At 74.7% G+C, this 108829-nt stretch carries 120 protein-coding genes (2 of these 120 cut by a window edge); 64 read left to right on the top strand and 56 right to left on the bottom strand.

Features of this window, described 5'->3' with window-relative positions; genetic code table 11:
* The 4 genes from arfA to APR03_RS22435 all read right to left on the bottom strand — a co-directional run.
* Positions 1–1341, bottom strand: partial view of an arabinosylfuranosidase ArfA gene (gene arfA, locus APR03_RS22450; RefSeq protein ID WP_253839431.1) — the 5' portion only. Its footprint begins 171 nt before the window's first position; the window shows 1341 of its 1512 coding nt (coding positions 1–1341); the start codon lies at positions 1339–1341; the stop codon falls past the left edge of the window.
* A gap of 110 nt (positions 1342–1451) precedes the next feature.
* On the bottom strand, positions 1452–2762 hold the full coding sequence (locus tag APR03_RS22445; RefSeq protein WP_253839429.1) for an ABC transporter substrate-binding protein: 1311 nt from the start codon (positions 2760–2762) through the stop codon (positions 1452–1454).
* 58 nt (positions 2763–2820) lie between these two features.
* On the bottom strand, positions 2821–3726 hold the full coding sequence (locus tag APR03_RS22440; RefSeq protein ID WP_253839427.1) for a carbohydrate ABC transporter permease: 906 nt from the start codon (positions 3724–3726) through the stop codon (positions 2821–2823).
* Complete coding sequence (locus tag APR03_RS22435; RefSeq protein ID WP_253839425.1) at positions 3726–4622, bottom strand: carbohydrate ABC transporter permease; 897 nt, start codon at positions 4620–4622, stop codon at positions 3726–3728. Before APR03_RS22435 ends, APR03_RS22440 begins: the two co-directional genes overlap by 1 nt.
* 99 nt (positions 4623–4721) lie before the next feature.
* Here APR03_RS22435 and APR03_RS22430 point away from each other — a divergent pair, with 99 nt between their 5' ends.
* Positions 4722–5747, top strand: a complete 1026-nt coding sequence (locus tag APR03_RS22430) for a LacI family DNA-binding transcriptional regulator (protein ID WP_253839479.1) — start codon at positions 4722–4724, stop codon at positions 5745–5747.
* 248 nt (positions 5748–5995) lie between these two features.
* Here APR03_RS22430 and APR03_RS22425 read toward each other — a convergent pair whose 3' ends face one another.
* Positions 5996–6475 carry a MarR family winged helix-turn-helix transcriptional regulator gene (locus tag APR03_RS22425; protein ID WP_253839424.1) on the bottom strand — a complete coding sequence of 160 codons (480 nt, stop codon included), beginning with the start codon at positions 6473–6475 and terminating at the stop codon, positions 5996–5998.
* An 89-nt stretch (positions 6476–6564) separates the two neighbouring features.
* Here APR03_RS22425 and APR03_RS22420 point away from each other — a divergent pair, with 89 nt between their 5' ends.
* Positions 6565–6993, top strand: a complete 429-nt coding sequence (locus APR03_RS22420; protein WP_253839422.1) for a pyridoxamine 5'-phosphate oxidase family protein — start codon at positions 6565–6567, stop codon at positions 6991–6993.
* Here APR03_RS22420 and APR03_RS22415 read toward each other — a convergent pair.
* The 3 genes from APR03_RS22415 to APR03_RS22405 all read right to left on the bottom strand — a co-directional run bounded on the left by APR03_RS22415 (position 6987) and on the right by APR03_RS22405 (position 10387).
* The gene (locus APR03_RS22415) at positions 6987–7760 is read right to left on the bottom strand and encodes a helix-turn-helix domain-containing protein (RefSeq protein ID WP_253839421.1); all 774 of its coding nucleotides are present in this window, start codon (positions 7758–7760) and stop codon (positions 6987–6989) included. The two genes, APR03_RS22420 and APR03_RS22415, sit on opposite strands and share 7 nt — an antisense overlap.
* Positions 7761–7796: 36 nt before the next feature.
* Positions 7797–8792 (bottom strand): CPBP family intramembrane glutamic endopeptidase, encoded by a 996-nt coding sequence (locus APR03_RS22410; protein WP_253839420.1) that lies wholly within the window; start codon positions 8790–8792, stop codon positions 7797–7799.
* Positions 8793–8857: 65 nt separating this feature from the next.
* Complete coding sequence (locus tag APR03_RS22405; protein WP_253839419.1) at positions 8858–10387, bottom strand: alpha/beta fold hydrolase; 1530 nt, start codon at positions 10385–10387, stop codon at positions 8858–8860.
* 142 nt (positions 10388–10529) lie between these two features.
* Between APR03_RS22405 and APR03_RS22400 the strand changes: the two genes are divergently transcribed.
* Entirely contained in the window at positions 10530–11183 is a 654-nt protein-coding gene (locus tag APR03_RS22400) for a TetR/AcrR family transcriptional regulator (protein WP_253839418.1), read from the top strand.
* On the opposite strand, the gene APR03_RS22395 is transcribed toward APR03_RS22400, so the two are convergent.
* Positions 11144–11551 (bottom strand): RidA family protein, encoded by a 408-nt coding sequence (locus tag APR03_RS22395; protein WP_253839417.1) that lies wholly within the window; start codon positions 11549–11551, stop codon positions 11144–11146. The genes APR03_RS22400 and APR03_RS22395 overlap by 40 nt on opposite strands.
* Positions 11552–11715: 164 nt before the next feature.
* Here APR03_RS22395 and APR03_RS22390 point away from each other — a divergent pair, with 164 nt between their 5' ends.
* Entirely contained in the window at positions 11716–12606 is an 891-nt protein-coding gene (locus tag APR03_RS22390) for an SDR family oxidoreductase (RefSeq protein WP_253839416.1), read from the top strand.
* A gap of 13 nt (positions 12607–12619) precedes the next feature.
* Here APR03_RS22390 and APR03_RS22385 read toward each other — a convergent pair whose 3' ends face one another.
* A complete protein-coding gene (locus APR03_RS22385; RefSeq protein WP_253839415.1) occupies positions 12620–13210 on the bottom strand; it encodes a TetR/AcrR family transcriptional regulator in 591 nt (196 codons plus the stop codon).
* 66 nt (positions 13211–13276) lie between these two features.
* Between APR03_RS22385 and APR03_RS22380 the strand changes: the two genes are divergently transcribed.
* Positions 13277–14509 (top strand): beta-ketoacyl-[acyl-carrier-protein] synthase family protein, encoded by a 1233-nt coding sequence (locus APR03_RS22380; protein ID WP_253839414.1) that lies wholly within the window; start codon positions 13277–13279, stop codon positions 14507–14509.
* Between the two features lie 53 nt (positions 14510–14562).
* On the opposite strand, the gene APR03_RS22375 is transcribed toward APR03_RS22380, so the two are convergent.
* Together APR03_RS22375 and APR03_RS22370 are read right to left on the bottom strand one after the other, a co-directional pair.
* Positions 14563–15165 carry a response regulator transcription factor gene (locus tag APR03_RS22375; protein WP_253839413.1) on the bottom strand — a complete coding sequence of 201 codons (603 nt, stop codon included), beginning with the start codon at positions 15163–15165 and terminating at the stop codon, positions 14563–14565.
* Positions 15162–16397: a sensor histidine kinase gene (locus APR03_RS22370; protein ID WP_253839412.1), complete on the bottom strand. Its 1236-nt coding sequence runs from the start codon at positions 16395–16397 to the stop codon at positions 15162–15164. Before APR03_RS22370 ends, APR03_RS22375 begins: the two co-directional genes overlap by 4 nt.
* A 153-nt stretch (positions 16398–16550) precedes the next feature.
* Between APR03_RS22370 and APR03_RS22365 the strand changes: the two genes are divergently transcribed.
* The 3 genes from APR03_RS22365 to APR03_RS22355 all read left to right on the top strand — a co-directional run bounded on the left by APR03_RS22365 (position 16551) and on the right by APR03_RS22355 (position 18781).
* Positions 16551–17066, top strand: coding sequence for a small multidrug efflux protein (locus APR03_RS22365; RefSeq protein WP_253839411.1), 516 nt, complete (start codon positions 16551–16553; stop codon positions 17064–17066).
* Complete coding sequence (locus APR03_RS22360) at positions 17063–17965, top strand: CPBP family intramembrane glutamic endopeptidase (RefSeq protein ID WP_253839410.1); 903 nt, start codon at positions 17063–17065, stop codon at positions 17963–17965. The genes APR03_RS22365 and APR03_RS22360 overlap by 4 nt, the downstream gene beginning before the upstream one ends.
* A gap of 186 nt (positions 17966–18151) precedes the next feature.
* Entirely contained in the window at positions 18152–18781 is a 630-nt protein-coding gene (locus APR03_RS22355; protein ID WP_253839409.1) for a TetR/AcrR family transcriptional regulator, read from the top strand.
* Positions 18782–18799: 18 nt separating this feature from the next.
* On the opposite strand, the gene APR03_RS22350 is transcribed toward APR03_RS22355, so the two are convergent.
* A complete protein-coding gene (locus APR03_RS22350; RefSeq protein ID WP_253839408.1) occupies positions 18800–19285 on the bottom strand; it encodes a MarR family winged helix-turn-helix transcriptional regulator in 486 nt (161 codons plus the stop codon).
* Positions 19286–19361: 76 nt separating this feature from the next.
* Between APR03_RS22350 and APR03_RS22345 the strand changes: the two genes are divergently transcribed.
* Both APR03_RS22345 and APR03_RS22340 read left to right on the top strand, forming a co-directional pair.
* Positions 19362–19748, top strand: coding sequence for a VOC family protein (locus APR03_RS22345; protein ID WP_253839406.1), 387 nt, complete (start codon positions 19362–19364; stop codon positions 19746–19748).
* Positions 19745–19882 carry a hypothetical protein gene (locus APR03_RS22340; protein ID WP_253839405.1) on the top strand — a complete coding sequence of 46 codons (138 nt, stop codon included), beginning with the start codon at positions 19745–19747 and terminating at the stop codon, positions 19880–19882. The genes APR03_RS22345 and APR03_RS22340 overlap by 4 nt, the downstream gene beginning before the upstream one ends.
* Here the strand turns inward: APR03_RS22340 and APR03_RS22335 are convergent.
* Both APR03_RS22335 and APR03_RS22330 read right to left on the bottom strand, forming a co-directional pair.
* Positions 19879–21426, bottom strand: coding sequence for an alanine/glycine:cation symporter family protein (locus tag APR03_RS22335; protein WP_253839404.1), 1548 nt, complete (start codon positions 21424–21426; stop codon positions 19879–19881). The genes APR03_RS22340 and APR03_RS22335 overlap by 4 nt on opposite strands.
* Positions 21427–21539: 113 nt before the next feature.
* Positions 21540–21932: a nuclear transport factor 2 family protein gene (locus APR03_RS22330; RefSeq protein ID WP_253839403.1), complete on the bottom strand. Its 393-nt coding sequence runs from the start codon at positions 21930–21932 to the stop codon at positions 21540–21542.
* A gap of 82 nt (positions 21933–22014) precedes the next feature.
* On the opposite strand from APR03_RS22330, the gene APR03_RS22325 reads away from it, so the two are divergent.
* Positions 22015–22461: a winged helix-turn-helix transcriptional regulator gene (locus APR03_RS22325; protein WP_253839402.1), complete on the top strand. Its 447-nt coding sequence runs from the start codon at positions 22015–22017 to the stop codon at positions 22459–22461.
* 24 nt (positions 22462–22485) lie between these two features.
* Here the strand turns inward: APR03_RS22325 and APR03_RS22320 are convergent, their stop codons facing one another.
* Positions 22486–23040, bottom strand: coding sequence for a MerR family transcriptional regulator (locus APR03_RS22320; protein WP_253839401.1), 555 nt, complete (start codon positions 23038–23040; stop codon positions 22486–22488).
* Positions 23041–23111: 71 nt separating this feature from the next.
* Between APR03_RS22320 and APR03_RS22315 the strand changes: the two genes are divergently transcribed.
* The gene (locus APR03_RS22315) at positions 23112–24113 is read left to right on the top strand and encodes an NAD(P)/FAD-dependent oxidoreductase (protein ID WP_253839400.1); all 1002 of its coding nucleotides are present in this window, start codon (positions 23112–23114) and stop codon (positions 24111–24113) included.
* A gap of 21 nt (positions 24114–24134) precedes the next feature.
* On the opposite strand, the gene APR03_RS22310 is transcribed toward APR03_RS22315, so the two are convergent.
* The 3 genes from APR03_RS22310 to APR03_RS22300 are packed head-to-tail and all read right to left on the bottom strand — an operon-like array spanning position 24135 to position 25540.
* Complete coding sequence (locus APR03_RS22310; RefSeq protein WP_253839399.1) at positions 24135–24545, bottom strand: barstar family protein; 411 nt, start codon at positions 24543–24545, stop codon at positions 24135–24137.
* 39 nt (positions 24546–24584) lie between these two features.
* A complete protein-coding gene (locus tag APR03_RS22305) occupies positions 24585–24743 on the bottom strand; it encodes a ribonuclease domain-containing protein (protein ID WP_253839398.1) in 159 nt (52 codons plus the stop codon).
* Positions 24744–24751: 8 nt separating this feature from the next.
* Positions 24752–25540 (bottom strand): SDR family NAD(P)-dependent oxidoreductase, encoded by a 789-nt coding sequence (locus tag APR03_RS22300; RefSeq protein ID WP_253839397.1) that lies wholly within the window; start codon positions 25538–25540, stop codon positions 24752–24754.
* Positions 25541–25617: 77 nt separating this feature from the next.
* Between APR03_RS22300 and APR03_RS22295 the strand changes: the two genes are divergently transcribed.
* On the top strand, positions 25618–26070 hold the full coding sequence (locus APR03_RS22295; protein WP_253839396.1) for an SRPBCC family protein: 453 nt from the start codon (positions 25618–25620) through the stop codon (positions 26068–26070).
* Between the two features lie 31 nt (positions 26071–26101).
* On the opposite strand, the gene APR03_RS25375 is transcribed toward APR03_RS22295, so the two are convergent.
* Together APR03_RS25375 and APR03_RS22285 are read right to left on the bottom strand one after the other, a co-directional pair.
* Positions 26102–27697 (bottom strand): phytoene desaturase family protein, encoded by a 1596-nt coding sequence (locus APR03_RS25375; RefSeq protein WP_253839395.1) that lies wholly within the window; start codon positions 27695–27697, stop codon positions 26102–26104.
* 96 nt (positions 27698–27793) lie between these two features.
* Positions 27794–28645: a UbiA family prenyltransferase gene (locus tag APR03_RS22285; RefSeq protein WP_253839394.1), complete on the bottom strand. Its 852-nt coding sequence runs from the start codon at positions 28643–28645 to the stop codon at positions 27794–27796.
* A 66-nt stretch (positions 28646–28711) separates the two neighbouring features.
* Between APR03_RS22285 and APR03_RS22280 the strand changes: the two genes are divergently transcribed.
* From APR03_RS22280 to APR03_RS22240, 9 genes are all read left to right on the top strand, one after another.
* Entirely contained in the window at positions 28712–29806 is a 1095-nt protein-coding gene (locus APR03_RS22280) for a type III polyketide synthase (RefSeq protein WP_253839392.1), read from the top strand.
* Positions 29806–30333, top strand: coding sequence for an isoprenylcysteine carboxyl methyltransferase family protein (locus APR03_RS22275; RefSeq protein WP_253839390.1), 528 nt, complete (start codon positions 29806–29808; stop codon positions 30331–30333). The genes APR03_RS22280 and APR03_RS22275 overlap by 1 nt, the downstream gene beginning before the upstream one ends.
* Positions 30330–31448, top strand: coding sequence for an NAD(P)/FAD-dependent oxidoreductase (locus APR03_RS22270; RefSeq protein WP_253839388.1), 1119 nt, complete (start codon positions 30330–30332; stop codon positions 31446–31448). The genes APR03_RS22275 and APR03_RS22270 overlap by 4 nt, the downstream gene beginning before the upstream one ends.
* Before the next feature lie 144 nt (positions 31449–31592).
* Positions 31593–32474, top strand: coding sequence for a manganese catalase (locus APR03_RS22265; protein WP_253839387.1), 882 nt, complete (start codon positions 31593–31595; stop codon positions 32472–32474).
* A gap of 3 nt (positions 32475–32477) precedes the next feature.
* A complete protein-coding gene (locus APR03_RS22260) occupies positions 32478–33227 on the top strand; it encodes an MBL fold metallo-hydrolase (protein ID WP_253839385.1) in 750 nt (249 codons plus the stop codon).
* 51 nt (positions 33228–33278) lie between these two features.
* Positions 33279–33803 carry a DUF2231 domain-containing protein gene (locus tag APR03_RS22255; RefSeq protein WP_253839383.1) on the top strand — a complete coding sequence of 175 codons (525 nt, stop codon included), beginning with the start codon at positions 33279–33281 and terminating at the stop codon, positions 33801–33803.
* Positions 33800–34948: a zinc-dependent alcohol dehydrogenase gene (locus APR03_RS22250; RefSeq protein WP_253839381.1), complete on the top strand. Its 1149-nt coding sequence runs from the start codon at positions 33800–33802 to the stop codon at positions 34946–34948. The genes APR03_RS22255 and APR03_RS22250 overlap by 4 nt, the downstream gene beginning before the upstream one ends.
* A 38-nt stretch (positions 34949–34986) precedes the next feature.
* Entirely contained in the window at positions 34987–35553 is a 567-nt protein-coding gene (locus APR03_RS22245; RefSeq protein ID WP_253839380.1) for a hypothetical protein, read from the top strand.
* Positions 35554–35594: 41 nt separating this feature from the next.
* Positions 35595–36239 (top strand): hypothetical protein, encoded by a 645-nt coding sequence (locus APR03_RS22240; RefSeq protein ID WP_253839379.1) that lies wholly within the window; start codon positions 35595–35597, stop codon positions 36237–36239.
* Between the two features lie 66 nt (positions 36240–36305).
* Here APR03_RS22240 and APR03_RS22235 read toward each other — a convergent pair whose 3' ends face one another.
* The 3 genes from APR03_RS22235 to APR03_RS22225 form a co-directional block, all read right to left on the bottom strand.
* The gene (locus APR03_RS22235) at positions 36306–36752 is read right to left on the bottom strand and encodes a DUF4383 domain-containing protein (protein ID WP_253839378.1); all 447 of its coding nucleotides are present in this window, start codon (positions 36750–36752) and stop codon (positions 36306–36308) included.
* 251 nt (positions 36753–37003) lie between these two features.
* Entirely contained in the window at positions 37004–37846 is an 843-nt protein-coding gene (locus APR03_RS22230; protein WP_253839377.1) for an alpha/beta fold hydrolase, read from the bottom strand.
* A gap of 111 nt (positions 37847–37957) precedes the next feature.
* Positions 37958–38599, bottom strand: a complete 642-nt coding sequence (locus tag APR03_RS22225) for a TetR/AcrR family transcriptional regulator (RefSeq protein ID WP_253839376.1) — start codon at positions 38597–38599, stop codon at positions 37958–37960.
* A 74-nt stretch (positions 38600–38673) separates the two neighbouring features.
* Here APR03_RS22225 and APR03_RS22220 point away from each other — a divergent pair, with 74 nt between their 5' ends.
* The gene (locus tag APR03_RS22220) at positions 38674–39537 is read left to right on the top strand and encodes an oxidoreductase (protein WP_253839375.1); all 864 of its coding nucleotides are present in this window, start codon (positions 38674–38676) and stop codon (positions 39535–39537) included.
* On the opposite strand, the gene APR03_RS22215 is transcribed toward APR03_RS22220, so the two are convergent.
* The 9 genes from APR03_RS22215 to APR03_RS22175 form a co-directional block, all read right to left on the bottom strand.
* Positions 39474–40625 (bottom strand): LLM class flavin-dependent oxidoreductase, encoded by a 1152-nt coding sequence (locus APR03_RS22215; RefSeq protein WP_253839374.1) that lies wholly within the window; start codon positions 40623–40625, stop codon positions 39474–39476. The genes APR03_RS22220 and APR03_RS22215 overlap by 64 nt on opposite strands.
* Before the next feature lies 1 nt (position 40626).
* Positions 40627–41934: an LLM class flavin-dependent oxidoreductase gene (locus APR03_RS22210; protein WP_253839478.1), complete on the bottom strand. Its 1308-nt coding sequence runs from the start codon at positions 41932–41934 to the stop codon at positions 40627–40629.
* Positions 41935–41978: 44 nt separating this feature from the next.
* Entirely contained in the window at positions 41979–42749 is a 771-nt protein-coding gene (locus APR03_RS22205; protein WP_253839372.1) for an ABC transporter ATP-binding protein, read from the bottom strand.
* On the bottom strand, positions 42725–43582 hold the full coding sequence (locus APR03_RS22200; RefSeq protein WP_253839370.1) for an ABC transporter permease: 858 nt from the start codon (positions 43580–43582) through the stop codon (positions 42725–42727). The genes APR03_RS22205 and APR03_RS22200 overlap by 25 nt, the downstream gene beginning before the upstream one ends.
* Positions 43579–44664 (bottom strand): ABC transporter substrate-binding protein, encoded by a 1086-nt coding sequence (locus APR03_RS22195; protein ID WP_253839369.1) that lies wholly within the window; start codon positions 44662–44664, stop codon positions 43579–43581. Before APR03_RS22195 ends, APR03_RS22200 begins: the two co-directional genes overlap by 4 nt.
* 53 nt (positions 44665–44717) lie before the next feature.
* Entirely contained in the window at positions 44718–45290 is a 573-nt protein-coding gene (locus tag APR03_RS22190) for a flavin reductase family protein (protein ID WP_253839368.1), read from the bottom strand.
* 156 nt (positions 45291–45446) lie between these two features.
* Positions 45447–46481 carry an isopenicillin N synthase family dioxygenase gene (locus APR03_RS22185; protein ID WP_253839367.1) on the bottom strand — a complete coding sequence of 345 codons (1035 nt, stop codon included), beginning with the start codon at positions 46479–46481 and terminating at the stop codon, positions 45447–45449.
* 237 nt (positions 46482–46718) lie between these two features.
* Entirely contained in the window at positions 46719–47732 is a 1014-nt protein-coding gene (locus APR03_RS22180; protein WP_253839366.1) for a glycosyltransferase family 2 protein, read from the bottom strand.
* Positions 47725–48855 (bottom strand): iron-containing redox enzyme family protein, encoded by a 1131-nt coding sequence (locus APR03_RS22175; RefSeq protein WP_253839365.1) that lies wholly within the window; start codon positions 48853–48855, stop codon positions 47725–47727. The genes APR03_RS22180 and APR03_RS22175 overlap by 8 nt, the downstream gene beginning before the upstream one ends.
* 176 nt (positions 48856–49031) lie before the next feature.
* On the opposite strand from APR03_RS22175, the gene APR03_RS22170 reads away from it, so the two are divergent.
* Complete coding sequence (locus APR03_RS22170; RefSeq protein ID WP_253839364.1) at positions 49032–49280, top strand: CDGSH iron-sulfur domain-containing protein; 249 nt, start codon at positions 49032–49034, stop codon at positions 49278–49280.
* 63 nt (positions 49281–49343) lie between these two features.
* Here the strand turns inward: APR03_RS22170 and APR03_RS22165 are convergent, their stop codons facing one another.
* From APR03_RS22165 to APR03_RS22150, 4 genes are all read right to left on the bottom strand, one after another.
* Positions 49344–49796: an Hsp20/alpha crystallin family protein gene (locus tag APR03_RS22165; protein WP_253839362.1), complete on the bottom strand. Its 453-nt coding sequence runs from the start codon at positions 49794–49796 to the stop codon at positions 49344–49346.
* A 174-nt stretch (positions 49797–49970) separates the two neighbouring features.
* On the bottom strand, positions 49971–50684 hold the full coding sequence (locus APR03_RS22160; RefSeq protein ID WP_253839360.1) for a PAS and ANTAR domain-containing protein: 714 nt from the start codon (positions 50682–50684) through the stop codon (positions 49971–49973).
* 161 nt (positions 50685–50845) lie between these two features.
* Positions 50846–51889: a DNA topoisomerase IB gene (locus APR03_RS22155; protein ID WP_253839359.1), complete on the bottom strand. Its 1044-nt coding sequence runs from the start codon at positions 51887–51889 to the stop codon at positions 50846–50848.
* 7 nt (positions 51890–51896) lie between these two features.
* The gene (locus APR03_RS22150; protein ID WP_253839357.1) at positions 51897–52154 is read right to left on the bottom strand and encodes a hypothetical protein; all 258 of its coding nucleotides are present in this window, start codon (positions 52152–52154) and stop codon (positions 51897–51899) included.
* A 42-nt stretch (positions 52155–52196) separates the two neighbouring features.
* Between APR03_RS22150 and APR03_RS22145 the strand changes: the two genes are divergently transcribed.
* From APR03_RS22145 to APR03_RS25045, 5 genes are all read left to right on the top strand, one after another.
* Positions 52197–53378: an aromatic acid exporter family protein gene (locus tag APR03_RS22145; RefSeq protein WP_253839356.1), complete on the top strand. Its 1182-nt coding sequence runs from the start codon at positions 52197–52199 to the stop codon at positions 53376–53378.
* A gap of 52 nt (positions 53379–53430) precedes the next feature.
* Positions 53431–53862, top strand: coding sequence for a DUF6098 family protein (locus APR03_RS22140; protein ID WP_253839355.1), 432 nt, complete (start codon positions 53431–53433; stop codon positions 53860–53862).
* A gap of 110 nt (positions 53863–53972) precedes the next feature.
* Positions 53973–54578 (top strand): flavodoxin family protein, encoded by a 606-nt coding sequence (locus APR03_RS22135; protein ID WP_253839354.1) that lies wholly within the window; start codon positions 53973–53975, stop codon positions 54576–54578.
* A 126-nt stretch (positions 54579–54704) separates the two neighbouring features.
* Positions 54705–55124, top strand: coding sequence for a CBS domain-containing protein (locus APR03_RS22130; protein ID WP_253839353.1), 420 nt, complete (start codon positions 54705–54707; stop codon positions 55122–55124).
* A 31-nt stretch (positions 55125–55155) separates the two neighbouring features.
* Positions 55156–56847, top strand: coding sequence for an acyltransferase (locus tag APR03_RS25045; protein ID WP_308216532.1), 1692 nt, complete (start codon positions 55156–55158; stop codon positions 56845–56847).
* Positions 56848–56865: 18 nt separating this feature from the next.
* On the opposite strand, the gene APR03_RS22120 is transcribed toward APR03_RS25045, so the two are convergent.
* Positions 56866–57921 carry a LacI family DNA-binding transcriptional regulator gene (locus tag APR03_RS22120; RefSeq protein ID WP_253839352.1) on the bottom strand — a complete coding sequence of 352 codons (1056 nt, stop codon included), beginning with the start codon at positions 57919–57921 and terminating at the stop codon, positions 56866–56868.
* A gap of 127 nt (positions 57922–58048) precedes the next feature.
* Between APR03_RS22120 and APR03_RS22115 the strand changes: the two genes are divergently transcribed.
* Together APR03_RS22115 and APR03_RS22110 are read left to right on the top strand one after the other, a co-directional pair.
* Positions 58049–58753 carry a ThuA domain-containing protein gene (locus APR03_RS22115; RefSeq protein ID WP_253839351.1) on the top strand — a complete coding sequence of 235 codons (705 nt, stop codon included), beginning with the start codon at positions 58049–58051 and terminating at the stop codon, positions 58751–58753.
* A complete protein-coding gene (locus tag APR03_RS22110) occupies positions 58738–59811 on the top strand; it encodes a Gfo/Idh/MocA family protein (RefSeq protein WP_253839349.1) in 1074 nt (357 codons plus the stop codon). Before APR03_RS22115 ends, APR03_RS22110 begins: the two co-directional genes overlap by 16 nt.
* A gap of 94 nt (positions 59812–59905) precedes the next feature.
* Here APR03_RS22110 and APR03_RS22105 read toward each other — a convergent pair whose 3' ends face one another.
* Positions 59906–60337: a hypothetical protein gene (locus tag APR03_RS22105; protein ID WP_253839347.1), complete on the bottom strand. Its 432-nt coding sequence runs from the start codon at positions 60335–60337 to the stop codon at positions 59906–59908.
* A 146-nt stretch (positions 60338–60483) separates the two neighbouring features.
* Here APR03_RS22105 and APR03_RS22100 point away from each other — a divergent pair, with 146 nt between their 5' ends.
* Both APR03_RS22100 and APR03_RS22095 read left to right on the top strand, forming a co-directional pair.
* Positions 60484–60873, top strand: coding sequence for an ArsR/SmtB family transcription factor (locus tag APR03_RS22100; protein WP_253839345.1), 390 nt, complete (start codon positions 60484–60486; stop codon positions 60871–60873).
* Positions 60870–61376, top strand: coding sequence for an SRPBCC family protein (locus tag APR03_RS22095; protein ID WP_253839343.1), 507 nt, complete (start codon positions 60870–60872; stop codon positions 61374–61376). Before APR03_RS22100 ends, APR03_RS22095 begins: the two co-directional genes overlap by 4 nt.
* Here the strand turns inward: APR03_RS22095 and APR03_RS22090 are convergent.
* Positions 61351–61710, bottom strand: coding sequence for a hypothetical protein (locus APR03_RS22090; protein ID WP_253839342.1), 360 nt, complete (start codon positions 61708–61710; stop codon positions 61351–61353). The genes APR03_RS22095 and APR03_RS22090 overlap by 26 nt on opposite strands.
* A 165-nt stretch (positions 61711–61875) precedes the next feature.
* Between APR03_RS22090 and APR03_RS22085 the strand changes: the two genes are divergently transcribed.
* The 8 genes from APR03_RS22085 to APR03_RS22050 all read left to right on the top strand — a co-directional run bounded on the left by APR03_RS22085 (position 61876) and on the right by APR03_RS22050 (position 71829).
* A complete protein-coding gene (locus APR03_RS22085; RefSeq protein WP_253839341.1) occupies positions 61876–63534 on the top strand; it encodes an ABC transporter substrate-binding protein in 1659 nt (552 codons plus the stop codon).
* A gap of 3 nt (positions 63535–63537) precedes the next feature.
* Positions 63538–64539 carry an ABC transporter permease gene (locus tag APR03_RS22080; RefSeq protein ID WP_253839340.1) on the top strand — a complete coding sequence of 334 codons (1002 nt, stop codon included), beginning with the start codon at positions 63538–63540 and terminating at the stop codon, positions 64537–64539.
* A gap of 5 nt (positions 64540–64544) precedes the next feature.
* Positions 64545–65429, top strand: coding sequence for an ABC transporter permease (locus tag APR03_RS22075; RefSeq protein WP_253839339.1), 885 nt, complete (start codon positions 64545–64547; stop codon positions 65427–65429).
* Complete coding sequence (locus tag APR03_RS22070) at positions 65426–66502, top strand: ABC transporter ATP-binding protein (RefSeq protein ID WP_253839338.1); 1077 nt, start codon at positions 65426–65428, stop codon at positions 66500–66502. Before APR03_RS22075 ends, APR03_RS22070 begins: the two co-directional genes overlap by 4 nt.
* Entirely contained in the window at positions 66499–67512 is a 1014-nt protein-coding gene (locus APR03_RS22065) for an ABC transporter ATP-binding protein (protein WP_253839337.1), read from the top strand. Before APR03_RS22070 ends, APR03_RS22065 begins: the two co-directional genes overlap by 4 nt.
* The gene (locus APR03_RS22060; RefSeq protein ID WP_253839336.1) at positions 67509–68585 is read left to right on the top strand and encodes a LacI family DNA-binding transcriptional regulator; all 1077 of its coding nucleotides are present in this window, start codon (positions 67509–67511) and stop codon (positions 68583–68585) included. The genes APR03_RS22065 and APR03_RS22060 overlap by 4 nt, the downstream gene beginning before the upstream one ends.
* Positions 68582–70189 (top strand): FAD-dependent oxidoreductase, encoded by a 1608-nt coding sequence (locus tag APR03_RS22055; RefSeq protein ID WP_253839334.1) that lies wholly within the window; start codon positions 68582–68584, stop codon positions 70187–70189. The genes APR03_RS22060 and APR03_RS22055 overlap by 4 nt, the downstream gene beginning before the upstream one ends.
* 83 nt (positions 70190–70272) lie before the next feature.
* Positions 70273–71829, top strand: a complete 1557-nt coding sequence (locus tag APR03_RS22050; protein WP_253839332.1) for a cellulase family glycosylhydrolase — start codon at positions 70273–70275, stop codon at positions 71827–71829.
* 3 nt (positions 71830–71832) lie between these two features.
* On the opposite strand, the gene APR03_RS22045 is transcribed toward APR03_RS22050, so the two are convergent.
* Positions 71833–72516, bottom strand: coding sequence for an SDR family NAD(P)-dependent oxidoreductase (locus APR03_RS22045; protein ID WP_253839331.1), 684 nt, complete (start codon positions 72514–72516; stop codon positions 71833–71835).
* A gap of 102 nt (positions 72517–72618) precedes the next feature.
* On the opposite strand from APR03_RS22045, the gene APR03_RS22040 reads away from it, so the two are divergent.
* Positions 72619–73551 (top strand): helix-turn-helix transcriptional regulator, encoded by a 933-nt coding sequence (locus APR03_RS22040; protein WP_253839330.1) that lies wholly within the window; start codon positions 72619–72621, stop codon positions 73549–73551.
* A 121-nt stretch (positions 73552–73672) separates the two neighbouring features.
* Here APR03_RS22040 and APR03_RS22035 read toward each other — a convergent pair whose 3' ends face one another.
* Positions 73673–74446, bottom strand: a complete 774-nt coding sequence (locus APR03_RS22035) for a PAS and ANTAR domain-containing protein (protein ID WP_253839329.1) — start codon at positions 74444–74446, stop codon at positions 73673–73675.
* 242 nt (positions 74447–74688) lie between these two features.
* On the opposite strand from APR03_RS22035, the gene APR03_RS22030 reads away from it, so the two are divergent.
* The 14 genes from APR03_RS22030 to APR03_RS21965 all read left to right on the top strand — a co-directional run bounded on the left by APR03_RS22030 (position 74689) and on the right by APR03_RS21965 (position 87920).
* A complete protein-coding gene (locus APR03_RS22030) occupies positions 74689–75426 on the top strand; it encodes a hypothetical protein (protein WP_253839328.1) in 738 nt (245 codons plus the stop codon).
* Positions 75410–75916 (top strand): phage holin family protein, encoded by a 507-nt coding sequence (locus APR03_RS22025; RefSeq protein ID WP_253839327.1) that lies wholly within the window; start codon positions 75410–75412, stop codon positions 75914–75916. The genes APR03_RS22030 and APR03_RS22025 overlap by 17 nt, the downstream gene beginning before the upstream one ends.
* Positions 75913–76506 carry a DUF3618 domain-containing protein gene (locus APR03_RS22020; RefSeq protein WP_253839325.1) on the top strand — a complete coding sequence of 198 codons (594 nt, stop codon included), beginning with the start codon at positions 75913–75915 and terminating at the stop codon, positions 76504–76506. The genes APR03_RS22025 and APR03_RS22020 overlap by 4 nt, the downstream gene beginning before the upstream one ends.
* A gap of 31 nt (positions 76507–76537) precedes the next feature.
* A complete protein-coding gene (locus APR03_RS22015) occupies positions 76538–77755 on the top strand; it encodes a YihY/virulence factor BrkB family protein (protein ID WP_253839323.1) in 1218 nt (405 codons plus the stop codon).
* A 36-nt stretch (positions 77756–77791) separates the two neighbouring features.
* Positions 77792–78553 (top strand): alpha/beta fold hydrolase, encoded by a 762-nt coding sequence (locus APR03_RS22010; protein ID WP_253839321.1) that lies wholly within the window; start codon positions 77792–77794, stop codon positions 78551–78553.
* Positions 78550–79260 carry an alpha/beta hydrolase gene (locus APR03_RS22005; protein ID WP_253839320.1) on the top strand — a complete coding sequence of 237 codons (711 nt, stop codon included), beginning with the start codon at positions 78550–78552 and terminating at the stop codon, positions 79258–79260. Before APR03_RS22010 ends, APR03_RS22005 begins: the two co-directional genes overlap by 4 nt.
* A 27-nt stretch (positions 79261–79287) precedes the next feature.
* Positions 79288–80205: a DNA-3-methyladenine glycosylase family protein gene (locus APR03_RS22000; RefSeq protein WP_253839318.1), complete on the top strand. Its 918-nt coding sequence runs from the start codon at positions 79288–79290 to the stop codon at positions 80203–80205.
* 29 nt (positions 80206–80234) lie between these two features.
* A complete protein-coding gene (locus tag APR03_RS21995; RefSeq protein WP_253839315.1) occupies positions 80235–81437 on the top strand; it encodes a sensor histidine kinase in 1203 nt (400 codons plus the stop codon).
* On the top strand, positions 81434–82102 hold the full coding sequence (locus tag APR03_RS21990) for a response regulator (RefSeq protein ID WP_253839313.1): 669 nt from the start codon (positions 81434–81436) through the stop codon (positions 82100–82102). Before APR03_RS21995 ends, APR03_RS21990 begins: the two co-directional genes overlap by 4 nt.
* Before the next feature lie 150 nt (positions 82103–82252).
* A complete protein-coding gene (locus APR03_RS21985) occupies positions 82253–83341 on the top strand; it encodes a hypothetical protein (protein ID WP_253839311.1) in 1089 nt (362 codons plus the stop codon).
* Positions 83338–84303 (top strand): hypothetical protein, encoded by a 966-nt coding sequence (locus APR03_RS21980; protein ID WP_253839309.1) that lies wholly within the window; start codon positions 83338–83340, stop codon positions 84301–84303. The genes APR03_RS21985 and APR03_RS21980 overlap by 4 nt, the downstream gene beginning before the upstream one ends.
* Positions 84304–84353: 50 nt before the next feature.
* Positions 84354–84788: a cupredoxin domain-containing protein gene (locus tag APR03_RS21975; RefSeq protein WP_253839306.1), complete on the top strand. Its 435-nt coding sequence runs from the start codon at positions 84354–84356 to the stop codon at positions 84786–84788.
* Positions 84785–86059: a hypothetical protein gene (locus tag APR03_RS21970; RefSeq protein ID WP_253839305.1), complete on the top strand. Its 1275-nt coding sequence runs from the start codon at positions 84785–84787 to the stop codon at positions 86057–86059. Before APR03_RS21975 ends, APR03_RS21970 begins: the two co-directional genes overlap by 4 nt.
* A 139-nt stretch (positions 86060–86198) precedes the next feature.
* Positions 86199–87920, top strand: a complete 1722-nt coding sequence (locus APR03_RS21965; RefSeq protein WP_253839303.1) for an HNH endonuclease signature motif containing protein — start codon at positions 86199–86201, stop codon at positions 87918–87920.
* Here APR03_RS21965 and APR03_RS21960 read toward each other — a convergent pair.
* The 6 genes from APR03_RS21960 to APR03_RS21935 all read right to left on the bottom strand — a co-directional run bounded on the left by APR03_RS21960 (position 87858) and on the right by APR03_RS21935 (position 93953).
* Positions 87858–88829 (bottom strand): DUF4184 family protein, encoded by a 972-nt coding sequence (locus APR03_RS21960; protein WP_253839301.1) that lies wholly within the window; start codon positions 88827–88829, stop codon positions 87858–87860. The two genes, APR03_RS21965 and APR03_RS21960, sit on opposite strands and share 63 nt — an antisense overlap.
* Positions 88830–88903: 74 nt before the next feature.
* Entirely contained in the window at positions 88904–89296 is a 393-nt protein-coding gene (locus tag APR03_RS21955; protein WP_253839299.1) for a DUF202 domain-containing protein, read from the bottom strand.
* Positions 89293–89661 carry a YidH family protein gene (locus tag APR03_RS21950; RefSeq protein WP_253839297.1) on the bottom strand — a complete coding sequence of 123 codons (369 nt, stop codon included), beginning with the start codon at positions 89659–89661 and terminating at the stop codon, positions 89293–89295. The genes APR03_RS21955 and APR03_RS21950 overlap by 4 nt, the downstream gene beginning before the upstream one ends.
* 238 nt (positions 89662–89899) lie before the next feature.
* Complete coding sequence (locus tag APR03_RS21945; protein ID WP_253839295.1) at positions 89900–91738, bottom strand: cytochrome b; 1839 nt, start codon at positions 91736–91738, stop codon at positions 89900–89902.
* Positions 91728–93089, bottom strand: a complete 1362-nt coding sequence (locus APR03_RS21940; protein ID WP_253839293.1) for an NAD(P)/FAD-dependent oxidoreductase — start codon at positions 93087–93089, stop codon at positions 91728–91730. Before APR03_RS21940 ends, APR03_RS21945 begins: the two co-directional genes overlap by 11 nt.
* 81 nt (positions 93090–93170) lie before the next feature.
* Entirely contained in the window at positions 93171–93953 is a 783-nt protein-coding gene (locus tag APR03_RS21935; RefSeq protein ID WP_253839291.1) for an NPP1 family protein, read from the bottom strand.
* 108 nt (positions 93954–94061) lie between these two features.
* Between APR03_RS21935 and APR03_RS21930 the strand changes: the two genes are divergently transcribed.
* Both APR03_RS21930 and APR03_RS21925 read left to right on the top strand, forming a co-directional pair.
* Complete coding sequence (locus APR03_RS21930) at positions 94062–94682, top strand: sulfite oxidase-like oxidoreductase (protein ID WP_253839289.1); 621 nt, start codon at positions 94062–94064, stop codon at positions 94680–94682.
* Positions 94675–95475 (top strand): ferredoxin reductase, encoded by an 801-nt coding sequence (locus tag APR03_RS21925; protein ID WP_308216531.1) that lies wholly within the window; start codon positions 94675–94677, stop codon positions 95473–95475. Before APR03_RS21930 ends, APR03_RS21925 begins: the two co-directional genes overlap by 8 nt.
* Here the strand turns inward: APR03_RS21925 and APR03_RS21920 are convergent.
* Positions 95424–96158 carry a GNAT family N-acetyltransferase gene (locus APR03_RS21920; protein ID WP_253839287.1) on the bottom strand — a complete coding sequence of 245 codons (735 nt, stop codon included), beginning with the start codon at positions 96156–96158 and terminating at the stop codon, positions 95424–95426. The two genes, APR03_RS21925 and APR03_RS21920, sit on opposite strands and share 52 nt — an antisense overlap.
* Before the next feature lie 84 nt (positions 96159–96242).
* On the opposite strand from APR03_RS21920, the gene APR03_RS25370 reads away from it, so the two are divergent.
* Positions 96243–97118 (top strand): TetR/AcrR family transcriptional regulator, encoded by an 876-nt coding sequence (locus APR03_RS25370; RefSeq protein ID WP_253839285.1) that lies wholly within the window; start codon positions 96243–96245, stop codon positions 97116–97118.
* Here APR03_RS25370 and APR03_RS21910 read toward each other — a convergent pair.
* Positions 97092–99242 (bottom strand): MMPL family transporter, encoded by a 2151-nt coding sequence (locus APR03_RS21910; protein ID WP_253839283.1) that lies wholly within the window; start codon positions 99240–99242, stop codon positions 97092–97094. The two genes, APR03_RS25370 and APR03_RS21910, sit on opposite strands and share 27 nt — an antisense overlap.
* Entirely contained in the window at positions 99239–99688 is a 450-nt protein-coding gene (locus APR03_RS21905; RefSeq protein ID WP_253839281.1) for a pyrimidine dimer DNA glycosylase/endonuclease V, read from the bottom strand. The genes APR03_RS21910 and APR03_RS21905 overlap by 4 nt, the downstream gene beginning before the upstream one ends.
* Before the next feature lie 107 nt (positions 99689–99795).
* On the opposite strand from APR03_RS21905, the gene APR03_RS21900 reads away from it, so the two are divergent.
* Positions 99796–100359: a MarR family winged helix-turn-helix transcriptional regulator gene (locus APR03_RS21900; RefSeq protein WP_253839279.1), complete on the top strand. Its 564-nt coding sequence runs from the start codon at positions 99796–99798 to the stop codon at positions 100357–100359.
* A gap of 13 nt (positions 100360–100372) precedes the next feature.
* Here the strand turns inward: APR03_RS21900 and APR03_RS21895 are convergent, their stop codons facing one another.
* Both APR03_RS21895 and APR03_RS21890 read right to left on the bottom strand, forming a co-directional pair.
* Positions 100373–101791, bottom strand: a complete 1419-nt coding sequence (locus APR03_RS21895) for a GntT/GntP/DsdX family permease (RefSeq protein WP_253839277.1) — start codon at positions 101789–101791, stop codon at positions 100373–100375.
* Positions 101791–102324, bottom strand: a complete 534-nt coding sequence (locus APR03_RS21890; RefSeq protein ID WP_253839275.1) for a gluconokinase — start codon at positions 102322–102324, stop codon at positions 101791–101793. Before APR03_RS21890 ends, APR03_RS21895 begins: the two co-directional genes overlap by 1 nt.
* 75 nt (positions 102325–102399) lie before the next feature.
* On the opposite strand from APR03_RS21890, the gene APR03_RS21885 reads away from it, so the two are divergent.
* The 3 genes from APR03_RS21885 (at position 102400) to APR03_RS21875 (ending at position 105382) form a co-directional block, all read left to right on the top strand.
* On the top strand, positions 102400–103137 hold the full coding sequence (locus tag APR03_RS21885) for a FadR/GntR family transcriptional regulator (RefSeq protein ID WP_253839274.1): 738 nt from the start codon (positions 102400–102402) through the stop codon (positions 103135–103137).
* A gap of 4 nt (positions 103138–103141) precedes the next feature.
* Complete coding sequence (locus tag APR03_RS21880) at positions 103142–103777, top strand: hypothetical protein (protein WP_253839273.1); 636 nt, start codon at positions 103142–103144, stop codon at positions 103775–103777.
* 120 nt (positions 103778–103897) lie between these two features.
* Positions 103898–105382 (top strand): PepSY-associated TM helix domain-containing protein, encoded by a 1485-nt coding sequence (locus tag APR03_RS21875; RefSeq protein ID WP_253839272.1) that lies wholly within the window; start codon positions 103898–103900, stop codon positions 105380–105382.
* Here APR03_RS21875 and APR03_RS21870 read toward each other — a convergent pair.
* Together APR03_RS21870 and APR03_RS21865 are read right to left on the bottom strand one after the other, a co-directional pair.
* Positions 105360–106373, bottom strand: coding sequence for a zinc-dependent alcohol dehydrogenase family protein (locus APR03_RS21870; RefSeq protein ID WP_253839271.1), 1014 nt, complete (start codon positions 106371–106373; stop codon positions 105360–105362). The genes APR03_RS21875 and APR03_RS21870 overlap by 23 nt on opposite strands.
* A 33-nt stretch (positions 106374–106406) precedes the next feature.
* On the bottom strand, positions 106407–107267 hold the full coding sequence (locus APR03_RS21865) for an SDR family oxidoreductase (protein ID WP_253839270.1): 861 nt from the start codon (positions 107265–107267) through the stop codon (positions 106407–106409).
* A gap of 102 nt (positions 107268–107369) precedes the next feature.
* On the opposite strand from APR03_RS21865, the gene APR03_RS21860 reads away from it, so the two are divergent.
* The gene (locus APR03_RS21860; protein ID WP_253839269.1) at positions 107370–107777 is read left to right on the top strand and encodes a winged helix-turn-helix transcriptional regulator; all 408 of its coding nucleotides are present in this window, start codon (positions 107370–107372) and stop codon (positions 107775–107777) included.
* A 140-nt stretch (positions 107778–107917) separates the two neighbouring features.
* Here the strand turns inward: APR03_RS21860 and APR03_RS21855 are convergent, their stop codons facing one another.
* Positions 107918–108829, bottom strand: partial view of a S8 family serine peptidase gene (locus APR03_RS21855; RefSeq protein WP_253839267.1) — the 3' portion only. The gene runs 3783 nt beyond the window's last position; the window shows 912 of its 4695 coding nt (coding positions 3784–4695); the start codon falls outside the window, past its right edge; the stop codon is at positions 107918–107920.

Raw genomic sequence — 108829 nt, 5'->3', positions numbered from 1 at the left:
GCGCAGGCCCGGGAAGCCACGCAGGTCCACCTCGAGCGCCAGGTCGTCGGTGAGCGACCGGTTCACTGCGAAGATCACGACGCCGCCCGTCTCCGGGTCGTGCGTCGCGACGGCGTCGAGCGCCGGCACGTCACCGAACTTCGCCGTCTCCTGCACGGGCGCGTCCACGGCCAGGCGCAGCACCTCGCCGGCCGCGTGCCGGGCGGTGAGCGCGAACGGGTGGAACGTCGTCTGCCGCCACGACCGGCCGCCCGGCTCGGTCATGATCGGCGCGATCACGTTGACGAGCTGCGCGAGCGAGGCCGCGTGGACGCGGTCGGTGTGCCGCAGCAGGGAGATGAGCAGGTTGCCGACCACCACCGCGTCGGCCACGTTGTAGCGGTCCTCCAGCAGCACCGGGGCCACGGGCCAGTCGTCGCCCGACGGCGGCCGCGACTCGGCGCGCTGCTGGTACCAGACGTTCCACTCGTCGAACGAGATGTTGATCCGCTTGTCGTGGCGGCCTGCCGCGCGGACGGCGTCGGCGGTGGCCGCGACGTCGTCGACGAAGTGGTCCATGTTCACCGCGGACGCGAGGAAGGAGGCGAGGTCGCCGTCCTCCTCCCAGTAGTACGCGTGCGCGGAGATGTGGTCCACGTGCTCGTACGACTCGGTGAGCACGGTGTGCTCCCAGGCGCCGAAGGTGGGCATCTGCGAGCCGGACGAGCCGCACACGACCAGCTCGAGGTCCGGGTCGACCATGCGCATGGCGCGGGCCGTCTCGGCCGCGAGCCGCCCGTACTCCTCGGCGGTCTTGTGCCCGATCTGCCACGGGCCGTCCATCTCGTTGCCCAGGCACCACATCCGGATGCGGTACGGCTCCTCGGCGCCGTTGGCCCGGCGACGGTCGCTCCACTCGGTGCCACCCGCCACGTTGCAGTATTCCAGCAGGTCCAGGGCCTCCTGGACCCCGCGCGTGCCGAGGTTGACGGCCATCATGGGCTCGACGCCGGCCCGGGCGCACCAGCGCACGAACTCGTCGACACCCACGAGGTTCGGCTCGGTCGAGTGCCACGCCAGGTCCAGCCGGCGGGGCCGCTGCTCGACCGGGCCGATGCCGTCCTCCCAGCGGTACCCGGAGACGAAGTTGCCGCCGGGGTACCGCACCGTCGTGACGCCGAGCTCGCGCGTGAGCTCGACGACGTCGCCCCGGAAGCCGTCGGCGTCGGCGGTCGGGTGGCCGGGGTCGTGCAGCCCCGTGTAGACGCTGCGGCCCAGGTGCTCGACGAAGGAGCCGAAGGTGCGGGGGCGTACCGGCCCGACGACGAACGCCGGGTCGATGGTGACGGATGCGGACAGCATGGGTGGTGTGCTCCTCGGTTGGTGGTTCGTGAGGCAGGGCGCGCGCAGGCGGGCCGGCCGTGGGGGGTGCCGCGGCGGCCGGCCCGCCTGCGCGCTCGGTGGTGCGGGCCTTACTGACCCAGCTGGTTCTGCAGGTCGGCCTGCGCCTGGTCGAGCGCCTCCTGGGCCGGCGTGCCGTTCTCGTAGATCTCGTTGAGGGTGACGGTGCGGAACGTGTCGTCGACGGTCGGCCAGCTCGGGTCGGTGAACGAGTCGAGGTGCCCGATGCCGTCCTTGACCTCGTTGAGCACGTCGAACATGTTCGTCTGGAAGTACTTGTTGAACTTGTTCTCCGGGTTCTTGGTGACCTCCTCGTCCTCCCACACGGCCATGTTCACCGGGTCGAAGCCGAGCACCTCCCAGACGGCGACGTTCGCCTCCGGCGAGAGCTTGGCGAACGCCAGCCAGTCGGCCGCCAGCTCCTTGTTCGGGGAGACGACGGGCACGGCCGCGCCGGTGCCGCCACCGCCGATGGTCTGCACCTCGGCGCCCTCGACGACGGGCGCGGGCGCGATCGCGACCTTGCCCTCCAGGTCGGGCATGTAGTCCACGAACCGGGAGGTGTACCAGGCGGGGTAGACGATGGCGGCGTAGTCGCCGTCGTTGATCGCGCCGTACGCCTCCTCGGAGTCGGGGCTGCCGCCGGGGATCGTCGAGATGGCGCCCGCGTCCTGCATCTCCTGCAGCATCGTGAGCGTCTCGACGACCTCGGGGCTGTTCACCTGCACGGTGCCGTCGTCGCCGATGTACTGGCCGCCGAGCTGGGCCGTGATGAGCGGCTCGAGGAAGAAGACGCCGGTGCTGGCCACACCGAACGCCTTGCCGGTCTCCTTGTTGTACTTCTCGCCGGCCTCCTGGAAGTCGTCCCAGGTCTTGATGGTCGTGTAGTCGATGCCCGCGTCCTCGAGCAGCTCGGTGTTGTAGAAGCTGGTGAACGCGCCGACGTGGGTCGGGAACCCGTAGACCGTGCCGTCCTTGCTGTACAGGTCCAGGCGGGCCTGGACGACGTCGTCGGCGTACGGCGCCGCGGCCTCGGTGAGGTCCATCAGCGGCGGGTTCTCACCCTTGACGAAGTTGGCGAACTTGTTGACCTCGATGTCCACGACGTCCGGCAGGCCCTCGCCGGAGTTCACGGCGAGCTGCAGCTTGTTGTGCATGTCCTGGTACGGGTAGACCGTGACCTCGAGCTTGATCTCCTGGTCGGGGTTGGCCTCGTTCCACTTCTCGGCCATCTCCTCGTAGTACGCCGCGTGCACGTCGGCGAACGTCCACATGTCGAGCGTGGTCGAGCCGTCGGCGTTCTTGGCCGGCGCCTCCGGCTCGCCGCCGCCGCAGGCGGTGAGCGCCGTCACCGCGAGGGCGGCGACGAGGGTGGACGTCACTGTCCGTAGCCTGGTCATCTGTTTCTCCGTTCGTGTTTTTTCGGGTGTGTGGGGGACTTCAGCCCTTGACCGCTCCGGCGGTGATTCCCTCGATGAAGAACCGCTGGAAGGCAAGGAAGAGGATGAGCACCGGGATCAGGGAGAAGAACGCCCCGATGATGAGCAGCTCGTAGTTGTTGCCGTACGGCGTGAGCAGCGTGTTCAGGCCGATCGGGAGCGTGAACTTCTCGGGGCTGCGCAGCACCAGCAGCGGCCACAGGAAGTTGTTCCAGCAGAGCATCCCGTTGAGGATCGCCATGGCCGCCAGCGCGGGCTTGGCGATCGGCAGCACGAGCCGGAAGAAGATGCCGAACTCGCTGACGCCGTCGACCCGCCCCGCCTCGAGGATCTCCTTGGGGATGCCGAGGAAGTACTGCCGGAAGAAGAAGATGGTCACCGGCGCCGCGAGGAACGGCAGCACGATCACCGCGTACGTGTCGGCCAGGCCCATGTCGTTGACCTGCACGTACAGGGGCAGCATGAGCATCTCGAAGGGCACGGTCATGACGAGCAGCACGACGATGAACCACAGCGTCTTGGTGCGGAACTCGTACATCGCGAACCCGTAGGCCACGAACGCGCTCACCAGGAGCGTGCCCGCCACCTGGGCGACCGTGAGCAGCAGCGTGTTGAGGAACCACCGGAAGTACGGTCCGGAGTCCGTGAACAGCAGCACGTAGTTGTCGAGGCTCAGGGACGTGGGGTCGACGTCGAACGTCATGCCCCGGCGGATCAGCTCGTTGCCGTCCTGGAACGTGCCCACGAAGATCGCCAGGAGCGGCACGAGCGAGATGAGCGCGATGACGACGAGGAAGCCGCTCTGGACCCAGGCCGCCGTGGACGGCCCGACGCGGCGGCGGGCCGCCTGCCGGGTGGCTGCCGTGGGGGCTGCGGGCTGCGGGGTCGTGGTCTGCTGGACAGCCATCACGCGGCCTCCTTCTTGAACGTGCCGCTGGCGGTCAGGTAGGAGACGTTGATCGCCATGACCAGGACGAGCAGCACCACACCGACGGCGGACGCGAAGCCGAGGTCGTTCTCCTCGATGCCCTTGCGGTAGAGGTAGCCGACGACCGTCAGGCCCTGGTTGTTGGGGGAGTTGTTGCCGGCGTAGAGCATGAAGCTCTCGAGGAACATCGCCAGGCCGCCGTACACGCTGATGGTGACGACGTAGACGATCGTCGGCCGCAGGTTGGGCAGCGTGATGTGGAAGAACTGGCGGACCTTGCCCGCGCCGTCGATCGACGCCGCCTCGTAGTACTCCGAGGGGATGGCCTGCATGCCGGCCAGGAAGTACATCATGTTGACGCCCGTCCACCGCCACAGCGCGATGGCGAGCAGCGCGGCCAGGCCGGTGAGGTCGCCGCGCAGCCAGCGCACCGGGCCGAAGCCGAAGAACTCGGCGACCTGGTTCATCATCGCGGAGTCGGACTCCGCGAAGATGAGCCGGAACACGATGCCCGCCACGACGACGGACGTCAGCGCGGGCACGAACATCGACGCCTTGAAGAAGCCCTTGATCCGGGCGCTGCCGATGCTCGAGTTGACCAGCGCGGCGAGCGCGAGCGGGATCGGGATGAGCAGCACCAGCGTGAGGACCATGTAGCGGACGCTGTTGAACAGCGCCTGCCAGAAGATGCGGTCCCCCCACAGGCGCTCGTAGTTGGCCAGCCCGATGAAGGTCGCCTGACCGTAGAGCACCTCCTGGGTGCTCATCACGAACGAGCGGCTCAGCGGCACGACCCAGAAGACCGCCAGGGTCACCAGGAAGGGCAGGATGAACAGATAGGGCGCGAGCCTCTTGGAATACAGCAGCTGTCTCACGGCGGTCCGGATCCTCCTCGATCAGAGCCAGGGGTTGGCCACGGGCCCGGCCGACGGGGCGGCCGCGCGCGGGGTGTCATGATGTTGGGCGTGGTGAAGATGAGCGACGTGGCCCTCGAGGCCGGCGTCTCGAAGATGACCGTGTCGAACGTCATCAACGGACGGCCGGGGGCGAGCGAGGACACGCGGGCCCGTGTGCTCGAGGCGGTGGCCCGGCTGGGCTACCGCGTGAACCCGACGGCACGGCAGCTGCGGGCCGGGCGCAGCGAGGCGATCGGCCTGCTGGTGCCGCACCTGGACGGGCCGTACTACGCGCACCTCGCCGCCCGGCTCGACACGCTCGCCCGCACGCACGGCTACCACGTGATCATCGAGCGCACCGGCGCGAGCCGGGAGGGGGAGCTCGCCGCCGTCACGCCGCAGCGGGTGCGGCCCTACGCCGGGCTGGTGTTCAGCCCCGTGCAGATCGGTACCCAGGACCTGCACCGTGCCGGGCTGGAGGTGCCCGCCGTGCTGCTGGGGGAGCGGCGGCTGGCCGGCGAGTTCGACCACGTGATGATGGACAACGTGGGCGGCGCGGCGCTCGCCACGACCCACCTGCTGGAGCGTGGCGCCCGGCGCATCGCGCTCATCGGCGGACGCCCCGACGGCGGCGTCGACTCCATGGCCACGCTGCGCACCCGCGGCTATCGGAACGCGCACGCGGTGGCCGGCGTGCCGGTCGACGAGCGCCTCGTCGTGGACGCCGCGAGCTTCACCACGAAGGACGGCTACGAGGCGGTGATGCGCCTGCACGGCGCGGGCGTCGCGTTCGACGGCGCGTTCGCCCTGACCGACGCCGCGGCGATGGGCGCGCTGCGGGCGCTCGCCGACATCGGCCTGCGCGTGCCGGACGACGTGCAGGTGGTCGGCTTCGACAACGACGCGGAGAGCGAGTACCTGGTGCCGCGCCTGACCACCGTCGACCCCGACAACGACACGATGGCCGAGCGCATCATGGACCTGCTGCTGCGGCGCGTCGAGGAGCGTGACGCCGGTGGCCCGGTCGCTGACGCGGTGGAGTCGGTCATGTCGGCGCGGGTCGTGGTGCGCGAGTCCACGCTCGCACACGCGTCCGGCCGCTAGTCGGTCGTTCACAGCTGCTCTTCCTCGAGTTCCCTGTCCGTGACAACTTTATCGATAAAGTTGTTGGATCGATAAAGTAGGCGCCAGCAGGGGCGCTGTCAACGACGCAGGTGAGCGACGGGCCGTCGGCCGCCGAAGTTCACCTTCGAGACCGAGGTTGCTTCGCTGTGGAGCGCCTCAGAGCGAAGCAACCTCGGTCTCGAAGAGGATCGGCGGGGCACCGCGGCGCCGCGGCGCCGACTCGTGGGTCAGGCCGGGCCCGTGTCGGTCCGGATGTGCTGCTCCAGGGCGCGCAGGGCGTCGGCCGCCGCGGCGATCGCGGCGGCCTGCTCCGGGTCGAGGGCCCGCAGCGCGTCGCGCACCGGACCGGCCCAGACCTCGGCGAGCGCCTCGTGCTCGGCCTGCGCGGCGTCGGTCGGGTGCAGCAGCGTCACGCGGCGGTCGACCGTGCCGGCCTCGCGGCGTACCAGGCCGCGCTCGACGAGGGTGCGCACGGCCGCGCTGGTGTTCGGCTGCTGCAGCCCGAGCCGGCGCGTGACCTCGCCGACCGACAGCCCGGGGTGCTCGCGGACCAGCGTGAGCACCGCGAGCTCGGTGACCGGCAGCCCCGGGCGGCCGGGCGGGTACAGGCCGCGGCGGTGCACCGTCCAGGCGAGGTCGCGCAGGACCAGGGCGGTCTCCTCGTGCCGCCCCGGGGGCGCGGCCCTCGGCGCGGGGTGCTCGGTCACCTCTGGATCCTATGCGGGCGCGAGCCGCGGCAGCGGCGCAGGTTCACCCCACGGTTGAACCCGCCCTCGGCGTGCCGTTGAATCGACGCATGAGCACCGACACCGGCCTGCTGACACCTGACGACCTCGAGCTCCTGGCCCGGCCGCTGTACGGGTTCCTCACCGTGGCCGGCGCGACGCAGCCGCCCGAGCCCCGGCCCGTCTGGTTCGAGGTCACCCCCGAGGGCACCGTCCAGCTCTTCACGGAGGCGGGCTCCCTCAAGGTGCGGCGCCTCGAGCGCGACCCGCGGGCCTCGCTCGTGGTCGCGGCGCCGGTGGGGGAGCGGGAACGCTGGGTCTCCGTGTCCGGCCCGGTCACGGTGGAGGACGACGGCGCGCACGACCTCGCGTCCCGCCTGGCGGCACGGTACTGGGACCTGAGCGACCCCGCACGGGCCGCCGACCTCGCCGAGATCCTGTCCGGCGAGCTGCTGCGCGTCGTCGTCCGCCCGGAGCGCGTGCGCCGGTACGCCTACTGACCCGGCGGCTCCGGGTCCGGCCCGGCGCCGGGCCCGTCGGCCCCGGCGCGTGCGGCGGCCACCTGGCGGGCCCGGCGCAGCACGTCGAGCTGCGCCGGGTTGTAGAGCGCCTCGAGCGCGTGCGCGACCGTGCTCCGGGCCGCCGCGGTCTGGCGCGGGCTGCCCGCCTTGGGCACCAGCTCGACGCCCTGGCCCGTCCCCGGCAGGGACACGACGCGGGACAGGCGCTCGGCGAGCGCCGCCCGGGTCGCCTCGTCGGCGTCCTCGGGCAGGTCCCGGAACGCCTCGTCGAGCTCGGGGTTCGGGTCGGACTCCAGGAGCTCGCGCACAGCCTCCATCGACTCGTCCGAGAAGAGCTGGGCGTAGATGGTCAGGAGCTTGCGGTCGTTGCCGCGCAGCGCGTCGGCGACGGCGCTGAAGCCCGCCGGGACGTCAGTCGGCGCGCCCGGCCGGGACAGCACGGCCAGCTCGCGCCGGATGTCCTGCAGGCGCTCGACGGTCGCCTCCAGCTCGGCGTCGACCCTCCGGAAGATCGCGGCCACGCCGTCGCCGTCCTGGTCACCGAGCCGCGCGATCTGCGCGAGCGGTACGCCGAGCCCGACGAGCCGCCGGATCTGCAGCAGCCGCGTCAGGTGCTCGACCTCGTAGTGCTTGTACCCGTTGAGCGACCGGTCGGGCTCCTCCAGCAGGCCGATCGCGTGGTAGTAGCGCACGGACTTCACCGTGGTGCCGGCGAGCTCGGCGATCTCGCGGGTGCTCCAGGACATCGGGTTCCTCGTCTCGTACGGTGCCGCGCGTCCACGCTAGCGAACGGCGCGGACGCGCCGCTCGCGGAGCCACACGAGGACGATCATCGCGACGTTGACCGCGGCGAGGATCAGCAGGGACGCGTCGCCGGTGTCGTTGGCCCGGTCGATGGTGAAGCCGTCGCCGCCCGTCATGACGGTGTTGACGACGGAGAACAGCACGTTGTTGGCCACGTGGAACGCGACCGGGGCCTCGATGCCGCCGCTGACGACCGCCATCAGGCCGGTGGAGACCGCGATGAAGGTGTAGTAGCCGAACAGCCACGGGTCGGTGGAACCGTGGACTGCGGCGAAGGCGAGGCTCGAGACCACGAGCCCCACCACCAGCGCGGCCCGGGTGCTGCCCCGGACCCACGAGGCGGCGGCGGGCAGCGCGGTGGCGCGGAACATGAGCTCCTCGCCCGCGGACTGGACGGGGGTGCTGACCAGCACGATCAGCAGGAAGACCACCGTCGTGCCGGTGACCCCGAACGAGGTCCAGCCGGGCGCCTCGGGCGCGACCAGCGCGACGACGCCGATGCCGGCGGCCACCAGCACGGCGGCGCCGAGCAGGTAGCCGCCGAGCCGCCGCCGGTCCAGCGCGCGCGGGTTGCTCATCAGGCTGCGCCAGGGCGCCCGCGCGAGCCAGACCACGAGCAGCACGGCCACCAGGCCCGACGTCCCGATGCTCACGTTCACGGCCAGGAGCTTCAGGGGCGTGAACGTCGGCGCCAGCGGGTCGTCGCTCCCCTCGAGGACGGCGACGAGCTGGTACAGCAGGAACTGCAGCACGACCATCACCAGCGGCGGCACCAGGATGACGACGAGCGGCTTCCACCAGCTCATCCGCAGGTGCGCGCCGAAGGGCCGGGTGTCGTCGACGGACACCCCCGGCCCACGACGCGGCCGGACGTGCTCCGGCTGCGCCGCCGCCTGCTGTGCCGGCGTCTGGGTCGGTGGCTGGGTCGGGTGCCAGGTGGTCTCGGCCGCGTCGTCAGAACCCGGTGCGTGCATGACATGTCCTCTCAGGGCAGTTCGATGGTGCTCTCAGCAGCAGACACCCTGCCCCCGGGGCAGGCTCAAGCGTCGGCGCGGCACCGGACGTCGGTACGGGGGAGCGCGCCGGTCAGGAGGAACGTCGTGGCCGTGTTCTGGGCGCACGCGTTACCCCCGTAGACGTAGACGCCGTGCCCGCCGGCGTCCACGCTGACCAGCCGCGCGCGGTCGCCGAAGGCCGCCCGGGCGAGCTCGCCGCCCCGGTGCGGGGTGCCCGGGTCCCGCAGGTTCTGCAGGACGAGCACGTTGCGCGGGCCCTCGTCGTCGATCACCAGGGGAGCCTCGGCGGGGTCGGCCCAGAAGGCGCACGGGTTGATGTTCGCGGCCGCTCCGCCGTACAGGGGGTACCGCGCGCGGTCCGCGGCCACGTCGCGCTGGTAGGTCGCGACGTCCTCCGGCCAGTCGGTGTCGTTGCACACGTAGGCGAGGTAGGCCGACAGGGTGTTGTCGTGGGGCACGGGGCTGCCCGCGCGGGCCTGCTCCGGCCGGGCCGTCTCCAGGGTGGCGGCGTTGCGGGCGGCGGCCCGTGCGTCGCCGTCGGCCAGGGACTGCCACAGCGGCGCGATCATGGTGAAGGAGCTGTCCGCGTAGGTCGCGGAGAACATGAAGAACCGGAAGGTGGCGCCGTCGATCCCGGCGACCGGGCTGCGGTCGAGCCGCTCGGCGAGCGCGACGAAGTTGGCGCGGACCTCGCGGGGTGTGCGGCCCAGCCCGTAGGTCGGGTGCCGTTGCGCGGCCCAGCGTGCGAAGTCGCCGAACCGGTCCTCCAGGCCCGGGGCGAAGCGGCGCTGCGCGTCACGGTCCAGCGCGGGGCCGCCCAGGTTGCTGTCCAGGACGACGCGGTCGGTGCGCTCGGGGAACAGGGTGGCGTACGCGGCCCCGAGGGCGGTGCCGTAGGACGCGCCGAAGTAGCTGATCTTCTCCTCGCCGAGCGCCACGCGGATCCGGTCCATGTCACGCGCGGCGTTCGCCGTGCTGATGTGCGCCAGGTGGCCTTCGTCGTCCTGGTCGGCGCACTGGGCGGCGACCCCCTTCGAGACCTCGGCGTGCCGCGCGACGGCCGCCGCGTCCGGCGCGAAGGGCGGCACGTTGCCCCAGTACTCCTGGTCGGACGTGAAGCCGCAGCTCACGGGCGCGGAGCGGCCCACGCCGCGGGGGTCCATGCCGATCACGTCGTAGGCGTCCAGGACGCTGGTGGCGATGCCACGCGTGGCGAGGTCGGCGGGCTGGCTCAGGCCGGAGTGACCCGGGCCGCCAGGGTTGGTCAGCAGCACGCCCTGCCGTTCCTCGGGGTCGGCGGCGGCCAGGCGGGAGACCCAGATCTCGATCTGGGCGCCGGCGGGCTCGTCGTAGTCCAGCGGCACCGTGACCGTGCCGCACTCCAGCGGTGTCGTGACCAGCAGGTCGGGCGGGCACGGCGCCCAGGCGACACCGGTGGGGTCTGGCGTGGGCCCGGCGTCGTCCCCGGCCGCCGGCGTGGCGAGCAGGGCCGCGGCGACGCCGACCGCCGTGGTCAGGGCCAGTCCGATCCTGGCTCTCGTGCGTCCGTCCATGTCGTGCTCCTCGTCGTGGGGTCGTGGGTGGCTCGGTCGTGGGTCTCCCGGTTCCGAGGCCCTCACTCCACCCCGTGTGCCAAGGACACGGTCAACCGCAGCGGTGCGCGGGTTTTCATGGCGACGCTATAGAATGCGGGCCATGGCGAGGCAGAAGGATCCTGCGGTGCGCACGCAGCTGCTGGAACGGGCGGCACGCATGCTCCGCGAGCGCGAGCCCATCACGCTGCGGTCGCTCGTCGAGGGCACCGGGGTGTCGACCATGGCGGTCTACACCTATTTCGGCGGCATGGACGGCGTGTGGCGCGCGCTGCGCCAGGAGGGCTTCACCCGGCTCGCCGCGCGGCTGGCGGCCCTCGACGTCCCGGACGACCCCGTCGAGGAGCTCGTGGCCGTGGCCGCCGCCTACGCGGTCAACGCGCTCGAGCATCCCGACCTCTACCGCGTCATGTTCGACGGCACGGTCGACCTCGAGGACGTCGACGCCGCCGAGGCGACCCTGGACTACATGGTGCGGGCCGCGGGGCGGTGCCGGGACCGGGGCCGGGTCGCGCAGGACGTGGACCCGGACCGCCTCGCGCGCGAGGTCTGGACGGTCTGCCACGGCATCGTCTCGCTGGTGGTGAGCCGGGTGGCCTCGCGGCGCACGCTCGCCTCGGGCATCCCCCTGCTCACCGCGGTGATCGTCGCCGCCGGCGACGACCCCGCGGTGTGCCGGCGCTCGGTCGAGGCCGGCTGGGTGGCGCTGCGCCCGCCTCAGGGCAGCACCGCCACGGCATCGACCTCCACGAGGTAGCCCGGCGCGGCGAGCGCCGTGACGCCGATCCACGTGCTGGGCTGCTGGAGCTCGACGCCCAGCTTTGCCGCCGCCCGCTCCCGGCCGACGACGAACTGCTCGGCCTTCTCGGCGTCGAGGTCGACGACGTAGACCGTGACCTTGGCGAGGTCGGCCATCGTGGCGCCGACCGCGTCGAGCGCGGCGGCGATGTTCAGGTAGGCCTTCTCGGCCTGGGCGGCGAGGTCGCCCGCGCCGACGAGGTTGCCCTCGGTGTCCCAGGAGACCTGACCGGCCAGGTAGACGGTGCGGGAGCCCTGGGTGTCGGCCACCTGGTGGTGGACGTCGACGCGGTGGACCTGCTCGGGGTGGACCAGTGTGACGGACATCGGGGTGTTCCTTTCGGTGGATCCGTTTAGCATGACAACGCAATGCTATGCTAAATGCATCCCCTGGACGACGTGGCGCTCGCCACAGGCCGGTCAGCCGGTGCGAGTGGGCGGCGGCCTGCCCATGCTGGACGTGCCGCTGAATCGACGACCCGGGAGCGCACATGTCGGACCAGACCACCCCGCAGGACCCCACCACCCAGCACCCCCGCCCGGAGCAGCCGGCGGACGACCTGCAGCCGCCCGGGCGCACCGGTCAGATGTCGCAGGAGCCGGACCACGGGGAGGAGAGCTACCGCGGCTCGGGCCGTCTCGACGGGAAGCGGGCCCTGATCACGGGCGGTGACTCCGGCATCGGGCGCGCCGTCGCGATCGCGTTCGCGCGCGAGGGCGCGGACGTCGCGATCTCCTACCTCCCGGAGGAGGAGCCGGACGCCCGGACGACGGCGGACTGGGTCGAGAAGGCCGGCCGCACCGCGGTGCTGCTGCCGGGCGACATCCGCGACGAGGAGTTCTGCCGCCGGCTCGTCGCCGACGCGGTGGACGGGCTCGGCGGCCTGGACATCCTCGTGAACAACGCCGCCTACCAGATGTCGCAGGACGACGGGCTGCGCGGGATCAGCACGGAGCAGCTCGACCGGGTGCTGAGGACCAACGTGTACGCGCTGTTCTGGATCACGAAGGCCGCGCTCGGCCACCTGCCCCGGGGCGGCGCCGTCATCAACACCACCTCGGTGCAGGCGTTCGAGCCGAGCCCGCAGCTGCTCGACTACGCCACGACCAAGGCCGCGATCCTCAACTTCACCAAGGGCCTCGCGCAGCAGCTGGCGCCGGAGGGCATCCGCGTCAACGCCGTGGCGCCGGGCCCGATCTGGACGCCGCTGATCCCGGCGACCATGCCGGAGGAGAAGGTCGAGCAGTTCGGCGGCGACACGCCGCTGGGCCGGCCCGGCCAGCCGGCGGAGCTGGCACCGGCGTACGTGTTCTTCGCGTCGCAGGAGTCGAGCTACATCACCGGCGACCGCATCGGGGTGACGGGCGGACGCCCGCTGTAACGGGGTCCGCGCCTCACTCGTGCAGGGTGAGCGTGCTCGCCAGGTCGAGGTCCGCCGGTGTGCCGCCGACGCCTGCCCGGGCGAGCAGCATCGCACCCAGGGCGGTGCTCCAGAAGGTGCGCACCTCGACGTGGGGCGGACGGCCCGTGGCCCAGCCCCGGCCGTCCGCGAGGCGCCGGACGTAGCGCTCCGACTGGCGGAACAGCAGCTGCAGGTGCCGGTCGACGACCGGGGCGAGGTCCGGCCGGGAGATCCCCGCGGCGAGCGCCCGCGCGACGGCGGGCAGGGACGGGAGCGTCAGCACCACCCGGGCGATGCCGCGCCGGAAGGCCGCGGCGTCGGTCGCCTGGGCGCCGAGCTTCTCCAGGCGCTCGGCGTCGTGCAGCAGCGCGAGGAAGGCCGCGTGCACGAGTAGCGAGTCCTTGGACCCGAAGTGGTATGTGACCTGGTTCGGGAAGACGCCGGCGGTGCGCGCGATCTCGGCCACGCTGAGGTCGCCGCCCTGCCGCTCGACGCAGAGCCGGGCGGTCGCCTCCAGGATGCGGTGGCGCGTGGCGTCCCCGCGTCCCTGCGTGGTCCGCGTGCCGGCCTGGCGGTTCTCCATGACGCAAATTGTATGTGATACAAATGGACCTCGTCGTTGTATGACATACAAGTCGGGAGGTTCACCATGGAGCGCGAGCGGACCGAGGTCGTCGTCACCGGGCTCGGCGCGGTCACGCCGCTGGGCGGCGACGTCGCCACGACGTGGGAGGCGCTGCTGGCCGGCCGGTCGGGGCTGCGCGCGGACGCGCTGGGCGGGCGGACGGAGGTGGACCTGCCGCCCGTGACGGCCGGCGTCATGGCGGTGGACCCGGCGACCAGGCTGCCGACGGTTCAGGCCAAGCGGCTCGACCGGTCCCAGCAGGCGGCCTTGGTGGCCGCGCACGAGGCGTGGGCCGATGCCGGTTCGCCAGAGGTCGACCCGGAACGGCTCGTGACCTCGATCGGTACGGGCATCGGCGGCGTGCAGACCCTGCTGGGGGAGGACGACGCGCTCGAGGCGGCCGGTCTGCGGCGGGTCTCCCCGCGGACCGTCCCCATGCTCATGCCGAACGCCGCCGCGGCCGTGGTCAGCATCGAGTACGGGGCGCGGGGCGGCGTGTTCACGCCCGTGTCGGCCTGCTCGTCCGGCGCGGAGGCCCTGGCCCTCGGGGCGCGCCTGATCCGGTCGGGCGAGGCCGACGTCGTCATCGCGGGCGGCACGGACGCCGCGATCACGCCGATCACCGTGGCCGGGTTCGCCCAGGCGCGCGCCCTGTCGCACCACGACGGCGACCCGGAGTCGGCCTCACGCCCGTTCGCGGCCGACCGCAGCGGCTTCGTCCTGGCGGAGGGGGCGGCCGTCGTCGTCCTGGAGAGCGCGGAGCACGCCCGGGCGCGCGGCGCGCGCGTCCACGCCGTGCTGGCCGGCGCGGGGATCAGCTCGGACGCGCACCACATCACCGCGCCCGCGCCCGACGGGGTAGGCCAGATCTCGGCCATGCGCAAGGCGCTGGCGCAGGCGGGCCTGGCGCCCGGCAGCGTCGCCCACGTGAACGCGCACGCCACGGGCACCCCGGTGGGTGACGCCGGCGAGGCGCGCGCGATCCGGGAGCTCTTCGGGCGGGCCACCGTGACGGCGCCCAAGGCGAGCCTGGGCCACCTGTTCGGCGCGGCGGGGGCGATCGAGGCGGTGGTCGCGATCCTCTCGGTCGCGCACGGCGTGGTCCCGCCCACGCGCAACCTCGCCGGGACGCAGCTGGACCCGGAGATCGGCCTGGACGTCGTCGTCGAGCGGCGCGACGAGCTGCAGGGGGCGGTGCTGAGCAACTCGTTCGGGTTCGGCGGCCAGAACGTGTCGCTCGTGCTCAGCCGCCCGTGACGGGCACCGCCGAAGAACGCCGCCGTGCGGAGAGCCCGCGAGGCCGGTGGGACCTAGATCCAGCCGCGCTCCTCCGCCAGCAGCACCGCCTGCTGGCGCGTGCCGACCTGGAGCTTGCCCAGCACCGCCGACACGTGGTTGCGCACCGTGCCGGGGGCCAGCGACAGCGTGCGGGCGATCTGGCCCGTGGTCTCGCCGTGCCGGCCCGCGCGCAGCACGTCGAGCTCACGGTCGGTCAGCGGGGGGCGCTCGTCGCTCAGGGCGTCGGCCGCGACCTCCGGGTCGACGTACCGCCCGCCGCTCGCGACGCGGCGGATCACGGCCGCGACCTCGTCGGCCGAGCGTGACTTGGGCAGGAAGCCCGCCGCACCCGACGCGAGCGCGCGCCGCAGCACCCCCGGCCGCGCGTGCCGGGTGACGATCACGCACCGCGTGGCCACGGTGCGGTTCAGCCGCTCGGTGACCTGCACCCCGTCGAGCCCCGGCATCTCGAGGTCCAGCACGCACACGTCCGGCGTCAGACGCTGCGCCACGGCCACGGCCTCCGTCCCGTCCGCGCACTCCGCGACGACCTCGATGTCCGGCTCGAGCCGCAGGAGCGCGGCCAGCGCCGACCGGATCATCCCCTCGTCGTCGGCCAGCAGCACCCGGATCATCCGACCTTCCCTTCCTCAGCCACCGCGTCCGGCCGGTCCGGCACCGTGACCACCACTGTGAACGTCTCACCCTCACGCCGGGAGACCAGGTCCCCGCCGGCCTCCTCCGCGCGCCGCGCGAGGCCCTCGAGCCCGGCGCCGCCCCCGGCCGTCACCGGGCCGGCGGCCCCCGCGACGTCGTTCGCGATCTCGTACCGCCACGAGCCGCCCGACCGTGTCAGCGAGAGCCGGGCCCACCGACCGCCGCCGTGCCGCAGCACGTTCGTCGTGGTCTCCCGGATGACGGGGCCGAGCGCCTGCGCGGGCGCCAGCGACGCGTCCGGGTCCACCACCGACTCGACCCGGGTGCCGGCCGCGCGCAGCAGGTCCACCGCGTTGGCGAGCTCGTCCCGCAGCGGTACCGAACGGAACCGGGTCGCCAGGTCCCGCGTGCCCTGGCGTGCGTCGTCCACGCTGGCCCGTGCCGCCCGCAGCTGCTCCATGCCGGCCGCCGGGTCCCGCGGCATGAGCCGCTCGGCGAGCTCGAGCTGCAGCGCGACCACCTGCAGGTGGTGGCCCTGCAGGTCGTGCACGTCGGTGGCGAGCCGCAGCCGCTCCTGCGTGGCCGCGAGCCGCGCCTCCGACGCGCGGGCTCGGTCCAGCGTGACGAGCACGTCCCACCACCACAGCGACGACACGGTGATGGCCGGCAGGGACGCGCCGAGGAACGTGAGCTGGTACCAGGCGTCCTCGCGCGAGCCCGCGAGCGTGGTGTTCAGATCGATGACCGCCAGCGCCACGAGCAGGCCGGTCACCAGCAGCACCAGCCGGAGCCGCACCCCCGGCGGCCAGTTCAGGAGCATCAGTGACTGCATCAGGGGCAGCACCGCCAGCACCCACGTCCACGTCTCCAGCCCGGCCACCACGCCGTACGCCACCGACACCAGCAGCGGCACGAGGAGGTGGCGCCGCACCAGCAGCGGCGCGTCCGCCGGCCGACGGCGGTACTCGCGCAGCGCCGGCATCGTCGCGAGCCACCACAGCAGCCCCGTCAGGCCGACGACGGCGACCGCGCCCGTCCCCGCGCCGGCGCGGACGAGGATGTCCACCACGAGCAGCACGACGAAGAGCTGGAAGCTCACGACCGCCAGCACGACGTACCACCAGGTCGCGCTGATGCTCCGGCTCAGCCGCAGCGCGCCACGGTCGGTCGCCGCCGGCTCGGCGGCTGCGGACGGGCGCCTGCTGCTCATCCGCCCAGGTTACGGGCATGACAGATGTCACGGCCCGGGATGCGAACGACCCGTGCGCCGGTGACAGGACGGCACTTCTGGGCGGCCCGCCCGCGGAGTGGACTGGGGTCAGCGCCGAGAACAACCCCGGCACACCCACCCCAGGAGCACACCATGGACCTCGTCGAACTTCTCCAGGACCTCGTCGGCCGCGTACCCGAGATCGTCCAGCCGCTGATCGTCGCCGTCGCCGGCGCCATCCCCTTCGTCGAGGGCGAGGGCGGCGTGGCGATCGGCATCATCGCCGGCATCCACCCCGTCGTCGCCGCCGTCGCCGCGATGGCCGGCAACTTCCTCGTCGTCGCGGGGCTCGTGCTGCTCGGCTCCGGCGCCCGCGCCGCCGTCGTCAGCCGGGCGAACGGCCGGACCGGCGCGTCCGGCCGCACCGACGTGCCGGACGACCGCACCGCGGTGCGCCGTGCCAAGTTCCAGCGCGCGTACGAGCGCTACGGCGTCCCCGGGGTGAGCCTGCTCGGCCCGCTCCTGCTCCCCACCCACTTCACGGCCACCATGCTCGCCGCGTCCGGCGTCGGCAAGGCCCGGATCCTCGTCTGGCAGGCCGTCGCGATCGTCGCCTGGACCACCCTCACCGCCCTGATCGTGACCGGCGTGATCGGCGTCGTGCGATGAGCGCCGCAGCCGCGCGGACCGCGCCCGCCCTGCCCGGCGCGGACACCCCGTACCACCTGGCGCTCGCGGGCGAGAAGCGGCGCATCGGCCGGGGCATCCTCGCGATCGTGCTGCTGAACGCCGGCCTGCTGGGGTTCGGCGCCGCCGCGGCCCAGCTCGGCGCCCAGGTCGACGTCCTGGTCGGCCGCGAGGGCGCCGGCTCCGGCGACCGGCAGCTGACGCCGACCGTGATGGCCTTCGCGTACGCCTCCTCGGCGCTGCTCATCCCCTGGAGCATGCTCATCCAGCGCTGGCTGTACGGCGTGCGCGGCAGCAGCCTCCACTCGGTGGCCGCGGCCTTCCGGCCCGCCGTGCTCGGCCGGGCGGTGCTCTTCCTGGGCCCGCTGTGGGCGGTCTGGATGACGGTGCTCGCCGTGCTGGAGCCGTCCGCGGTCGGCACCTGGTCCACCGCCGACCTGCTGCTCATGTTCCTGGTCTCGGTGCTCGTCGTGCCGCTGCAGAGCGCGGGGGAGGAGTACGGCTACCGCGGGCTCGTCTTCCGCGTCGCCGCGAGCTGGGGACGCGGGCGCCGTTCGGCGCTCGTCCTGGGCGTCGTGGTCTCGACGGTGCTGTTCGCGGCGATCCACCTGTCCACGGACGTCTGGATCAACGTCCAGTACCTGGCGGTCGGCGCGGCGTTCGCGCTCATCACGTGGCGCACCGGGGGCCTCGAGACGACCGTGGTGCTGCACGCGGCGAACAACGTGTTCGCGCTGCTGCTGCTGGCGGTGCTGCACACGGACCTCGGGGCGTCCGCGGACCGCAGTGCGGGTGTCGGCTCGGTCGTCTACGTGATCCCCGTCGTGCTGCTGGCGGTCGTCACCGCGGTGATCTGGCGCCGGACCCGGCCGGCCGCCTGACACCGGCACGCCCCCGGCCCCCGTGCGGAGGGGACCGGGGCCGCCGTCGTCAGACCGCCGCCCAGCGCGCGGCGGGGGCGCGACGAGCGGCGTGCCCGGTCGGTGATGGATTGAACAGTCAAGAACCCTGGTCCATTATGGACTCTGCGGTCAAAAACCTGTCGTAGAACGAGAGTGGGAGCCGGGATGCCACGTCCGCGGAAGTTCGAGGAGGCCGAGGTCATCGCCTCGGCCGGCCGCGTGTTCGCCGAGTCGGGCTATGCCGGCACCTCGGTGGACGACCTGGTCGCCGCGACAGGGCTCGGCCGGCAGAGCCTCTACAACGCCTTCGGCGGCAAGAAGGAGCTGTTCATGCGCGCCTTCCTGAGCGACACCGAGGACGCCGTCGCCGCGGTGGAGGCCGTGCGCCACGGCACCGACAGCCCGATCGGCCGCATCCGCGCGCAGCTCGTGAAGGTCGCCGTCACCTACGGCTCGGCACAGGCGCAGCCTCCGCTGTTCGTGAAGGCGGCCATGGAGCTGTCCGCGCGCGACGCCGAGGTCCAGGCGTCGGCGCTCAAGGCGTTCGACGACATGTCCGCGCACTACGCCGCGTGCGTCGCCGACGCGCAGGGGGCCGGCGAGGTCGACGCCACCGCGGACGCCGACGCCCTCGGCGCCTTCTTCCTGGCCCTGATCGAGGGCATGGCGGCGCTCGGCGGAGCGGGCGTGTCCCGGGCGAGCCTCACGACGATCGGCCTCACGTCGCTCGCGGCGATCCCGCTCACCGACCGCGGGCGGGACGCCCTCGAGACGTCGGCGGGCGACTGGTCCTGACCTTCGGACCTGCTGCGGTCAGCGGGCGGTGCCGGTCGATGTGCCGGACGGTGTGCTCGACGGCGCCGCGGCCAGGAGCGCGTCGCGGCAGGCCGTGAGCAGCGCCGACAGGTGCGCGACGTCGTCCGTCGCGAGGTCCCCGGTCATCGACTCCGCGAGCCCGCCCACCCGCACCTGGGCCTGGTCGAGGAGGTCGCGCGCGGCGCTCGTGAGCACGGTCGCCCGCTCGCGCCGCGGCCCCGGCTGGTCCGAGCGCTCGATGAGCCCGCGCTTCTCCAGGCCCTGGATCAGCACGTTCATCGACTGCCGCGACACGAACACGCGGCGGGCCAGCTCCGAGCCCGTGATGCCGGGCCGGGTCCGCAGGGTCTGGAGGCAGGCGTACTGCGGCACGCTCAGCCCGAGCGGCCGCAGCCGCTCGTCCATCCGCTGGTGCAGCACCGCCTGGGTCTCCTTGATCAGCAGGGCCAGACCCTCGGCGGGCGTGGGGCCGTCGTCGCTCATGTCAATAGTTTGACACAGGTCCGAGCTGAGTGTCAGGCTGTTGACACTGAAGCAGGCGAGCACCGGAGGAGCACCCATGACATCCACGACGACGACGAGCGGGCCGGACTTCGTCTCGTTCCAGGTCCGCGACCGCGCGGCGTCCGCACGGTTCTACGAGGAGAGCGTCGGGCTCACGCGCCTGCCGGACGCCGGTCCCGCCGCGACCGTGTTCAGCTCCGGGCCCGGGGGAGCAGCGTTCGCCGTCCGCGACCCGTTCCCCGGGACCGACCTCGACGCCGTCCCCGCCCCGGGTGCCGGCATCGGGGTGTGGTTCCACAGCGCCGACGCCGCGGGCGTCCACGCGCGGCTCGCGGCGCAGGGCGTGCCGATCGTCCAGGAGCCGTTCGAGGGACCGTTCGGCCTGCAGTTCTCGTTCCGCGACCCCGACGGGTACGTGGTCACGATCCACTCCCGCGTGTGACGGCACTGTCCACCGGGGCCGTCGAGCCGGGCCGCCGTGCCGACCTCCTCCTGGTCGACGGCGACCCGGCCGTGGACACCCCCGCGACGCGGCGCGTCGCGGGGGTGTGGGTGGGCGGGGAGCGCGTGCGCTAGCCGCGCTCGCCCTGCGCCGCGGGCCCGGCGTGCCCGGACTGGAGCTGCTTGTCGGCGCGCAGCTCCCAGAAGGTCGCGTTCTCGATGCCGAGCGCGCGCGGGTCGAACTGCGGGTCCAGGCCCGCCTTCTTCTGGGCGCGGTAGTCCTTGAGCGCCTTCAGGGCCGGGCCCTGGAGGAACAGGATGCCGACGATGTTGAGCCAGGCCATCGAGCCGACGCCGATGTCGCCGAGGCCCCACGCCGCACCCGCGGTGGTGACGGCGCCGTACGCCACCGAGACGAGCACGAGCGCCTGCAGCGCCCGCTGGATGGCCCGCGCCGCGAGCCGGTTGGTCATCTTGCGCGTGAGGTAGTTCAGGTTCGTCTCGGCCATGTAGTAGTACGCCACGATCGTGGTGAACGCGAAGAACGCGAGCGCCACGGCGATGAACGACGGGCCCGCGCCGGGGAACACCGAGTCGAGGCCCTGCTGCACGAAGCCCGGGCCGGGCTCGACGTCGGTGCTCAGGCCGCCCTCGCCCGCGTGGATCAGCTCACCCGGCCAGGCCTCGCCCGCGAAGGTGTTGAACATGCCGGTCGACAGGATGATGAACGCCGTCGCGGAGCAGACGAACAGCGTGTCGACGTAGACCGCGAACGACTGGGCGAAGCCCTGCTTCGCCGGGTGCGAGACCTCGGCGGCGGCCGCGGCGTGGGGCCCGGTGCCCTGGCCCGCCTCGTTGGAGTAGATGCCGCGCTGCACGCCCCACTTCACGGCGAGGCCCAGGATCGCGCCGAACACCGGCTGGGCGCCGAAGGCGCTGCCGAAGATCAGCGAGAACACGCGGGGGATGTCGCTGAAGTTGAGGAAGAGGACGACGAGCGCGATGGCGATGTAGATCAGGGCCATCGCGGGCACCACCACGACGGCGAAGTTCGCGATGCGCTTGACGCCGCCGATGACGATGAAGCCCAGCAGGATCACCAGGCCGATCGCGGTGACCCAGGTGGGCACGCCCCAGGCGGTGTCGATCGCGGAGGCCATGCCGTTGGCCTGCACGCCGGGCAGGAAGAAGCTCATCGCGAGGATGGTCACGAACGCGAAGAGGATGCCGTAGCCCAGCGACAGGCCCTTGGCCTTGTGCCGGTACGCCTTCTCGAAGTAGTACGCCGGGCCGCCGCGGTACTCACCGGTGTCCGGGTCCTTCTCCTTGTAGATCTGGCCGAGGGTGCACTCGACGAACGACGTGGCGGCCCCGAGGAACGCGGACGTCCACATCCAGAAGACCGCGCCGGGGCCGCCGAAGGCGATCGCCGTGGCGACGCCGCCGATGTTGCCCATGCCCACGCGCCCGGCCAGCGACATCATGAGCGACTGGAAGGACGACGTGCCGTCCTGCGACTTCTCGCCCTTCTTGAGCTGGTTCAGCATGTCGGGGATGTGCCGCACCTGGAGGAATCCGGTGCGGAACGAGAAGTAGAGGCCGGCGAGCAGGCACAGGGCGATCAGGGGGATCGACCAGATCAGCTCGTTCGCGGCTGTGATGCGATCGGCGAAGGTCATCGATGCTCCAGGGTGAAATCGTGGGGATACCGGCCGCACCCTAGCGTTTACCCCGGGTGCCGGCGCTACCCCACGCCCGGAGCGTGTCGCCCTGGCCTGCTACGACGTCCGGATCAGGCGGCTCCCCAGAACCGGTCCTCGGCGGCCTGGTCCTCGCTGACGAGCCACACCTCCGCGATCCGGTCGCCGTCGACCCGGAACACGTCGACGCCGTGCTGGTCCAGGTCCGTGGCGCCCGGCCGGCGCGCGGTGAAGCGCACGGTCGTGGCCACGAGGGCCCCGGCGTCCGCCACCGACTCGGTGCGCAGGGCGAACGTGCCGCCGCTGAGCTCCATGAACCGTCCCAGGTGGGCGAGGACCGCGTCCGGTCCCACATGGTCGCCCGCGAGCTGGTTGGCTCCGGGCTGGTGCCAGACCACCCGCTCGTCGAGCACCGCCCGCAGGGCGGCCAGGTCGCCCGTCTCCATCGCCGCGCCGTATCGCGCGATCACGTCACGTGCCGACATCATTGCTCCTGTCGTCGAACTGTTCGTCGAGCTGTTGACTGCGTGTGCCCCAGCATCCGGAAGAGAGGGCGGTTACCTCAACGTGACCGAGGAGCAGGTGACCCAGGACCAGGTGACCCAGGACCGGGCCGTGGCGCCGCGGGAGTGGACCGTCTTCTCCCCGAGCTGCCCGTCGCGCGAGTCGCTCGCGCGCATCGCGAACAAGTGGACGGCGATGATCGTCATCCTGCTGCACGAGTCCCCGCTGCGGTTCTCCCAGCTGCACGACGGCGTGGGCGGGATCTCCAAGAAGGTGCTGGTCGACACGCTGCGCGCCCTGGAGCGTGACGGCATGGTCGAGCACGCGCGCGAGCCGGACGGGCACGCGCGCTACCGGCTGACCGCCCTGGGCCGCACGCTGCACGAGCCGCTGCTGGCCCTGCAGGCCTGGGCCGAGTCGTACGTCGAGCAGGTGCTGGAGGCCAGGCAGCGGTACGACACAGCGCTCGACGAGCGGATCCTCGCCGGGGTGCCGCCGTACGAGCCGTGACCGGAGCCGCCTCGGGCTGCGACGTCAGTGCGGCGGGGGGACCTCCGCGAGGTGGGCGTCCGCCTGCAGCGCGAGCCACGCGTCCAGGTCGGCGTCGCCGTCCTGGCGCGCGCCGGGGACGACGCGCAGCGGGTCGGCGGCCGCGTCGGCCGGCAGCACGTGCTCGGGCGGTGCGAGCGGCCGGAACCGGGCGGCGACGCCGTCCAGCACCTCCTGCAGGTGCTCCTGGAACCGGGGGCAGGCGGCGACGTCGTGCTCGTCGCACTCCAGGGCGTGCAGGGTCATGGACCGTGCGCGCAGCATCGCGGCGATGCGCCGGTCGAGGTCGGCCACGTGGGCGGTGAGCTCCCGTCGCCGGTCGGGGACGTCGGAGTCGAGCACGGTGCGGACCTGCTCCAGGCTCAGGCCCGCGACCTTGTTGCACAGGATGAGGCCGATCCGCACCGCCTCCCGCTCGCCGTACCGCCGGTAGCCGGACTCGTCGCGCTCGGGCTCCAGGAGGCCCATCTCCTCCCAGTGCCGCAGCACGTGGGTGTCCAGCCCGAACCGGGCGGCGGTCTCGCCGATGCTTGCCTTCATGCCCACATGAAGGCACATGCTCCTGGCTGCCGGCAACGGCATCTCATCTCATGACGCCCCCAGGAGGAACCGTGTCCGACACTCCCGCACCTACCGTGCCGTACGACGTGGTCGTGATCGGCGGCGGCCCGGCCGGGCTGCAGGCCGCGATGACGCTCGGCCGGCTGCGCCGCCGCGTGCTGCTGCTCGACTCGGGCGAGTACCGCAACGGCTCGACGGACGCGGTGCACAACGTCATCACCCGCGACGGCACCCCGCCGGCGCAGTTCCGGGCACAGGCGCGGGCCGAGCTGGCGGCCTACGCCACGGTGGAGGTCCGCGACGTGCGCGCCACACGCGTGCACCGGACGCCGGACGACGGCGCCACGGTGCACCTGGCCGACGACACGACCGTCGCCGGGCGTGCCCTCGTGCTGGCCACCGGCCTGCGGGACGAGCTCCCGCCCACCCCCGGGCTGGCCGAGCTGTTCGGCACGCTCGTGGCGCACTGCCCGTACTGCCACGGGTTCGAGTACGCCGACACGCCCGTCGCGATCCTGGGCAGCGGCCCCCAGGTGCCGCGGCTCGCGCTGCTCATGGAGCGGGTGGCGAGCCGACTCGTGGTCGCCACCGACGGCGGGGAGCTGGAGCCTGCGCACCGAGAGATCCTGGAGGCGGCCCGCGTGGCGGTGCGGCCCGAGCCCGTCACCGGCCTGCGCCGCGCCGGCGACGGCTCGGGCGTCGTCGTGACGTTCGCCCAGGGGCCCGACGAGGAGGTGGGTGGCGTCCTGGTCGGCACCACGCCGGTGCAGCGGGCCCCGTTCGCCGGGCAGCTCGGCCTGCGCCTGCTCGGATCGGGGTGCATCGAGGTGGACGCGCTGGGCCGCACGAGCGCCCCCGGCGTCTACGCGGCGGGGGACGTGGCCCACACCCCCGCCACGCCGGTGCCGCTCTCGTCGGTGGTCGCGGCGGCCGCGGCGGGCAAGAACACGGCCATGGCGATCGACGCGGACCTGCTGACCGCCGACCACGGCCTGCTCCCGCCGGGTTCCCGGCCGCCGGCCGCCGCTCCGGCAGCCGCCCCCACGGCCTGACAGCCGGGCGGCGGGCAGACGTCAGGCCAGCTCGAGCACGACGCCGTCCGCCGCCTCGCGGCCGCCCGGGCCGTGCTCGCGCACGACGGCGACGATCTCGTCGAACAGCGTGGGCCCCTCGCCGCGGCGTGCGGCCGCGAGCCGGGCCTCGACCGCCGCGCGGTTGGACGCATGGACCGACAGCAGGAGCCGTTCGAGCCGCCGGGCCGCCGCCGCGTGCCCGAGCGTGGCCCGGGACCGGTCGGACGCGACCCACCGCAGCACCCAGCCGCCGTCGGGGGTGCCGTAGCCCCCGCGCAGCACGTCGTTGAGCGCGTCGAGGTTGCCCCGCCAGGTGTACCCGGTCAGCAGGCGGGACACCTCGCGGGCGAAGCCGTCGAGGTCGTCGAACCAGGTGCCGTCGACGACCAGCACCGGGAGGTCACGCGTCATCGGTGGCCTCCCGGTGCCGGACGTGGGTGCCGGACGGTGTCACATCCGGTAGAAGTCGTCGTAGTGGTTGGGCGAGAAGTAGACCACGCCGGTGGTGCGGTCCAGGACGAGCCGGTAGGACTGCCGCGCCGCCCCGCAGGCCCGCGGCGTGACGTCGAACTCGCGGTAGGAGTGCCCGGACGGAGCGGGTGAGATCAACCTGACCGTCACATGCGGGCGCCCGGCGCGTAGAACCAGCCGTGGAAGGCCGAGCGCACGGGCTGCGGCAGCACCGCCGCGATCGCGACCATCGCCTTGGCCTGCAGGCCGGGCAGCACCTCGGCCCGCCCGGCCAGGAGCGCGTCGACGGCCTTGCGCCCCACCGCCCGAGCCCGCGCCTTGGGGGCGCGGCCGATGTGGGTGTGCTCCATCTCCGCTTCCCGGAAGAACGGCGTGCGCGTGGCCGACGGCAGGAGCGCGGTCACGGAGACGCCGCTGCCGGCCAGCTCGCCGCGCAGGGACCAGGCGAACGAGCGCAGGAACGCCTTCGACGCGGCGTAGGTGCTGAACAGCGGTGCGGGCATGGTCGCGGCGATCGACGACGTGACGAGGATGCGGCCCTCGCCCGCCGCCACGAGGTCGGGCACGACGCGGTGCGCCAGGTGCACCACCGAGCGGACGTTGAGGTCCACGAGCCGCAGCTCGTCCTCCAGCGGCGTGCGCCGGAACGGCCCGTGCACACCGACGCCCGCGTTCAGCACGTAGGTGCGCACGCCGAGCTCGCGCGCCCGGTCCACCGCGGCCTCGACGCCCGACGGCCGGGTCAGGTCGACCTCGAGGCCGGACACGAGCGCGCCCCGGTGCGCGCCCAGGGCGCGCACGGTGTCGTCCACCCCGCGGTCGGCCACGACCAGCACCTCGTGGCCACGCCGGACGAGCTCGCGCGCGATCTCCAGGCCGATGCCGCTGGTCGCTCCGGTGACCAGGGCGGGGGCGGGGGGCTGGTGGACGGTCATGGGCCGAGACTAGGCACGGCCCGCCCCACCCGCACGCGCCGGTTGCCAGTAGCCGGGACCCGGTTACCGTACGAGGCATGGTCACCGTCGCGCGGGCCGCGCGCTGCACCCCCGAGGACGTCCTGGGCGTTCTCGCGGACGGCTGGTTGTACTCGACCTGGGTCGTGGGCGCCGCCCGCATCCGGGCCGTCGACCCCGCGTGGCCGGAGCCCGGCACGCGCATCCTGCACTCGGTGGGCCTGTGGCCCGTGCTGATCAACGACGAGACCGTGGTGCTCGAGCGGGACCCGGAACGTTCGCTCACGCTGCAGGCCCGGGGCTGGCCCGCGGGCGAGGCGCGCGTGCGCATCGAGGTCGACGCGGCGCCGTCGGGCTGCCGGATCCGGATCTCGGAGGACGCGAACAAGGGCCCGGGGGCGCTGATCCCGCGTCCGCTGCGGGACGCCGCGATCGGCCCCCGCAACGTCGAGACGCTGCGCCGGCTCGCGCTGCTCGCGGAGCGCCGCTCGCCCGAGCAGCTCCCCGGCTGACACCGGCCCCGCTGACTCCGGCCCCGCCCGCTCACCCGTCGCGCAGCAGGCGGCCCCACGCGCTGCGGGCCAGCCGGCGGGGGAGGGCGCCCCACGGGTGTGCCGCGGCGAGCGCGACCCGCGCCGCGTTCCAGCCGCACGCGCCGTGCACGCCGCCGCCGGGGTGCGCCGACGCGCTCGCGAGGTACAGCCCCTCGACCGGGGTCGCGGGCCGGCCGAGGCCCGGCGTCGGCCGCAGGAAGATCTGCTGGTGCACCGCCGAGGTGCCGCCGTTGACCGCGCCGCCGGCGAGGTTCGCGTCGGCGCCCTGGAGGTCGGCGGGGCTCTGCACGGTCCGCCCCACCACCGTGTCCCGGAAGCCCGGCGCGGCCCGGTCCAGGGCGTCCTCGACGCGGCGCACCTGGGCGGCCACGGCGTCGGCCGTCCACGTGATGCCGTGCGGCACGTGCGTGTACGCCCAGGCCGACTCGGTGCCGGCCGGGGAGCGGGTGGGGTCGGCCGTCGTCATCTGGCCCAGCACCAGGAACGGGCGCTCGGGGGCGCGCCCCTTGGACAGCGCGGCGGCGACGTCGACGAAGCCCATCCGGTCCACGCCGAGGTGGACCGTCCCGGCGCCGTGCGCCCCCGGGTCGGTCCAGGCCAGGGGCCGGCCGAGCGCCCAGTTGACCTTGAACGTCGGGTGGTCCCACTGGAACCGGTCCAGGTCGCGCACGAGGCGGGCGGGCAGATGCTCGGTGCCGACCAGGTCCCGGTACAGCGCGGGGGCGCTCACGTCGGCGAGCACCGCGCGGCGGGCCCGGACCCGCTCGCCGTCCGCCGTCCGGACGCCGACGGCGCGGCCGCCCGCGACCAGCACCCGCTCGACGCGGGTGCCCGTGACGATCTCGCCGCCGCCGGCCCGCACGCGTGCCGCGAGCGCCGTGGCCAGCGCCCCGGCGCCGCCCACGGGCACCGGGAAGCCGACGTCCTGGCCCAGCATCGCCAGCAGCCAGCCGAACACGCCGGAACCCGCGGCGTCCGGGGGCACGTCGGCGTGCATGGCGTTGCCCGTGAGCAGGAGCCCGCCGCTCTCGCCGCGGAAGGTCTCGTCGGCCAGCCGCCGCACGGGCAGCACCGCGAGCCGGGCGAGGTCCAGGGTGCCGCCCACCCGGAGGCGGCGCAGCACGCGCAGCACGGGCCCGGCCGCGGGCAGCGGGCTGAAGAGCGCGTCGAGCAGGGGGTCGCGCACGCGGGACCAGCCGGCGAACATCCGCAGCCACGCGTCGCCGTCGCCCGGGGCGTGCTCCTCCAGGCCGGCGGCGGTGTCCTCGGGGTCGGTGCGCAGCACGGCCGCGGGCCCGTCGTCGAGCACGTGGGCCAGCACGGACGGCGCGTGCGACCACGCCAGCCCGTGCCGCTCCAGGTGCAGGTCCCGAATCACGGGGGAGCCGGCGGCGAGCGGGTAGAACGCGCTGAACAGGTCGGTACGGTACCCGGGGGCCGCGACCTCGGCCGTGCGCACGGCGCCGCCGACGTCGTGCTGCTCCTCGAGCACGAGCACGTCCCAGCCCGCGTCCACGAGCGCGTTCGCGGCGACCAGGCCGTTGGGTCCGGCGCCGACGACGACGGCGTCGACGGTCCTCACCACGTGCGACCTCCCGTGTCGGTGTGCCCGGCTGCCGGGCACCGTCCAGCCTGACCGGGAACCGCCGAGGTCGCCAGCGCGGGGGCGCCGTCGTCCCGGTCAGGGGGCGACCGCGATGTCCGCGGTGGCTTGGGCCAGCAGCACGACGCAGACCACGGCGACGGCCATGCCGAGCCCGAACGGCGCCCGGCTGCGGGGCCGGGTCAGCGCGGTGCCGCCCGCGGCGAGCGCGAGGACGGCGGCCAGCGCGCCGCCCGCCCAGGCCACCACCGTCGGCGGCCCGGCGGGCCCGGTGACGACCACGGCGGCCGCGGCCAGCAGAAGGGCGGGCGCGAGCACCCCGGACGCCCGGCGGCCCAGAACGTGGGGCAGTCCGCGCACGCCGGTGGCGGCGTCGTCCTCCAGGTCGGGCAGCGTGTTGGCGACGTGCGCCCCCACGCCGAGCAGCGCGGCGGCCGCGACGGCCCACGGGGCCGGGACGCGCGGACCGGGTGCGGCGAGCACCACGCACACCGCGAGCAGGCCGAACGAGGCCGCGTATGGCAGCCACGACCACACGGTCGCCTTGAGGCGCGCGTTGTACGCCCAGGCACCCGCCACGGCGACGAGGTGGGTGGCCCCGGCGGCGACCCCCAGGGCCAGGGAGGCCGCCACGCACACCGTGAGAGCGCCGAACGCGCAGCCGCGCAGAGTGCCCGCGGTCACCAGGCCCGCGACCACCGGCTTGTCGCGGCGGCCGACGGCGACGTCGCGCGCGGCGTCGATCCAGTCGTTGGACCAGCCGACGGAGAGCTGCCCCGTGCCGACGGCGAGCGCGACCAGGGCGACCGTGCCGGCGGGCGACCCGAGCGCGGCGGCGAGCGCCGTCGCGAGCCCGGTCACGACGACGGCCGGTGCGGCGTGGCTCGCGCGCACCAGCCCGCGGGCGACGCGTGCCGGCTGGGACCCCATGCCCGGACACGCTAGCGCTCCGCGCGCGAGGTCGCGGGTTACCGGTACCTGGGTCACGATGCTGAGATGTCCTGCGTCGTGGCGGTCGAGCCGGTTCTGCCCGAGCACGTGTACCCCCAGGAGGAGATCACCGCGGCGGTGGGCCCGCTGGTCGCGCCCGACCCGGTCCGCACGGCGGTGCTGCGCCGCCTGCACGCCGGGTGCGGGGTGGACCACCGTCACCTCGTCCTGCCGCTGGAGCAGTACGCGGACCTGCACTCGCTGGGCGCGACGAACGCGATCTTCGTGCGGGAGGCCGCCGCGCTGGCGGAGCGGGCGTGCCGCGCGGCGCTGGCCCGCGCGGGCCTGACGGCGCAGGACGTCGACCACGTGTTCGCGACGTCGGTCACGGGCGTGGCGGCACCGTCGCTCGACGTGCTGCTGGCCGAGCGGCTCGGCCTGCGGGGCGACGTGCGGCGCACGCCGTCGTTCGGCCTGGGTTGCGCGGGCGGCGCGGCGGGCCTGGCCCGCGTGCACGACCACCTGCTGGGCCGCCCGGACGACGTCGCACTGCTCGTCTCGGTCGAGCTGTGCTCCCTGACCCTGCAGCACGGCGACGACTCGGGGGCGAACATGGTGGCCTCCGGCCTGTTCGGCGACGGGGCGGCGGCGGTGGTCGTCGTCGGCGAGCGGCACCCGCTGGCCGCGGACGCCCCGCGGGCCGACGGCGGGCGGCGCACCGCGACGCTGGTCGACACGCGGTCCCGGCTGTACCCGGGCACCACGGACGCGCTGGGCTGGGAGGTGCGGGACACGGGGTTCGCGATCGTGCTCTCCGCGGAGCTGCCGGCCCTCCTGGGCGCGCACCTGCCGGCCGACGTCAAGGGCCTGCTCGCGGACCACGACCTGACGACGGCCGACGTGCCGACCTGGGTGGTGCACGCGGGCGGCCCGCGCGTGATCGACGCGGTGCGGGACGCGCTGGAGCTGTCCGAGGCGGCCGTGGCCGAGAGCCGCGCGAGCCTGGCCTGCGCGGGCAACCTCTCGTCGTCGTCGGTGCTGGACGTGCTCGCCCGCACCCTGGCACGCTCGGAGGCGCCGCCGGGGTCGCCCGCCGTGCTCATGGCGTTCGGCCCGGGTGTCGCGTGCGAGCTGGTGCTGCTGCGTCTGGGAGGTCGCTGATGCTCGGGTTGTACGTCGCCCTCGTGGGGGCCACCGCGCTGGAGCGGCTGGCCGAGCTGGTCGTGTCGGCACGCAACGCCCGCTGGTCGTTCGCCCGCGGCGGCGTGGAGTCCGGCCGCGGGCACTTCCCGGCGATGGTCGCGCTGCACACGGGCCTGCTGGTCGCGTGCGTCGTCGAGGCGGTCGTCGCCGGGCGGCCGTTCCTGCCCTGGCTCGGCTGGCCGATGCTGGTGCTCGTGCTCGCGAGCCAGGCGCTGCGCTGGTGGTGCGTGACCACGCTGGGGCCGCGGTGGAACACCCGCGTCATCGTGGTGCCGGACCTGCCGCTCGTCACGTCCGGACCGTACCGGTGGATGCGGCACCCCAACTACGTGGCCGTCGTGGTCGAGGGGGTCGCGCTCCCGCTGGTGCACACGAGCTGGGTCACGGCCCTGGTGTTCACGGTGCTGAACGCGGTGCTCCTGGCGCGGTTCCGCGTCCCGGCGGAGGAGCGGGCGCTGCGGGCGGCCGTGGACGGGGTGCGATGACGCCTGCGCACCCCGGTGACCTCGACGCGGACGTCGTGGTGGTGGGTGCGGGACCAGTGGGGCTCGCGGCGGCGGTGCGCGCACGGCAGGCGGGCCTGCGGGTGCTGGTCGTGGAGCGACGGTCGGGCACGCTGGACAAGGCGTGCGGCGAGGGCCTGCTGCCGGGGGCGCTGAGGGCCGTCCGGGAGCTGGGCGCGGACCCGCCGGGCCACCCGCTGGCCGGCATCAGCTACCGGGGCGGCGGGCGGCACGCGGACCACCGGTTCGCCGCGGGTCCGGGCCGGGGTGTGCGGCGCACGGCCCTGCACGCGGCCCTGGCCGTGCGCGCCGCGGACGCGGGCGCGCCCGTGCTGCACGCGCGGACGACGGCGCTGCGGCAGGACGCCGCGGGCGTCGAGGTCGACGTGCTGCCGGGCGACCCCGGCGACGGGGCCCGGGCGACGACGCTGCGCGCCGCCTGGGTGCTGGGGTGCGACGGCCTGCACTCCACGGTGCGCCGGCTCGCCGGGCTCGAGCCGGGCCGCCCCGCGGGCCGCTCCCGCGGCGGCGCGGCCGGCCGCCGCTACGGGCTGCGGCGGCACTTCGAGGTCGCGCCGTGGAGCGACCTGGTCGAGGTGCACTGGTCGCCGCGTGCCGAGGCGTACGTGACCCCGGTGGGCCCGGACCGCGTGGGCGTCGCGCTGCTCGGCCCGGGCCCGGTGCTCCGGGAGGGCGCGGGGTTCGACGCCCTGCTGCGCGGCGAGCTGCCGGAGCTGGCCGAGCGGCTGGCGGCCGCGTCCGACGCGGGCCCGCTGCTCGGCGCGGGACCGTTGCGCCGCAGGTCCCGGCGTCGCACCGCGGGGCGGGTGCGGCTGGTGGGGGACGCGTCGGGGTACGTCGACGCCCTCACGGGGGAGGGCATCCGGGTGGGGCTGGCGCAGGCGGAGGCCGCCGTCGCCCACCTGGACGACGCCGCCGCGTACGAGCGCGCGTGGCGGGCCGCGACGCGCGACTACCGCGCGCTCACCACGGGGCTCCTGACCTGGGCGTCGAGCCCGGCGCGGGGCGCGATCGTGCCCGCCGCGGCGGGCGCGCCGTGGCTCTACGGGGCCGTGGTGGAGCGCCTGGCGCGCTGACGCCCCGCGGCTCCGCGGCGGGCGGAGGATGCACGCGCATCGAGATGCGAGTGGGTGCGGCGGTGGTGACGGTGGACGGGCGCCCGGGTCGGACCGGACCCGGCGCGGCAGGTGCCGGACCGAACCGTCAGAAGGAGCGCCGACATGTTCTTCCACCGTCAGGAGCTGCAGCACACCGTCAAGCCCGAGCGACCCGACGCGGTCTACGCCCGCAAGCTTCAGGAGGTGCTCGGCGGCCAGTACGGCGAGATCACCGTGGCCATGCAGTACGGGTTCCAGTCCTGGAACGCGCACATGCCCGGCAAGTACCGCGACCTGCTCTACGGCATCGGGGCCGAGGAGATGGGCCACGTCGAGATGCTGGCGACGATGATCGCCCAGCTCCTCGAGAAGGCGCCGCTCGGGGTCACCGAGGGTGCCATGCAGGCCGACCCGACCGTGGCCGCCATCATCGGCGGCACGGACCCGCAGCACGCGATCGTGGCGGGCGCGGGCGCGCGGCCGGTGGACTCCAACGGCAACCCGTGGACCGCCGGGTACGTCACGGCGAGCGGCAACATGCTCGCCGACTTCACGGCCAACGCGAACGCGGAGATGCAGGGCCGGGTGCAGGTGGCCCGGCTCTACCACATGACCGACGACGCCGGTGTGCGCGACCTGCTCGCGTTCCTGCTGGCGCGCGACACCATGCACCAGAACCAGTGGATCGCGGCGGCGCAGGAGCTGCGCGAGGAGGGCGTGGAGGACCTGCCGGTGCCGAGCACGTTCCCGATCGGCAAGGAGAACCGCGACGTGTCCTACCAGTACATCAACTTCTCGAACGGGCAGGCCGCGGCCGAGGGCTCGTGGGCCAGCGGCCCGACGCCGGACGGCAAGGGCGAGTTCGAGTACGTCGCGGAGCCGCCCGAGGGCGTGCCCGCCCCACCGCCCACCAAGCCCGACGTGCGCCTGCACGGCACCACCGGCCGGCCCGAGTCGGTGGAGAAGGTCATGGGTGCCGCGCAGGACGCGCTCCACAAGGAGTGACGCGTGCCGCTGACCGAGGTCGCCGACGGGGTGCACCGCCTGGAGCACGCCTACGTCAACGTGTACCTGGTGGAGCACGAGGGTCGGCTGCTCGTGGTCGACACGGGGCTGCCGGGGACCTGGCGGGAGCTGGGCGACGCCCTGCGCCGGCTGGGTCGCCGGCCGGCCGACGTGGCGGCGGTCGTGCTCACGCACGCCCACTTCGACCACACGGGGTCGGCCGCGGCGTTCCAGGAGCGGCTGGGGGTGCCGGTCTGGCTCCACCCGGAGGACTTCACGATCGCCGCGCACCCGTACCGGTACGCGCACGAGAACGTCCGGGCGGTGTACCCCCTGCGGTACCCGCGGTCGCTGCGGGTCCTGGGGTCGATGACGGCGGCAGGGGCGCTGCGGGTGCGGGGCGTGGAGGGGCTGCGTCCCCTGGCACCGGGCGACACGCTCCCGGTGCCGGGGAACCCGCGGGTCGTCTTCACCCCGGGCCACACCTTCGGTCACTGCGCGCTGCACCTGCCCCACCACGACGTTCTGATCTGCGGTGACGCCCTCGTCACCCTCGACCCGTACACGGGCCGCAGGGGACCGCAGATCGTCGCGGGCGCGGCCACGGCGGACAGCGCGCAGGCGCTGGTCTCGCTCGACCGCCTGGTCGCGTACGACTCGGGCTCGACGCTGCTGCTGCCGGGCCACGGTGACCCGTGGTCCGGTGGCGTGGCGGACGCCGTCGAGCGGGCGCGTGCCGTGGGCGCCCACTGAGAGTGCTGGACGAGACAGAGCAGTACGACACCGAGGTACGAGAGGTCGCACATGGAGAGCAGAGCAAAGGCTGCCGGGCACGCGGTGCACCAGCAGCTCGTGGTGCTGCCGCTGGGGATCCTCGCCCTGGCGGTCGCGTTCGACGTGGTCGGTCTGGTGACCGGTGACGCGCGCCTGGCGTTCGCGGCGTACCTGATGATCGCCGTCGGCGTGGTCGCGGGCCTGGTCGCGTCGGTGTTCGGCCTGATCGACTACCTCGCCGTACCGCGCGGCACGCGCGCCAAGCGGGTGGCGTTCCTGCACGGCGCCGGCAACGTGGCCGTGCTCGTGCTGTTCGCGGGGAGCTCGCTGCTGCGCACCGGTGACCCCGAGGCCGTGCCCGGCACGCCCGCGTTCCTGCTCGGCCTGGTCGCCCTGCTCCTCGCGGGCGCCACCGGCTGGCTCGGCGGCGAGCTGGTGGGGCGGCTGGGCGTCGGCGTGGACGACGACGCGGGCCTCGACGCCCCGGCCCGGCTCACGACCGGGATCGCGCTGCCCGGCCAGGCACCCCACCCGACGTCACGGGAGACCCCATGAGAGCGATGACCTACCGCGGCCCGTACAAGATCCGCGTCGAGGACAAGCCGATGCCGCGCGTCGAGCACCCGAACGACGCGATCGTCCGGGTCACGACGGCGGCCATCTGCGGCTCCGACCTGCACCTCTACCACGGCATGATGCCCGACACCCGCGTCGGGTCGACGTTCGGGCACGAGTTCGTCGGCGTCGTGCACGAGGTCGGCCCGTCCGTGCAGCACCTCGCCGTCGGCGACCGGGTCATGGTGCCGTTTAACATCTACTGCGGCACGTGCTTCTTCTGCGCCCGTGGCCTCTACTCCAACTGCCACAACGTCAACCCCAACGCGACGGCCGTCGGCGGCATCTACGGCTACTCGCACACCACGGGCGGGTACGACGGCGGGCAGGCCGAGTTCGTGCGCGTGCCCTTCGCCGACGTCGGCCCGGCGAAGGTGCCCGACTGGATGGACGAGGAGGACGCCGTGCTCTGCACGGACGCGCTCGCCACCGGGTACTTCGGGGCGCAGCTCGCCGACATCGCGGAGGGGGACGTCGTCGTCGTGCTCGGGGCCGGCCCCGTCGGGCTGTTCGCCGCCCGGTCGGCGTGGCTGATGGGCGCCGGGCGCGTCATCGTCGTCGACCAGATCGAGGAGCGGCTGGAGCTGGCGCGCACCTTCGCCTACGCGGAGACGATCAACTACACGCAGCACAAGGACGTCGTCGTGGAGCTCAAGCGCACCACCGGCTGGCTGGGCGCCGACCGTGTGATCGACGCCGTGGGCGCCGAGGCCGACGGCAACCTCGTGCAGCACGTGACCAGCGCGAAGCTCAAGCTCCAGGGCGGCTCGCCCGTCGCGCTGAACTGGGCCATCGACGGCGTCCGCAAGGGCGGCACCGTGTCGGTCATGGGCGCCTACGGGCCCATCTTCAGCGCCGTGAAGTTCGGCGACGCCATGAACAAGGGCCTCACGCTGCGCGCCAACCAGGCGCCGGTGAAGCGGCAGTGGCCCCGGCTGTTCGAGCACATGCGCAGCGGCTACCTCAAGCCGAACGACATCGTCACCCACCGCATCCCCCTGGAGCACATCGCCGAGGGGTACCACATGTTCTCCGCCAAGCTCGACGGCTGCGTCAAGCCGCTCGTCGTGCCTGGCGGGGACTGACCGTGCCGGACGACCGCCCGACCGAGAGGGGTACCACCGTGCCGTACACCGCCGACAAACCGCCCCTGCCCGAGACCCCGGACCAGCTCCGGGCCCGGATCCCCGGCTGGGGCGCCGACCTGGACCCGGCCGACCGGCCCGCCGTCCCGCGCGAGGTACGCGGCCTGGAGACCGGAGCCCACTGGGAGCTGCCCGAGCAGCAGCCCGAGCACCAGCCGCGCGAACGGTCGGTCGAGCACGCGCGGCTCACCCCCGTGTTCGGCACCTCGGTGCCGCTCAAGGGGCTGTCCGGCGTGGTCCGCCGGTACGCGTACCGGCGGTTCAGCGAGGCGCGCGCCGCGCACTGGCTGCTGCTCGTCGCGGCCGACCGGGTCGACGCCGTCGAGTCCCACCTCGCCTCCCTCGCCACCCGGCGGCCGGACGACCCCGTCACGCAGTCCGGCGTGCTCGCGGAGGCCGGGAACCACCCGGTGCGGTCGCGCGCCGGCCGCACCGACGTGCGCCACCAGGTGCTCGACCCGGTGCTCGTCGTCGGCCCCTGGGTGCTCGCAGGCCTGGTCGTCTACCGCCTGGGCCGCGCACTCGTGCGGCGGGTGCGGACCTGAGCGCCGTACCGCGCACGACGCCGGAGGCACGCGCCTCCGCGGTGCCGCGCGCCGTCGGGCGGGTGCTGGGCGCCGCGATCGGGACAGTGCGCCGGTGGCGCCCCCGCCCCCTGCACCCGGACGGCGTGGTGGTCGGCGGAACCCTGCACCTCGAGGCCGGCACGGCGCCCGGCGCCGCGGCGCTCGGCCCACCCGCCGACCACCCCGTCGTGGTCCGTGCCTCACGCGGCGGCGGCCTGCCCGCCCCCTGGCCCGACCTGTTCGGGCTCGCGGTGCACTGGACCCAGGACGACCGGGCGCAGGACCTCCTGCTCTCGGCGACCGGCACCGGCCGCGTCACCCGGTTCCTGCTCGCGCCCCGCCGCCGTCCGCTCGGGGGCGCGTTCGGCACGCTCATGCCGTTCCGGGACACCGACGGCCGTCCCGTGCTGCTGGCGGCCGCGCCCCGCCCCCGCCGCCCCGGCACGGACCTGGCGGCGCTCGCGGGCACCGAGCTGGTGCTGCTGTCGGCGCACCCGGGCGGACGCTGGCACCGGCTCGGCCTGCTGCGCTGCGGGCCGGAGCTCGGGACGGACGCGCCGCGCGTGGACCCCGTGCTCCACGCTCCCGGCGACCTGGGCACCTATGCCTGGGCAGCCGCGCTGCGCGCACCCGCCTACCGGGCGGCCCGCACGGGGCACGTCTGAGCGGGCGCGGGCCCCTGGTGGTTCGGGGTCCGGCCCGCTCAGACCTGTTCGCTCAGAGGTGTTCGCTCAGACCTGGCGCGGTCCCGGCGAGGTCGTGCCCGCCCGGCGGCGGGGCCACAGGGCGATGACCAGACCGGCGAGGACGCTCAGGATGTGGAGCCAGTTGTCGGCCGCGTTGATGTTCAGGATGTTGATGTCCGGGTTGTTCACGGCGATCAGGCCGTAGACGAAGGCCGCGCCGTAACCGACGACGAGCAGCCAGCCGAACGTCCGGGCCCGGCCCGGCGAGGACCACAGGGCCACGCCGAGGAGCCCGATGAGCAGGTGCACGATGTTGTGCAGCGGGTTGACCGCGAAGCCGAGGAGCGTCTGGTCGTGATCGTGCTCGGCGAAGCCGTCGAACCCGGTCACGAGGAAGCCCGCGACACCGACCAGGAGGTAGACGACGCCGATCGTGAGGGCCAACCACTGGTGAGGCGCCCGCGTCTGCGTCGTGGACAGGGACTGCGTCATGGCACTTCTCCTCTCGGGAGAGCTGGGACTGACCGGTCCCACCACCGTCGGCCCGCGGCGGACCACTCGCATCTGCGTGCGGCGACATGTTCTGCCGGCCGCCGCGGCCGGCGCGGACCTCGCCGAGATCTGGTACTGCCGCGCCGAGATCTGGTGCCCGCGCCGAGATCTGGCGGTGCACCACCAGATCTCGGCGCAGACACCAGATCTCGGCAGCTGGACGCCAGATCTCGGCGCCCAGCGGGCGTGTGTCAGCTGGTGGCGCGGGCCGCCTGCTCGATCACCTGTGCCGTCTCGTTCGGGTGGGAGACGTAGCCGGCGTGCGAGGCCTTGATCGCGCTGGTGTGCGCGCCCATCCGCTCGGCGAAGAACCGCTGGGCGACGGGGGACAGGGCGTGGTCCTGCGTGGAGACCTGGTACCAGCTGGGGATGGTCTTCCAGGCGGGCTCGCTCGTCGACTCCTCCTCGAGGACCGCCACGTTCGCGGGCCGCTGGGTCGCGGCCATGATGCGGGTCTGCCGCTGCGGCAGGTCGGCGGCGAAGATCTGGCGGAAGTCGGCGGGGTCGATCGTCGCGTCGACGCCGCCCGGGTACGGCCGCAGCACCAGGGACTCCGGCTCCAGCTCGCTGCCCGGGTACTGCGACGGGTCGTTGAACTGGCCGACGGTCTCGCCCTTGTCGGGCGCGAACGCCGCGACGTAGACCAGGGCGTCGACGTTGTCGGCACCGGAGGCCGCGTTGGTGATCACGCCGCCGCCGTAGGAGTGGCCGACCAGCACCACGTCGCCGTCGATCGCGTCGACGACGCTGCGCACGTACGCCGAGTCGGACGCCAGGCCACGCAGGGGGTTGGCGACGGCGAGCACGGGGTAGCCGTCGCGCTCGAGCTTCTCGATCACGCCGCCCCAGCCGCTCGCGTCGGCGAAGGCGCCGTGCACCAGCACGACCGTGGGCTTCTCGGAGCTGTCGTGAGCGGGGTGGCGGCCGCTGTCGGCCTGCGCCACGCTCGCGCCGACACCGAGGGCGAGGGCCGCGCTGACCGCGACACCGGCGACGGCGCCGAGCGACCGGCGCGCCGAGGACATGGACTTCATGGGGGTTCCTTCCGACGAGAGCTCGTCATGTAGACGAACTAGTACGTCTACCGTGACACGAAGATCGCTCCAGGACAAGCCACCCGATGTGACATAGATCGCGTCGCGCCCTCAGGGCTCCCGGCCGTCCGGCCCGAGAGCGCTCGACCAGACGTGGGTGAGCGTCGCCGCCGCGTCGTCGAGAGCGGGACCCGCCCCCGCGACCACCGCCTGGTAGAAGACCCGCTCCGTCATCCAGACCAGCGCGGCGGTGACGGCGGCCGCGTCCCGCGGCCCGGGCCCGGCCGGGACCCCGGCGCGCTCGGCCACGCCGCGCATCGTGTCGGCCAGTGCGACCACCGCCGACCGCCAGGCCCGGTCGATCGCGGGAACCGCGGGGGACAGCTCGACGGCGGCGCGCATGACGGTGCCGTGCTCGCGCCACATGCGGGCGGTCCGTTCGACGCCGTCGCGCACGGCCTGCCCGGGAGTGGCGCCGTCGCCGGCCGCGTCGATCTCGGCGCGCAACGCCGTCACCGTCCGTTCGACCAGTGCCGCGACCACGTCGTGCTTCGAGCCGAAGTAGAAGTACAGGGCCGCGCGGGTGATGCCGGCGGCCTGCGCGATGGTGGCCACGGTCATGCCCTCGTACCCGGCGCTCGCGAGCTGCTGCTCCGCGGCGTCGAGGATCGCGCGTTCCCGCAGGTCGCCCTTCGTCGGGGCGGTGCGCCGCCGCCGGCCGTCGGTCCCCGCGTCCTGCGTCGTGTCGCTCACACCGCGAGTCTACCCGCCGTCGAATAAAATCGACGCGGTGTCGTTGAAAATCGACACGGTGTAGATTTGGTGGCATGACCACCACGAAGCACCTGACCTTTCTCGTCACCGGCGTGAGCTCCGGGCTCGGCCGGGCGATCGCCGGGGCCGCGCTCGACGCCGGCCACACCGTCGTCGGGACCGTCCGCACGCAGGCCGACGCCGACACCTTCGAGGCCCGGTCGCCCGGGCGGGCGGTCGCCCGTCTCCTCGACGTCACCGACGACGACGCGGTCGTGCGCGTCGTCGACGGCGTCGAGGAGGTCGTCGGGCCGATCGACGTCCTCGTCGCGAACGCCGGGTACGGCCACGAGGGCGTGTTCGAGGAGTCCTCGATGGCCGACCTGCGGCGGCAGTTCGAGGTGAACGTGTACGGCACGGTCGCCACGGTCAAGGCCGTGCTGCCGCACATGCGCCGCCGACGCCGCGGGCACATCCTCGGCATCACGTCCATGGCGGGGCTCATCACCGTGCCGGGAACGTCGTTCTACCAGGGCAGCAAGTACGCGGTGGAGGGCATCCTGGAGACGGTGGGCAAGGAGGTCGCCCCCTTCGGCGTCCATGTGACCGCCGTCGCGCCAGGATCGTTCCGCACGGACTGGGCCGGCCGCTCGATGATCCGGACGGAGCGCTCGATCCCCGACTACGACGAGGTCATGACACCCGTCCGGGAGCACCGGCTGGCCGCCGACGGGCGGCAGCTCGGCAACCCGCAGAAGGCCGCGGAGGCCGTCCTGACGATCGTCGGCACGCCGGACCCGCCCGCCCACCTCGTGCTCGGGTCCGACGCGCTGCGGCTGGTCACGAACGGCCGCGCCGCCGTCGACCGGGAGATTCAGGCCTGGGCGGAGCTGTCGCGCTCGACCGACTTCCCCGACGGCGCCCAGCTCGCGGGCTGACGACCCCGGGTGGACGGGCCGCGCAGCAGCGGGACCAGGTCCCGGCCCTGACGCTCGATCTCCGGCAGGTACGGCGTGTCGGAGAGCACGAAGTGGGTCACCCCCAGCGCCTCGTACCGGCGCAGCGCCGCCGCGACCTCGCGCGCGGTGCCGACCAGCCACGTGGTCCCCGCGCCCCCGCCCCCGGCGCGGCCGGGCGCGGTGTAGAGGATGTCGTCCAGCACGTCGCCCCGTCCGGCGAGCTCCAGCAGGCGCTGCTGCCCGACGGCGGACGACCGGCCCCACCGGCGCACCCCCGGGTGCTCGTGGTCGGCGCGGGCGGCGAGCTCGGCGACCTTCGCCTCGGCGTCGGCCCACGCCTGCTCGGTCGTGTCGCGGACGAACGTCGTGATCCGCAGCCCGAACTCCAGCGGCGGCAGGTCGCGCCCGAGCGAGGACTCCAGGGCGCGCAGGCACGCGATCCGCTCCGCGACACCGTCCAGGGGCTCGCCCCAGAAGAGCTGCACGTCCGCCTCGGTGGCGGCCACGCGCTCGGCCGCCGCCGACGCCCCGCCGAAGTACAGGCGGGGGTGCGGCCGGCCCGGCCGGGCCACGGGGTGCAGGTCCAGCGTCGAGTCCGTGACCTGGAAGTGCTCGCCCGCGTAGGTGACCGACTCCTGCGTCCACAGCCGCCGCACGACCTGCAGGAACTCCTTCGTGCGGGCGTACCGGTGGGCCTGGTCGCCCTCGGTGTCGCCGTACGCGGCCAGGTCGTCCTGGCCCGAGACGATGTTGATCCGCACGCGCCCGCCCGACAGGTGGTCGAGCGTGGCCGCCGCCGACGCCAGGTGCGCGGGCCGCCAGTACCCGGGGCGGACGGCGATCAGCGGCTCGAACGTCGTGGTCCGCGCGGCCAGCGCGGTGGCCACGGTGAACGTGTCGGGCCGGCCCCAGCTCGTGCCGAGCAGCGCGCCGTCCCAGCCGTGCTCCTCGAGAGCCGTGGCGTGCGCCGTCAGCGTGTCCAGGCTGTTGTGCCCGGCGCCGGCGTCGTCCCCGCGGTGGCCGGGGTGCGTCTGGTTGGGGATGTACCAGAGGATGTCGTCGGCCATGTCAGGCTCCGACCTGCTCGGCGGTCGCGTACCGGTTGGCCGGGCGGGCCAGCCCGTAGTGCTCGCGCAGCGTGGTGCCCTCGTACTCCGTGCGGAACAGCCCGCGCTCCCGCAGCACCGGCAGCACGTGCTCGGTGAACTGCTCCAGCCCGGACGGCAGGGCCGCGGGCATGATGTTGAAGCCGTCGGCGGCCCCGGCGTCGTACCACTCCTGGAGCGTGTCGGCGACCTGCTCCGGGGTGCCCGCGAACGTGCGGTGCCCGCGCCCGCCCCCGAGCCGCCCGATGAGCTCCCGCACCGTGAGCCGCTCGCGCCGCGCGAGCCGCACGACGAGCGTGTAGCGGCTCTTGGCGCCCTCGATCTCGTCCTCGTCGGGCAGGTCGGCGGGCAGCTCGCGGTCCAGCGGGAGGTCCTCGGGCGCCAGCCGCAGGGTCCGGGCGAGCTGGCGCTGCGCGTACTGCGGCAGGATGAGCTCGTCGAGCTCGCGCTCCTGGGCGCGGGCCTCGGCCTCGGTGGAGCCGATGACCGGCACGATGCCGGGCAGGATGCGCACCCCGTCGGCGTCCCGTCCCGCCGCGACGGTCCGCGCCTTGAGGTCGCGGTAGAACTCCTGCGCGTCGCCGAGGGTCTGGTGCGCGGTGAAGACGGCCTCGGCGTACCGGGCGGCGAGGTCCTTGCCGTCCTGCGAGGAGCCGGCCTGCACGATGAGCGGGCGGCCCTGCGGCGAGCGCGGCACGTTGAGCGCTCCGGCCACGGAGAAGTACCGCCCGACGTGCTCCGGCGGGTGGATCTTGGCGCTGTCGGCCCAGATGCCCGCTGCCTTGTCGGCGACGACCGCGTCGTCCTCCCACGAGTCCCAGAGCTTGAACGCGACCTCGAGGAACTCCGCCGCCCGGGCGTACCGCTCGGCGTGCGCGGGCTGTGCGTCCAGGCCGAAGTTGCGGGCGATGTCCGGCCCCGCCGTGGTGACCACGTTCCACCCGGCGCGGCCCGCCGACACGTGGTCGATCGACGCGAACCGGCGCGCCAGGTTGTACGGCGAGTTGTAGGTGGTCGACGCCGTCGCGACGAGCCCGATCCGTTCGGTCGCGGCCGCGATGGCGGTGAGCACGATGAGCGGGTCGAGCGTGCCGGAGGGCCGCCGCCCGACGTCGCCCTGCAGGCCCGGCCCGTCCGCGAAGAAGATCGAGTCGAAGCGGCCGCGCTCCGCGATCTGCGCGAGCCGGCGCAGGTGGGCGATGTCGTGGCCCGTGGCGTCGGGTCCGCTCTGCGGCAGGCGCCACGAGGCCTCGTGGTGGCCGCTGCTCATGAGGAACGCGTTGAGGTTGAGGTGTCCGGGGCGGTGGTTCGTGGTCACAGGGTGTCCTTCCTGGCGGGGTCGGTGTCCGGGCCGAGCGCCTCCAGCAGCTCGGCCCGCAGCGTGCGGTGCGGTCCGGGGTCCGCGGTGGGACGGCTGCCGTCGCGGGCCGGGGTGCGGCGTTCCAGGGCGATGCGTCCCGCGTCCAGCACGACCACCCGGTCGGCCAGCACGATCGCCTCGTCCACGTCGTGGGTCACCATGAGCACGGACGGGTGGTGGCGCCGCAGCAGGTCACGCAGCAGGTCGTGCATGCGCAGCCGGGTGAGGGCGTCGAGCGCCCCGAACGGCTCGTCGGCCAGCAGCAGCTCCGGGCTGCGGGCCAGCGAGCGGGCCAGAGAGACACGCTGCTGCTCGCCGCCGGACAGCTCGTTGGGCCACGCCCGCTCCCGCCCGGCGAGCCCCACCTCGGCCAGCGCGGCACGCCCGGCCTCCCGGGCGCGCGCGGGCGGCGCCTCGTGCCCCAGCACCACGTTGTCCAGCACGCGCGCCCACGGCAGCAGGCGGGAGTCCTGGAACACGACGGACACGTTGCGCGGTACCTCGACCCGCCCCGAGCCCCGCACGTCGTGGTCGAGTCCCGCCAGGGCCCGCAGCAGGGTGCTCTTGCCGGACCCGGAGCGGCCGAGGATCGCGACGAACTCGCCCGCGGCGATCTCCAGGTCGAGCCCGTCGAGCACCCCGGCCCCGGTCCCGTACGACCGCACCAGGTCGCGGACGACGACGGCGGCGGCCGTCGTGCTCAGTCCTCCAGCGTGCGCCGCCATGTGAGCGCCCTCCTCTGCAGCAGCCGGACGGCCTGGTCCGCGGTGTAGCCGAGGACGCCGTAGACCACCAGGCCCACGACGATGACCTCCGTCTGCCCGTAGGTGCGCGCGAGCTCCATCATGTAGCCGATGCCCGCGGTGCCGTTGACCTGCTCGACGACCACGAGGGCGAGCAGCGAGCCGGTGACCGCGAAGCGCAGGCCGAGCAGGAACCCGGGCAGCGCACCGGGCAGCACGACACGGGTGACGAAGCGGCGCCGGTCCAGGCGGAGCGTCTCCGCGAGCTCGACGTACCGCTTGTCGATCGACCGCAGCCCGTTGTGCGTGTGGATGTAGATCGGGATGAACACGCCCAGCGCGATGGTGACGACCTTCATCTCCTCGCCGATGCCGAACCAGAGGATGAGCAGCGGCAGCAGGGCCAGGTTGGGCACCGCGCGCTTGACCTGGATCGGCCCGTCCAGGAGCGCCTCGCCGAGGCGGCTGAGACCGGACAGCAGCGCGAGCGTGACACCCGCGAGCACGCCCCACGCCAGGCCCTGCGCGGCCCGGCCCAGGGACACCGCGAGGTTCTCCACGAGCCGGCCGTCCACGGCCAGGTCGACGCCCGTGGTGACCACCGTCCACGGTGCCGACAGCACGCGGGGGTCGATCAGCCCGGTGGCCGACCCGGCGGTCCAGACCGCCAGCAGGAGCACCACGCCCGACCCGGCCGCGAGAGGGACGGGCTTGCGCAGGCCCAGCCGGCGGACCCGGGGGCGGACGTCGACCGCCTGGTGCGCCGTCGCACGGCCGGGTGCGGTCACCCGGCCGGCCTGGACGACGGCGGTCACCGCGCACCCCACGCCTGCTCGGCCGCCTCGCCCGCGACGGGTCCGAACCGCTCGTCGAACAGGTCGGCCGCGACGAGCTCGGGCCGGTCGAGCTCGGCGGCCAGCAGGTCCACGGTGTCCTGGGTGCGGGCGATGCCCTCGGTCAGGTCTGCGGGGATCTCGGGCCGCGCCGCGGTGTCGACGAGGTACTGGGCGTCCTCCTCGGTCAGTCCCTGGTCCTCGACGTAGTACTTCTCCTTCCAGATCTCCGGGTGCTCGTAGATCCACACCCTGGCCTGCGCCCACGCGGCGACGTACTGGCGCAGCGCCGCCGCCTTGGCGGGGTCGCGCACCACGGCGGTGGGCCCGTAGAGATGACCGGGGTCGTCGCGCAGGCCGTGCCGCAGCGACGTCGCGCCGTCGGGCCCGTAGCTGTCGAGGTAGCGCAGCAGCGCCGTGCCGCCGACAGGGGCCACGTCGATCTCGCCCGCGGCCAGCGCCGTCGGGTACACGTCACCGGTCGAGGGCAGCTCGACCAGCTCCACGTCGTCCTGGTCCAGGCCCGCCTCCCGCAGCACCTTGAGCACGAGGGCGCCCTGCGCCTGGCCGGGGCTGAACGCGATCCGCCGGCCGCGCAGGTCCGCCAGGTCGTCGAGCTCGACGCCGGGGGCGCTCGCGAGCTCGTAGACCGGGTGCTCCTGCCAGTCCTCCCGGTACTGGGACGCGTAGATCTGCACGTCGAGGCCGGTCCAGGCGGCGTGGACCGCCGGGATCTCCGCGACGGCGCCGATGTCGAGCACCCCGGCGTTGAAGGCCTCGACGGTCTGCGGGCCGCCGGAGACGTTGGCCCACTCGATCTCGAAGTCGAAGTCGGTGTCGATGGCGTCGCCGGCGAGCTCGAACGCCTTCTGGGTGGTGGGGTCGCCGATCGCCAGGGTCGTGCCCGCGGGGACCTCGGTGGGCAGGGCGGCGTCGGGTGCGAGGCCGCCGGTGCCGTCGTCCGCCTCGGCGCCGGCGGCGCACCCGGAGGCGAGCAGCACGAGTGCCGCGGCCGCGGCGAGGAACGGGAGGCGTCGGGTGCGGTGGGTCATGTCGTCTGTCATGTCGTCTGTCATGGCGGCGTCCGATCGTCGGTGTGCGGAGTGGGGGCGGCGGTTCAGAGCGCCGTGTCGGTGCCGATCCGGTGGTAGGTGCGGTCCTGGTAGACCAGCGGGGAGGCGGCCGGCCCCGGTCGGTCGCCGGTGCGGCTGGAGGCCAGGGCACGCAGCGAGATGAGGTAGCTGTCGCCGACCGGGGTGCGCTGCACGATGCGGGCGCGGAACCAGGACACGGCGTCGTCGATGACCGGTTCGCCGGTGGGCAGGGGCGACCAGCCGCCGTCGGCGAACCGGTCGATGCCGCTCGTGGCGAAGCGGGCGGAGAGGTCGCCCTGGTGGTCGGCCAGGAAGCTGACCGCGAGGGTCTCGGCGGCCGACACGGCGGGCCAGGACGAGGACGTCGAGGCGAGGGAGAAGGCCAGCAGCGGGGGCGCCGCCGACACGGAGATCACCGACGTGGCGGTGAACCCGACGGGGCGGCCCTCGTGGACGAGCGCGACGACGGCCACGCCGGCGGGGTGGCCGCGGAAGACGGCCTTGAACTCCTCGGGCCGCAGCTGGGGTTCGTCCTGCTGGTCCAGGAGCCGTTCCAGCGCGGACAGGTCGATGTTCTCGGCGGGCTGTGCGGTCATGGTGTGCTCCTCGCGTCGGGGCCGGTCTCGCCTGACGAGGGGGAGGTATAGGCGCGAGATCCGCCCTTGACCAGACCCTGGTCGATTGCTCTCACCATGTGGACACGAGGCCAGGCGCACACCGGGCCGCCGCCTCTCGGCAGCGGCCCGGCGCCGTCAGACCGCCTGGAGCAGGTGCGGGTGCTGCGCCTCGACGACGTTCGGGTGCGCCCGGACGCGGCTCTTGAGCCAGTTCTCGCCGAACACGGCGTGCAGCGGGTTGGCCGGGTCGCGCGTGACGCCGGGTGCCTGCGCGCGCAGCTCGGCCGGCAGCTCGATCGCGGGGATGCGGGCGTCGAGCGCGGGCCCGTGGAAGTACGGGACGGAGATGCGCTCGGTACCAGGTGCGGGGGAGACCACCCGGTGCAGGGTCGCCTTGAGGTAGCCGTCCGTCGCGATCTCGAGCAGCTCGCCGATGTTGACGACGAACGCCCCGGCGGGCGGTACGACGTCGAGCCACTCGCCGTCCTTCTCGACCTGCAGGCCCGCCTTGCCGTCCTCGACGGACAGGAGCGTGAGCACGCCGAGGTCCTTGTGCGCGCCGACGCCCTGGGCGGGCGCGGCGGCCGCGACGCCCGGGTAGCGCGCGATCTTCAGGTGCGGCGAGGGCCGCTCGAACACGGCGTCGAAGTGGTCGGCCGAGGCGCCGAGCGCCTCGGCCCACGCCCGCAGCAGCCGCGTGGCCACGCCGTCGAGCCGCGTCAGCCACTCCTGCGCGACCTCGCGCAGACCGGGCAGCGCCGCGGGCCAGAGGTTCGGGCCCTCCAGGGCCCAGTAGTCCGGGGTGCCGGGGCCGGCGGGCACGGCCGGCCGTTCGGCCCCGATGTCGATCTGCTCGCGCTGGTCGACGCGGCCGAGCGTGCGCTCGCCGCCCATGCGCGTCCACCCGCGGAAGTGCGGGCTGCGGACGTTCTCGATGGCGAGCTTCTGCTCCTCGGGGAGCGCGAAGAAGGCCCGCGCCGTCGTGTAGGCGCGGTCGATCAGGTCACGGGGAACGCCGTGGCCCACCAGGGAGAAGAAGCCGACCTCGTGGGTCGCGCGGCGCAGCTCGTCGCGGAAGCGGGCCTGGTCGGCGGGGTCGCCGTCGAGCAGCGAGAGGTCGAGCACGGGGATACCGGGCACGGCAGTTCTGGGCATGGCAGTGCTGGGCATGGCAGAAGTCCTTCCGGGGGTCGGGTGCGCCGACGACACGGCCCCGGCCTCCGGGGGGACCGCCCGGGAACCCGGCCGCGTGGGCGCCCGGGGTCAGGGTGCGGGTGTGCCCGGAAGGACACGTGAGCGAGGACCTGCTGTCGGCGGCGCGAGGGATCGCGCCAGGGGGTCGCCGGGACGGCGACCGCTCAGCGGCGACAGCAGGGACAGGTGAAGGTGCTCACGATGCGAGACAGGCTAGCACCCGGTCCCCGCGGTGGGCGCGCCGGCGCGCGCCCGGAGCTCGGCCACGGTGTGGGCCGCGCAGCGCAGCCGGGTGCCGGCGTACGGCATGCCGCCACCGAGCCGCCGCGCGACCGCGAGCCAGACGCAGACCGCGCGTTCCAGCACCCAGGCGGGCGCCCAGAGCGCCGCCGTCGGCGGGAAGTGTCCGGCGCCGCCCCCGCGCCGTCGGCCCGCCTCGGCGACCAGCACCGCCCCGGCGAGCACCGTGCCGGCGGCCGCGCGACCGAGCCGCCGGGGTCGCGGCGCGGCCCGCCGCGCCGCGACGGCGGCCGCCGCCAGCACGGGTGCGAGCGCGAGCTCGGTCAGCAGGCGGGGCGGCTGGGCGAACGAGTCGTACGCCTGACGCACCCGCTGCTCGGCGAACCGGCCGACGTCGGGCGGACGCCGGGCCACGACCAGGTCGAGCACGTGCACCACCCGGCCGCCGCGCGCGCGGACGGTGCGCTCCAGCTCCAGGTTCTCGAACAGCACCCCGGCGTCGTACCCGGCCGGCCCGAGGGCGGTGCGGCGGAACGCGACCGTCCCGCCGTAGTCGTGCCCGAAGGCGCGGTTGACCAGGGTGCGCGCCGTGTCCCAGCGGGCGTGCCACGGGCGGGGCACGAAGACGTTCTGCGGCACCACGAGGTCGGCGCCGTCCAGCGCGGCGAGGACCCGGTCGAGCGCCGCGTGGTCGTACCGCACGTCGTCGTCGGCGACCACCACGAGGGGGTGGGTCGTCGCGGCGAGCCCGGCCCGCACGCCGACCACCTTGCCGTTGGCGCCCGGCGGCGCGTGCCCCACGACCACGGTGCGCACCCCAGGGCCCCACGCGGCGGCGTGCCGCGCCCGGACCTCGGCCGGGGACCCGTCCGCGACCACGACGGGCAGGCTCCGGGACACGTCGCGCAGGTAGGCGGCCAGGTCGGCCAGCTCGCCGGGGTCGACGGACGACCGCCGCAGCGGCAGCAGGTAGAGCGCCTCAGCCACGGCCGTCGAGCGGACCGTCCAGGGGCGCGAGCAGCGCCGAGGCGCCCGCGCGCCAGCGGTCGAGCGCGTGGGCGGCGACGTCGCCCTCCACGGCCAGGCAGACGGCGGCGCCGAACAGCACGTCGTCGCGCAGCGCGGGGTCGTCCTCGGCGAGCCGGCCGGCCAGGTCGCGCGCCGCGATCTGCTCGTGCACGGCGTCGGCCTCGACGTGCTCGTCGAAGTACTCGGTGGTGCCGGGCTCGTGCCCCAGGCGCCGCAGGCCGTCGCCGACCAGCCGGCTGGGGATGGACGACGTCATCTCGAACGCGGCCAGGTGCCCGGCGATCGCCCCGCGCAGGCGCCGGTGCAGCCCGAGCAGCGACATGGTGTTGAGCGCCACCAGCACCGGCGCGGGCACCAGGTCGACGTAACGCCCGTACGTGTCGTCGAGCCCCGCCCCGCGCATCGTGCGGGCGAAGAGCTCGGCGTGCATCCGGCCCACCTGGCCGCCGCCGTACTCGTCGGCCTGGATCTCGACGAGCGCGGCCTTGGGCGCGCCGCTGAGGCGGGGGATCGCCCAGGTGTGCGGGTCCGCCTCCTTGAGCTGGTACAGCGAGCGGAGCGCCAGCAGCTCCCGTACCTGCTCCGCGTCGGCCCGCTTGGCGACGTAGCGGGCCAGGCTCGGGGCGCCGTCCGCCGCGGCGAGCTCGAACAGGTACGCGGCCACCCCCGCGGCGTCGGTCGCGGCCGGCTCCGGCAGCGCGCCGCGCACCTGGGCGGCCCGCGCGCGCAGCGCCGCCTCGAACGGTCCCTCCAGCGCCTGGCGCACGGCGAGCGCGCCCGGGTCCCACTCCCACGCGTCGTCGACCCGGTCGACGCCGCGGTGGTGCAGCTCGTAGAGCACCGTGAGGGCGAGCTGCAGGTCGGCGTCTGCCAGCAGGTCCGGTTCGGCGGCGAGCGCCTCGGCGACGGCGTCGCGCGGGGCGGCGAGGCGGGCCGGGTCGCCGTCGGGCGGGCCGGCGGTGAGCGCGGCCAGCAGTGCCGTGCTCACGGGTCCGCGCGGCCGCGGCAGGGGCAGCCGGGCGGGGCCCGGGCGGGCGTCGTCGGAGGTGGGGGCGCTGTCCCGGATCGCGGTGGAGGTCATGCCGGCTCCTGGTCCTGCGAATCGTGCGAGGGCTCGCGCCCCTGCTTGACGCCGTTCACATCGTGCGTAGGACCGGGCCGGTTCGCAACGCGGACGCGGGTTGCGAGTGGCGGACCGCGCCGTACGGTGAGGCGGTCGCACCGATCATGTCGACCCGTCCACGAGGGAGCGCAGCCGTGCCCGAGCCCGTACCGCCCGAGCCCGCCCGTCGTGGCGACGTCACCGTCACGGCCTGCCCCGACGGGCCGCTGCTGGTGCGCGGCCCCGCCACGATCCTGGGGCCGGACGGCGAGCCCGTGCCGCGCCGTCGCGCCACGGTCGCGCTGTGCCGCTGCGGCGGCACGGCGATCGCGCCCTGGTGCGACGGCACGCACAAGGTCAACGGCTTCCGGTCGCCGGAGGCGTCGGCTGGTGCTGCCGGCTGAGACCACCGCACCGGCCCGGCGCGGGGGCGCCGGGCCGGTGGGTGTCCGGTGGGTGCCGGAGGGTCAGGACTCGATCGTCTGGCGCTCACCCGCGCCCTGGCCGATCGCGGTGGTGCCGCCGGAGTGGGCCACCTCGATCTTGCGCGGGCGGGCGTCCTCGCTCACCGGGATGGTCAGCGACAGGACGCCGTCGGTGTACGACGCGGAGATCTTGTCCAGGGCGAGCCCGCGGCCCATGGTGAGCTGCCGGGCGAAGGTGCCCGTGGGGCGCTCCCGGACCAGCCACTGGGCCTCGTCGCCCGACCGCTGCGTGCGCTCGGCGCGCACGGTCAGCGTGCGGTCCTCGACCGAGACGTCGATGGTGCCCGGGTCGACCCCCGGCAGGTCCATGGACAGGACGTAGTGGTCGCCGGTGCGGAACAGGTCCATCGGCAACGTGCCGGACTGCCGTGCGTTCCCCGCGAACGTGCTGAACAGCCGGTCCATCTCCTGGAACGGGTCCCAGTACGTAGCCATCGCGCATCACCTCCCGTGCTGGTGCGGTCCTGGCCCCTCCAGGACCGCGGCGCTGACGGCGGTACCGGTCCGCCGTCGGGCTACAGCACTTTTTTAGCACTCTCCTCCTGGGAGTGCCAACACCTCGGGCCGACGCGATCAGGGCGGTCTCGCCGGGTGCCGAACGGCCTGTCGTCAGCCCTCCGGGCCCTCGTCCGGGTCGGCGGACGGGACAGGTGAGGACAGGAACTCGGCCACCTCGTCGGGCGTCGGGAACTCGGTCATCCCGGGGCCGGAGAACCAGTGCACCAGCCACCGGGACAGGTCGCGGACCGGGACGTTGAGCCGGTTGGACGCCGAGCGGAGCAGCTCGAACGCCGCGGCGTCGTCCGTGCCGTAGGTGACCATGAGCACGCCCTTGGCCTGCTCGATCGCGGCCCGGTTCTCGGCCGCCGCGCGGATCGAGGCGGTCGCCTCGCGCTGGGCCTCCTCGCGGTGCGCCTCGGTGACGTCGATGAAGTAGCCGTACAGCTCGGTGACGCGGCCGGTGCCCGGGTCGCGCCGGGACTGCCCGGTCACGGCGAGGGTGCGGATCCGGCCGCGCGCGTCGCGGATGCGGTGCACCGAGCTGAACGGCCGGCCCGTGGTGGCGGCGTCGCGCAGCACGTGGTCCACGCGGTCGCGGTCCTCGGGATGCTTGTGGGTCAGCATGAGCTCGGTGGTGGGGACGATCTCGCCCGGCTGGAACCCGTGCATCGCGAACACCTCGTCCGACCACGCCCACCGCCCCGTGGCCAGGTCGAGGACGTAGCGCCCGACGGGGGCGGGGCGGCCGGTCGCGAGAGCGGCCTCGACCGCCTCGGCGTCCGGTGCTGAGGGCGACGTGGACGGGTGCTGCGACGGCTTCACGGGTCTCCAGACGGCAGGACGGCTCCCGATCGGCTGACGCCGGGTGGGCGCGCGCCGGGGACCGCTCCCATCACTCTGCACCTGTTCCCGGAGAAGCGCGAGATCGCGACCGGAATCGGCAAGGGGACCCTTACCGGCAGCACGGTCGACGGAGTGCCTGCTCAGCGCCCTCCGGGAGCCTCCTCGGCGACCGCCCGCAAGAACTTCAGCAGGGCGCGCTCGTCGGCGTCCATCCATGTCGAGGTGCGGGAGCCGTTCGCCCCCGACCGGTCGATGAGGCGGTCCAGGTCAGCCCGGTCGTCCGCGAGGATCGCGGGGTGCACGTAGCTCTTGCGGCACACCGCCGGGGTGTTGTGCAGGCGCTCGGCGGCGATCCGCACCGCCTCGACCCGCTGCGCGTCGTGCTCGCGGGCGTCGGCCGGCTCCAGGCGGCGCAGGTGGGCGAAGGCGATGGTGCTGGCGCCCCAGGTGCGGAACGTCTTGGCCGTGTGGTCGGCGCCCGTCACGCGGGCCAGGTACTCGTTGACGTCGCGCGACCCGACGCTGCGGGTGTCGTCGCCGTCGGCGTACTGCAGCAGCCGCTGGCCGGGCAGCTCCCGGCAGCGCCGCACGATGGCGGCGACCCGCCGGTCCTGCACCGTGACGTCGTTGGTGACCCCGGACTTGCCCGGGAACCGGAAGTGCACCTCCGATCCGGTGACGGTGGCGTGCCGGGTGCGCAGCGTCGTCAGCCCGTACGACTCGCCGGACCGCACGTACTCGTCGTTGCCGACGCGCACCAGCGTCTCGTCGAGCAGCCGCACCACCGTGGCGACCACCCGGTCGAGGCCCAGCCGGGACGAGCGCATGTCCGCGTCCACGCGCTTGCGCAGGTCGGCCAGCCCCTCACCGAACGCGACCAGGTCGTCGAACTTCACGCCGTCGCGGAACGTGCGCCACCTCGGGTGGTACAGGTACTGCTTGCGGCCCTTGACGTCGCGGCCCGTGGCCTGGAGGTGGCCCGCCGGGTCGGCGCAGATCCAGACGTCCGTCCAGGCCGGCGGCACGACCAGGGCCCTGACCCGCGCGAGCACCTCCGGGTCGGTGATCCGCTGCGCGTCGTGGTCGAGGTAGCTGAAGCCCTTGCCGTGCCGCCGCCGGCGGATGCCCCGGTCGGTGTCGCAGCTGTGGTTGAGCCCGTCCGCGACGAGGCCCTGGTCCGCCATGTGCCCCTCAGCCCGCGTCGAACCGGTCCTCGCCCTCCTTGTCGGGGTTGTCCTCGGGGTAGTCGCCGGGGATCGCGCCCGTGACGGACCGGTCCTGGTCGACGTCCACCGAGTCGTCGACCGCTGGTTCACCGCCGGGGGAGGCCGGGGAGTCCGCCGAGTCCACGGAGCTGACGGAGTCGTCCGCCGAGCTGTCGGGGATCTGGTCCACGTCCGGGGTCCGGACGCGCTCGTCGGCTCCGGGATCGTTCGCGTTCTCGCTCATGTATGTCACTCCTCGGGCTCGGGTGGCCTGTCGACTCCTACGATGGAGCGGACCGTCGCCGCTCGCACCCGCACCTCGGGAGCGCGCGCCACCCCCAGGAGGTCCACCATCGTGCGCTCCCTCGCCGTCCGTACCGTGTCGGCGCTGCGCGAGCACTGGGTGCGCCACCCGCGGTGGTCGCTCGCGGCCAAGGGCGCGCTGGCCGCGGCGCTCGCCTGGCTCGTGGGGCTGGTCGCGCCCGCCCCGTTCTCGGAGTACCCGTACTACGCGCCGCTGGGCGCCGTGGTGGCCACGTCGACGACGGCGGTCCGGTCGGTGCGCGAGTCCGTGCAGGTGGTGGGCGCGCTGCTGCTCGGCGCCGTCATCGCGCGCGGCGTGGACGCCGTCGTCGCCTCGAGCGTGCTGTCCGTCGCGCTCGTCGTGGCCCTCGCGCTCCTGTGCGCGGGCTGGCGCGTGTTCGGCGAGGTGGGGTCGTGGGTGGTCACGTCCGCCCTGTTCGTGCTCGTCATCGGGGGCAGCGACCCGCTGGAGTACGTCACCGTCTACGCGGGCCTCGTCGTCACCGGCGCCGCCATCGGCGTGGCGGTGAACCTGCTGCTGCCCGCGCTGCCGCTGACCCCCACCGAGCTCGCGCTCGACCGCCTCCGCGACGTCCTGCTGGACCAGGTCTCGCTGCTCGCCCTGCGCCTGGAGCGCGAGGGGCCGCTGCTGGCGCAGGAGTGGCAGCAGCGGCGCCGCGAGGTGACCCCGACGATCGACCGGGCACGGGACGCCGTCGGCTCCGCGCGCGAGGCCGTGCGCGCCAACGTCCGCGCACCCCGGTACGACGCGTGGACGACGGCGCAGGCGCGCCGCGCCGACCGGCTCGGCACCGCGGCCGACGTCGTCGACGACATCGTGCGGCTCCTGGCCGAGTGGGAGCGCGAGGACCGGCAGGACGTCGCCCTCGGACCCCGGCTGCGCCCCGTCCTGGTCGCGGCGCTGCGCGCGTACGCCGACGGCCTGCGCTCCGACGTCGCGGGCGGCAGCGGCACCCCCGACGACGAGGACGCCGCCGCCGCGCGCGCCGCGGCGGCCCGGTGCGACGCCGCGGTCGGCGAGCTGGCCGCCGCGGTGCGCGAGCACCGGCGGACCTCCGGGCTGGACGACTTCGTCGCGGGCGCCGTCGTCGTCACGCTGTGGCGCGGGGTGTCCGCGCTGGCCGGTGCCGAGGCTCAGGGCTAGCGTGGCGGACGGAGGGCGGGACCACGACGCCGCCCCGACGGACGGAGGGTCGATGAGCGGCGTGCTGCTCCCGGAGGGGATACCGCACCTGCGCTCCCTCGCCGAGGTCGTGGAGCTCACCGAGGTCCTGGCGCCCGTCTACGTGCGGTTCAGCGCCGGGCCGGACGTCGACCGCACCACCGTGAGCCGCGACCACGAGAGCGGCTGCATGCTGCCCGGGCTCAGCGTGAACCCCATGACACCCGAACCGTGGTGGACGCGGCCCGCCGAGCACTGGGCCGCCCGGCAGCTGCGCCAGTACGCCCACCTCATGGTGGGCGACCGGTTCCCCTGGCTGCTGACCGGCGAGATCTCCGCCCGCGGACCCGACTGCGAACCGCTCCTGGTGGGCATCACCCCCGTCGCCTCGGTGGACCCCGCCGCCGTGGAGGAGGCGGGCACGCTCTACGCGCAGGCGTTCGCACCGGGCGCCGACGGCACCTGATGGGCCCAGCGCACCGGCCGAGAGCACCGGTCGTGAGTGCGGGACCCCCGCGTTACCGTGACAACGGTCGAGAAGCGGCTGCCGGCGTCGAGACCTGCCGAGGTGTCCCCATGAAGGCCCTGTTCATCAGCTGCACGCTCAAGCCCTCGCCAGAACCCTCCAACACCGAGGCGCTCGCGGCCGTCGTCGCCGAGGCGCTCCAGGCGCGCGGCGTCACCGTGGACCACGTGCGGCTCGCCGACCTCGACGTGCCGCCCGGCGTCGTCACCGATCTCGGCGGTCACGACCAGTGGCCCGACGTCCACGAGCGGCTCCTGGACGCCGAGATCCTCGTGGTCGTCAGCCCCACGTGGCTGGGCCGGCCGTCGTCCGTGGCCCAGCGGATGCTGGAGCGGATGGACGCCATGCTGTCCGAGACGTCGCCGGACGGCACCCCCGTGGCCTACAACCGGGTGGCCGGGGTGGTCGTGACGGGCAACGAGGACGGCGCCCACCACGTGATCTCCGAGATCAGCGGTGCGTTGGCCGACATCGGCTACACGATCCCCGGCCAGGCCTGGACCTACTGGAACCAGGGCCCCGGCCCCGGCGACGAGTACCCGCAGACCGACCACGGGCACGAGTGGTCGCACAGCACCGGCCGCCTCATGGCGCACAACCTGCACGCCGTCGCGACGGCGCTGGCCGCGACGCCGGTGCCGGCGCACCAGGAGTGAGTGCGTGGTGTGAGCGCGTGGAGTGAGCGCGTGGTGTGAGCGCGTGCGAGTGCCCCGCGGCCGCGCCACGGTGGAGAGGTCGGCGAGCAGATCGCCGTCGGCACCACACCCCCGGAGGTAACCGCCATGACCCAGCAGACCGTCGCCGACGTCATGACCCCGGCGCCCACCACCGTCGACTCGACCGAGACCATCCAGGAGGCCGCCCGGCTCATGGCCCAGGAGGACGTGGGCGTGCTCGTGGTGCGCTCCGGGCCCACGGCCACCGGCGTCGTCACGGACCGCGACCTCGTGGTGCGGGGCCTGGGCGCCGGGCTCGGCGCCGACGCGACAGTGGGGCAGGTGGCCAGCGAGCAGGTCGCCACCGTCGGCATCACCGACCCCGTGGAGACCGCCGTCGAGGTGATGCGGGCCGCCGCCGTACGCCGCGCCCCCGTCCTGGACGGCAACGTCCTGGTGGGCATCGTCTCGATCGGCGACCTCGCCATCGAGCGGGACCCGACGTCCGCGCTCGCGGACATCTCCCGCGCCGAGCCCAACCGCTGAGGCCCGACCGCTGAGGCCGTAGGGTTGCCGGGTGCACCCCACCCCGGCCGACGGCGTCCGACGCATCGACTACCTGCCCTGGGAGTACGACCCCGGGTCCGCGGAGGGGGCGGTGCAGGAGGCCCGGCGGTCGGAGCTGGAGGCCGCGGGCGCGGAGCTGGGCGAGGGCGTGTTCGTCGCGCCGGGTGCCGCGGTGTTCTGCGACCGGCTCGCCCTGGGCGACCGTACCTACGTGGCGGCGCACGCCTACCTCACGGGTGAGGTGACGCTCGGCGCGGACTGCTCCGTCAACCCGTACGCGGTCGTGCGGGGCGACGTGCGGGCGGGTGACGGCGTGCGGATCGGCGCCCACACCTCGATCCTCGGCTTCAACCACGCCATGGAGCCGCACCTGCCCGTGCACCGGCAGGACACGTGGAGCAAGGGCATCGTGCTGGGCGACGACGTGTGGGTGGGCTCGAACGTCACGGTCCTGGACGGCGTCACGGTCGGGGACCACGCGGTCGTCGGCGCGGGCGCCGTGGTCACCAAGGACGTGCCCGCGTGGGCGGTCGTGGCGGGCAACCCGGCCCGCGTGGTCCGGGACCGCCGGGCGGACCGGGCGGGCTCGGCCGGTCTCGCGGCCGACCTGCGCGCCTTCGGCGACCGGGCCCGCGCACAGGCGTCCGCCGTGCTGGCGCGGTGCTTCGAGGACGGCCGGTTCGTGGACCGCCCGGCCGCCGCGGCGGGCCCGCGCCCGCCCGCGGTCCGGCCGTGGGCCGACGCCGTGGAGATCGCCGACCTGCTGCTCGGCGGCCCGCCGCCCGGGTTCGACGCCGCGGACCTCGTGCACCGGCTCACCGCCCGGCAGGACCCGGCCACCGGGCTGGTGCCCGAGGGCGACCTGTCGGACGCCGGCCTGGCCTCCCCCCTCGCGCCCGCCGGGCCGCCGGACCCCTTCGACGGCCCGGCGAGCTACCACGTGCTGAGCGTCGGGTACGCCGTGCGCCTGCTCGGCGGCCGCCTTCCGTACCCGGTGCGGGCGGTGCACGCGCTGTCCGGCCGCGAGGTGGTGCGCGCCCTGGAGGCCCGTGACTGGGGTGCGGGTGCCTGGGGGAGCGGTGCCGCCGTCGACGCGCTGGCCACGGCGTGCGCCCTGAACGCGACCGACTTCGGCGACCGGTTCGACGACGGCGGCACCGGCCCGCTGTACGCCCTGCTCGGCTGGCTCACGGCGCGCGCCGACCCCGCGACCGGCCTGTGGGGAGCGCCGCAGCCCGCGCCCCGGTGGCTGCAGGCGGTCAACGGCTTCTACCGGCTGACCCGCGGCTCCTACGCCCAGCTCGGCCTGCCGCTGCCGTACCCGCACGCCGCGGTCGACACCGTGCTGGAGCACGCCGCCGACCCGTACCTGGCGGCGCCCGACGGGTACACGGCGTGCAACGTGCTGGACGTGGTGCACCCGCTCTGGCTCGCGGCCCGGCAGACGGGGCACCGCCGCTCCGACGCCGAGGCGTGGGCCCGGGACGCGCTGCGGCGCGCGCTGGGGAGCTGGTCGGACGGCGCGGGCCTCGCCTTCGCCCCGGACAGCACCGGCCCGGACGGCGTGCCCGGTCTGCAGGGCACCGAGATGTGGCTCGCGATCGTCTGGTACCTCGCCGACCTCCTCGGCCTCGCCGACGCCCTGGGCTACCGGCCCCGTGGCGTGCACAGCCCCGACCCGCTGCTGCGGCTGCACGGCTGAGAACGGGTCTGACAGCGGTCAGCGCGCGGGCGCCGTGGAGCCGCGCACCACGAGGTGCGTCGCGAGCTCCTCGCGGGGGGCCTGGCGGGGTGTCTGGCTGGGTGCCTGGCGCGGCGGGTCGGCGCTGACGCGCAGCAGCATCCGCAGCGCGGCGCCGCCCATCTCCGCGATCGGCTGGTGCACGGTGGTCAGCGGCGGGGCGGCCCACTGCGCCTCGGGCAGGTCGTCGAAGCCGACCACGCTGAGGTCGTCGGGCACGCGCAGACCCAGCGCGGCGGCGGCGTCGTACACGCCCAGTGCGATGGTGTCGGAGCAGGCGAACACCGCGGTCGGGGCGTCGGAGCCGGTCAGGAGCCTGGTCGCCTGCTCCCCGGCGCCGGCCCGGTGCCAGTCGGTGTGCACCACGCGCCCGTCCGGGAGGCCCACCCCCGCCTGCGTGACGGCGGAGCGGAACCCGTCCACACGGGCCTGGCTGTAGAGGTGGCTGCGGCGTCCGGCGACGACACCGAGCCGCCGGTGCCCCAGTCCGAGCAGGTGCTCGGCGGCGGCACGGCCCCCGGCCCAGTTGGCCGCGCCGACGCTCGCGGCGGTGCCCGGCGGCTGGCGCACGGGGTCGAGCAGCACCACCGGGACGTGAGCCGCGGCGAGCGTCGCGAGCTGCCCGGCCGACGGGTCGACGAGGGCCAGGACCGCGCCCCGCGGCCGGCGGGCGAGCAGCCGGGTGAGCCAGGCGTCGTCGCCCGCCCGCGCGACCGAGACGACGACGTCGACGCCCGCCTCCGTGGCGGCGCGCTCGACGCCGCTCAGCGCGCGGCCCGCCCACGTTCCCTCGACGCCGGCCAGCACCAGGTCCACGAAGGGTGGCCGCCCGTCACGCGAGGAGCCGCCGCGGGCGGGCGGCGCCGCCCGGCCGGCCCGGCCCTCGTACCCGAGCTCGGCGACGAGGCGCATCACGCGGTCGCGCGTGCCGTCGGACACGTCGGAGCGGCCGCTCAGCACCTTGGACACGGTGGGCACCGTGGTGCCAGCCGCGCGGGCGACGTCCGCCAGGGTGGTGCGCCGTGCCTGGTCCATCCCACGACCGTACGGCCGCTCGGCGAAGTTGCGCAACTAACTGGGGGTTGATCTGCGCAAGTCGCTCGGGTATCAAGGACGGGCGGCGCAAGGCGGCCCGCAAGTTGCGCAACGTGGGGAGTGGTACATGACAGCGACGTCGAAGCAGGCCCTGGTGGTGCGCGGGGGATGGACGGGGCACGAGCCCGTCGAGACCACCGACGCGTTCGTGCCCTACCTGACCGGGCAGGGGTACGACGTGCGGATCGAGGAGTCGACCGCGGTGTACGCGGACACCGGCTACCTCGCCGGCGTGGACGTGATCGTCCAGACGAACACCATGAGCACCATCGAGCCGGACGAGCTGCGCGGCCTGATCGCGGCCGTGGCGGCGGGCACCGGGCTGGCGGGGTGGCACGGCGGCATCGCCGACTCCTACCGGAACAGCTCGGACTACCTGCAGCTGATCGGCGGGCAGTTCGCCGCGCACCCGCCGAAGGCGCCCCGCGAGGAGCTGGCGGGCGAGGCGAGCGACAACTTCGTGCGGTACACGGTCGACATCGTGCCCGAGCGCGCCGACCACCCGATCGTCGCGGGCCTGGACAGCTTCGAGCTGACCACGGAGCAGTACTGGGTGCTGTCCGACGAGTACAACGACGTGCTGGCCACGACCACGCTGCCCGCGCGGGACTTCGACCCGTGGCACCGGCCGGTCACGTGCCCGGCCGTCTGGACGCGGCAGTGGGGGCAGGGCCGCGTCTTCGTGTCGACGCCGGGCCACGAGCTCGCCGTCGTCCAGGACCCGAACGTCCGCACCATCATCGAGAGGGGCATCCTGTGGGCCAGCCGCTGAGGGTCGGGATCGTCGGCACGGGCGCGATCTCGGGGCAGTACCTGACCACGTTCGAGCGGCTGGAGGGCGTGCGGCTCGTCGCCGTCGCGGACCTCGACGCCGCCCGCTCGGCGGCGGTCGCCGCGGCGCAGGGCGTGCGCGCCCTGACCGTCGACGAGCTCCTGACCGACCCCGAGGTGGACCTCGTGCTCAACCTGACCGTCCCGGCGGCGCACGCCGACGTCGCGCTGCGGGCGATCGCGGCGGGCAAGTCCGTGTACGGGGAGAAGCCGCTGGCGGCGAACCTGGCCGACGCCCGTGCGGTCCTCGACGCCGCGCGGGCCGCGGGCGTGCGGGTCGGGTGCGCGCCCGACACCGTGCTGGGCACCGGCGTGCAGACGGCGCGCCGGGCGATCGACGACGGCCTGGTGGGCACGCCGGTCGCGGCGACGGCGACCATGGTGACGCCCGGCCACGAGCGCTGGCACCCCGACCCCGACTTCTACTACCAGCCGGGTGGCGGCCCCCTGCTGGACATGGGGCCGTACTACGTGACGGCGCTGGTCACGCTGCTGGGGCCGGTGGTGTCGGTGATCGGGGCCGCCAGCCACACCCGGGACACCCGCACCATCGGCTCGGGGCCGCGCGCGGGCCAGACCGTGCCGGTCGCCGTCGACACGCACGTGACGGGCGTGCTGCGGCACGCGTCCGGCGCGTTGTCGACGCTGGTGATGAGCTTCGACGCGGTCGCGACCCGCGCGTCGAACATCGAGGTGCACGGGCAGTCGGGCTCGCTCGTGGTGCCCGACCCGAACCAGTTCGACGGCGAGGTGCACCTGCACGAGCTGGGCGGGGACTGGCGGGTGCTGGAGCCGAGCGCGGGGTACCGGGACGCGGGGCGCGGGTTCGGCGTCGCCGACCTGGCGGCCACGCCCGACGGCGAGCAGCCGCGCGCGAGCGGCGAGCTGGCCTACCACGTGCTGGACGTCATGACCTCCCTGCTGACCGCGGCGACCACGGACACGACCACCCCGGTGAGAAGCACCGCCCAGCTCCCACCCCCGGTCCCCCTGACCTGAGACCCGCCGTCGAGAACGACCCGCGGGACCGAGAAGGTGCTGTTCCGGTCCCGCAGGTCGTTCTCGACGGCGACCACACGGTGACCTCGGGTCGTCAGAAGCCCGTGTTGCCGTTCTGGCGGTCGAGGGTGTAGCCCATGTCGTTGAGCAGGGGCGCCGTGCCCGAGCCCGACACCGTCGTGCTCGCGAACGTCGCCCGGCCCGTCGCGTGGATCTCCAGGCCGTACGTGCCCGACCCGGTGATGCCCACCCGGTCGAAGCTCACCTGCTGGATCGACTTCTGCCACGACAGGAGCACCCCCGCGTAGGTGCTGTCCTGGATGGTCAGGTCCCGGATCACGATCGGCGCGTCGATCGGGTGCACGTCGGCGTACACCCACAGCGCGCCGAGCTCGGCCGGCCAGTTGGGCTCGCGCGAGCCCGTCCGGGTCAGGGTGTTGCGGGCCACCGTGGTGGTGCCCGTGAACGGCACCCCGAACCGCGTGCTGACCGCGATGCCCGCCGCGGCGTTCACCGTGTCGGCCACCAGGTTGTCCTCGACGCGGTTGCCGCCCCCGGCCGCCGTACACGGCCAGGCCGTTCGCCAGTGCCGGAGCCTGCACCGTCGTGAACGAGAACACGCACCCGCCGCGGCACGCTTGATATTGGTAACCGATCGGTTACCATTTGTGCATGGACGTCTTCGGGGCCATCGCTGATCCGATCCGCCGCGAGCTGCTGCTGCGGCTCGCGGACGGCCCGGCGCGCGTGGTGGACCTCGCGGGGGAGCACGCGGTGTCGCGCCCGGCGATCAGCAAGCACCTGCGGGTGCTCAGCGACGCCGGGCTGGTGCGGGGGACCGACGAGGGTCGCGAGCGGCGCTACGTGCTCGATCCCGCGCCCCTCGCCGAGGTGCGCGAGATCCTGGGTGCGCTGACCGCGCGCCGGGCGCCGGTCTCCGTCGCGAACCTCGACGCGCTCGGTACCGAGGTGCGCCGGGCCGCGCGGGACCGCCGCCGAGGCACGTCCGGACCGGGGGCGACGACGGCCTCGGGAACTGCCACCAAGGAGCGGAGCGCATGAACCTGACCGGAGAGCTGGAGGACGACGGGCGCACCCTGGTGCTGGTGCGCCGGTTCGGGGTGCCGATCGAGGACGTGTGGGCGAGCCTCACCGACTCCGACCGGCTGGGCCGCTGGTTCGGCACCTGGACGGGCGACCCGGCGAGCGGTCAGGTGTCGGTGGTCATGAACGCCGAGGCGGAGGCGGGGGAGCCGGCCCTGTTCCGCGTGGTCGCCTGCGAGCCGCCGCGCCTGCTCGCGGTGAGCGCCGACGACGAGTACGGGCAGTGGCGCCTGCGCGCCGAGCTCACCGAGGCCGACGGCGGCACGACGCTGACCTTCCGGCAGACCGAGCTCGACCCGAAGGACCTGCCGGACACCGGCCCGGGCTGGGAGTGGTACCTGGACCGCCTGGTCGCCGCCGTCGAGGGCGGCGAGCCGCCCTCGCTCGCCGACTTCGACGCCGACTACGTGCCGCTGAGCGAGCAGTACGCGGAGCTCATCCCGCCAGGCCGCCCCACCTGACGAGCTGGACCGCGAGGGCCCCGAGGATCGCGAGCCCGCCGAGCGCCCAGACCCCGGCGAGCACCCGGCGCCGCGCCACGGTCAGCAGGACGGCGGTCACGGCGGCGTAGGCCAGCGACACCACCACCGCCGAGACGAACGCCGCGGTGAACCGGAGCCCGGGGGCGCACCCGGGCGGGCCCGGGTACTGCAGCGTGCACACGGTCCCCGGCTCGACCGGACGGGCGAGCCACCAGATCTCCACCAGCGTCCAGGCCGCGAGCGCCGCGGCCACGACGAGGCCGACCGCGAGCGCGGCCGGGGGCAGCGGGCTCTCGTGCGTGGACTCTCCCATGCCGGGCGAGCCTAGCGATCGAGAGGGTTGACACGCTCCGAATGTCGCCCCTAGTGTCCTCGCTCATACGTAGGAGCACCGCGCTGCGCCGCTGCACGTTCGTGCTCATACGTATGAGCGGACAGGAAGCATCGATCCACCTCGACGGAGCGGAAGGGATCTGGCATGGGACACGCACGCATGGGGCGCCGCGTCGCGGCGCTGGCCGTGGGGCTCGCCCTGCTCACCTCGGCCTGCGCGGGCGGCTCGTCGTCCGGCGACGGGACCGCGGGCGGGCGCGCCGACACGATCGTCTACGGCAAGACCGACGGCGGCACCACGTTCGTCCACAACTACAACGTGGTCGGACCCGCGGTCGACAAGGCGCCCAACATGGAGCTCGTCTACGAGCCGCTCATGCGGGTCGACTACGGCAACGGCGCCGTCGTGGAGCCGTGGCTGGCCGAGAGCTGGGAGTTCGACGACGCGGGCACGACGCTCACGATCCACCTGCGCGACGGCGTCACCTTCTCGGACGGCGAGCCCTTCACGGCCGACGACGCCGTGTACTCCCTCAACCTGCCGGTCGAGCAGCCGGAGTTCTCGATCGCGGGCGTCACCTACGAGAAGGCCGAGAAGGTCGACGACCTGACGCTGACGGTGACGTTCGCCGAGCCGGCCTTCGCCACCGTCAAGCAGTTCGCCAACATCCTGCTGCCGATGGTGCCCGAGCACGTGTGGCGCGAGCAGGACCTGAACACGTGGACCAACCCGGAGCCGGTCGGCACCGGGCCGTTCACCGTCGCCGAGTTCAAGCCGCAGCAGGTCACGCTGACCGCCCGCGACGACTACTGGGGCGGCGACCTGCCCATGTCGACCTACAAGATCATCCCGACCAGCGCCGACGCCGCCAAGGCACAGCTCCTGCGCGGCGACATCGACATCGCGCAGGGCTCCTGGGCGAACGGGGAGCAGGAGTACACGGCCAAGGACCCGGAGCACAACCTGTACCAGCTCTACCCGAACGGCGGTGCGATGTCGGCGATGTTCAACGCCGGCCGGCCCCCGTTCGACGACGTCCACGTACGCCGCGCGCTGGCCCTCACCATGGACCGGTCGGCGATCACCACGACGCTGCAGCGCACCGGCACCGAGGCCGGCCCCACGGGGCTGAACGGCACCGTCTACGCCGACTGGGTGGACCCCGAGCTCGCCGAGCCGTGGCCCGTGGACGCCGAGGCCGCGCAGGCCGAGCTCGCCGCCGGCGGCTGGACCGTCGAGGACGGCGCCCTGGTCAAGGACGGCGAGAGCTACCGCCCCACCATCCTGTTCAACAACGACTGGGCGTGGGGCAGCTACGCCGACATCCTCATCAACGGCTGGCGCGACACGCTCGGCCTCGAGGTCGAGCCGGCGGGGCAGCCCACCGCGGGCTACTACGACGCGATGAACCTCGGCGACTTCGACATCACGGCGGCCTCGACGGGCGGGGCCGGCGTCTACGGCGTCTACAACTTCCTGGACAGCGACTTCGTCGTGCCCGAGGGGGAGTCGGCCACGCTCAACCAGGGCCGCTGGGCCCACCCGGAGGCCGACGAGATCATCGACGCGATGGAGAGCACGGACGACGAGGCCGAGCTCAAGGAGCTGGGCCTGCGGATGCAGCACCTGGTGGTCGACGAGGTCCCGTTCAGCCCGCTGTACGACAACTTCTGGTTCGTCCAGATCAACGCGAAGCGCTGGCAGGGCTGGCCCACGCCGGAGAGCTACGACCACATCCCGATGGTCGGGCTGGGGCCGGACCTCATCCTCACGCTGCTCGACCTCGAGCCGGCGGAGGGCTGACCCGTGCGTCGCTGGGGGTTCCTGCTGCGCCGGCTGGGGTTCTACGCCGCGGCCGCGGCCGCCGCCGTCGTGCTCAACTTCCTGCTGCCGCGCCTCATGCCGGGCGACCCGTCGTCCGCGATCGTCGAGGAGCTGCAGCGGGTCAGCGGCCAGCAGGTGCCGCCGGAGACGCTGGAGAGCATCCGGGCCATCTTCGGGGACCCCGACCAGAACCTCGGCGAGCAGTTCGTGGGCTATCTGGGGCAGCTCGCGCGGTTCGACCTCGGCGTCTCGGTGGTCAACTTCCCCGTGCCGGTGAGCGAGCTCGTGCTGCAGGCGCTGCCCTGGACGCTGCTGCTGGTCGGGTCGACGACGGTGCTCGCGTTCGTGCTCGGCACCGGCCTCGGCGTCGTCGCCGGGTGGAAGGCGGGCAGCCGGCTCGACTCGGTGCTGACGCCGCTGACCGCGTTCCTCTCGTCCGTGCCGTACTTCTGGGTCGCGCTGCTGGCCCTGTGGGTCTTCGGGTTCGTGCTCGGCTGGTTCCCGCTGTCGGGCGGGTACGACGCCAACCTCGCCGAGGGGTTCAACCTGCCGTTCCTGGGCTCCGTGCTGCACTACGGCGCGCTGCCCGCCGCGACCATCGTGTTCTCGGCGTTCGGCGGATGGCTGCTCGGCATGCGGAACATGACCGTGACCACGGTGCGGGAGGACTACGTGCTGCTGGCCCAGGCCAAGGGCCTCTCGCGGGGCCGCGTGATCCTGCGCTACGCCGCCCGCAACGCGATGCTGCCGAGCTTCACCGGCTTCGCGATGGCGCTCGGCGGCGTCATCGGCGGCGCCCTGCTGACCGAGACCGTGTTCAGCTACCCCGGCATCGGGTACCTGCTGTTCGAGTCCCTCAACAAGCGGGACTACCCGATGATGCAGGGGGTCTTCCTCATCGTGACGCTCGCGACGCTGCTCGCCAACCTCCTGGCCGACTCCCTGTACGTGGTGCTCGACCCCCGCATCCGGGAACAGGGGTGAGCGCGATGCGAACCTCGCTGCTGCAGGGGTGGAAGGTCCGCACGGGCCTGGGCGTCATCGGCTTCTTCGTGCTCCTCGCGCTGGCCGGCCCCTGGCTCACCGCGAGCGTCCCGGGCCTCGACCCGCGCGCCAACGACCTGACCGCGATCGGCCTGCCGCCCAGCGCGGAGCACTGGCTCGGCACCACCCAGTTCGGCCAGGACGTGCTGGCCCAGACCATCGAGGGCGCCCGCGGGTCGCTGTTCGTCGGGTTCCTCTCGGCCGTGATCGGCACGGCGCTCGCGATCCTGGTCGGGCTGCCCGCCGGGTACTTCGGCGGGCGCACCGACGCCTGGCTCAACTTCCTGTCCAACCTGTTCATCGTCATGCCGGTGCTGCCGCTCATCCTGATCGTCGCCGGGTACATGCAGGGCACGGGGCTGTGGGTCATCGCGCTCATCATCGGGTTCTTCGGCTGGTCGGGCGGGGCGCGCACCATCCGGGCCCAGGCCATGAGCGTGAGCAACCGGGACTTCGTGCTCGCGATGCGCACCCTCGGCGAGCCGCACCGCAGGCTCCTGTTCCACGAGGTGCTGCCACACCTGACCGGCTGGATCGCCGCGATGTTCCTCCAGGGCGTGATCGGCGGCGTCATGGCCGAGGCGGGCCTGGCGTTCCTCGGCATCTCCGACTCCGGCGCCATCAGCTGGGGCACCATGATCCAGGCCGCCCAGCAGCAGAGCGCGGTGCTGCGCGGCATGTGGTGGTGGTTCGTGCCGCCGGGCCTGTGCATCGCCCTCGTCGCGACCGCGGCCACCCTCGTCAACTTCGGCGTCGACGAGCTGGCCAACCCCAAGCTGCGCACCGTCCGGCAGCGCACCCGCCGTCCCCGAGGGAGCGAGGCCCGATGAGCACCCAGACCGCCCACGACACCCGGCCCGCCGCGCGGGCCGCGTCCGGCGACGTGCTGCACGTCACGGGCCTGACCGTGGAGTACGGGACCGACGGCGACCCGGTGCGCGCCTGCACCGACGTCACCTTCACGCTGCGCCGCGGCGAGATCCTCGGTGTGGCCGGCGAGTCCGGCTCCGGCAAGTCCACCCTGATCACGGCGCTGACCCGGCTGCAGCGGCCGCCCGCCGCCACCACGGCGGGCAGCATCGTGTTCCACCCGCGCGACGGCGGTCCCGCCGTCGACCTGGTGACCGCGAGCCCGAGGACGCTGCGGGCGCTGCGCTGGACCTCCCTGTCGATCGTGCTGCAGAGCGCCATGGACGCGCTCAACCCCGTGATGCGGCTCGGCGCGCAGTTCGCCGACGTGCTGCGCACCCACGACCGCACCCTCGACCGGAAGGCGGCGTGGGCGCGCGCTGCGGAGCTGCTCACCACGGTGGGCATCTCCGGCGACCGCGTCCGCAGCTACCCGCACGAGCTCTCGGGCGGCATGCGGCAGCGCGCCGGCATCGCGCTCGCGCTGGCGTGCGGTCCGGAGCTGGTGGTCATGGACGAGCCGACGACGGCGGTCGACGTCGTCATGCAGCGCCAGATCCTCGCCCAGGTGCTGCGGCTGCGCCGGACGCTCGGGTTCGCCGTCGTCTTCGTGACGCACGACCTGTCCCTGCTGCTGGAGCTCGCCGACCGGATCGCCATCATGTACGCCGGCCGGATCGTCGAGCTCGGCACCGCGCAGGAGCTCTACGACGCGCCGCGCCACCCGTACACCCGCGGGCTGCGCGACTCCTTCCCGCCGCTGCGGGCACCCCTGTGGCGGCTGACCGGCATCCCGGGCACACCGCCCGACCTGCGGCGTCCGCCGTCCGGCTGCCCGTTCCACCCGCGGTGCCCGCAGCGGTTCGCCGGGTGCGACACGCACCTGCCGGTGCTCGGGGAGGCCGGCGGCGCGCACCTGGTCGCGTGCCGCCTGGACGACGGCGATGCCGCCGCAACCGGCACCGAGCGCACCACCGACGGAGGAGACCGATGACCGCGACCACGCCCGTGCTGTCCGCCGTCGACGTGACCAAGCACTTCACGGTGCGCTCGGCCGTCGGCGCACGCTCGGTGGTGCGCGCCGTGGAGGGTGCCTCCCTGGACCTGCACCGCGGCCGGGTGGTCGCGCTGGTGGGGGAGTCGGGCAGCGGCAAGACGACGCTCGCCCGGGTGCTCGCCGGGTTCTACGCGCCCACGAGCGGCGAGGTCGCCCTGGAGGGCGTCCCGGTGCGGCAGCGTCGCGGCCGGGTCGAGCGGGGTTACCACAAGGACGTCCAGATCGTCTTCCAGGACCCGTTCGGCTCCCTGAACCCGCTGCACCGCGTGCGGCACAACCTGGAGCGGCCCCTGCGGCTGCACCACGGCGTGCGCGGCCGGGCGGAGCTGGACCGGCGCGTGCGGGAGCTGCTGGAGCGCGTGGCCCTGACGCCCGCCGAGCAGTACGCCGACAAGTTCCCGCACGAGCTCTCGGGCGGGCAGCGCCAGCGCGTCGTCATCGCCCGGGCCCTGGCCGTGGAGCCCAAGGTGCTGCTCGGCGACGAGCCGGTCTCGATGCTGGACGTGTCCATCCGGCTCGAGATGCTGAACCTCCTGGACCGGCTGCGCGCCGAGGACGGCCTGGCCCTGCTCTACATCACGCACGACATCGCGGGCGCGCGCTACCTGTGCGACGAGGTGGTGGTCATGTACGCAGGGGAGATGGTCGAGGGCGGGCCCAAGGAACAGGTCATCGCCGACCCGCTGCACCCGTACACGCGCCTGCTCGTGGACTCCTCGCCCGACCCGGGCCGGGGCGCGCGCGACCGGGAGCGCCTGTTCGACGCGGACGCCGACGGGCTGGGCGAGCCGCCCAGCCTCATCGACCCGCCGTCCGGCTGCCGGTTCCACCCGCGCTGCCCGTTCGCCATGGACGTGTGCCGCACGCAGGCGCCGCCCCGGACGGACCTCGCCGACGGCCGCTGGACCCGCTGCTGGCTGCACCACCCGACCCAGGAGACCGAGTGACCACGACCCCGCGCCGTGCCCGTGCGCCCCGCCAGTCCGACGTCGCGCGGCTGGCCGGCGTCTCGCAGTCCGCGGTGTCCCGCGTGATCGGCGGTGACACCGACGCCGCCCGCATCCCGGAGGCGACCGTGCGCCGCATCCAGGAGGCGATCAAGGAGCTGGGCTACGTGCCCAACCCGACGGCCCGCAAGCTGCGCACGGGCCGCAACCGGCTGCTGGGCGTGCACACCTTCGAGGCGGTGTTCCCGCGGGCGCGCGAGGACTTCTACCTCGAGTTCCTGCTGGGGATCGAGGAGCGTGCCGAGGAGATCGACCACGACCTGGTGCTGTTCACCTCCACGGGCGGCACCGACGGGCGGCGGCGGGTCTACCGCGACGGCGTCAACCGGCTCAACGTGGCCGACGGCGCGGTGCTGCTCGGCGTCGCCGCCGACCGCGCCGAGCTGGCCCGGCTGGAGGCCGACGGGTACCCGTTCGTGCACATCGGGCGCCGCGAGGTGCCGGGCACGCGCATCACGTGCGTGGTGCCCGACTACGAGTCGGCGGCCGCCGCGATCGTCGACCGCCTGGCCGACCTGGGGCACACGCGGATCGGCTACCTGAGCGCGGGCATCGACGAGGAGTCCTACGCGGACCGGCGGCGCGGCTACGAGTCCGCCGTCGCGCGCCGCGGCCTGCACGACGTGTCGCCCGCGGGCCCGCCCGGACCGGGTGGCGCACCCGACCCGGCCTGGCTCGACACCGTCCTGGGCGGTACGGCGGACCGGCTCACCGCCGTCGTCGCGGACGCCGAGTGGCTGGCGCACCCGTTCGCCGAGGCCCTGGCCGCACGCGGCCTCGCCGTGCCGCGCGACGTGTCGGTCGCCGTCCTGGAGGGCGTGGCCCCGGACGCCGCCGTGCGCTGGGACTGCCTGCAGATCCCGCGCCGCGAGGTGGGCCGCCTCGCCATCGACACGCTCGTGGGCCTGCTCGACGAGCCCGGGACACCGGTCGCGGACGTGCTTGTGGAGTGCGTCGTGGTGGAGGGCGAGACCGTGACCGCACCGGCCGGGACACAGGGGAGGACCGAGTGAACGAGGGCACGAGCGAGCGCAAGACCGAGGTGCTGGTCGTGGGCGGCGGGCTGGGCGGGGTGGCCGCGGCGCTGACCGCGGCCCGGCTGGGGCGGCGCGTGGTGCTGACCGAGCCGACCGGCTGGCTCGGCGGCCAGCTCACCGCGCAGGCCGTGCCGCCCGACGAGCACACCTGGATCGAGGAGCGCTATGCCCCGCCCGGGTACGCCGAGCTGCGGCGCCGCGTGCGCGACTACTACCGCCGCAACTACCCCCTGACGGCGCGCGCCGCCGCGGACCCGCTGCTGGACCCCGGGCTCGGCATCGTCAGCCACCTGTGCCACGAGCCGCGCGTCGCGGCCGCCGTGCTGGAGGAGATGGTCGCGCCCTGGCGGGCCGGCGGACAGATCGAGCTGCTCCTGGGGCACGAACCGGTCGCGGCGCACACCTCCGGCGACGAGGTCGACGCCGTCACCCTGCGAGACCCCCGCGGCCACGAGACCACCGTCCAGGCCGACTACGTCGTCGACGCCACCGAGCTCGGCGACCTGCTGGAGCTCGCGGGCGTCGAGCACGTGATCGGCGCCGAGGGGCGGGACGAGACCGGCGAGCCGCACGCCCCCGACGTCGCCGACCCGCTCGACCAGCAGGCGATCTCCTGGTGCTTCGCCCTGGAGCACCGCCCCGGGGAGGACCACACGGTCGACCGGCCGGCGGGCTACGCGCACTGGCGCAGCGCCGTGGCCCCGTTCTGGCCCGGACCGCAGCTCTCGTTCGACGACGTCGTCCCCATCACCCTGCAGCGCCGCACCTGGAAGCTGTTCGAGGCCGACCACGCCCGCGGCGCCCACTTCCCGCTGTGGACGTTCCGGCGGGTGCTGGCCCGCGAGAACTTCACCGACGGCGCCGTGGGTGACGTCACCATGGTCAACTGGCCCCAGATCGACTACTGGGAGGCGCCCCTGCTCGGCCCCGGCGTCGACGACGCCGCCCGGACGGCGGCGCTGGCCGGCGCGCGAGACCTGTCGTTCTCGTTCCTGCACTGGCTCCAGACGGAGGCGCCCCGCCCCGACGGCGGCACCGGCTACCCGGGCCTGCGCCTGCGGCCCGACGTGACCGGCACGCCCGACGGCCTGGCCATGACCCCGTACATCCGGGAGGCCCGGCGCATCCGCGCGGAGCTGACCGTGACCGAGCGGCACGTGGGCGTGCAGGCCCGACCGGAGGGCGCCGGCAGCGAGGTGTTCCCCGACGCCGTGGGCCTCGGCCGGTACCGGATCGACCTGCACCCCAGCACCGCCGGCCGTACCTACGTGGACATCGAGGCGTACCCCTTCCAGGTTCCCCTGGGCGCGCTCGTGCCGGTACGCGTCGAGAACCTGCTCCCCGCGGGCAAGAACATCGGCACCACCCACATCACCAACGGCTGCTACCGGCTGCACCCCGTCGAGTGGGGCATCGGCGAGGCGGTCGGCGCGCTGGCCGCGTTCTGCCTCGACCGCGGCCTGCCGCCGCGCAAGGTGCGCAACGACCCCACCCGCCTGGCCGACTACCAACGGCTGCTGACCGACACCCTCGGGGTCACGCTCGCGTGGCCCGAGGAGATCCGGACCCATCGCGAGTGAGGGGGAACTGACCAGACGCACCTGACCGATCTCGTTCTTGCCCTGCACGCACCGCCTCGTTCGACGAAGAACGGAGAACCATCGTGCTGCGAAACATCCTGCTCAGGGGGCGCGCGCCCCAGCCCACCACCCCCGCTCCGCCCGTCTCCCGTCCCGCCGCCCGGCCCCCGAGGCGCGAGCCGGCCCGGCACGCGGTCGCGGCGTCGGCGCTCGCCCTCGTCATGGCCGGTCTAGGGCTCGCGGTCCCCGCCACGGCGTCGGGCGCCCCCGACGCCGCGCCGGACGCCGCCCCCGCCGCCGTGTCGCGTCTCGGCACCTCCGGCAACCAGATCGTGGACGCCGCCGGCACCCCGGTGCAGCTGCGCGGCGTGTCCGTGCTCGCGCCCCGGCACAACGCCGAGTGCCCCGAGTGCCACCCGAGGCCCATCTCCGACGTGATCGACATGACCGTGTCCGACGGCTGGCAGTCCGACGTCGTGCGCCTGCCCGTCACGGTCTGGGGTTCGCTGTCCGTGCAGGAGAACGTCGAGCGCTACGTCGACCCGTACGTGCAGCAGGCCGTCGACCTGGGCATCTACATCATCGTGGACCTGCACCACGTGTCCGACTACGGCAGCACGGGTGTGCCGCGGTCGGCCGTCTCGGAGTTCTGGGACTACGTGGCGCCGCTGTACGCCGACGTGCCGAACGTGATCTACGAGGTGTTCAACGAGCCGGTCGCGCCCGCGAGCTGGTCGACGTGGAAGTCGTACATCCAGCCCGTGGTGGACGACATCAGGGCGGTCGCGCCGCAGACGCTGCTGCTCGTGGGCAGCCCGCAGTGGAGCACCTACGTCAACCAGGCGGCCGCCGACCCGGTCGCCGGGAACGACATCGCCTACGTCTACCACCTGTACCCGAACCAGGGGGACGCGACCGCGGCCAACCTGGACGCCCGGTTCGGGAACGCGGCCCGGCAGATCCCGGTGATCCTCACAGAGTTCGGCTGGAACCCGCCGGGCGAGTTCTCCGACCCCACGGTCACGGTGGGCACGACGTCGGGCTGGGGCATCCCGCTGCGCCAGTACCTCGACGCCCGCCCGCACATCAGCTGGACGGCGTGGATCTTCGACAACTACTGGAAGCCGCAGATGTTCGACCACGACTGGAACCTGCTCGGCGGTGAGCACCAGGGCGCGATGATCAAGGCCTGGCTCGCCGACCAGCCGTACGCCTCCCCGTGCGCCTCCCACGCGGCGGTGGGCGCGACGGCGGTCGCGTCGTCGGCCGGCGGCACGAGCGGGGCGGCCAAGGCGGTGGACGGCGACTGCACGAACGCCGGCCGCTGGCTCTCGGCGGAGGGCGACACCACCCCGACGCTGACGATCACGCTCGACGCGCCCACCGTCGTCGACCAGGTGGACGTGTACAGCGGGTACGTCGGCGGGGGAGCGGTCAACGTGCTGCGCGACTTCGCCGTCGAGGTGCACACCGCGGCCGGGTGGCAGCAGGCGGCGTCCTTCCAGGACAACACGCGCGGACTGGTCAGCGCGCCGGGCCCGGCCGCCGCCGTCGACCAGGTGCGGCTCGTGGTCACGGACCCGTCCGACTACACGCCGGACGTGGCCCGCGTCTTCGAGGTGGCGGTGCGCACGCCGTAGCGGCTACCAGCCCAGCTCGCCGTCGTCCTCCTGGAAGGTGCCCGTGGGCCCGTCCGGGCCGAGGGTGGCGACCCGCACGACCGTCCGTGCGCTGACCTCGACCGGACGGCCGTGCGGGTTGGGCTGCCCGCCCAGCTCCGTGGCGGTGTAGCCCGGCTCGACGGCGTTGACCCGCACCTCCGGCACCGCCCGCGCGTACTGCACGGTCAGCATCGAGACGGCGGCCTTGCTCGCGCCGTAGACGATCGCGGGCACCTGCGACGCCGGGCGGTCGGGCTGGTGGTTCGCCCAGAACGAGCCGAGCGCGCTCGACAGGTTCACGATCACCGGGTCCGCCGAGCGGCGCAGCAGGGGCAGGGCCGCCTCGGTGACCCGCAGGACGCCCACGACGTTGGTGTCGAGCACCGCGAGGGCCTCGGCCGGGTCCACGGAGAACGTCGCGATGCCGGCGTTGTTGACCAGCACGTCCAGCCCGCCCTCGGCCTCGATGCGGGCGAGGGCGGCGGTCACGGACGCGTCGTCCGTGACGTCGAGCAGCACCCAGCGGGCGCCGGTCTCCGCGGCGGCGGCGCGGCCGGCGGCCTCGTCGCGGGCGCCGATCCAGACGGTGTGCCCCGCGGCGACGAGCTGGCGGGCGGTCTCCTTGCCGAGGCCGCGAGTGGCCCCGGTGACGAGTGTCGTTGTCATGCGGCCAGCGTGCGCCGGGCGCGGGACGGCAGGGAGCCGTCCGGTTGTCGTAGGACTGCCAGGGCCAGGACAGCGGCTGCGGGCGACGCGCACACTGGGGGTATGGACAGGGCTGTGGCCACGGGTACGGACAGCGGTACGGCCGGCTGGGAGTTCGGGCGCATGGTGCGGCGGTGGCGGGACGCCGTCGCACCGGAGGCCGTCGGCCTGCCGGTGGGGCCGCGGCGCCGGGCCGCGGGGCTGCGCCGGGAGGAGCTGGCCGGGCTGGCGGGGATCTCCGCCGACTACCTGACGCGGCTGGAGCAGGGCCGCGCGGTCTCGCCGTCGGCCCAGGTCACGGAGGCGCTCGCCCGTGCGCTGCGCCTGCCCGACGCCGAGCGCGACATCCTCTACCGGCTCGCCGGGCACGCCCCGCCCTGCCGCTCCGAGGTGCCCACGTACATCCCGCCCAGCGTGCACCGGCTGCTGGACCGGCTCGCGGGCACGCCCGTCGCGGTGTACGACGCCACGCAGACCCTGGTCGTGGCCAACGCGCCGTACGAGGCGCTCATGGGGCCGACGTCCGGCTGGCGGGGCATCGAGCGCAACGCGCTGTGGCGGCACCTGGTCGGTCCGGGCACCCGGGTGGTCCACACGCCCGAGGAGGAGGACGACGTCGTGGCGCGGCTGACCGCCGACCTGCGCCTGGCGACGGTGCGGTATCCCGGCGACCCGCGCGTGGCCCGGCTGGTGCGGGAGCTGACGGCGCTGAGCCCGCGCTTCGTCGAGCTCTGGGGATCCGGCGCGCCGGAGCCGGCTCGTGACCCGTCGCGGCACAAGGTGGTCGACCACCCGACCGTGGGCCTGGTCGCGGTCGACTGCGACGTGCTGGTGGTGGCCGCCGACGACCTGCGGATCATGGTCTACACCGCCGAGCCGGGTACCGAGGACGCCGACCGGCTCGCGCTGGCCGTCGTCCTCGGCACGCAGGAGCTCGACGAGGAGGCCGGTCCTCGTCCGCCCGGTCGTCGAGGGCCCGCTCGATCGGGTCGTTGAAGACCGCTTGCCTGGGCGGGCGATCCAGGGCAGAGTCGGGGGTGGCGCACCTCACACCGGCGTGAGGCGCGTCATCACCTCCTCTCCTCCTCGCGCTCTCACTCTCGTGCGCTCGCCGCTGTCACGCGGCCGCGCGCGGCCGCCGGGTCAGCAGCGGCTCGCGCCCGCGGGGGCGGCTCACGGGCCGCACGGCCGCCAGCGCGTCGGTGAGCGTCTGCTCCGTCATCGGCGTGCCGGTCGCCCGGTCGTGCACGGCGGCCATGAGCTGCTCCGCCGCGAGCCGCAGCGAGATGCCCACCTCCCGGGCGACGCCGACCAGCACCGCGGTCGCGGTGGCCTCGTCCACGCCGCGGACGGCCACGATCACGCCCTTGGCCTGCTCGATGGTGGCCTGGCTGACGAACGCGCGGCTGACCACCTGGTCCGACCGGCGCTCGAGCGCCTCCTTCTGCACCGGGGTGATGTCGACGACGAAGCCGACCAGCTCCGGCGTCCCCTGGCGCGGGTTGAGCGTGCCCTGGCCGGTCACGACCACCGACCGCGTACGGCCCGAGCGGTCGACGATCCGGTGCCCGCACGCGAACGGCCGGCCCAGCCGCAGCGCGTCACCGGCGGCGCGCACCACGCGGCCGCGGTCGTCGGGGTGCTTGCGGGAGCGCAGGGCGTCCAGACCGGGCTCGACCTCGTCGGGCCGCCAGCCGTGCATGGTGTAGACCTCGTCCGACCACCACCAGGTGCCCGTGGCCAGGTCGACGCTGTAGCGGCCGACGAGCAGGCTGGTGCCGAGACCGAGCGAGAGCGACAGGTCCGCGGCGGAGAAGCCGGTGGTGACTGTCGCGGAGTCGCCGGTGGCGTCGTCGGGGACCAGCGAGCGGGGCTCCTTGAAGGATGACATGAAGATCTCCCAGATCCACGTGGACCGGGAGCCGCTTCCTGACTCCGTTGCACCGAGTATAGGCCGCTCCCGGCAGCGGCCGGGAAAACGGTCGGGACGAGGTGAAGTTGCGAGTGGCTCCCGTCGTCCTACGTTGGGTTGTGGTCAGGAAGCGGCCGCATCGGCGGAGTGCCGTCTGCCGCGGCGCACTCCGCGACCCCGCCCGGACCGGTTCCGGCGGGGACGACGACGGGAGTCGGACCATGAGCGAGACCAACGTTCCGTACGGTACGGGGACCGGTACGCAGCAGCAGTGGGCGTCCGGGCCACCCGACTCGGGAAGCACCTCCGGGACCACGCACAGCGGCGGGGACACCGGCGGCGGCATGAAGGAGAAGGTGGGCGAGGCCGCGTCGCAGGTGGGCGACGCCGGCCGGGAGACAGCCCGCGACGTGCGGGAGAAGGCCCGCGACGTCGCGCACGAGGCCGGTGACCAGGCACGGGGCCTGGCCGACAAGGCGCGCAGCGAGCTGCGCTCCCAGATGGGCGCCCAGCAGCAGCACCTCGCGGGCGGCCTGCGGTCGCTCGGCAACGAGCTGGGCCAGATGGCGAACGGGTCGCAGGATCCGGGCTACGCGACCGACCTGGTGAACCGCGCCGGCGACGTCAGCGGCAAGGTGGCCCAGTGGTTCGAGGACCGCGAGCCGGCCGACGTGCTGCACGAGGTGGAGAGCTTCGCACGCCGCCGTCCGGGCACGTTCCTGCTGGTCGCCGCGGGCGCGGGCCTGCTCGTCGGCCGGTTCCTGCGGGGCGCCAAGGAGGTCTCGAAGGAGGGATCGGGTCCGGGTTCGACGACCGGTTCGACGGCCGGCACGACGTCGGGCTCCGCGTCGGTGACGCCCGGGAACCCGGCGCAGTACGGCGGCACGGCGCAGGACGACGCGGCCGCGCGCCCGGCGTCGTACGCCCCGGGGGGTGACACCTATGTCGGTCGACCGTGACCCGTTCGCCGCGTCCGCCGCGGCCGAGCAGGCGGCCGCCGCCCGGACCGCGACGACGCCCCAGCCGGCCTCCGGCGGGCAGCCGAGCCTCGGTGAGCTCGTCGGTGAGGTGACGCGCGACCTGTCGACGCTGGTGCGTCAGGAGGTCGAGCTCGCCAAGGCGGAGGCGGCGCAGTCCGCCAAGCGCGCCGGGAAGGGTGCCGGGATGTTCGGCGGCGCCGGTGTGGCCGGCCACATGGTGCTGCTGTTCCTGTCGCTGGCCCTCTGGTCGGCGCTCGGCACCGTGATGGGCGGCGGCTGGGCGGCCCTGGTGGTCGCGGCGGTCTGGGCCGTGGTGGCGGCGATCCTCGCCCTGCGCGGGCGCAACGAGCTGCGCGAGGTGCAGGGCATGCCGCAGACCGCGGAGTCGGTCAAGAAGATCCCCGGCGCCCTGCGCGGGCACGACGAGCAGAGCCACAGCGTGGACCAGAGCAAGGAGATGAACGCATGAGCACCAACGATCCTGACGAGATCCGGGCCGACATCGAGCGCACGCGCGCCGAGCTGAGCCACGACGTGGACACGCTCGGCGACAAGGTGCACCCGGGCCACGCCGTGCGGCGGCAGACCGACAAGGTGCGCTCCGGCATGGGCCGGGTCAAGGACCGGGTCATGGGCACGGCGCACGACACCATGGACTCCGCACACGGCACCTCGCACGACCTGGCGGACCGCGGCCGGGAGGCGGCGTCGTCCGTCGCCCACGGCGTGGGCGCGGCCCCGCAGAAGGTGCGCGAGCAGACGCAGGGCAACCCCCTGGCCGTGGGCCTGGTCGCCTTCGGCGCGGGTCTGGCCCTCGCCTCGCTGCTGCCGGCGAGCCGGACCGAGCGGCGCGCCGTCGCGGCGGTCGAGGAGAAGGCGGCCCCGCTGGTCGACGACCTGAAGTCGACGGCGAGCGAGGTGGCGGAGGGCTTGAAGGAGCCCGCCCGGGAGGGCGCGGAGGCCGTCCGCGACGCCGCGAAGGACGCTGCCCAGCAGGTGGGCGAGCACGGTCGCGAGACCGTCTCCGACCTCCGGCCGGGCAGCAGCGGCACCGCATGACCCACTGACCGGACCTGACCTGGGAGGCACCATGGCCCACCTCGACGACACGCACGTCGACGACCGGCACGTCGGCGACGCGTCGGCCCGCACGGGCGACCCGGCGCCGGACGACCGGCGCAAGCCGGGCTCGCCGCCGGACCTGAGAGGCCGGACGTGGGGGTACGTGCTGCGGGCCACGGTGCGCCAGTTCTCCCGGGACCAGTGCCTGGACCTGGCCGCCGCCCTGACCTACTACGCCGTGCTGGCCGCGGCGCCCGCGCTGCTGGCGCTGGTGTCCGTGCTCGGGCTGGTGGGCAACGGCGGCCAGGCGGTCGAGCGCGTCGTCGGCACGCTGGAGGGCGTGGTGCCTCCCGACGCGCTGAACGTCGTGGAACCGCTGGTCGAGAACGCCGCCGGGGGCGGGGGCAGGGCAGGCTTCGCCCTCGTCCTCGGTGTCGTGCTCGCCCTGTGGTCCGCATCCGGCTACGTCGGCGCCTTCGGGCGCGCGATGAACCGGGTGTACGGCATCGACGAGGGGCGCCCCGTCTGGAAGCTGCGCCCCGTGATGCTGCTGGTCACGGTGGTGGCGGTGGTCATCGCGGCCCTCGTCGTCGCGGCGCTCGCGCTCAGCGGCTCGCTCGCCCGGGCCGTCGGCGACGCCGTGGGGCTGGGCTCGACCACCGTGACCATCTGGAACATCGCCAAGTGGCCCGTCGTGCTGCTGCTCGTGATCGTGCTGGTCGCGATCCTGTACCACGTCACGCCGAACGTGCGGCAGCCGAAGATGCGCTGGGTCAGCGTGGGCGCCGTCGTCGCCATCCTCGGCTGGCTGGTGGCGTCCGCCGCCTTCGGCCTCTACGTGGCCACCTTCGCGAGCTACGACGCCACCTACGGGTCGCTGGCCGGCCTGATCGTCTTCCTGCTGTGGCTCTGGATCACCAACCTGGCGCTGCTGCTGGGCGCCGAGCTGGACGCGGAGCTGGAGCGCGGGCGCGAGCTCCAGGGCGGGATCGCCGCCGAGGAGACGCTGCGGCTGCCGCCCAAGGACGCCCGCGCGAGCGAGAAGCGCGAGGCCAAGCGGCAGGAGGAGATCGAACGCGGGCGGCACCTGCGGGAGGCGGCGGGCCGGGAGCAGGAGGCCGAGCCGGGTCCCGCCGAGCAGGAGCACGAGCAGGAGCACGAGCACAGCGAGCACGGGCAGGAGCGCGAGCAGCACGTACGCGAGCAGCGCCCCGGCGGGCCGGCCGCACGCGCGGACCGACGGTGAGGCGCGCCCCCGTCCCGGGCCGGTACCGTGCACCGCATGACGCGCACGCGGCTCGGTGACCTGACCGTCGTCGGCCACGTGCGCGGACCCGCCGCACCGGACAGGGCAGTCGTGCTCGTGCACGGGGTCGGCTCCTCGGCCCGCGCCTACCGGCGGCTCGGCGAGCACCTCGCCACCCGTGCGGCGGTGCACGCCGTCGACCTGCCGGGCTACGGCGCGTCCCCGCGCCCGCGGCACGACGTCGACATCGCCGCCCACGCCGCCGCACTGGCGCGCTACATCTCCGACCACGTGGCGGACGCCGGACTGCCCGCCCCCGTCGTGGTCGGCCACTCCATGGGCGCGCAGGTCGTGGGCCAGCTCCTCGCCGACCACCCGGACGCGGCCGGTGCCGCCGTCCTCGTCGGCCCGACGGCGGAGCCCGGCACCCGGACCATCGCCCGCCAGGCGCTGCGCCTCGCCGCCGACGCCGCAGGCGAGCCGCCCGCCACCGTCGGGGTGCTGCTCGTGGACGCCTTCGTGCGCTGCAGCGTGCCCTACTACCTCGGCCAGCTCCGCCACGTCGTCGACCACCGCCTCGAGCGGGTGCTGCCCCGGGCTCGCGTGCCCGTGGTCGTGGTGCGCGGTGAGCACGATCCCGTCGCGCCGCCCGACTGGGTCGCGGCGCTCGCGGCCTGTGCACCCGACGGCCGGTACCGCACGGTGCGCGGCCGGCACCACGCCATGGACAGCGACCCCGCCGGGGTCGCGGGGATCGTCCTCGACGCCGGGCGTACCGCGGGCCGGGGGACGCCGTGACGGCGCGGCGCCGCTCGGCCGGCGGCTCGATCGCGCGGCTCGGTGCCTGGGCGGCCGACTACGCCTGGGCCGTGGACCGGCAGCTGCGCCACCTCGTGCGTCGTCCGGCGCTCCCGGTCGTGGCCGCGGGGCGTGGCGTGGCTCCGGTGCTGCTGCTGCCCGGCATCTACGAGACCTGGGAGTTCCTGGGGCCGGTCGCCACCGCCCTGGCCCGGGCCGGGCACCCGGTGCACGCCGTGGAGGCCCTGCGGCACAACGCGCGGCCCGTGCCCGAGTCGGCCGACGTCGTGGCCGAGCACCTCGAACGGTCGGGGCTGGAGGACGTGGTCCTCGTCGCGCACAGCAAGGGCGGTCTCATCGGCAAGCACGTGATGCTCTCGCCGGCGGGCGGCCGGGTGCGCGGCATGGTCGCCGTCGCGACGCCCTTCGCCGGGTCGCGCTGGGCGCGGTACATGCTCTCCCGGTCGTTGCGGTCGTTCGACCCGCGCGACCCGGTGCTGCTGGCCCTCGCCGGGGAGCTGCTGGTCAACGACCGGATCACCGCGGTGTACCCCACGTTCGACCCGCACATCCCCGAGACCGGCCACCTGGCGGGGGCGCGCAACGTGGAGCTGCCGCTGTCGGGACACTTCCGGCCGCTGGGGCACCCCCTGCTGGTCGCCACGGTGGTCCGTGAGGTGGCCGCGCTGGCCGCCGGTTCCGACTGAGGCGCCGCGGCGTGGTCCACTGGGGGTGTGCTCACCGTCCGCCACACGTCGCCGCGCCGGCTCGACGTCGGCCTGACTCTCGGGCCGCTCGGGCACGGACCCGCCGACCCGACGTTCCACCGGGCCGCCGACGGCACCCTGTGGCGCACGTCGCTCCTGCGCAGCGGGCCGGTCACGCAGCGGTTCGTCCCGGCGGGGCCGCACGCCGTCGTCGTGCACCTGTGGGGTGACGGCGCACGCGAGGCCGCGGAGGCGCTGCCCGTGCTGCTCGGCGAGGACGACGACGCGGCCGGGTTCGCCCCGCCGCCGCAGGTGCGTGACGCGCACCGGCGTGCCGCCGGGATGCGCATCCCGCGCAGCGGTCGGGTGCTGGAGGCCCTCGTGCCCGCGGTGCTGGAGCAGCGGGTGCAGACGGTCACGGCGCACCGCGCCTGGCGGTGGCTCGTGCGCCGGTACGGCACGCGGGCGCCCGGACCGGCGCCCGCGGGCGTGCCGGGCGGGCTGTTCGTCGTGCCCGACGCGCGCACGTGGGCGCGCGTGCCGGTCTGGGACTGGCACCGGGCCGGCGTCGACCCGGGGCGCGCCCGGACCGTGACCCGCTGCGCGCTGGTCGCGCCGCGGCTCGAGGAGGCCGCCGCGATGCCGCGCGCCGAGGCCCGGCCACGCCTGGAGAAGGTGCAGGGCGTGGGCGTCTGGACCTCCGCCGAGGTGGCCCAGCGCGCGTTCGGTGACGCCGACGCGGTCTCGGTGGGCGACTTCCACCTGCCGGCGGCCGTCGGGTGGGCGCTGTCCGGCGAACGGACGGACGACGCCGGGATGCTCCGGCTGCTGGCACCCTACGCGCCGCACCGGCACCGGGTGGTGCGCCTCCTGACGCTGTCCGGCCGGCACCGTGCGCCGGCGCGCGGGCCGCGCACCCCGCTGGTGGACCACCGGGCGCACTGAGGTACCGCGGCGGCGCCTAGGATGCCCGGGTGACGACCGGCCGCCCCGACCTCCTGTGGACCGCCGTGGTCTCGGTGGCGGCGGCGTTCGGGATGATCGCGCTGGCCCTGGAGGCCAACCGCGCGGGGGCGGATCCGTTCGTGGCGTACGTGGTGAGCTCGGTGTCGTGCGCGGCGCTGCCGGTGGCGCTGCGCCACCCCGTGCCGGCCACGCTCGCCCAGGGTGCCGCGACCGTGACGCTGAACCTCGCGGCGTCCGGCCCGGCCGCGTCCGAGCCGTTCCCGACCGTGACCATCTGCGTGCTGGTGGCCCACATCGGGCTGGTCGCCCTGCGGCACGCGTGGCAGGTCGCGGTCGGCGCCTGGTGGACGCTCGCCGGGCTGTCCGTGCTGCTGGTCGCGCTGTCCGGCACCGATGACAAGCTGACGCCGTACGACGAGACGCTCGCCCTGGTGGTGCTCGGCGCGGGCTCCCTCGTCGCGCTGATCGCAGGCACCGCCTACCGGTACCGGCAGCGGATCCGCGGCGAGCTCGCCGCGGCCCGGCGGGACGCCGAGGTGGAGCACGAGCGACGCACCCTCGTCGAGGAGCGCACCCGGATCGCGCGCGAGCTGCACGACGTCGTGGCGCACAGCATGTCCGTGATCCACATGCAGGCGACGTCGGCGCCGTACCGCCTCCCGGACGCGGACCCGGGCACGCGCGACGAGTTCACGGCCATCGCCGCGGCCGCCCGCGGCGCCCTCGGCGAGATGCGCCAGCTCCTGGGCGTGCTGCGCGCCACCGACACCGAGTCGGAGACCGGCCCCGCGCCCGGGTTCTCCCGCCTGCCCGAGCTCGTCCAGGCCACCGGCCGGTACGGCGGACCCGTCACGCTGAGCGTCGCCCCGGAGGTGGGGCAGGTGCCCGACATCGTGGGCACCACCGTGTACCGCATCGTGCAGGAGGCGCTGAGCAACGTCGTCCGGCACGCCCACGGCTCCTCGGCGACCGTGCGGGTGGACCGAGCGGGTGCGGGGCTGACGGTGAGCGTCGTCAACACACGCGGGGTGCCCGCACGCGTCGAGCCGCACGACGGCGCGCACCGCCCGCGCCTCGGGGTCACGGGCATGCGAGAGCGGGCGGCCCGCCTGGGCGGCGAGCTCGTCCACGGCCCCCGGCCCGACGGCGGCTACGCGGTCACGGCACGGCTCCCGCTGCCCGCGGGGCCCGACGAGGAAGGTGGCAGATGATCGACGTGCTCGTGGTGGACGACCAGCCGATGATCCGGGTGGGCATCCGCGCCATCCTGGACTCCCACGACGACATCACCGTCGCGGGCGAGGCCGCCGACGGGCGCGCGGGGGTGGACCAGGCGCGCAGGCTGCGGCCCGACGTCGTGCTCATGGACGTGCGCATGCCGGAGCTCGACGGCCTGGCCGCGACCCGCGAGCTGCTCGGCCCGGCGGCGACCCGCCCCGACCGGCCGCGGGTGCTCATGCTGACCACGTTCGACGCCGACCACTACGTGTACGAGGCGCTGCGGGCGGGGGCCAGCGGCTTCCTGCTCAAGGACTCCAGCCCCGACGAGCTCGCGGCCGCCGTCCGCGTGGTCGCCTCCGGCGACGCGCTGCTCGCGCCCGCGATCACGCAGCGCCTCATCGAACGGTTCGTCGAGGCCGCCCCGCGCGACCCGGCCGCGCACCCCGTGCTGCGCACCCTGACCGAGCGCGAGCGGGAGGTGCTGACCCTGATGACGCGCGGCCTGTCCAACGGCGAGATCGCGCAGGGGCTCGTCATCAGCGAGCAGACGGTCAAGTCGCACGTCAGCAAGATCCTGCAGAAGCTCGGCCTGCGCGACCGGGTGCAGGCCGTCGTCTTCGGCTACGAGAACGGGCTGGTGGTACCGGGCCGGTGACCACGGCCCGCGGGTGAAGATGGTCCTGCGGTAGGGGTCGGATGGCTCTGCCGGGGGAGGTGGGGGCAGAGCCCCTCCTCCTACGTTGCTGGTGTTCGCGACCGACCATCGCGACCGACCACCAGGACGACCTGAGAGGGACCATCCCCGATGTCCGCATCACCGCCCGCCACGTTCACCGCCCGCGAGCGCTGGACGCTGCTCGGAGCGAGCCTCTGGCTCGTGGCCGGGCTGCAGCTCGACGCCTTCGCCCACGCGACCATCCCCGACCTGGAGACGTTCTGGACGCCGTGGCACGCCGTGATGTACTCCGGCATCGCCGCGTGCGGCCTCACGCTGCTGTGGCTGCTGCGCTCCCGGCTGCCCGAGCAGGTGACCTACCGCCGCCTCCTGCGGGAGACGCCCGCCGCCCTGCGGCTGCCCGGCATCGGCATGGGGCTGCTGCTGGTCGGCGGCGGCATCGACACCCTGTGGCACAACCTGTTCGGCATCGAGCGGGGTCTCGAGATCTTCTTCAGCCCGAGCCACTACCTCATCATCGCGGGCATGGTCCTGGTGGCCTCCGGGCCGGCGCTCATGGTGGCGTCGTCCGGCGCGCCGCCGCGGCTGCGCGGGGCCGACGCCGTCGTCACGATCGCCTCCGCGGTGCTCGCCGCCCTGCCCGTGCACATCTACACCCTGCACGCCTCGGCCCTGGCGAGCCCGCTGCTCGGGTCCGGCGAGCCCGAGCCGAACACCTTCTCCTTCGACGCCCAGACGTTCCACGCCTACGTGGGCAGCACCGTCGTGCTGCTGGTCCCGCTGCTCGTGCTCACCCGCCGCTGGCGCCTGCCGGCCGGCGCGCCGACGGTGCTGGTCGCGGTGCCCGCCTTCGTGATGAACCTCGTGTTCGGCGAGGGGGCCGGACCCTGGCTCCCCGTCGCCGTCGCCGCCGCTGCCGCGGTCACCGAGCTGGGCGCACGCCTCCTGGCACCCGCCGCCCGGCGCCTGCACGAGGACACCCGGTGGGTCGCGCTCGCCTTCCTCGCACCCGTCGTGGTGTGGGCCGTCGTGCTCGGGGCCGCGGCGGTCGTGGCCGACGCGCCGACCTGGAACCTGCACATGATCAGCGGGCTGCTGGCGCTGGTGGGCCTCACGGGCGCCGGGACGGCGTACGTGGTGCGGCGGATCGGTGTGGGTGGCGACGCCGGGTCTCGCGCCGGCCGGCCTCCCGCCGGCCAGGCGGCCGTGGCGTCGTGAGCGCCGGCCTGCGTGCGGGCCGGACACCCGTCCGCGGCCGGGTCCTGCCGCGCCTCGCGGTGGTCCTGCTGCTGGCGCTCGCCCAGGTCGTGGCCCAGATCCCCCCGGCGTCGGCGCACGCCGGCGGGCTCAGCCCGACACGGGCGCGCGGCGCTGTCGTCGCCGTCACCCCGCAGGTGCCCGGGCTGAGCGTCACCACCATCGAGGACGGCGCCCGCCTGCGGGTGCGCAACGACACCGGGATGCGTGTCGAGGTCCCGGCAGGCGACGGGCAGACCGTCCCGGTGACCGTGCCGGACGGCGGGTCCGCCACCTGGATCGACGCCCGCGCCACGACGCTGGACCGGGATCTCGGCGCAGCGTCGAGGGGCACCTGGGAGGTGCCGCTGACCGTCGGACCCACGCGCGTGACCGTCACCGGCGAGCTCGTCGCCGGGCAGCCGCCTCGCGCGGCGTCCTGGTGGGCGCTCGCGGCGGGGATCGCCGCGGTGCTCCTCGTGCTGGCCCGGCGCTCGCCCCGGCCGCACGTGCTGCTGGCCGTGTCCGGCCTGCTGGTGGTCGCCGCGTCGGTGGCGCACGTCGTCGGCGCGACCCTCGCCGTCCGCTCGGCGCCCCTGTGGGGCACGTTCCTCGACGCGACCGGCATCGGGCTGCTCGTCTGGCCCCTCGTCGTGGCCGCGGCTGTCGCCGCGCTGCGCGGCCGCGCGGGGGGCGTGCTGGGCGTCTGCGCCGGCGCGGGCCTGAGCGTCGTCTTCGTGCTGCCCGACCTGACCGTCTTCCACTTCGCCGTGCTGCCCGTCGCCGGGCCGCCCGCGCTCGAACGGTTCCTCGTCGCGCTGGTGCTCGGCGCCGGGCTCGCCACCGCCGTGGCCGGCGCAGGCGCGCTGCGCGTGCTCGCCGGCCGCGCGGCGCCGTCCGCCCACCCTGCACCTTCCCCTGACTTCACAGAGAGCGAGAGCTGATGTTCCGAGATGTTGCCGTTCGTAGTACCCGTGCCCGTGCCCGTGCCCTGGTGCGTGACGTGACCCGCGGCGCGGCGGCGGGTGCCGTGACGGTCGTCGTGCTGACCGGGTGTGCGGCGGCGGGCCCCGCGCAGGAGCCGTCGTCGTCCGCCGGGGAGAATGCCGCGGCGCCGCCGGCGGAGGTGCCTGACGAGGGCTGCTCGGGTCCGCTGAGCAGCGACGTGACGGCGGTCCAGGTCGAGGTGGCGGTCAAGGACGGCCGCGTCGAACCTGCCCCGGACCGGGTCGAGGTGCCCCTCGGCGCCACCGTGGTGCTCCGGGCCGAGGCGGACGTCCCGGCGGAGATCCACGTGCACGGCTACGACGTCGCGGGCGAGGCCGGGCCCGGGCACCCGGCGTGCCTCGAGGTGCTTGCCGACGTCCCCGGTGTCTACGACGTCGAGGCCCACCCCGAGACCCTGCTGCTCCAGCTCGTGGTCCGGTGACGCCGCGCCACGCGCCGCTCGCGGCCCACGGCGTCGGCAGCTCGCAGGACCTCCCGCTGCCGTTCGACCTCGTGCTGCAGGCCGGCACGGTGGCCGTGGTCCTGTCGTTCCTCGCGGTCACGGTGCTGTGGCGCACGCCGCGTGCGGGCGGGGCCCGGCGCCTGCCCGCGGTGTGGGACGCCGTCCTGCGCTCGCGGGCGTGGCGCGTGCCGCTCCGCCTCGTGGTGCTGGCGGTGGCCGGCTACGTCGTCGGTGACGCGCTGCTCGGGCCACGCGACGCGACCAACCCTGCGGCGCACGCGCTCTTCGTCTGGCTGTGGGTCGGGCTGGTGCCGGTCAGCGTGCTGCTGGGGCCCGTGTGGCGCGGGCTGAACCCGTTGCGGACCCTGCACGCGGGGCTGTGCCTGGTCCTGCGCGTCCCGGTGTCGGGGCTCCGGCCGGCGGCCGCGCCCGGTGGCCGCACCGGTCACTGGCCGGCCGTCGCCGCGCTGCTGGCCTTCGTGTGGCTGGAGCTGGTCGCCCCCGACCGCACCGACCCGCGCCTGATCGGTACCTGGCTCACCGGCTACGCCGTCGTCCAGCTGGGGTGCGCGCTGGTGCGTGGTGCGAGCTGGTTCGCGCGCGGCGACGGGTTCGAGGTGTACTCGGAGCTCGCCGGGCGCCTGAGCGTGCTCGGCCGGGACGACGACGGCCGCCACGTGCTGAGGTCTCCGCTGGCGGGCCTGACCGCCGTGGACCACCCGCGCGGGAGCACCGCGTTCGTCGCGGTCTGGTGGGGTTCCACGATCTTCGACAGCGCGTCCGGGTCGCCGGTCTGGGCGGGTTTCGTGCAGACGACCGGCGCCCCCGTGCCGGTGGCGACCGTCGCGCTGGTGGGTGTGTGCGCCCTGGTGGCGGCGAGCCTGCGGTGGACGACGCGCCGGGCCGACATCGCCCTTCCCCTCGTACCGATCGCCGCCGGCTACACGCTGGCGCACTACGCCTCCCTGCTGGTGGTCGAGGGGCCGCGCGGCCTGCTGCTGCTCGTGCAGCAGTGGGGCGTGGCGCCGGGCGCGGAGGTGCGCGTGGTGCCCGACCCGACGGTGGTCGCCGTGGTCCAGGTCGTGTGCATCATCCTCGGCCACCTGGTGGGCGTTCTCGCGGCACACGACCGCGCGCTGCGCGCGGCCCCGGGCCGCGAGCACACGCTCGTCGTCGCCGACGAGCTGCCCGCGGTGCTGCTGATGGTGGGCTACACGTGGGCGGGGCTGTTCCTGTTGTTCGCGGTGTGATCGGTCCCTTCTCTGATGCACGCGCTCGAGGTGCGGGTGTCGGTGGGAGGCTGTACTGTGGAACACGCGTACTACGAGATGGAACTCACAGCGGGCGCTGCTATAGCGTGGCGGGGGTTGGACGGGGAGGGGTGGTGACATGGCCGAGACTGTGGACAACGGCACCGTGGCGCCGTTCGGTCAGCTGCCCGACTGGTGGGAAGGGTCGGTGCCGCAGGCGCTCCAGGAGCCCGGTCCGGGCTGGATGCTCGACCTTCCGCCGGCCGACCTGCCCGTCGTGCTCTGGCCTGCCGCCATGCTGCGGCAAGCGCTCGCGGGTGCCCGCGGAGCCGGCCTGGCGCGGCTGGTGGCCGACGCCGTCGACCTCGAGCACGCCGCGGACGGCGGCGCCGGCGACGGTCCCGGCGTGCTCGAGGAGCTGTCGGACGACGTGCTGACCGACCTCGCGACCGCGTCGGCCCGCCTCCAGTCGTGGGCCGCGGGCGTGCAGGCACGCGTGGTCGCCGAACGCGCCGCGCGCGAGTCGCACCCGTTGGCCCACGACTCGCTGGTGGCGCAGGTGACGGTGGAGCTGGCGGTCACGGCGGGGGAGGCGTCCGAGATGGTGGTCCGCGCCGAGTCGGGCGCGGACCACCCGGACGTCGTCGTCGCGCTGTGCGACGGCCGGATCGACACGCGCAAGGCGCACACGCTGCTGCGCTCGGCGGCACAGCTCACCACCGAGGAGCGTGCCGAGGCCATCGCCCGGTACCTGCCGCAGGCGCCGCACCGCACGTGGCGGTGGCTGCAGCGGAAGCTGATCGCGTTCGCGAAGTCGCGGCACGGGGCGGACGGTGCCGCGCGCGCGGCGGCCGAGCGGCGCGGCGTCCAGGTCGACCGGGCGGACAACGACATGGCCTGGCTGACGGCCTACCTCCCGGCGGTGGACGCGGCCGCGGTGTGGGGCGTCGTGGACGACCTGGCGCACCAGCTGCGGCGCGTGCCAGGCGAGGAGCGGACCCTGGGTCAGCTGCGCGCCGACAGCCTGACCGGCATCCTCGCGGGCCGCCTGGTGCCCGCGGGCCGGTTCGCTTCGCCCACTGAGGAGTCGGGCGTCATGCCAGGTCGACTCACCGCGGACGCGGGCCCGGTGTGCACGTGCGGCGGCCGGGCGCCGGTGGTGCGGGTGACGCCGACCCGCCCCACGGTGCGGGTCACCGTCCCGGCCACGGCGCTGCTCGGCCTGGACGACGCGCCGGGAGACCTCGCCGGCTTCGGCCCGGTGCCCGCCGAGACCGCCCGGGCGATCGCCGTCGACGCGACGTGGCAGCGGCTGCTGACCGACCCGGTCACCGGGACGCTCACCGACTGCTCCACTACCACGTACCAGCCGGGCAGCGTGCTCCGGCATGCGGTCCAGGCGAGGGACGAGACGTGCGTGTTCCCGCACTGCGAGCATCCCGCGGAGCGGAGCGACCTCGACCACATCGTGCCGTTCGACCACGGTCTCGACCCGGCCGGCCTTCCGCCGGGAACGCCCGGCCAGACGCGGGCCGCCAACCTCCAACCGCTCTGCCGGCGCCACCACCTCCTGAAGACCCACGCGGGCTGGGCCGTCGTGCGCGACCCCGGCACGGGCGTCACGACCTGGACGGCGCCGACCGGCCGCACCCACCGCCGTCCGCCGACGGTGCTGGACACCCACGTCGAGATCGCGGAGGTCGATCCCGACACGAGCTACGACCTGACCCTCCAGACGCTGACCGGTCGCCGCCGGTCCGCGAACGGGCGCATCCCCGCGGCCGCTCCGGGCGGGCCGTCAACGGATGCGACGGTCTCGGCCGGCTCGGCCCTCTCGACCGACGGCAGGCCGCCGTTCTGAGCCGCCTCGGTTCGCCTCGGATCCGGAGGGCTCGTCGCGGCGTCCGGCGCGGCCGCGCACGGCCCACCACGCCACCACGTACACGAACAGGCCCACGATCAGGGCGGCACCCGCACCGGTGGCCGCTCCGGCGAGCACGGCCTCGATCGTCTGACCGGTCGTGAGCCCGGTGTCGCCCCACAGGTCGAGGGTCCCGGCGACGGCACCGACGGCGGCCACCCCGACGGTCGGCCACACCACCCGGGCCGGCACCGTCCGGGCCGACAGACGTTCCCGCCGCCGCCAGAGGTACCACGCGACGAGGGCCAACCCGCCCACCGTGCTGGCGTGCTGCAGCGCCCGGGCCCAGGTCAGGCCGCCCGCCAGGGGTTCGCTCAGGGCGGGCACGTGCAGCACGACGTAGCCGTCGCTGTGCGTGAACGAGTCCCACACCAGGTGCGTCGCGATGCCGATGAGCAGCGACAACAGCACCCACCCCGCCCGCCGCCCGATCGCACCGGCACCCGGCGCGCGCACGGCGCCGCTCGGCGGGCTCCCGTCGCCCGCCGGGTGCCCGCCGTCCGCCGTGCGCTCGCCGTTGGCCGCGCCGGGCCCGCCGCCCGCCATGCCGCGCCCGGGCCGTCCCGACCGCACGGGCAGCAGCGCCTCGACCGGACGTCGCGCCACCCAGTACAGGCCGCACAGCGCCAGCGCGTACGGCAGGCTCACGGTGAGGGCCCCGACGAGGCCGTGCGACGTGGTCGCGTTCATGAACGGCTCGTACCAGGACTGGGCCGACACGGGCACCGGCGTCCTGCGCGCGAAGTACGGGAGGTCGGGGGCCATGGCCCCGGCGACGAGCGCGACGGTGCTGAACGGGTGACGCAGCAACGGCAGCACGGCCGCGGGGTGGGAGAGCGTGAACGGCATGGGGCACACCCTCGCCGACGGCCACGGCGGTGTCCAGGCGGACGCGCGCGGCGGACGCCCGTCCGGTGCCGCGGTCAGCGCAGAAGGTGCACCACGACGGCGAGGCCGCCCAGCCCCAGCGCGACCACCATCCCGCCCGCGAGGGCGAGCAGGCCGGCGCCCGTCGAGGCCGGCCCGAACGGCGGTGATCCTGGCGGCGCGGGTGCGGGGCTCGGCCCGGAGGTGCGCGGATAGCGCAGGTGCCGCCCGCGCGAGGCCAGCCACAGCCAGCCCGCGAGCACCGCACCCGCGGCGCCGGGCAGGAGCCACCGCGCATCGCCGAAGAGAGCGGGCAGCAACCGTGCGCCCACCAGCGAGAAAGCGGCCATCGACAGGGCCGTGCGTCGCCAGGCCAGCTCGGTGCGTTCCGGCTGGAGCCCGTCAGGGGCGGGCTTCCGGGGCGCGGCGGCTCGCGGGTCCCCGGTCATCGCAGCAGCACGCCGAGCAGCACCAGCACCCCCACCACACCGACGACGACGGCGAGGCACACCCCGACGATCGTCGACGGCAGCGGTGCCCCGCGGCGCAGCGCCCGCTCGACGCGCATCCAGCCGGACCAGGCGATGACGGGCACCACGGTCCCCGCGACGATGAGCACGAGCGACGCCGCCAGCCGCAGACCGGGCTGCAGGTCCAGCCCCAGCGTCTCCAGGGCGACGCCACCGGCCACCAGCGCCAGCGCGGTGCGGATCCACGCCAGGAAGGTCCGCTCGTTGGCGAGGGTGAACCGGGCGTCGGGCTCGGCGCCGACCCCGAACACCGACCGGGGGAACCGGCGCTCCGGGGCCGTCACGGGGCCACCGTCCCGCGCGGAGCCCTGACACGGCCGGAGAGCATGTCGATGCGCACGCCCCCATCCTCTCCCGACGAACCAGACCCCACCCACCCGGTGTCGCCGGTCGCCCCCGCCCCGGCACCTTCGAGACCGAGGTTGCTTCGCTTTGACGGGCTCGAAAGCGAAGCAACCTCGGTCTCGAAGGTGAATCAGCCGGGGCGGGAGGACGACGGTCAGCCCCGGGCGCTGTCGGCCGTCAGGCCACGTCCCGTCCGGCCGCTTCCGTCGGGGTGCGGCGGTCAGGCGGTCCTGCCGGGGCCGGCGGGGCCGGCCTCGCGGTCCAGTCCGGCTCCGCAGGCCGGTCCGACCTTGAGGCCCCGTCCAGCGTTGCGGCCCCGTCCGGCCTCGCCGGCCCGTCCGCCGGCTGCGGTTCCGTCTGCTCCTCGGTAGTCGTCCGCGGCACCACGTGTCCCACGCCGAACCCGCGCCCCAGCGACCCGCGTACCCGGTCCCGGGCGGTCACACGGCCGGCGCGGCGGCTGCTCCGGTGCGCCTCCGGCACGGACTCGGGCGTCTCCCGTGCCGACGTGTCCCGGGCCAGGCCGACCCCGACCGGCGTCGCCGCGACGGGCGCGGCTTCGACCGGCGCCGCCCCGACCGGCGTCGCCCCCACAACCCGCGCCACCCCGGCTCGCGCCTCCCGGCCCGTCGGCGCCACCTCGACGCCCAGGCGGGCGCGCTCTACGCCCGAGGCGGGCTGGTGGACCTCGACGTAGCCGCCGTTCGGCAGCCGCACGATCCGGCCGGTCTCGTGCCCGTGCAGCAGCACCTCGCGGTCCTTGCGCTGCAGCCCCACGCAGATCCGCCGGGTCACCTCGAACGCCAGCGGTGGTCCGACGACGAGCGCCACCTGCAGCGTCGTGATGATCGCCTCGAAGCTCACGCTGAACTCGGTGGCCACGATGTCGGCGCTCGCCGCGCCCCACAGGATCCCGTAGAACAGCGCGCCGGCCACCCCGATGCCGGTGCGGGCCGGGACGTTGCGGGGCCGGTCGAGCACGTCGTGCGGCAGGCGGTCCTGGTCGATCCACGCCTCCAGCCACGGGTAGACCACCAGCAGCACGAAGTAACCGCCGACGACCGCCAGCGGTACGAGCGTCGCGAAGGTCACGGTCCAGCCGGCCCACTCGGTCTCCCAGCCCACGGGCACGAGGCGCAGCGCGCCGTCCAGGAAGCCCATGTACCAGTCGGGCTGGCTCCCGGCCCCGACCTCGCCCCCCGACGCCGGCCCGTAGGACCAGACCGGGCTGATCGTGGAGGTCGCGCCGAGCAGCACCAGCACCGCCGTCGTGATGCCGGTCATCCCGGCGGCGCGCAGCGCCGCGTCCGGCCACAGGCGCATGCCGAGGGTGGCGCGCAGCGACGGCGGCTGCTCGGCCTGACCGTGCCGGACGGCGAGCGCCGCGCGCGCGACCAGCACCAGGGCGAGCAGCACGGGCGCGACCACGGCGTGCACGGGGTAGAGGTTCTCGATGATCTGGCCGGGGAAGGGGCCGCCGAACATGAGCCCGGTGAGCCACGTGCCGATGAACGGGATGCTGAGCACCACGCCCTCGACGATCCGCAGGCCGGTGCCCGAGAGCATGTCGTCGGGCAGTGCGTAGCCGCTCCAGCCGGCGAGCAGCGCGAGGACGAACGCCCCGACCAGCAGCACCCAGGAGACGCGGCGCGGCCGGCGGAACCCGCCGGTGAAGAAGGTGACCAGCAGCTGCATGATCATCGAGGCGGGCAGCACGAGCGCGGCCCAGTGGTGCGTCTGGCGCAGCAGCAGCCCGCCGGTCACCTCGAAGGAGATGCGCATCGTGGAGGCGAACGCCTCGGTCACGGTCGCGCCCTGCAGCGGCCCGTAGGGGCCGTCGTAGGCGACCAGGTCGTTCGACGGCGTGTACCAGGTCGCCAGCAGCACGCCCGTCACCGCGAGCACCAGCAGGCAGGCGACCGTGACGACGCCGAACAGCTCGGACCAGCGCAGGTGCACCCGCCGGGCCGCGAGCCGCGCGGTCAGGGCGCGCAGCCGGCCGGGGTCAGCGGGCATCGCGCACCACCGGCACCCTGGCGGCCGACGCGTCGGCGAACGGGTCCCCGCCCGCGAGGAACGCCGCCCGCGGCTGCTGGACCGTGGACAGCGGCACGATGTCGCGGCCGAAGAGCACCGCCGAGGCCCAGACCAGCAGCACCCGCACCTTGCGCTCCCACGTCGGCACGGCCAGCACGTGGTACCCGCGGTGCATGAGCCAGGCCAGGAACCCGGTGATCACGATCCGCCGGTACTGGAAGATGCCGCGCCCGATGCCGAGGGTCGCGACCGTGCCGAGGCTGTGGTGCACGTACGGCCGCACGCGGCGGCCGCGCAGGTCGGCGACGAGGTTGCGGGCCAGCAGCCGGCCCTGCCGGACGGCGTGCTGCGCGTTGGGCACCGTCCGGGCGCCGGGCACGGGGGAGGCGAGGTCGGGCACCGCGGCGTTGTCACCCGCGGCCCAGGCGTCCGGGACCGCCGCCTCGTCGGTGCCGACGCGCAGGTCGGCGCGCACGCGCACCAGGCCGCGCTCGTCCACCGGCAGGTCCGTGTTCCGGGCGACGACGGGGTTGCTGCCGTTGCCCGCGGCCCACACCAGCAGGCCGTTGCCCCACGACTCGCCGCTCGAGAGCAGGATCTCGCCGTCCGCCGCGGACACCACCTGCGTGCCGAGGTGGACGGAGCCGCCGCGGCCCTGCAGGTGGCGGACCACCCAGCGGCCCGGCTCGTCGGTGACCTCCGGCAGGATGCGGTCGTTGGAGTCGACCAGGTGGAACGACAGGTCGTCCCGGCCGAGCTCCGGGTACCGCCGCAGCAGGCTCGTGGCCAGCGACAGCAGCTCGCCGAACACCTCGACCCCCGTGAACCCGCCGCCGACGACCGTGACCGTGAGCAGCCGGCGCCGCGCGGGCCCCGGCGGCAGCAGGGCGGCCCGGTCGAACGCCGTCAGCAGCTGGTCGCGGATCGCGACCGCCTCCTCGACGTGCTTGAGGCCGATCGCCTCCTGCTCGATCCCCGGCACCGGGAACGTGCGGGTCACAGCGCCCGCGGTGACGACGATCGTGTCGTAGCGGATCTCGCGCAGGGCGCCGTCGTTGGTCCGGACGGTGGCCGTGCGGTGCGCGTGGTCGATGGCGGTGGTGTGCCCGGCCACGAGCGTGGTGCGGTGCAGGTGGCGGCGCAGCGACACCATGACGTGCCGCGCCTCGATCGAACCGGCCGTGACCTCCGGCAGGAACGGCTGGTAGGTCATGTAGCCGTGCGGGTCCACGAGGGTGACCTCGGCCTCGCCCCGGCGCAGCTTCTTCTCCAGCCCCCACGCGGTGTAGAAGCCGGCGTAGCCGCCCCCGACGATCAGGATCTTTTCCATCGCTGCCTCCATGTGGTCTTACCCCTTCGACCAGGTGGAGGAGGCCGATGTGACGTGGCAGTGGTCACAGCGCCCGGGGCGTCAGGCTCCCGGGTCGAACGGGATCCCGGCGGGCTTCATCCGCTCCAGCCACCAGGTGAAGTCGCCGTCGTCGATCTTGAGGCTCGCGGAGCCGAAGTCGGCCGCCGTCAGCCGGTCGCGCAGCGCTGTGCTCGGCCAGCCGTCCCAGCCCACCAGCGGCGGGTAGCGCCACGTGCCGTAGTGGTTCTCCGGCGGCTCGTCGTTGCCGTTCGCGAGCCGGAAGAGGTGCGTGCTCACCCCGTCCTTGTGGTAGACGACCTTGGGGTGCGTGCCGTCGAACCGCACCTGCGAGCGCGGGTAGGTGGCCGACCCGCTGTGCTCGGTGAGCGACACGTGCTCGACCTGGTTCGAGGACCGGTCCACCCACACGACGACGTGCTCCCAGTCGTGCCGGTGGCTGCCGATCGCGACGGGGCCGTCCATCGTCTGGTCCTTCTCGAAGTAGCTCGCGTACATGACGGCGCACCAGCCGTTGTTGCACTTCTCGCGCGAGTACGTCTGCGAGGCGTCCAGGTCCCACTGGTCGCGGCACTGCCCGTTGACGGCGCCGCCGATGCCGAGCCCGGGAGCGATCGTCCCGTCGGGGCCGATGGCGGACGTGGCGTAGCAGCCGTCGCCGTCGTAGTCGTAGGCGGGGGAGAAGGACTGCTCCAGCCCGGTCGCGTTCTGCGGCAGGTTGGGCGGCGGGTCGGCGTGCGCGGGGGCGCCGACGACGAGCGCGCCCAGGGTCAGCAGCAGGGTCAGCAGCAGGGTGAGCGGCAGGGTGAGCAGCGATCGGTCCATGACTGACCCTCCGGGCAGCGGGTGAAAGACAGGCCACCTGGATGCTAGGAGCGCGCCGCGGGCCCGGCAATGAGGGCTCCCACGTAGTCGCGCCGCTACCGTGAGGCCATGACCGAGCCGAGCGAGGTGCCGCCCGCACTCACACCGGGCTTCCACGGCCGCCCCCGTCCCGACGGCGTCGCCCTCCCGCCGGGGCAGTACGTCGAGGACGGGTTCCCCGTCCTGTCCGCGGGGCCGACGCCGAACGTCGGCGCCGCGACCTGGAGCCTGACCGTCACGACCGAGGCGGGCGCGTCGACGTCGTGGACCTGGGCCGACCTCATGGCCCTGCCGCAGGAGACGCCCACCGTCGACATCCACTGCGTCACCCGCTGGTCGAAGTTCGGCACGCGGTGGAAGGGCGTGTCCCTCGACGTGCTGCTCGCCGACGTGGAGTCCACCGCGGACTTCGCCATGGTCGGCTCCTACGGCGGCTACACGACCAACCTTCCGGTGGCCGACCTGCTCGGCGGCAAGGCGTGGATCGCGCACACCTTCGACGGCAAACCGCTGCACCCCGAGCACGGCGGCCCCGCCCGGCTGCTGGTGCCGCACCTGTACTTCTGGAAGTCGGCCAAGTGGGTGCGTTCGCTCACGCTCATGCCGACGGACAAGCCCGGCTTCTGGGAACGGCTCGGCTACCACGACCTCGGCGACCCGTGGCGCGAGCAGAGGTACCAGGGTGACTGATCAGGTGGGCGCTGAGCCGACGGCGACCGGGCGGCTGGGCAGCCGGTACGCGGTCCGCTCCGGGTGGCAGGTCGCGACCCTGGTGGGCCGGCGCGCCGAGAGCCCCTCGGCGGCGACGCTCGTGCTGGACGTGCCGGGCTGGCCGGGGCACCAGCCGGGCCAGCACGTGGACCTGCGGCTCACGGCGGGCGACGGGTACACCGCCGAGCGGTCCTACTCCCTGGCGAGCGCCCCGGACGGTTCGGGCCGGATCGAGGTCACGGTGCAGCGCGTCGTCGACGGCGAGGTGTCCCCGTACCTCGTGGACTCCTTCCCGGTCGGCTCCGCCGTCGAGGTGCGCGGCCCCGTGGGCGGCTGGTTCGTGTGGGACCCGGCGCGCGACGCCGGGACCCCCGTGCTGCTGCTCGCGGGCGGCTCGGGGCTGGTGCCGCTCATGGCGATGGCCCGCGCCCGGCGCGACGCCGGCGACCGGACGCCGTTCCGGCTGATCTGCTCCGTGCGCACCGACCAGGACCAGCTCTACGCCGACGAGGTGGCCGGGCTCGCGGCGCGCGGCGACGGCTTCGAGGCGCGGACGATCTTCACGCGCGCCGTGTCGCTCACGGCGCTGCGCGGGCCGCGGCGCCTGACCGACTCCGAGCTCGCCGCGTGGGGCTGGCCGCCCGAGCTGGAGCCGCGCGTGTACGTGTGCGGGCCGACCGGCTTCGTCGAGACGGTGTCGCGCATGCTCGTGGCGCAGGGTCACGACCCGTCGCGGGTGCGGACCGAACGGTTCGGGCCCGCGGGCGGCTGACCGTCCCCGTCCGGCAGGTCGCACCACATGGGCTGCAGGACGGGGCCGCCGTCCGGCAGCGGGACCGGTGTGCCGAGGTCGCGGAAGCCGTGCCGCGCGTACAGCGCGCGGTTGCGCGGCGTCGACGCCTCCAGGTACACGGGAAGGTCGAGAGATCGTGCGCGGCGCAGGCCCGCGCGCAGCATCGCCGACCCCGCGCCCAGCCCCCGACGGCGGGGCAGCGTGCCCATCGCTGACAGGTAGAGGTGCGGCGCCGCCGGGTGGCGTGCCGCCGTCGCGGCGAGGACGGCGGCGATGCGGCGGTCCGCGGCCGAGCTGCCGGGGAGCGCCGGGGCGGTCTCGGCTCCCGACCGCGGACCGTGCCAGAGCGAGGCGCCCACGGCCTCGTCACCGACGTGCGCGACCAGCAGCTCGCCGGCCGCGGCGGCGTCCCGGAGCGTGCCCGCGAGCAGCTCCCGGGTGCGCCGGACGCGCCGGTTCGGGTCGGGCTCGACCCAGGCGGACACCGCCTCGTCGGCGAACGCCTCGACGCACACCGGCAGCAGACGGCCGACCTCCTCGGGACGGGCGGGACGCACGGCGGTCCGCGCGCCCGGCATGGTGACCGCGCGGTCAGGTTCGGCGGGGCCGGGCTGCGTGAGGCCGGGCTGTGTGGGGTCGGGCTGCGTGGGGTCGGTGCTCATGCGTCCAGCCTCCGGGCGCCGTCTGCGCGGTGTGGAGTAGTTTCGACGCACAAGGGGGCGCGTCACGAAACCCGGGGAGGCGCCGTGCCGGCGAGCGAGTGCGTGGAGTGCGGGCGCGGGCTCGGCCCGGCGGCGGGCACGGGGCGCCCACGGCGGTACTGCTCCCGAGCCTGCCGGTCGCGCGCCTACCGCCGGCGCCGGGACGAGGGGCGCCGGGAACAGCGGCGCCGGGAACAGGGTCGCACGGGCGGAGCGCGCCGTCTCGGACCTCCGCCGGGCCCGGCGGCAACGGAGCGCCACCACCTCGTCGAGGTCGCCGTCGGGCTGGCGGACGCCGCGGGCGTGCGCGCGGTGACCCTCCGGACGGTCGCGGACCGTGCCGGGGTGCCGCTGACGGAGGTGCGCCGGCTGCTCGGCGGGCGGGACCGGCTCGTCGAGGCGATGGTGCAGCACCTGATGGCGGGGCCACGAGCCGGTCCGGCACGACCGGACGGCGGCGATCCCGCAGCTACCCTCCGAGCGCTCGCGCAGGCCGAGTGGGCGGCCTACCGGCGCCATCCCTGGCTCGTGCAGGTCCTGGCCAGCAGCCGGCCGCCCCTCGTGCCCGCCGTGCTCGACGCGGCCCGGACCGGCGTGGAGGCGTTCGTCGCGCTGGGCGTCGGCCCGCCGTCGGCCCTGGGCCGGTACGTGGCCCTGAGCGGCTACGTGCAGGGCATGGCCCTGCTGCTGCTCGCCGAGCACGACGAGGCCCGGTCGGCCACGTCGTACCCGGCGTGGTGGGTGCGGGAGCTGGACCGCCTGGAGCGCACCGGGGCGCGCAGACGGCACGGATGGCTCGACGCCGCCACCGGGGGCGCGCCGCCCGGCGCGTTCGGCAGCGACGTCGAGACCTGGTTCAGGGACGGCCTGGACCGGGTGCTGGCCGGGCTGGTGTCACTCCCGCCCGCGGGCGAGCCGTGACGGCCACCAGATCGCCCTGCCGATGTCGTACGACAGGGCGGGCACCAGCAGCGACCGCACGGCGAACGTGTCCAGCAGCACGCCGAACGCGACGATGAAGGCGAGCTGGGCGAGGAACAGCACCGGGATCACGGCCAGGGCCGTGAACGTCGCGGCCAGCACCAGCCCGGCGGACGTGATGATGCCGCCGGTCAGCCGCAGCCCCCGCAGCACGCCCTCCCGGGTGCCGTGCGCGATCGACTCCTCGCGCACGCGCGTCATCAGGAAGATGTTGTAGTCGATGCCGAGCGCGACCAGGAACACGAACCCGAACAGCGGCACCGCCGGGTCGGCGCCCGGGAAGCCGAGCACGTCGTTGAACACCAGGGCCGCGACGCCCATCGCCGTGCCGAAGGACAGCACGGTGGTGAGGATCAGCAGCACGGGCGCGAGCACGGCGCGCAGCAGCAGCATGAGGATCAGCAGGATGACGACGAGCACGATCGGCACGATGAGGGTGCGGTCCCGGATGGACGCGTCGTTCGTGTCGAGGTCGGTCGCGGACTCGCCGCCCACCAGCGCGCCGGGCAGCGCGTCGGCGTACGCGGCGCGCAGGTCGCGCACGGTCTGCTCCGCGGCCAGGGAGTCCGCGGCGTCGGTCAGGGTGCCCTGCAGCAGCACGTCGCCGTCGGACACCGTGGGCTCGGGCGCCGGGGTACCGGGCGGTCCGGCGGGCTGGACGCCGTCGGCGGTCACGGGCGCGGTGCCGCTGGGGGTGTCGGCCGTGACGGCCACCCCGTCGATCCCGTCCTCGTCGAGCAGCACGCCGGCCGCGGCCTCCAGCTCGGCCTCGGGCGCGACCACGTACACGGGGCTGCCGGACCCGGCCGGGAAGTGCTCGGCGAGCCGTTCCTGCCCGGTGCGGGCCTCGGAGCTGCCGAGCACGAGGTCGGACTGCGGCACGCCGGACGCCTGGAGCTGGGTGACACCCAGGCAGCCCAGCGCGAGGACCGCGACCGTGGTCACCCAGACGACGCGCGGCCGGGAGCTGACCAGGCGGGAGACCCGGCCCCAGAGCCCGGTCCGCGCGTCTGACGCGACCGGGCCCTCCGGGTCGTAGACGGGCCGGCGCGGCCAGAACGCGGCGCGGCCGAGCGCGAGCAGCACGGCGGGCAGCAGGGTGAGGGCGGCGAGCATGGCGAACGCGATGCCGACGGCGGCCACCGGGCCGAGCGTGCTGTTGGACCGCAGCTCGCTGAGCAGCAGGCACAGCAGGCCCGCGATGACGGTGCCGCCGGAGGCGAGGATGGGCTCGACCGAGCCGCGCAGCGCGCGCCAGGTGGCGGTCCAGCGGTCGGGGGTGCGGACCAGCTCCTCGCGGAACCGGGCGACGTACAGCAGGGCGTAGTCGGTCGCGGCGCCGATGACGAGGATGAAGAGGATGCCCTGGGTCTGCCCGCTCAGCAGCAGCACGCCCGCCCGGGCCAGGTGCCAGACCGTCAGCAGGGCGAGGCAGAGGGCGAACATGCTGGTCGCGAGCACGGCCAGCGGCAGCAGCAGCGAGCGGTAGACGATGACCAGGATGACCAGCACCGCGAGCAGGGCCACGCCGAGCAGCAGGCCGTCGATGCCCGCGAAGGCGGACACGAGGTCGCTGGAGAAGCCGGCGGGGCCGGTGATGTACACGTCCACGCCGTCGGGCAGGTCGGCGCGCAGGGTCTCGCGCAGCTCGGCGGTGGCGTCGCCCAGGTCGGCGTCGGACGAGAGGGGCACGAACGCCTGCGCAGCCGCGCCGTCCTCGGACGGGATGGCGGGCGACGCGCCGCCCGTGACGACGTCCAGGTCGCCGACGGCGGTCATCCGGTCGGCGAGGGCCTCCAGGTCGTCCCGGTCGAGCTCGCCGTCGGCGTCGGTGAAGACGACGACCGCGGGGATCGCGTCGCCGTCGGTGAAGTCCGTGAGCCGGTTCTGCACCTCCGTGGCCTCGGCCGTGGAGGGCAGGTAGGCCGTGCGGTCGTTGGACGACACCTCGTCGACGCGGCCGAAGTAGGGCCCGCCGATCCCGGCGCCGACGAGCCAGACGAGGATGAGGACGGCCGGGATGGTGACCCGGAGCCAGCGCGGGACGCGCGGTGCGGCGCTCACGTGGCACGCTCCCAGGCGGCGACGGCACCGGGCACGACGACGAACAGCGGGTGCGCGGCCGGCGTCGTCCCCGCCGCGACCAGGGCGGCGTGGTGCTCGGGGGAGCGGACGGCGAGCTTGCGCAGCAGGTGCTGCCACTCGTGGTCGAGCTGCCCCGAGGTCACGGGGATCCGCTCCGTCGACAGCGTGCGCTCGTCCGCGGGCCGGTGCACGCGGTCGGCGTCGAACCGGTACCCGTGCTCGGCCGCGGCGGCCCGCACGGCGTGCAGGTAGGCGCCGACGGCGGTCACGGGTTCCGGGTGCGCCCGGAACCGGTCGAGCTGCGGATGGGCGGTGTAGCCCTTCGTGCGGCCGAGCAGCACGGCCTGCGCGAGGAGTGCCTCGCGCCAGCACGCGGTGAGTCCCTGCCGGTCGAGCAGGGCGGGGTCCAGCGACCAGAGCCGCATCCGCAGCTCTCCTCTCCTAGAAGCGTTCAGGGCTATCACTAGCCAGGCTAGTTAGCCGGGCTATATTCAAGCATATGAAGCAACAAGCGACGCGCTACGATCCCAGCGTGGATCCGCACACCGAACCGCCCGTCACCGAACCGTCCATCATGGACCCGCGCGTGATGGACCCGCACGAGGAGCTCGTGCGGCGGTCCGGGCTGGACGACGGCGACGTCGACCAGGTGGTGCGCGTCCTGGAGGCGCTGCGCCACTGGCGGGAGACCGAACGGCGAGCGAGCGAGGCCTCCCGCCGCTACATGAACCTCGGCGAGACCGACATGAAGGCCGTCCGCTTCGTGATCGCGCTGCGCAACCAGGGGCGGGTCGCCACGCCCGGGGCGATCGCCGCGCACCTGGGCATCACCACGGCCTCGACCACCAAGCTGCTCGACCGCCTCGTCGCCGGAGGGCACGTCCGCCGGTTCCCGCACCCGTCCGACCGCCGCAGCCTCGCGATCGAGGTCAGCGACGAGACGCGCCGCGTGGCCCGGGAGACGGTCGGCCGCAGCCACGCCCGGCGGTTCGACGCCGCGGCCCGCCTCACCCCCGCGGAGCGCGAGATCGTGACCCGCTTCCTGGAGGACCTGGCGAGCGGGGACGCGTCGCCCGCCGGCGACGCGTCCCGCTAGGACCCGCGGGGCGTCAGAGGACGGCGCCCAGCGCCAGGACCACGACCAGCGCGACCACCGAGAGCACCGACTCCATGAGGGTCCAGGTCTTGAAGGTCTGGCCGACGGTCATGCCGAAGTACTCCTTGACGAGCCAGAAGCCGGCGTCGTTGACGTGCGAGAGGAACACGGAGCCGGCACCGACGGCGAGGACCAGGAGCGCCGCCTGCGTGGGGTCGAGCCCCGCGGCCAGCGGCGCCATGATGCCGGCGGCGGTGATCGTCGCGACGGTGGCCGATCCGGTGGCCACGCGGATGAGCGCCGCCACGAGCCAGCCCGCCAGCAGCGGCGTGATCCCGGCCTCGGCGATGCCGGAGGCGATGACGTCGCCGACGCCGGAGTCCACCAGCGTCTGCTTGAAGCCGCCGCCCGCGCCCACGATGAGCAGGATCCCCGCGATCGGCGCGAACGACGACCCGACGAGGTCGCCGAGCTGGGCCCGCGTGCGGCCCGTGCCGGTGCCGAAGGCGACCAGCGCCACGAGCGAGGTCAGGAGCAGCGCCACGAGCGGCTCGCCGAGGAAGGTCAGCACCGTGCCGTAGCCGGTGTCCTCGGCGCCGGCGATCTCGGTCACGGAGCGGGCCAGCATGAGGACGACGGGCAGCAGGACCACCAGCACCGACACGCCGAACGACGGCGTGCGCGCCGGGGTGGCGCCGTCGGGCGCGTCGCCGGCCACGGGTGCTTCGGGCACGCCCAGCACGGTGTCGGGCGGTGCCAGCCGCACCCAGCGGGTCAGCGGGATCGCGAGCAGCGGACCGGCGACCACCACGGTCGGTACGGCGACCAGCAGCCCGAGCCCGAGGGTGAGGCCCAGGTTCGCGCCGAGCGCGTCGATCGCGAGCAGGGGGCCGGGGTGCGGCGGCACCAGGCCGTGCAGCGCGGAGAGCCCGGCGAGGGCGGGGATGCCGACCAGCACCGGGTTGGACCGCAGCCGGCGCGCCACGATCATCACGACCGGGATGAGCAGCACCACGCCGACCTCGAAGAACAGCGGGATGCCGACCACGAAGGCGATGAGGGCCATGGCCCACGGCAGGCGCTGGGCCGGGGTGCGGTCGAGGATCGTGTCGACGATCCGGTCGGCGCCGCCGGAGTCGATGAGCAGCTTGCCGATGATCGCGCCGAGCGCGATGAGCACGCCGACGCCGGCCACGGTGCTGCCGAGCCCCGCGGTGAAGCTGGTGAACGTGTCGCCCAGGCCGATGCCGGCCGCGAGCGCGAGCACGCCGGACCCGAGCACCAGGGCCAGGAACGGGTGCATCTTGAGCCACACGATGAGCGCGACGATGACGGCGATGCCGGCCACGGCGGCCACGACGAGCTGCGGGGTCGAGGCGGCGGGCGCGGCGGCGTCGGCGGCCGCCGGGACGAGGGTGGGGGAGAGCGGCATCAGTGGTCCTCCGGGTCGAGCAGGCGGAGGATCTCGTCGACGATCTGGTCGGGCCGGGGCGCGACGTCGACGGCGAAGCCGGGCTCGTCGTCCGCCAGGGGCTCCAGCGTGGCGAGCTGGCCGTCGAGCATCTCGGGCTTCATGAAGTGGCCGGCGCGGCCCTGGATCCGGGTGCGGAGCAGGTCGTAGGAGCCCGTGAGGTGCACGAACCGGACGGTGCCGGGCGGGCCCGCGGTCTCCAGGAGCTCCCGGTAGTCGCGGCGCAGGGCGCTGCACGGCACCACCGCGCTGCGCCCGGCGGCCAGCTCGGCGGCGAACCAGTCGCGGATGCCGCGCAGCCAGGGGAGGCGGTCGGCGTCGTCGAGGGCGTGCCCGGCGGCCATCTTCGCCACGTTCTCGGGGGAGTGGAAGTCGTCGCCCTCGGCGAACGACGCCCCCAGGCGGCCGGCCAGCAGGGCGGCGACCGTGGTCTTGCCCGAACCGGCCACCCCCATCACGACGAGGGCCCGGGGTGCGGTGACGTCTGTGTCCATCCCCCCATCCTCACCCATTGGTGACACCATAACGACGTGATTCATATCACCAATCGGCTCAACTAGAGTGGGAGGATGCCTCCGGTGCTGCACAGTCCCGTCCTCGACACGCTGGGCCGGCGCGTCACCGGCGGCGAGCTGCCCCCGGGGACCGCGCTCACGCTCGACGGCATCGGCGCCGAGTTCGGTGTCTCCCGCACCGTCGCGCGCGAGGCGATGCGCCTGCTCGAAGGCCTCGGCCTGGTCCGGTCCGGCCCGCGGGTCGGCATCGTCGTGCTGCCCCACGACGCGTGGAACGTGCTCGACCCCCGGGTCATCGCGTGGCGGCTGGACGGCCCCGGCCGTGCGGCCCAGCTGCGCTCGCTCACCGAGCTGCGCCAGGCCGTCGAGCCGCTCGCCGCGGCCGGGGCCGCCCGGGCCGCCCCCGCCGCGGTCCGCGACGAGCTCGTCGCCACCGCACGGCGCCTGCGCGAGCTCGGCGAGGCCGGCCAGGGAGACGGCGACCCGTTCCTCGCGCTCGACGTCCGCCTGCACGAGCTCCTGCTGCGGCACAGCGGCAACGAGCTCTTCAGCGCGCTGTCCGACGTCGTCGCCGTGGTCCTCTCCGGGCGGCGGCACCTCGGGCTCATGCCGGCGCGCCCCGTGCCGGAGGCGCTCGACGCGCACGAGGACGTGGCCCGCGCCGTGGCCGCCGGCGACGCCGTCACGGCCGAGCAGGCGATGGCCCGCATCGTGCGCGAGGTGCGCGGCGCGCTCGCCGCGGACGCGCCGCCGGCGACCCTGGGCACGGACGCCCCTCCTGCACCAGAATGACGCCATGACCCCGCCCCACCGGCCACGACGACCGCGCGACCTGCGCGGACCCGTCGTCGCGTCGGTGGCCACGGCGGCCGCCCTGCTCTCGCACCTCGCGGGCGGCGGCGCCGCGCCGGGCTGGCTCGGCCTGGTCGTGCCCTGGGCGCTGTCCCTGACGGTGTGCACGGCGCTGGCGGGCCGCCGCGTCGCGCTGTGGCGCACCGTCGTGTCCGTCGCGCTGAGCCAGGTGCTGTTCCACACCCTGTTCGTGCTCGGCGCGACCGCCGCCGTCGCCCCGGCCGGGCACGCCGCCCACGGCGGGTACACGCTGCCCGCCCCGGCCGCGGGCGCCGACCCCTCGCCCTACCTGCCCGACCTGCTGCTCGCCGGGCCCGCCATGTGGCTCTGGCACGGTGTCGCGGCGGCCGTGACCGTGGCCGCGCTGTACGGCGGCGAACGCCTGCTCGACCGGCTGCGCGAGCAGGCCGCCCGCCTCGCCGGCCGGCTGCGGCGCGCCCTGCCCTCCCGCGCCGACGTCGCCCCGCCCGCCCCCGTCGTGCGCGTGGCCGTGCCCGACTGGTTCACCGGATCCTTCCCCGCCCGGCCCGAGGTGTCGCCGTCCCGGCGGCGCGGTCCGCCGCTCCCGCGCGCGACCTGACCCAGCACCTCCCGAGCACCGGCCGGCTCCGCCGCGCCGCCGCCCCTGCGCGCGCCGTCGCGCCCTGGGCAGGCGGCCCGGGCCGGTCCGTGCTGCCCTCAGACCCGAAGGCGGCCAGACGTGACCACGCAGACGACCTCCCGCACGACCACCGACCCGACGACCGACACGACACCGACCCCACCACCACCCCGGCGCGCTGCCGGGCGACCCGGCTGGTTCGGCGCCCTCCTGCTGCGCCTGCACTTCTACGCGGGGCTCCTCGTGGGGCCGTTCATCCTGGTCGCCGCCGTGAGCGGCGCCCTGTACGCCCTGACCCCGGCCCTCGAGCAGGTGGTCTACCGGCACGAGCTGACCGCGCCCGTCACGAGCACCCGGCTGAGCCTCGCCGACCAGGTCGAGATCGCCCGCGACCACGTGGGCGACCCCGGCGCGACGCCGTCCGCGGTCCGCCCCGCGCCCGGACCCGGCGACACCACGCGCGTCATGTTCGCCGACGCCCGGCTCGGCGAGAGCGAGTCCCGTGCCGTGCTCGTCGACCCCGGCACGGGGGAGGTGCGCGGCGACCTCACCGTGTACGGCACCAGCGGCGCCCTGCCGCTGCGCACGTGGCTCGACCAGCTCCACCGCAACCTGCACCTCGGCGAGCCCGGCAGGCTCTACAGCGAGCTCGCCGCGTCCTGGCTCGGGGTCGTGGCGCTCGCGGGGCTCGGCCTCTGGGTCGCGCGGGTGCGGCGGTCGCGGGCCCGGAAGGACTTCGTGCGCCCCGCGCGGGGACGCCGGGGGTACCGCGCGCTGTTCACCTGGCACACGTCCGTGGGGTTCTGGGTGGTGCTCGGCGCCCTGTTCCTCTCGGCCACCGGCATCACCTGGTCGCAGTACGCGGGCGGCAACGTCGACACCCTGCGCGGCGCGCTCGACTGGGGCACGCCCGCGGTCGACACGGACCTGCCCGGCGGGGACGCGCAGGCGGCCGGCGCCGGCGAGCACGCGGGCCACGGCGCGGCCGGCCCCGGAGGTGCTCCCGTGGGAGAGGTGGATCCCGCACTGTTCGACGCCGTGCTCGCCACGGCGCAGGCCGTCAACGTGAACACCGGTCTGGTCGAGATCACGCCGCCCGCGGCGCCCGGCAGCGCCTGGGTGGTGCAGGAGATCCAGCGCAGCTACCCCACCGAGGTGGACGCGGTGGCGGTGGACCCCGCGACGCTGCGCGCGGTGCACCGGGTCGACTTCTCGGAGTTCCCGCTCGCCGCGAAGCTCGCCCGCTGGGGCATCGACGCCCACATGGGGTCCCTGTTCGGCCTGCCCCACCAGCTCGCGCTGTTCGTCCTGGCGAGCGGCATCGCCGCGCTCGTGGTGCTCGGCTACCTCATGTGGTGGCGGCGGCGGCCCACCCCGCTGCGGGGCGGGCCGCCGCCGGAGCGGGACGTGCTGCGCGGCGCGCCGTGGTGGGGCGTCGCCGCGGTGCTCGCCGGGGCGGTCCTGGTCGGCTGGTGGCTGCCCCTGGTGGGCTGGACGCTGGCCGGTTTCGTGGTGCTCGACGTGCTGCTGGGCCTGCGGCGCAGCGGCACGACCAGCGGCGTCACGCCTCCAGGAGCACCTTGATCGCCCGGCGCTCGTCCATGGCGCGGTAGGCCTGCGCCACCTCGGACAGGGGCAGCGTGAGGTCGAAGACCCGGCCGGGGTCGATCTCCCGCCGCCACACCAGGTCGAGCAGGTGCGGCAGGTACGCCCGGACGGGCGCGACGCCGCCCCGCAGCCCCTTGTTCCCCCAGAACAGGGAGTCCACGGGCAGGTCGCCGTGCGGCACGCCGACGATGCCGATCGTGCCGCCCGGCCGCACCAGCTCGACCGACTGGGCCCGGGCCTCCCCGGTGCCGACGCACTCCAGGACCGCGTCGGCACCGATGCCCTCGGTGAGGTCACGCACCTGCGCCAGGCCCTCCTCGCCGCGCTCGGCCACGACGTGCGTGGCCCCGAACTCGCGTGCGACGCGCTGGCGGGGCTCGTGCCGGCTCATGGCGACGATGGTGGTGGCGCCGAGCTGCGCCGCGGCCAGCACCCCGCTGAGCCCGACGGCGCCGTCACCCACCACCACGACGCTCGAACCCGGTCGAACCCCCGCCGAGACGGCGGCGTGCCAGCCCGTGCACATCACGTCCGACAGGCTCAGCAGGCTCGGCACCAGGTCCGGGTCCGGCGTGCCGGGCGTCGCCACCAGGGTGCCGTCGGCGTTGGGGACGCGGACGTACTCCGACTGGCAGCCGTCGTAGCCCCCGCCGTGCAGGCAGTTGGCCTGCATGCCCGCGCGGCAGACCGCGCAGGTGTTGTCGCTGTGCAGGAACCCGCCGACGACGAAGTCACCGGGCCGGACGGTCGTCACGGCCGCCCCGACCTGCTCGACGACGCCGACGTACTCGTGTCCGATCGGCGTCGGCCGCCTGACCGGGGTGATGCCGCGGTACCGCCACAGGTCCGACCCGCACACGCAGGTGGCCACGGTCCGGACCACGGCGTCGGTGGGTTCCACGACCTCGGGGTCCGCCCGCTCCTCGAAGCGGACGTCCCCGGGCCCATGAATGATCGCTCCTCGCATGCCACCATTCACGCACGACCTGTCCAGTCGGGCTCAGCCCTGGGCGGCCGCGCGGACGGCGTCGGCGAGCGGTGTGGCCGGGCGGCCCAGGAGCCGCGCCAGGTCGTCGCTCGTGGAGTCGAGCGCGCCCGCGGCGATCGACGCGTCCAGCGCGGCGACGAACCCGGCCGTGCCCGCGTCGAGCCCCGCGGTGCGCAGCTCGGCGGCGAGGTCGTCCGCCGGGAGGTCGCGGTAGCGCACCGTGGTACCCGTCACCTCGGTGATCGTCGCGGCCAGCTCCGCCAGCGTGTACGGCGTGCCGCCGAGCTCGTGGACGACGACGTCGCCGTCGTCCCCCTGGAGCGCCGCGACGGCCGCCGCCGCGAAGTCGGCGCGCGAGGCGGCCGAGATCGGGCCGTCCGCGGCGGCGCCGACGATCTCGCCGCGCTGCAGGAACTCGTCCAGGCGCTCGGTGTAGTTCTCGTGGTACCAGGCGTTGCGCAGCAGCGACAGCGGCACGCCGGACGCGCGCAGCACCCGCTCGGTGCCCTGGTGCTCGCCCGCGAGCGGGCTGGTGGTGTCGTCCGCGTTGATGATGCTCGTGTACGCGATGCGCTCGACGCCGGCGGCGCTCGCGGCGTCGATCACGGCCGTGTGCTGGGCGACGCGGTTGCCCGGGTCGCTGCCCGAGACGAGCAGCAGCCGCTGCACGCCGGCGAGCGCCGCGGGCAGCGTCTCCGGGCGGTCGTAGTCGCCCTCGCGCACCTGGACGCCGAGGTCGGCGAGGTCGGCGGCCTTGGCGGGGGTGCGGGCGATCGTGACGACGTCCGCGGGGGCGACGCCGCGGCGCAGCAGCTCCGCGACGGCGAGGCGGCCGAGGTGTCCGGTGGCGCCGGTGACGGCATAGGTGGTCATTGAGTCTCTCCAGGGCGGGTGTGCTCGGACGGTTACGGGCAGATAGCACTAACGAATCGAAAGTACACCACATTCCGATGGCGCGGCGGTACCCTGGACCACATGGACACCACGGACCCGAGCGCCACGGACGCCAGCGCTGTGGACGGCCCCACCCAGGAGCTCGTGGTCGACGTGTTCGCGCGCGGGTGCACGTCGCGCGCCGCGTTCGAGGTGGTCACGTCCAAGTGGGCCTCGCTCGCGCTGCTGGCCCTGGGCGAGGGGCCCTACCGGTTCAACGCGCTGCGCCGCAAGGTGGAGGGCGTGAGCGAGAAGATGCTGTCCCAGACCCTCCAGGCCCTGGAGCGGGACGGCATGGTCACCCGGGACGTGGTGACCACGATCCCGCCGCGCGTCGAGTACGGGCTGACCCCGCTGGGCGAGCAGGTCGCCGTCCGGCTGCGGGCGCTCGCCGACCTGCTGGAGGCCACGGCCGCCGAGACGCTGCGGTCGGGCGCGCACGCGGAGTGACGCCACGGCGTCACGCGGGCGGCGCGCGCGAGAGCTTCGCGACGGTGGCGGACCGCGCGACGGCCGCCGTCGGCCCCCGGGGCTGAGCCAGGGGGGCCGACGACGGCCATCAGGTCGTGCGGGTCGAGCAGGTCACCGGCTCAGCGCCGTCGCACCTCCAGGGCCGACGTCGCCTCGGACGCCCCGAGGTCGTCCGTCCCCGCGTAGCTCGCGGTGATCGTCCAGTCACCGGCCTTCAGCAGCGGCGGCACCAGCACCTCGGCCTTGCCCTTGCGCAGCGTGACGGTGCGCTCGTACGGGTGGCGGTCGCCCTCGCGGGCCACGGTGACCTTCACCCGGCCGGACGGCGTCTCGTCCTGCGCCGAGACGGTGACCCGCACCAGGAACGGCTCCAGCAGGTGGACCGAGGCGGGCGCCGCGATCTCCGTGCTGGTGGTGCCCGGCAGCAGGTCGCCCGGGACCAGGTCGGCGACGGCGGTACGGTGCACGCCGCCCTCGTCGGTGCCCGCGTAGAGCCAGGCGCCGTCGGGGCTCACGGTCAGCGACCGCACCGACATCGCCGTCAGACCCTGCGACGCCGGCACCCACGTGGCGCCGCCGTCGGCCGAGACGAGCACGCCCGCCCCGTTGGCCGCCAGGCCGTACGGGCGCCAGCGGGCCGCGCCCGCGACCAGCAGCTCGCGGCCCGCCGCGGGGCCGTCCGGCACCTCGACGGACGCGAACGACGTGACCCCGGCGGAGGTGTTGGGCACCTCCGCGTCGGCGAAGGTCTTCCCGCCGTCGCGGCTGACCCGGATACCGGGCAGCTCCCCGACCACCACGTGCCGGGGATCGGCCGGGTCCACCCACACGGACCGGGCGGGGTCCTCGGTCAGGCGCGTGAGCGTCTTGCCGAGGTCGTCGGAGCGGTAGGCGCCGGACGACGTCGCGAGCCACACCCTGCGGGCGTCGGACGGGTCGGGCACGATCTGCTCGACGAGCATCCGGTGGTTGTAGGTGGTCCACGTCTCGAACCGGTCCGTGGAGACCATGAGGCCCGCCGCGCCGTCCGC

Origin of the sequence: Promicromonospora thailandica (assembly GCF_024171955.1) — a bacterium.
GTDB classification, from domain to species: Bacteria; Actinomycetota; Actinomycetes; order Actinomycetales; family Cellulomonadaceae; genus Promicromonospora; species Promicromonospora thailandica.
The sequence above is the reverse complement of the archived record's forward strand: the minus strand, read 5'-3'. Positions and strand labels throughout refer to the sequence as shown.

Coding starts and splice junctions, on each gene's coding strand:
- APR03_RS22440 (WP_253839427.1), bottom strand. CDS start 3,726: ATGGCTGTCCAGCAGACCACGACCCCGCAGCCCGCAGCCCCCACGGCA.
- APR03_RS22430 (WP_253839479.1), top strand. CDS start 4,722: ATGAGCGACGTGGCCCTCGAGGCCGGCGTCTCGAAGATGACCGTGTCG.
- APR03_RS22420 (WP_253839422.1), top strand. CDS start 6,565: ATGAGCACCGACACCGGCCTGCTGACACCTGACGACCTCGAGCTCCTG.
- APR03_RS22415 (WP_253839421.1), bottom strand. CDS start 7,760: ATGTCCTGGAGCACCCGCGAGATCGCCGAGCTCGCCGGCACCACGGTG.
- APR03_RS22410 (WP_253839420.1), bottom strand. CDS start 8,792: ATGCACGCACCGGGTTCTGACGACGCGGCCGAGACCACCTGGCACCCG.
- APR03_RS22405 (WP_253839419.1), bottom strand. CDS start 10,387: ATGGACGGACGCACGAGAGCCAGGATCGGACTGGCCCTGACCACGGCG.
- APR03_RS22400 (WP_253839418.1), top strand. CDS start 10,530: ATGGCGAGGCAGAAGGATCCTGCGGTGCGCACGCAGCTGCTGGAACGG.
- APR03_RS22395 (WP_253839417.1), bottom strand. CDS start 11,551: ATGTCCGTCACACTGGTCCACCCCGAGCAGGTCCACCGCGTCGACGTC.
- APR03_RS22390 (WP_253839416.1), top strand. CDS start 11,716: ATGTCGGACCAGACCACCCCGCAGGACCCCACCACCCAGCACCCCCGC.
- APR03_RS22385 (WP_253839415.1), bottom strand. CDS start 13,210: ATGGAGAACCGCCAGGCCGGCACGCGGACCACGCAGGGACGCGGGGAC.
- APR03_RS22380 (WP_253839414.1), top strand. CDS start 13,277: ATGGAGCGCGAGCGGACCGAGGTCGTCGTCACCGGGCTCGGCGCGGTC.
- APR03_RS22375 (WP_253839413.1), bottom strand. CDS start 15,165: ATGATCCGGGTGCTGCTGGCCGACGACGAGGGGATGATCCGGTCGGCG.
- APR03_RS22370 (WP_253839412.1), bottom strand. CDS start 16,397: ATGAGCAGCAGGCGCCCGTCCGCAGCCGCCGAGCCGGCGGCGACCGAC.
- APR03_RS22365 (WP_253839411.1), top strand. CDS start 16,551: ATGGACCTCGTCGAACTTCTCCAGGACCTCGTCGGCCGCGTACCCGAG.
- APR03_RS22360 (WP_253839410.1), top strand. CDS start 17,063: ATGAGCGCCGCAGCCGCGCGGACCGCGCCCGCCCTGCCCGGCGCGGAC.
- APR03_RS22355 (WP_253839409.1), top strand. CDS start 18,152: ATGCCACGTCCGCGGAAGTTCGAGGAGGCCGAGGTCATCGCCTCGGCC.
- APR03_RS22350 (WP_253839408.1), bottom strand. CDS start 19,285: ATGAGCGACGACGGCCCCACGCCCGCCGAGGGTCTGGCCCTGCTGATC.
- APR03_RS22345 (WP_253839406.1), top strand. CDS start 19,362: ATGACATCCACGACGACGACGAGCGGGCCGGACTTCGTCTCGTTCCAG.
- APR03_RS22335 (WP_253839404.1), bottom strand. CDS start 21,426: ATGACCTTCGCCGATCGCATCACAGCCGCGAACGAGCTGATCTGGTCG.
- APR03_RS22330 (WP_253839403.1), bottom strand. CDS start 21,932: ATGTCGGCACGTGACGTGATCGCGCGATACGGCGCGGCGATGGAGACG.
- APR03_RS22320 (WP_253839401.1), bottom strand. CDS start 23,040: ATGAAGGCAAGCATCGGCGAGACCGCCGCCCGGTTCGGGCTGGACACC.
- APR03_RS22310 (WP_253839399.1), bottom strand. CDS start 24,545: ATGACGCGTGACCTCCCGGTGCTGGTCGTCGACGGCACCTGGTTCGAC.
- APR03_RS22300 (WP_253839397.1), bottom strand. CDS start 25,540: ATGACCGTCCACCAGCCCCCCGCCCCCGCCCTGGTCACCGGAGCGACC.
- APR03_RS22295 (WP_253839396.1), top strand. CDS start 25,618: ATGGTCACCGTCGCGCGGGCCGCGCGCTGCACCCCCGAGGACGTCCTG.
- APR03_RS22285 (WP_253839394.1), bottom strand. CDS start 28,645: ATGGGGTCCCAGCCGGCACGCGTCGCCCGCGGGCTGGTGCGCGCGAGC.
- APR03_RS22280 (WP_253839392.1), top strand. CDS start 28,712: ATGTCCTGCGTCGTGGCGGTCGAGCCGGTTCTGCCCGAGCACGTGTAC.
- APR03_RS22275 (WP_253839390.1), top strand. CDS start 29,806: ATGCTCGGGTTGTACGTCGCCCTCGTGGGGGCCACCGCGCTGGAGCGG.
- APR03_RS22270 (WP_253839388.1), top strand. CDS start 30,330: ATGACGCCTGCGCACCCCGGTGACCTCGACGCGGACGTCGTGGTGGTG.
- APR03_RS22265 (WP_253839387.1), top strand. CDS start 31,593: ATGTTCTTCCACCGTCAGGAGCTGCAGCACACCGTCAAGCCCGAGCGA.
- APR03_RS22255 (WP_253839383.1), top strand. CDS start 33,279: ATGGAGAGCAGAGCAAAGGCTGCCGGGCACGCGGTGCACCAGCAGCTC.
- APR03_RS22250 (WP_253839381.1), top strand. CDS start 33,800: ATGAGAGCGATGACCTACCGCGGCCCGTACAAGATCCGCGTCGAGGAC.
- APR03_RS22235 (WP_253839378.1), bottom strand. CDS start 36,752: ATGACGCAGTCCCTGTCCACGACGCAGACGCGGGCGCCTCACCAGTGG.
- APR03_RS22230 (WP_253839377.1), bottom strand. CDS start 37,846: ATGAAGTCCATGTCCTCGGCGCGCCGGTCGCTCGGCGCCGTCGCCGGT.
- APR03_RS22220 (WP_253839375.1), top strand. CDS start 38,674: ATGACCACCACGAAGCACCTGACCTTTCTCGTCACCGGCGTGAGCTCC.
- APR03_RS22215 (WP_253839374.1), bottom strand. CDS start 40,625: ATGGCCGACGACATCCTCTGGTACATCCCCAACCAGACGCACCCCGGC.
- APR03_RS22210 (WP_253839478.1), bottom strand. CDS start 41,934: ATGAGCAGCGGCCACCACGAGGCCTCGTGGCGCCTGCCGCAGAGCGGA.
- APR03_RS22205 (WP_253839372.1), bottom strand. CDS start 42,749: ATGGCGGCGCACGCTGGAGGACTGAGCACGACGGCCGCCGCCGTCGTC.
- APR03_RS22195 (WP_253839369.1), bottom strand. CDS start 44,664: ATGACAGACGACATGACCCACCGCACCCGACGCCTCCCGTTCCTCGCC.
- APR03_RS22190 (WP_253839368.1), bottom strand. CDS start 45,290: ATGACCGCACAGCCCGCCGAGAACATCGACCTGTCCGCGCTGGAACGG.
- APR03_RS22185 (WP_253839367.1), bottom strand. CDS start 46,481: ATGCCCAGCACTGCCATGCCCAGAACTGCCGTGCCCGGTATCCCCGTG.
- APR03_RS22175 (WP_253839365.1), bottom strand. CDS start 48,855: ATGACCTCCACCGCGATCCGGGACAGCGCCCCCACCTCCGACGACGCC.
- APR03_RS22165 (WP_253839362.1), bottom strand. CDS start 49,796: ATGGCTACGTACTGGGACCCGTTCCAGGAGATGGACCGGCTGTTCAGC.
- APR03_RS22155 (WP_253839359.1), bottom strand. CDS start 51,889: ATGGCGGACCAGGGCCTCGTCGCGGACGGGCTCAACCACAGCTGCGAC.
- APR03_RS22150 (WP_253839357.1), bottom strand. CDS start 52,154: ATGAGCGAGAACGCGAACGATCCCGGAGCCGACGAGCGCGTCCGGACC.
- APR03_RS22145 (WP_253839356.1), top strand. CDS start 52,197: ATGGAGCGGACCGTCGCCGCTCGCACCCGCACCTCGGGAGCGCGCGCC.
- APR03_RS22140 (WP_253839355.1), top strand. CDS start 53,431: ATGAGCGGCGTGCTGCTCCCGGAGGGGATACCGCACCTGCGCTCCCTC.
- APR03_RS22135 (WP_253839354.1), top strand. CDS start 53,973: ATGAAGGCCCTGTTCATCAGCTGCACGCTCAAGCCCTCGCCAGAACCC.
- APR03_RS22130 (WP_253839353.1), top strand. CDS start 54,705: ATGACCCAGCAGACCGTCGCCGACGTCATGACCCCGGCGCCCACCACC.
- APR03_RS22120 (WP_253839352.1), bottom strand. CDS start 57,921: ATGGACCAGGCACGGCGCACCACCCTGGCGGACGTCGCCCGCGCGGCT.
- APR03_RS22115 (WP_253839351.1), top strand. CDS start 58,049: ATGACAGCGACGTCGAAGCAGGCCCTGGTGGTGCGCGGGGGATGGACG.
- APR03_RS22100 (WP_253839345.1), top strand. CDS start 60,484: ATGGACGTCTTCGGGGCCATCGCTGATCCGATCCGCCGCGAGCTGCTG.
- APR03_RS22095 (WP_253839343.1), top strand. CDS start 60,870: ATGAACCTGACCGGAGAGCTGGAGGACGACGGGCGCACCCTGGTGCTG.
- APR03_RS22090 (WP_253839342.1), bottom strand. CDS start 61,710: ATGGGAGAGTCCACGCACGAGAGCCCGCTGCCCCCGGCCGCGCTCGCG.
- APR03_RS22085 (WP_253839341.1), top strand. CDS start 61,876: ATGGGACACGCACGCATGGGGCGCCGCGTCGCGGCGCTGGCCGTGGGG.
- APR03_RS22075 (WP_253839339.1), top strand. CDS start 64,545: ATGCGAACCTCGCTGCTGCAGGGGTGGAAGGTCCGCACGGGCCTGGGC.
- APR03_RS22070 (WP_253839338.1), top strand. CDS start 65,426: ATGAGCACCCAGACCGCCCACGACACCCGGCCCGCCGCGCGGGCCGCG.
- APR03_RS22065 (WP_253839337.1), top strand. CDS start 66,499: ATGACCGCGACCACGCCCGTGCTGTCCGCCGTCGACGTGACCAAGCAC.
- APR03_RS22045 (WP_253839331.1), bottom strand. CDS start 72,516: ATGACAACGACACTCGTCACCGGGGCCACTCGCGGCCTCGGCAAGGAG.
- APR03_RS22040 (WP_253839330.1), top strand. CDS start 72,619: ATGGACAGGGCTGTGGCCACGGGTACGGACAGCGGTACGGCCGGCTGG.
- APR03_RS22035 (WP_253839329.1), bottom strand. CDS start 74,446: ATGTCATCCTTCAAGGAGCCCCGCTCGCTGGTCCCCGACGACGCCACC.
- APR03_RS22030 (WP_253839328.1), top strand. CDS start 74,689: ATGAGCGAGACCAACGTTCCGTACGGTACGGGGACCGGTACGCAGCAG.
- APR03_RS22025 (WP_253839327.1), top strand. CDS start 75,410: ATGTCGGTCGACCGTGACCCGTTCGCCGCGTCCGCCGCGGCCGAGCAG.
- APR03_RS22020 (WP_253839325.1), top strand. CDS start 75,913: ATGAGCACCAACGATCCTGACGAGATCCGGGCCGACATCGAGCGCACG.
- APR03_RS22015 (WP_253839323.1), top strand. CDS start 76,538: ATGGCCCACCTCGACGACACGCACGTCGACGACCGGCACGTCGGCGAC.
- APR03_RS22010 (WP_253839321.1), top strand. CDS start 77,792: ATGACGCGCACGCGGCTCGGTGACCTGACCGTCGTCGGCCACGTGCGC.
- APR03_RS21990 (WP_253839313.1), top strand. CDS start 81,434: ATGATCGACGTGCTCGTGGTGGACGACCAGCCGATGATCCGGGTGGGC.
- APR03_RS21985 (WP_253839311.1), top strand. CDS start 82,253: ATGTCCGCATCACCGCCCGCCACGTTCACCGCCCGCGAGCGCTGGACG.
- APR03_RS21965 (WP_253839303.1), top strand. CDS start 86,199: ATGGCCGAGACTGTGGACAACGGCACCGTGGCGCCGTTCGGTCAGCTG.
- APR03_RS21960 (WP_253839301.1), bottom strand. CDS start 88,829: ATGCCGTTCACGCTCTCCCACCCCGCGGCCGTGCTGCCGTTGCTGCGT.
- APR03_RS21955 (WP_253839299.1), bottom strand. CDS start 89,296: ATGACCGGGGACCCGCGAGCCGCCGCGCCCCGGAAGCCCGCCCCTGAC.
- APR03_RS21945 (WP_253839295.1), bottom strand. CDS start 91,738: ATGCCCGCTGACCCCGGCCGGCTGCGCGCCCTGACCGCGCGGCTCGCG.
- APR03_RS21940 (WP_253839293.1), bottom strand. CDS start 93,089: ATGGAAAAGATCCTGATCGTCGGGGGCGGCTACGCCGGCTTCTACACC.
- APR03_RS21935 (WP_253839291.1), bottom strand. CDS start 93,953: ATGGACCGATCGCTGCTCACCCTGCCGCTCACCCTGCTGCTGACCCTG.
- APR03_RS21930 (WP_253839289.1), top strand. CDS start 94,062: ATGACCGAGCCGAGCGAGGTGCCGCCCGCACTCACACCGGGCTTCCAC.
- APR03_RS21920 (WP_253839287.1), bottom strand. CDS start 96,158: ATGAGCACCGACCCCACGCAGCCCGACCCCACACAGCCCGGCCTCACG.
- APR03_RS21905 (WP_253839281.1), bottom strand. CDS start 99,688: ATGCGGCTCTGGTCGCTGGACCCCGCCCTGCTCGACCGGCAGGGACTC.
- APR03_RS21895 (WP_253839277.1), bottom strand. CDS start 101,791: ATGCCGCTCTCCCCCACCCTCGTCCCGGCGGCCGCCGACGCCGCCGCG.
- APR03_RS21890 (WP_253839275.1), bottom strand. CDS start 102,324: ATGGACACAGACGTCACCGCACCCCGGGCCCTCGTCGTGATGGGGGTG.
- APR03_RS21885 (WP_253839274.1), top strand. CDS start 102,400: ATGCCTCCGGTGCTGCACAGTCCCGTCCTCGACACGCTGGGCCGGCGC.
- APR03_RS21880 (WP_253839273.1), top strand. CDS start 103,142: ATGACCCCGCCCCACCGGCCACGACGACCGCGCGACCTGCGCGGACCC.
- APR03_RS21870 (WP_253839271.1), bottom strand. CDS start 106,373: ATGCGAGGAGCGATCATTCATGGGCCCGGGGACGTCCGCTTCGAGGAG.
- APR03_RS21865 (WP_253839270.1), bottom strand. CDS start 107,267: ATGACCACCTATGCCGTCACCGGCGCCACCGGACACCTCGGCCGCCTC.
- APR03_RS21860 (WP_253839269.1), top strand. CDS start 107,370: ATGGACACCACGGACCCGAGCGCCACGGACGCCAGCGCTGTGGACGGC.